This is a genomic window from Stenotrophomonas sp. AG209, assembly GCF_003550055.1.
In the GTDB taxonomy this organism is placed as follows: domain Bacteria; phylum Pseudomonadota; class Gammaproteobacteria; order Xanthomonadales; family Xanthomonadaceae; genus Stenotrophomonas.
The window spans coordinates 342,397-453,768 of record NZ_QXDB01000001.1 but is presented as its reverse complement, the minus strand read 5'-3'; the positions used below and the strand labels follow the sequence as shown (position 1 = coordinate 453,768).

General features: G+C 66.5%; 109 protein-coding genes and 1 pseudogene (2 of these 110 cut by a window edge). 42 read left to right on the top strand and 68 right to left on the bottom strand.

What is annotated here, in order from left to right; translation table 11 throughout:
• Both DFO63_RS02100 and DFO63_RS02095 read left to right on the top strand, forming a co-directional pair.
• Positions 1-27: the end of a hypothetical protein gene (locus DFO63_RS02100; RefSeq protein WP_080347520.1), read on the top strand. 309 nt of this gene lie to the left of the window's left edge; the window shows 27 of its 336 coding nt (coding positions 310-336); its start codon lies beyond the left edge, outside the window; its stop codon occupies positions 25-27.
• A 116-nt stretch (positions 28-143) separates the two neighbouring features.
• Positions 144-683 (top strand): DUF411 domain-containing protein, encoded by a 540-nt coding sequence (locus tag DFO63_RS02095; protein WP_101765557.1) that lies wholly within the window; start codon positions 144-146, stop codon positions 681-683.
• A 113-nt stretch (positions 684-796) separates the two neighbouring features.
• Here the strand turns inward: DFO63_RS02095 and blaL1 are convergent, their stop codons facing one another.
• On the bottom strand, positions 797-1,669 hold the full coding sequence (blaL1, locus tag DFO63_RS02090) for a L1 family subclass B3 metallo-beta-lactamase (RefSeq protein ID WP_101765556.1): 873 nt from the start codon (positions 1,667-1,669) through the stop codon (positions 797-799).
• Positions 1,670-1,871: 202 nt separating this feature from the next.
• On the opposite strand from blaL1, the gene DFO63_RS02085 reads away from it, so the two are divergent.
• A complete protein-coding gene (locus DFO63_RS02085; RefSeq protein ID WP_119006333.1) occupies positions 1,872-3,611 on the top strand; it encodes an amidohydrolase in 1,740 nt (579 codons plus the stop codon).
• 54 nt (positions 3,612-3,665) lie between these two features.
• Here the strand turns inward: DFO63_RS02085 and DFO63_RS02080 are convergent, their stop codons facing one another.
• The 3 genes from DFO63_RS02080 to DFO63_RS02070 all read right to left on the bottom strand — a co-directional run bounded on the left by DFO63_RS02080 (position 3,666) and on the right by DFO63_RS02070 (position 7,530).
• Entirely contained in the window at positions 3,666-6,092 is a 2,427-nt protein-coding gene (locus DFO63_RS02080; RefSeq protein WP_119006332.1) for a TonB-dependent receptor, read from the bottom strand.
• 71 nt (positions 6,093-6,163) lie between these two features.
• The gene (locus DFO63_RS02075; RefSeq protein WP_119006331.1) at positions 6,164-7,009 is read right to left on the bottom strand and encodes a FecR domain-containing protein; all 846 of its coding nucleotides are present in this window, start codon (positions 7,007-7,009) and stop codon (positions 6,164-6,166) included.
• The gene (locus DFO63_RS02070; protein ID WP_119006330.1) at positions 7,006-7,530 is read right to left on the bottom strand and encodes an RNA polymerase sigma factor; all 525 of its coding nucleotides are present in this window, start codon (positions 7,528-7,530) and stop codon (positions 7,006-7,008) included. Before DFO63_RS02070 ends, DFO63_RS02075 begins: the two co-directional genes overlap by 4 nt.
• 204 nt (positions 7,531-7,734) lie before the next feature.
• Here DFO63_RS02070 and DFO63_RS02065 point away from each other — a divergent pair, with 204 nt between their 5' ends.
• A complete protein-coding gene (locus tag DFO63_RS02065) occupies positions 7,735-8,001 on the top strand; it encodes a hypothetical protein (RefSeq protein WP_014037340.1) in 267 nt (88 codons plus the stop codon).
• Positions 8,002-8,010: 9 nt separating this feature from the next.
• The gene (locus tag DFO63_RS02060; protein ID WP_119006329.1) at positions 8,011-9,189 is read left to right on the top strand and encodes a low temperature requirement protein A; all 1,179 of its coding nucleotides are present in this window, start codon (positions 8,011-8,013) and stop codon (positions 9,187-9,189) included.
• Here the strand turns inward: DFO63_RS02060 and DFO63_RS02055 are convergent.
• From DFO63_RS02055 to DFO63_RS02045, 3 genes are read right to left on the bottom strand one after another with little or no spacing between them, the layout of a single operon-like run.
• A complete protein-coding gene (locus tag DFO63_RS02055; RefSeq protein ID WP_119006328.1) occupies positions 9,186-10,607 on the bottom strand; it encodes a hypothetical protein in 1,422 nt (473 codons plus the stop codon). The two genes, DFO63_RS02060 and DFO63_RS02055, sit on opposite strands and share 4 nt — an antisense overlap.
• A 16-nt stretch (positions 10,608-10,623) precedes the next feature.
• Positions 10,624-12,111, bottom strand: coding sequence for a DUF6384 family protein (locus DFO63_RS02050; protein ID WP_119006327.1), 1,488 nt, complete (start codon positions 12,109-12,111; stop codon positions 10,624-10,626).
• 13 nt (positions 12,112-12,124) lie between these two features.
• Positions 12,125-13,321: a cell surface protein gene (locus tag DFO63_RS02045; protein ID WP_075678181.1), complete on the bottom strand. Its 1,197-nt coding sequence runs from the start codon at positions 13,319-13,321 to the stop codon at positions 12,125-12,127.
• A gap of 274 nt (positions 13,322-13,595) precedes the next feature.
• Here DFO63_RS02045 and DFO63_RS02040 point away from each other — a divergent pair, with 274 nt between their 5' ends.
• A complete protein-coding gene (locus tag DFO63_RS02040; protein ID WP_182474382.1) occupies positions 13,596-14,057 on the top strand; it encodes an EamA family transporter in 462 nt (153 codons plus the stop codon).
• A gap of 31 nt (positions 14,058-14,088) precedes the next feature.
• A complete protein-coding gene (locus tag DFO63_RS02035) occupies positions 14,089-14,481 on the top strand; it encodes a DUF3224 domain-containing protein (RefSeq protein ID WP_101765549.1) in 393 nt (130 codons plus the stop codon).
• A gap of 18 nt (positions 14,482-14,499) precedes the next feature.
• On the opposite strand, the gene DFO63_RS02030 is transcribed toward DFO63_RS02035, so the two are convergent.
• The 7 genes from DFO63_RS02030 to pip form a co-directional block, all read right to left on the bottom strand.
• Entirely contained in the window at positions 14,500-15,141 is a 642-nt protein-coding gene (locus tag DFO63_RS02030) for a response regulator (protein ID WP_101765548.1), read from the bottom strand.
• The gene (locus DFO63_RS02025) at positions 15,134-16,189 is read right to left on the bottom strand and encodes an ATP-binding protein (RefSeq protein ID WP_119006326.1); all 1,056 of its coding nucleotides are present in this window, start codon (positions 16,187-16,189) and stop codon (positions 15,134-15,136) included. Before DFO63_RS02025 ends, DFO63_RS02030 begins: the two co-directional genes overlap by 8 nt.
• 163 nt (positions 16,190-16,352) lie before the next feature.
• Positions 16,353-17,090, bottom strand: coding sequence for an MgtC/SapB family protein (locus DFO63_RS02020; protein WP_014037331.1), 738 nt, complete (start codon positions 17,088-17,090; stop codon positions 16,353-16,355).
• A gap of 28 nt (positions 17,091-17,118) precedes the next feature.
• Positions 17,119-19,878, bottom strand: a complete 2,760-nt coding sequence (gene mgtA, locus DFO63_RS02015) for a magnesium-translocating P-type ATPase (RefSeq protein WP_119006325.1) — start codon at positions 19,876-19,878, stop codon at positions 17,119-17,121.
• Between the two features lie 63 nt (positions 19,879-19,941).
• Positions 19,942-20,241 carry a hypothetical protein gene (locus DFO63_RS02010; protein WP_006447714.1) on the bottom strand — a complete coding sequence of 100 codons (300 nt, stop codon included), beginning with the start codon at positions 20,239-20,241 and terminating at the stop codon, positions 19,942-19,944.
• Positions 20,242-20,533: 292 nt separating this feature from the next.
• The gene (locus tag DFO63_RS02005; RefSeq protein ID WP_049445012.1) at positions 20,534-20,833 is read right to left on the bottom strand and encodes a hypothetical protein; all 300 of its coding nucleotides are present in this window, start codon (positions 20,831-20,833) and stop codon (positions 20,534-20,536) included.
• A 284-nt stretch (positions 20,834-21,117) separates the two neighbouring features.
• Positions 21,118-22,065, bottom strand: a complete 948-nt coding sequence (gene pip / locus DFO63_RS02000) for a prolyl aminopeptidase (protein WP_119006324.1) — start codon at positions 22,063-22,065, stop codon at positions 21,118-21,120.
• Positions 22,066-22,179: 114 nt separating this feature from the next.
• Here pip and DFO63_RS01995 point away from each other — a divergent pair, with 114 nt between their 5' ends.
• Both DFO63_RS01995 and DFO63_RS01990 read left to right on the top strand, forming a co-directional pair.
• On the top strand, positions 22,180-22,845 hold the full coding sequence (locus DFO63_RS01995) for a TraX family protein (protein ID WP_049445016.1): 666 nt from the start codon (positions 22,180-22,182) through the stop codon (positions 22,843-22,845).
• Between the two features lie 463 nt (positions 22,846-23,308).
• Positions 23,309-23,665 (top strand): hypothetical protein, encoded by a 357-nt coding sequence (locus DFO63_RS01990; protein WP_049445018.1) that lies wholly within the window; start codon positions 23,309-23,311, stop codon positions 23,663-23,665.
• A gap of 129 nt (positions 23,666-23,794) precedes the next feature.
• On the opposite strand, the gene DFO63_RS01985 is transcribed toward DFO63_RS01990, so the two are convergent.
• Positions 23,795-25,990: a TonB-dependent siderophore receptor gene (locus DFO63_RS01985; protein ID WP_119006323.1), complete on the bottom strand. Its 2,196-nt coding sequence runs from the start codon at positions 25,988-25,990 to the stop codon at positions 23,795-23,797.
• A 239-nt stretch (positions 25,991-26,229) separates the two neighbouring features.
• Between DFO63_RS01985 and DFO63_RS01980 the strand changes: the two genes are divergently transcribed.
• Both DFO63_RS01980 and DFO63_RS01975 read left to right on the top strand, forming a co-directional pair.
• The gene (locus tag DFO63_RS01980) at positions 26,230-26,814 is read left to right on the top strand and encodes a TetR/AcrR family transcriptional regulator (protein ID WP_119006322.1); all 585 of its coding nucleotides are present in this window, start codon (positions 26,230-26,232) and stop codon (positions 26,812-26,814) included.
• 77 nt (positions 26,815-26,891) lie between these two features.
• Positions 26,892-27,980: a crosslink repair DNA glycosylase YcaQ family protein gene (locus tag DFO63_RS01975; protein WP_049445509.1), complete on the top strand. Its 1,089-nt coding sequence runs from the start codon at positions 26,892-26,894 to the stop codon at positions 27,978-27,980.
• 276 nt (positions 27,981-28,256) lie between these two features.
• On the opposite strand, the gene DFO63_RS01970 is transcribed toward DFO63_RS01975, so the two are convergent.
• From DFO63_RS01970 to DFO63_RS01955, 4 genes are all read right to left on the bottom strand, one after another.
• Positions 28,257-29,183, bottom strand: a complete 927-nt coding sequence (locus DFO63_RS01970; RefSeq protein ID WP_119006321.1) for an ABC transporter six-transmembrane domain-containing protein — start codon at positions 29,181-29,183, stop codon at positions 28,257-28,259.
• Between the two features lie 201 nt (positions 29,184-29,384).
• Positions 29,385-30,461, bottom strand: coding sequence for an ATP-binding protein (locus tag DFO63_RS01965; protein ID WP_119006972.1), 1,077 nt, complete (start codon positions 30,459-30,461; stop codon positions 29,385-29,387).
• Positions 30,462-30,464: 3 nt separating this feature from the next.
• Entirely contained in the window at positions 30,465-31,181 is a 717-nt protein-coding gene (locus tag DFO63_RS01960; RefSeq protein ID WP_119006971.1) for a response regulator, read from the bottom strand.
• A gap of 53 nt (positions 31,182-31,234) precedes the next feature.
• Positions 31,235-31,801: a hypothetical protein gene (locus DFO63_RS01955; RefSeq protein WP_233490765.1), complete on the bottom strand. Its 567-nt coding sequence runs from the start codon at positions 31,799-31,801 to the stop codon at positions 31,235-31,237.
• A gap of 236 nt (positions 31,802-32,037) precedes the next feature.
• On the opposite strand from DFO63_RS01955, the gene DFO63_RS01950 reads away from it, so the two are divergent.
• Together DFO63_RS01950 and DFO63_RS01945 are read left to right on the top strand one after the other, a co-directional pair.
• Complete coding sequence (locus DFO63_RS01950) at positions 32,038-33,219, top strand: efflux RND transporter periplasmic adaptor subunit (RefSeq protein ID WP_101765540.1); 1,182 nt, start codon at positions 32,038-32,040, stop codon at positions 33,217-33,219.
• Positions 33,220-33,221: 2 nt separating this feature from the next.
• Positions 33,222-35,165 carry a MacB family efflux pump subunit gene (locus DFO63_RS01945; RefSeq protein WP_101765539.1) on the top strand — a complete coding sequence of 648 codons (1,944 nt, stop codon included), beginning with the start codon at positions 33,222-33,224 and terminating at the stop codon, positions 35,163-35,165.
• A 5-nt stretch (positions 35,166-35,170) separates the two neighbouring features.
• Here DFO63_RS01945 and DFO63_RS01940 read toward each other — a convergent pair whose 3' ends face one another.
• The 6 genes from DFO63_RS01940 to DFO63_RS01915 all read right to left on the bottom strand — a co-directional run bounded on the left by DFO63_RS01940 (position 35,171) and on the right by DFO63_RS01915 (position 41,259).
• Entirely contained in the window at positions 35,171-36,331 is a 1,161-nt protein-coding gene (locus DFO63_RS01940; RefSeq protein ID WP_119006320.1) for a M23 family metallopeptidase, read from the bottom strand.
• A gap of 78 nt (positions 36,332-36,409) precedes the next feature.
• Positions 36,410-38,119 carry a PAS domain S-box protein gene (locus DFO63_RS01935; RefSeq protein WP_119006319.1) on the bottom strand — a complete coding sequence of 570 codons (1,710 nt, stop codon included), beginning with the start codon at positions 38,117-38,119 and terminating at the stop codon, positions 36,410-36,412.
• 115 nt (positions 38,120-38,234) lie between these two features.
• Entirely contained in the window at positions 38,235-38,861 is a 627-nt protein-coding gene (locus DFO63_RS01930) for a DNA-3-methyladenine glycosylase (protein ID WP_119006318.1), read from the bottom strand.
• Positions 38,862-38,933: 72 nt separating this feature from the next.
• Entirely contained in the window at positions 38,934-39,893 is a 960-nt protein-coding gene (locus tag DFO63_RS01925; RefSeq protein ID WP_119006317.1) for a cation diffusion facilitator family transporter, read from the bottom strand.
• Between the two features lie 69 nt (positions 39,894-39,962).
• The gene (locus tag DFO63_RS01920) at positions 39,963-40,532 is read right to left on the bottom strand and encodes an AprI/Inh family metalloprotease inhibitor (RefSeq protein ID WP_119006316.1); all 570 of its coding nucleotides are present in this window, start codon (positions 40,530-40,532) and stop codon (positions 39,963-39,965) included.
• An 82-nt stretch (positions 40,533-40,614) separates the two neighbouring features.
• On the bottom strand, positions 40,615-41,259 hold the full coding sequence (locus DFO63_RS01915; protein WP_119006315.1) for a TetR/AcrR family transcriptional regulator: 645 nt from the start codon (positions 41,257-41,259) through the stop codon (positions 40,615-40,617).
• A 123-nt stretch (positions 41,260-41,382) separates the two neighbouring features.
• Here DFO63_RS01915 and DFO63_RS01910 point away from each other — a divergent pair, with 123 nt between their 5' ends.
• Both DFO63_RS01910 and DFO63_RS01905 read left to right on the top strand, forming a co-directional pair.
• Positions 41,383-43,671: a TonB-dependent receptor gene (locus DFO63_RS01910; protein WP_182474381.1), complete on the top strand. Its 2,289-nt coding sequence runs from the start codon at positions 41,383-41,385 to the stop codon at positions 43,669-43,671.
• 17 nt (positions 43,672-43,688) lie between these two features.
• The gene (locus tag DFO63_RS01905; RefSeq protein ID WP_119006313.1) at positions 43,689-44,585 is read left to right on the top strand and encodes a tyrosine-protein phosphatase; all 897 of its coding nucleotides are present in this window, start codon (positions 43,689-43,691) and stop codon (positions 44,583-44,585) included.
• A gap of 99 nt (positions 44,586-44,684) precedes the next feature.
• Here the strand turns inward: DFO63_RS01905 and DFO63_RS01900 are convergent, their stop codons facing one another.
• From DFO63_RS01900 to DFO63_RS22415, 4 genes are all read right to left on the bottom strand, one after another.
• Positions 44,685-44,942: a hypothetical protein gene (locus DFO63_RS01900; RefSeq protein WP_049445043.1), complete on the bottom strand. Its 258-nt coding sequence runs from the start codon at positions 44,940-44,942 to the stop codon at positions 44,685-44,687.
• Positions 44,939-46,291, bottom strand: a complete 1,353-nt coding sequence (locus tag DFO63_RS01895; protein ID WP_119006312.1) for a TFIIB-type zinc ribbon-containing protein — start codon at positions 46,289-46,291, stop codon at positions 44,939-44,941. Before DFO63_RS01895 ends, DFO63_RS01900 begins: the two co-directional genes overlap by 4 nt.
• A 20-nt stretch (positions 46,292-46,311) precedes the next feature.
• Positions 46,312-47,451, bottom strand: a complete 1,140-nt coding sequence (locus DFO63_RS01890) for an SPFH domain-containing protein (protein ID WP_119006311.1) — start codon at positions 47,449-47,451, stop codon at positions 46,312-46,314.
• 101 nt (positions 47,452-47,552) lie between these two features.
• Positions 47,553-48,437, bottom strand: coding sequence for an NAD(P)-dependent oxidoreductase (locus DFO63_RS22415; protein WP_119006310.1), 885 nt, complete (start codon positions 48,435-48,437; stop codon positions 47,553-47,555).
• 416 nt (positions 48,438-48,853) lie between these two features.
• Between DFO63_RS22415 and DFO63_RS01880 the strand changes: the two genes are divergently transcribed.
• A complete protein-coding gene (locus DFO63_RS01880; protein WP_119006309.1) occupies positions 48,854-50,350 on the top strand; it encodes a helix-turn-helix domain-containing protein in 1,497 nt (498 codons plus the stop codon).
• Between the two features lie 59 nt (positions 50,351-50,409).
• Here the strand turns inward: DFO63_RS01880 and DFO63_RS22265 are convergent, their stop codons facing one another.
• From DFO63_RS22265 to DFO63_RS01805, 15 genes are all read right to left on the bottom strand, one after another.
• Entirely contained in the window at positions 50,410-50,823 is a 414-nt protein-coding gene (locus DFO63_RS22265) for a hypothetical protein (RefSeq protein WP_259337381.1), read from the bottom strand.
• Between the two features lie 29 nt (positions 50,824-50,852).
• Positions 50,853-51,932, bottom strand: a complete 1,080-nt coding sequence (locus tag DFO63_RS01870) for a hypothetical protein (RefSeq protein WP_119006308.1) — start codon at positions 51,930-51,932, stop codon at positions 50,853-50,855.
• Positions 51,933-51,952: 20 nt separating this feature from the next.
• Complete coding sequence (locus tag DFO63_RS01865; protein ID WP_049445054.1) at positions 51,953-52,300, bottom strand: hypothetical protein; 348 nt, start codon at positions 52,298-52,300, stop codon at positions 51,953-51,955.
• Between the two features lie 47 nt (positions 52,301-52,347).
• The gene (locus DFO63_RS01860) at positions 52,348-52,932 is read right to left on the bottom strand and encodes a RebB family R body protein (protein WP_049445056.1); all 585 of its coding nucleotides are present in this window, start codon (positions 52,930-52,932) and stop codon (positions 52,348-52,350) included.
• Complete coding sequence (locus tag DFO63_RS01855) at positions 52,929-53,165, bottom strand: RebB family R body protein (protein WP_005416652.1); 237 nt, start codon at positions 53,163-53,165, stop codon at positions 52,929-52,931. The genes DFO63_RS01860 and DFO63_RS01855 overlap by 4 nt, the downstream gene beginning before the upstream one ends.
• A gap of 70 nt (positions 53,166-53,235) precedes the next feature.
• Positions 53,236-53,508, bottom strand: coding sequence for a RebB family R body protein (locus tag DFO63_RS01850; RefSeq protein WP_005416651.1), 273 nt, complete (start codon positions 53,506-53,508; stop codon positions 53,236-53,238).
• A 60-nt stretch (positions 53,509-53,568) separates the two neighbouring features.
• Positions 53,569-53,835, bottom strand: a complete 267-nt coding sequence (locus DFO63_RS01845) for a RebB family R body protein (RefSeq protein WP_006446865.1) — start codon at positions 53,833-53,835, stop codon at positions 53,569-53,571.
• Between the two features lie 26 nt (positions 53,836-53,861).
• Entirely contained in the window at positions 53,862-54,131 is a 270-nt protein-coding gene (locus tag DFO63_RS01840; protein ID WP_005416649.1) for a RebB family R body protein, read from the bottom strand.
• A 43-nt stretch (positions 54,132-54,174) separates the two neighbouring features.
• Complete coding sequence (locus tag DFO63_RS01835) at positions 54,175-54,465, bottom strand: RebB family R body protein (protein WP_049445059.1); 291 nt, start codon at positions 54,463-54,465, stop codon at positions 54,175-54,177.
• Positions 54,466-54,765: 300 nt separating this feature from the next.
• A complete protein-coding gene (locus DFO63_RS01830; RefSeq protein WP_119006307.1) occupies positions 54,766-56,070 on the bottom strand; it encodes a transporter in 1,305 nt (434 codons plus the stop codon).
• Positions 56,071-56,119: 49 nt separating this feature from the next.
• Positions 56,120-56,869: a hypothetical protein gene (locus DFO63_RS01825; protein ID WP_119006306.1), complete on the bottom strand. Its 750-nt coding sequence runs from the start codon at positions 56,867-56,869 to the stop codon at positions 56,120-56,122.
• Positions 56,870-56,882: 13 nt separating this feature from the next.
• Positions 56,883-57,587 (bottom strand): C39 family peptidase, encoded by a 705-nt coding sequence (locus DFO63_RS01820; RefSeq protein WP_075678261.1) that lies wholly within the window; start codon positions 57,585-57,587, stop codon positions 56,883-56,885.
• Between the two features lie 99 nt (positions 57,588-57,686).
• Positions 57,687-59,003, bottom strand: a complete 1,317-nt coding sequence (locus tag DFO63_RS01815) for an adhesin (protein WP_119006305.1) — start codon at positions 59,001-59,003, stop codon at positions 57,687-57,689.
• A 42-nt stretch (positions 59,004-59,045) separates the two neighbouring features.
• The gene (locus DFO63_RS01810; protein WP_119006304.1) at positions 59,046-59,660 is read right to left on the bottom strand and encodes a hypothetical protein; all 615 of its coding nucleotides are present in this window, start codon (positions 59,658-59,660) and stop codon (positions 59,046-59,048) included.
• Positions 59,657-60,187: a hypothetical protein gene (locus DFO63_RS01805; protein ID WP_049445071.1), complete on the bottom strand. Its 531-nt coding sequence runs from the start codon at positions 60,185-60,187 to the stop codon at positions 59,657-59,659. Before DFO63_RS01805 ends, DFO63_RS01810 begins: the two co-directional genes overlap by 4 nt.
• Positions 60,188-60,583: 396 nt before the next feature.
• Here DFO63_RS01805 and DFO63_RS01800 point away from each other — a divergent pair, with 396 nt between their 5' ends.
• On the top strand, positions 60,584-61,939 hold the full coding sequence (locus DFO63_RS01800) for a sigma-54 dependent transcriptional regulator (protein WP_119006303.1): 1,356 nt from the start codon (positions 60,584-60,586) through the stop codon (positions 61,937-61,939).
• Here DFO63_RS01800 and DFO63_RS01795 read toward each other — a convergent pair whose 3' ends face one another.
• From DFO63_RS01795 to DFO63_RS01780, 4 genes are all read right to left on the bottom strand, one after another.
• Complete coding sequence (locus DFO63_RS01795; RefSeq protein ID WP_119006302.1) at positions 61,940-62,248, bottom strand: hypothetical protein; 309 nt, start codon at positions 62,246-62,248, stop codon at positions 61,940-61,942. It lies immediately after the preceding gene.
• Positions 62,241-62,783 (bottom strand): hypothetical protein, encoded by a 543-nt coding sequence (locus DFO63_RS01790; RefSeq protein WP_119006301.1) that lies wholly within the window; start codon positions 62,781-62,783, stop codon positions 62,241-62,243. The genes DFO63_RS01795 and DFO63_RS01790 overlap by 8 nt, the downstream gene beginning before the upstream one ends.
• Positions 62,784-62,845: 62 nt before the next feature.
• Positions 62,846-63,727: a PD40 domain-containing protein gene (locus DFO63_RS01785; RefSeq protein WP_119006300.1), complete on the bottom strand. Its 882-nt coding sequence runs from the start codon at positions 63,725-63,727 to the stop codon at positions 62,846-62,848.
• Complete coding sequence (locus DFO63_RS01780; RefSeq protein WP_119006299.1) at positions 63,724-64,764, bottom strand: hypothetical protein; 1,041 nt, start codon at positions 64,762-64,764, stop codon at positions 63,724-63,726. Before DFO63_RS01780 ends, DFO63_RS01785 begins: the two co-directional genes overlap by 4 nt.
• A 91-nt stretch (positions 64,765-64,855) precedes the next feature.
• On the opposite strand from DFO63_RS01780, the gene DFO63_RS01775 reads away from it, so the two are divergent.
• Together DFO63_RS01775 and DFO63_RS01770 are read left to right on the top strand one after the other, a co-directional pair.
• Positions 64,856-65,782: a LysR substrate-binding domain-containing protein gene (locus tag DFO63_RS01775; RefSeq protein WP_049445083.1), complete on the top strand. Its 927-nt coding sequence runs from the start codon at positions 64,856-64,858 to the stop codon at positions 65,780-65,782.
• Complete coding sequence (locus tag DFO63_RS01770) at positions 65,779-66,240, top strand: helix-turn-helix transcriptional regulator (RefSeq protein WP_119006298.1); 462 nt, start codon at positions 65,779-65,781, stop codon at positions 66,238-66,240. Before DFO63_RS01775 ends, DFO63_RS01770 begins: the two co-directional genes overlap by 4 nt.
• A 41-nt stretch (positions 66,241-66,281) precedes the next feature.
• Here DFO63_RS01770 and DFO63_RS01765 read toward each other — a convergent pair whose 3' ends face one another.
• On the bottom strand, positions 66,282-68,759 hold the full coding sequence (locus tag DFO63_RS01765; RefSeq protein ID WP_119006297.1) for an aminotransferase class V-fold PLP-dependent enzyme: 2,478 nt from the start codon (positions 68,757-68,759) through the stop codon (positions 66,282-66,284).
• A 237-nt stretch (positions 68,760-68,996) separates the two neighbouring features.
• Between DFO63_RS01765 and DFO63_RS01760 the strand changes: the two genes are divergently transcribed.
• Positions 68,997-69,422: a VOC family protein gene (locus DFO63_RS01760; protein ID WP_119006296.1), complete on the top strand. Its 426-nt coding sequence runs from the start codon at positions 68,997-68,999 to the stop codon at positions 69,420-69,422.
• Positions 69,419-69,649 carry a hypothetical protein gene (locus DFO63_RS01755; RefSeq protein ID WP_119006295.1) on the top strand — a complete coding sequence of 77 codons (231 nt, stop codon included), beginning with the start codon at positions 69,419-69,421 and terminating at the stop codon, positions 69,647-69,649. Before DFO63_RS01760 ends, DFO63_RS01755 begins: the two co-directional genes overlap by 4 nt.
• Positions 69,650-69,656: 7 nt before the next feature.
• Here DFO63_RS01755 and DFO63_RS01750 read toward each other — a convergent pair whose 3' ends face one another.
• Positions 69,657-70,352: an HAD family phosphatase gene (locus DFO63_RS01750; protein WP_119006294.1), complete on the bottom strand. Its 696-nt coding sequence runs from the start codon at positions 70,350-70,352 to the stop codon at positions 69,657-69,659.
• Positions 70,353-70,482: 130 nt separating this feature from the next.
• On the opposite strand from DFO63_RS01750, the gene DFO63_RS01745 reads away from it, so the two are divergent.
• A complete protein-coding gene (locus DFO63_RS01745; RefSeq protein WP_119006293.1) occupies positions 70,483-71,388 on the top strand; it encodes a hypothetical protein in 906 nt (301 codons plus the stop codon).
• Between the two features lie 18 nt (positions 71,389-71,406).
• On the opposite strand, the gene DFO63_RS01740 is transcribed toward DFO63_RS01745, so the two are convergent.
• Both DFO63_RS01740 and DFO63_RS01735 read right to left on the bottom strand, forming a co-directional pair.
• On the bottom strand, positions 71,407-72,147 hold the full coding sequence (locus DFO63_RS01740) for a DNA/RNA non-specific endonuclease (RefSeq protein WP_075678270.1): 741 nt from the start codon (positions 72,145-72,147) through the stop codon (positions 71,407-71,409).
• Positions 72,148-72,480: 333 nt separating this feature from the next.
• A complete protein-coding gene (locus DFO63_RS01735; RefSeq protein WP_119006292.1) occupies positions 72,481-73,494 on the bottom strand; it encodes a DUF4034 domain-containing protein in 1,014 nt (337 codons plus the stop codon).
• Positions 73,495-73,654: 160 nt separating this feature from the next.
• On the opposite strand from DFO63_RS01735, the gene DFO63_RS01730 reads away from it, so the two are divergent.
• Positions 73,655-75,229 (top strand): alpha/beta fold hydrolase, encoded by a 1,575-nt coding sequence (locus DFO63_RS01730; protein ID WP_119006291.1) that lies wholly within the window; start codon positions 73,655-73,657, stop codon positions 75,227-75,229.
• Positions 75,230-75,383: 154 nt separating this feature from the next.
• Here DFO63_RS01730 and DFO63_RS01725 read toward each other — a convergent pair whose 3' ends face one another.
• From DFO63_RS01725 to DFO63_RS01715, 3 genes are all read right to left on the bottom strand, one after another.
• Complete coding sequence (locus tag DFO63_RS01725; RefSeq protein WP_119006290.1) at positions 75,384-77,237, bottom strand: hypothetical protein; 1,854 nt, start codon at positions 77,235-77,237, stop codon at positions 75,384-75,386.
• Between the two features lie 49 nt (positions 77,238-77,286).
• Complete coding sequence (locus DFO63_RS01720; protein WP_119006289.1) at positions 77,287-78,288, bottom strand: NUDIX hydrolase; 1,002 nt, start codon at positions 78,286-78,288, stop codon at positions 77,287-77,289.
• Positions 78,289-78,577: 289 nt separating this feature from the next.
• Positions 78,578-80,218, bottom strand: a complete 1,641-nt coding sequence (locus DFO63_RS01715; RefSeq protein ID WP_119006288.1) for a fatty acid--CoA ligase — start codon at positions 80,216-80,218, stop codon at positions 78,578-78,580.
• 127 nt (positions 80,219-80,345) lie between these two features.
• On the opposite strand from DFO63_RS01715, the gene DFO63_RS01710 reads away from it, so the two are divergent.
• Positions 80,346-81,020: a response regulator transcription factor gene (locus DFO63_RS01710; protein WP_049445118.1), complete on the top strand. Its 675-nt coding sequence runs from the start codon at positions 80,346-80,348 to the stop codon at positions 81,018-81,020.
• 4 nt (positions 81,021-81,024) lie between these two features.
• Here the strand turns inward: DFO63_RS01710 and DFO63_RS01705 are convergent, their stop codons facing one another.
• The 4 genes from DFO63_RS01705 to DFO63_RS01690 are packed head-to-tail and all read right to left on the bottom strand — an operon-like array spanning position 81,025 to position 87,987.
• Positions 81,025-84,360, bottom strand: a complete 3,336-nt coding sequence (locus DFO63_RS01705; protein ID WP_119006287.1) for a PAS domain-containing hybrid sensor histidine kinase/response regulator — start codon at positions 84,358-84,360, stop codon at positions 81,025-81,027.
• Between the two features lie 35 nt (positions 84,361-84,395).
• Positions 84,396-84,881 carry a MaoC family dehydratase gene (locus DFO63_RS01700; protein WP_119006286.1) on the bottom strand — a complete coding sequence of 162 codons (486 nt, stop codon included), beginning with the start codon at positions 84,879-84,881 and terminating at the stop codon, positions 84,396-84,398.
• Positions 84,878-85,756 carry an alpha/beta hydrolase gene (locus DFO63_RS01695; protein WP_049445126.1) on the bottom strand — a complete coding sequence of 293 codons (879 nt, stop codon included), beginning with the start codon at positions 85,754-85,756 and terminating at the stop codon, positions 84,878-84,880. Before DFO63_RS01695 ends, DFO63_RS01700 begins: the two co-directional genes overlap by 4 nt.
• 32 nt (positions 85,757-85,788) lie before the next feature.
• Positions 85,789-87,987: a TonB-dependent receptor gene (locus DFO63_RS01690; RefSeq protein ID WP_259337370.1), complete on the bottom strand. Its 2,199-nt coding sequence runs from the start codon at positions 87,985-87,987 to the stop codon at positions 85,789-85,791.
• A 198-nt stretch (positions 87,988-88,185) separates the two neighbouring features.
• Between DFO63_RS01690 and DFO63_RS01685 the strand changes: the two genes are divergently transcribed.
• The 4 genes from DFO63_RS01685 to DFO63_RS01670 all read left to right on the top strand — a co-directional run bounded on the left by DFO63_RS01685 (position 88,186) and on the right by DFO63_RS01670 (position 91,285).
• A complete protein-coding gene (locus DFO63_RS01685) occupies positions 88,186-89,190 on the top strand; it encodes a PHB depolymerase family esterase (RefSeq protein WP_049445131.1) in 1,005 nt (334 codons plus the stop codon).
• Between the two features lie 85 nt (positions 89,191-89,275).
• Positions 89,276-89,632, top strand: coding sequence for an excalibur calcium-binding domain-containing protein (locus tag DFO63_RS01680; RefSeq protein ID WP_101765507.1), 357 nt, complete (start codon positions 89,276-89,278; stop codon positions 89,630-89,632).
• A gap of 135 nt (positions 89,633-89,767) precedes the next feature.
• Positions 89,768-90,583 (top strand): trypsin-like serine protease, encoded by an 816-nt coding sequence (locus DFO63_RS01675; protein ID WP_119006970.1) that lies wholly within the window; start codon positions 89,768-89,770, stop codon positions 90,581-90,583.
• 33 nt (positions 90,584-90,616) lie between these two features.
• A complete protein-coding gene (locus DFO63_RS01670; RefSeq protein ID WP_101765506.1) occupies positions 90,617-91,285 on the top strand; it encodes a hypothetical protein in 669 nt (222 codons plus the stop codon).
• On the opposite strand, the gene DFO63_RS01665 is transcribed toward DFO63_RS01670, so the two are convergent.
• From DFO63_RS01665 to msuE, 3 genes are read right to left on the bottom strand one after another with little or no spacing between them, the layout of a single operon-like run.
• A complete protein-coding gene (locus DFO63_RS01665; RefSeq protein WP_119006284.1) occupies positions 91,242-92,276 on the bottom strand; it encodes a methionine synthase in 1,035 nt (344 codons plus the stop codon). The genes DFO63_RS01670 and DFO63_RS01665 overlap by 44 nt on opposite strands.
• 41 nt (positions 92,277-92,317) lie before the next feature.
• The gene (locus DFO63_RS01660; protein ID WP_049445140.1) at positions 92,318-93,295 is read right to left on the bottom strand and encodes a DUF1852 domain-containing protein; all 978 of its coding nucleotides are present in this window, start codon (positions 93,293-93,295) and stop codon (positions 92,318-92,320) included.
• Positions 93,296-93,352: 57 nt separating this feature from the next.
• On the bottom strand, positions 93,353-93,934 hold the full coding sequence (gene msuE / locus DFO63_RS01655) for an FMN reductase (RefSeq protein ID WP_049445141.1): 582 nt from the start codon (positions 93,932-93,934) through the stop codon (positions 93,353-93,355).
• A 176-nt stretch (positions 93,935-94,110) separates the two neighbouring features.
• Between msuE and DFO63_RS01650 the strand changes: the two genes are divergently transcribed.
• Together DFO63_RS01650 and DFO63_RS01645 are read left to right on the top strand one after the other, a co-directional pair.
• The gene (locus DFO63_RS01650) at positions 94,111-95,025 is read left to right on the top strand and encodes a LysR family transcriptional regulator (RefSeq protein ID WP_014647226.1); all 915 of its coding nucleotides are present in this window, start codon (positions 94,111-94,113) and stop codon (positions 95,023-95,025) included.
• A complete protein-coding gene (locus tag DFO63_RS01645) occupies positions 95,025-95,894 on the top strand; it encodes a methylenetetrahydrofolate reductase (protein WP_049445144.1) in 870 nt (289 codons plus the stop codon). The genes DFO63_RS01650 and DFO63_RS01645 overlap by 1 nt, the downstream gene beginning before the upstream one ends.
• Positions 95,895-95,924: 30 nt before the next feature.
• On the opposite strand, the gene DFO63_RS01640 is transcribed toward DFO63_RS01645, so the two are convergent.
• Positions 95,925-96,203 (bottom strand): hypothetical protein, encoded by a 279-nt coding sequence (locus DFO63_RS01640; RefSeq protein ID WP_049445147.1) that lies wholly within the window; start codon positions 96,201-96,203, stop codon positions 95,925-95,927.
• A gap of 217 nt (positions 96,204-96,420) precedes the next feature.
• Here DFO63_RS01640 and DFO63_RS01635 point away from each other — a divergent pair, with 217 nt between their 5' ends.
• Positions 96,421-96,948 (top strand): DUF6622 family protein, encoded by a 528-nt coding sequence (locus DFO63_RS01635; RefSeq protein ID WP_049445150.1) that lies wholly within the window; start codon positions 96,421-96,423, stop codon positions 96,946-96,948.
• Between the two features lie 108 nt (positions 96,949-97,056).
• A complete protein-coding gene (locus DFO63_RS01630) occupies positions 97,057-97,434 on the top strand; it encodes a hypothetical protein (protein WP_049445154.1) in 378 nt (125 codons plus the stop codon).
• 190 nt (positions 97,435-97,624) lie between these two features.
• Here DFO63_RS01630 and DFO63_RS01625 read toward each other — a convergent pair whose 3' ends face one another.
• Positions 97,625-98,527: a LysR family transcriptional regulator gene (locus DFO63_RS01625; RefSeq protein WP_049445157.1), complete on the bottom strand. Its 903-nt coding sequence runs from the start codon at positions 98,525-98,527 to the stop codon at positions 97,625-97,627.
• A 109-nt stretch (positions 98,528-98,636) separates the two neighbouring features.
• Between DFO63_RS01625 and DFO63_RS01620 the strand changes: the two genes are divergently transcribed.
• From DFO63_RS01620 to DFO63_RS01600, 5 genes are all read left to right on the top strand, one after another.
• Complete coding sequence (locus tag DFO63_RS01620; protein WP_119006283.1) at positions 98,637-99,758, top strand: 4-oxalomesaconate tautomerase; 1,122 nt, start codon at positions 98,637-98,639, stop codon at positions 99,756-99,758.
• Positions 99,759-99,833: 75 nt separating this feature from the next.
• Positions 99,834-100,892 carry an ABC transporter substrate-binding protein gene (locus DFO63_RS01615; RefSeq protein WP_049445519.1) on the top strand — a complete coding sequence of 353 codons (1,059 nt, stop codon included), beginning with the start codon at positions 99,834-99,836 and terminating at the stop codon, positions 100,890-100,892.
• A gap of 14 nt (positions 100,893-100,906) precedes the next feature.
• Positions 100,907-101,740 carry an ABC transporter ATP-binding protein gene (locus DFO63_RS01610; RefSeq protein ID WP_049445162.1) on the top strand — a complete coding sequence of 278 codons (834 nt, stop codon included), beginning with the start codon at positions 100,907-100,909 and terminating at the stop codon, positions 101,738-101,740.
• Positions 101,724-102,500, top strand: coding sequence for an ABC transporter permease (locus DFO63_RS01605; RefSeq protein WP_005409726.1), 777 nt, complete (start codon positions 101,724-101,726; stop codon positions 102,498-102,500). The genes DFO63_RS01610 and DFO63_RS01605 overlap by 17 nt, the downstream gene beginning before the upstream one ends.
• A gap of 129 nt (positions 102,501-102,629) precedes the next feature.
• Positions 102,630-104,063 carry a porin gene (locus DFO63_RS01600; protein WP_101765500.1) on the top strand — a complete coding sequence of 478 codons (1,434 nt, stop codon included), beginning with the start codon at positions 102,630-102,632 and terminating at the stop codon, positions 104,061-104,063.
• Between the two features lie 87 nt (positions 104,064-104,150).
• Here DFO63_RS01600 and DFO63_RS01595 read toward each other — a convergent pair.
• Positions 104,151-104,504: pseudogene (locus tag DFO63_RS01595) on the bottom strand (fasciclin domain-containing protein); the annotation flags it as partial.
• Positions 104,505-104,594: 90 nt separating this feature from the next.
• On the opposite strand from DFO63_RS01595, the gene DFO63_RS01590 reads away from it, so the two are divergent.
• Complete coding sequence (locus DFO63_RS01590; RefSeq protein ID WP_119006282.1) at positions 104,595-105,020, top strand: GFA family protein; 426 nt, start codon at positions 104,595-104,597, stop codon at positions 105,018-105,020.
• 196 nt (positions 105,021-105,216) lie between these two features.
• Complete coding sequence (locus DFO63_RS01585) at positions 105,217-106,410, top strand: hypothetical protein (RefSeq protein WP_119006281.1); 1,194 nt, start codon at positions 105,217-105,219, stop codon at positions 106,408-106,410.
• Positions 106,411-106,416: 6 nt separating this feature from the next.
• Here DFO63_RS01585 and DFO63_RS01580 read toward each other — a convergent pair whose 3' ends face one another.
• Complete coding sequence (locus tag DFO63_RS01580) at positions 106,417-106,809, bottom strand: response regulator (protein WP_049445174.1); 393 nt, start codon at positions 106,807-106,809, stop codon at positions 106,417-106,419.
• Positions 106,810-107,132: 323 nt separating this feature from the next.
• On the opposite strand from DFO63_RS01580, the gene DFO63_RS22255 reads away from it, so the two are divergent.
• Complete coding sequence (locus tag DFO63_RS22255) at positions 107,133-107,453, top strand: hypothetical protein (protein ID WP_235434911.1); 321 nt, start codon at positions 107,133-107,135, stop codon at positions 107,451-107,453.
• A gap of 69 nt (positions 107,454-107,522) precedes the next feature.
• Entirely contained in the window at positions 107,523-108,284 is a 762-nt protein-coding gene (locus DFO63_RS01570; protein WP_119006280.1) for a DUF72 domain-containing protein, read from the top strand.
• 172 nt (positions 108,285-108,456) lie between these two features.
• Here the strand turns inward: DFO63_RS01570 and DFO63_RS01565 are convergent, their stop codons facing one another.
• Positions 108,457-109,704: an arsenic transporter gene (locus DFO63_RS01565; RefSeq protein WP_049445180.1), complete on the bottom strand. Its 1,248-nt coding sequence runs from the start codon at positions 109,702-109,704 to the stop codon at positions 108,457-108,459.
• 275 nt (positions 109,705-109,979) lie between these two features.
• Positions 109,980-110,396, bottom strand: a complete 417-nt coding sequence (locus DFO63_RS01560; protein ID WP_259337360.1) for a helix-turn-helix domain-containing protein — start codon at positions 110,394-110,396, stop codon at positions 109,980-109,982.
• Between the two features lie 94 nt (positions 110,397-110,490).
• On the opposite strand from DFO63_RS01560, the gene DFO63_RS01555 reads away from it, so the two are divergent.
• On the top strand, positions 110,491-111,372 hold the 5' portion of the coding sequence (locus DFO63_RS01555; protein WP_049445182.1) for an aromatic alcohol reductase. 48 nt of this gene lie beyond the right edge of the window; 882 of the gene's 930 nt are visible here — the first part of the coding sequence; the start codon lies at positions 110,491-110,493; the stop codon falls past the right edge of the window.

Below are 111,372 nucleotides of genomic sequence, written 5' to 3'. Positions count from 1 at the left end.
GACCCGTTGCGGCCGCCCATCGGTTGATTCCCTGCAGGCCTCAAGCGCCTGCCGTAGTTGCTCGTCTTACTTACGACCTTGTCTGCGCCTTCGATGCGCGGGCAGCGGGCCGCATTGCCCGCATCTGCAAAGGAATCAACACCATGAACCGTTCTCTCTCCCTCGGCCTGCTGCTGGGCACCGTGCTGGCCACCACCGCCTGCGCGCGTGCTGCTGAAGAATCGCCTGCTGCGCCGGTCGCCAGCGAAGCCCCGGCGGCACCGATCAAGGCCAGCCCGTCGCAGGCGGACCCGGCGCTGCCGATCGCCATCGTGCACAAGACCGCCAGCTGTGGCTGCTGCGGCATCTGGGTCGACCACCTGAAGGCCGAAGGCTTCCAGGTGGATGTGCGCGATACCGATGACATGAACCCGGTCAAGGTTCGTCTGGGCGTGCCGGTCGGCAAGGCGTCCTGCCATACCGCCGAGATCGGCGGCTATGTGGTCGAAGGCCATATCCCGGCCGAAGACATCAAGCGCCTGCTGGCCGAAAGCCCGGCCGCGCGCGGGCTGGTGCTGCCCGGCATGCCGGCCGGCTCGCCGGGCATGGAAATGCCGGATGGCTACGTGCAGCCGTATACCGTTGAGCTGGTGCGCACCGATGGCAGCACCGAGCCGTTCGCCCAGCACGGCCAGGGCGGCTGACAGGCCGTGGGTGCCGGTCGTCCTGACCGGCACCCTTCGGTGCGCCCCATGTAGAGCCGAGCCTACGCTCGGCTTGCTCTCTGTAGCGTCGAGCATGGCTCGACGCTACAGAATCAGCGGGCCCCGGCGATTTCCTTGGCCAGCTGTGCGTCGAACTTCTGTTCGGCCGCATCCGCGTAGGCCTTGCAGGTCAGTGCCTTGGCACCGGCCTTGGCACCCGCGGCGTAGTCCCAATTGCTGGCGCCCGGGTGCGGGGTCAGCAACAGGTCGCAGGGAAGGCCGCGCACCGTGGTGAAGCTGCGTCGGTAGTCCTCGACCAGGCGTGGATAGCGGGCGTTCTCCTGCAGCTTGTAACCCGGTGCACTCAGGCTGTCGGCATAGGCGATGCGCACCGGCTTGCCATCGCGGGTATCGGCCCAGGTCCAGGCGGTGCTGCCGGGGGTGTGCCCCGGCATGAAGTGCGCGGTGAACGCGATGCCGCCCACTGTCACCACCTCGCCATCCATGATGATGCGGTCGGTGCTGGCCGGTGGAAAGGTGATGCCGTCGCCAAAGTGCAGGTCGTTGCTGCCGCCGCGCGCCAGCAGCACCGCTGATTCGGCGTTGGCCGCCACCTTCGCACCGGTACGGCGCTTCAGTTCCGCCACCGGGCCTGCATGGTCGGCATGCGCGTGGCTGAGCAGGATCAGCCGCAGATCCTGAGGCGTCACGCCGCGCGCCTTCATGTTGTCCAGCAGGTGGCTGGCCATCTGCGGCATGCCGCCGTCGAGCAGCACCGCGCCGTCGGCGGTCTGCACCAGTAGCGCGGTCAGGTCCTGCGTGCCGATCTGCCACGTGTGGTCGGCGATCTGCAGCGGCGCCATCGGCTGCAGCCACGAGGCGTCCACGGTGTAGGCCCGTAGCTGCGGCAGGGGTGCTTCGGCAGCGCTGGCGTGGGTGATCGGAAGTACTGCGGCGAGCATGAGGGCGAGCATGTGCGGGCGCATGTGAAAGGGGTATCGGGAAGGTGGGTCGAGGCTAGCACGGTGCTTTCCGATGCCGTTTCGATCATTCCTCATGCCTGCCATGAGCCCGGGTTGCGGGTGCCGGAATACTGGCGCGACAACTGCCGTGAAAGGGCGATGCAGTTCGCAACGTGTTCGCATTGCACGGGGTAGCCTGCAGCGACCACAAGGAAGGAGCAGGCGCATGTGCATTGTGTGCAATCCAGGGGCCGCAGCATTCCTGCAGGCACGTCGCGAGTTTCTGGGCGGGATGGTCGGGTTGGGGGCGGCGGTGCTGGCCGGGGCGGCCGTACCGCTGGCGGCGTTCTCCGCTACGCCTGCGCCGAACCTGGCAGGGCCGGCGGATCGGATTTTCCATGGCGGTCCGATCCATACGCTCGGGCCCAAGGGCAAGGTGCAGGCGGTCGCGGTTCGCCAGGGGCGGATCCTGGCCACGGGCAGCCACGAGGAAGTCATGCTGCATCGGGGGCGCCAGACCGATGTGGTCGACCTGCGCGGCAGGGCGCTGCTGCCAGGCTTCATCGACCCGCATATGCACTCGGCGATGGCGATGCTGTCCGACTGGGTGGACGTGACACCGTTCAGTACCGGCACGCTGGCCGAGGCGCTGTCGAAGATCGGTGCTGCAGCGAGTGCGAGCAAGCCCGGCGAATGGGTGGTCGCGCAGGGTATCGACCCCTCGCTGATGCCCGGCAAGGCCATCACGATGCAGGCGCTGGACGATGTGGCGGCCCATAATCCGGTGTTCGTGCTGGAGTCCAATGGGCACATCGCCTACAGCAATACGAAAGGATTCGCTGCAGCCGGTGTCACCGATGCAACGCCCGATCCCGACCAGGGGCGCTACGATCGAGCGGACGGGAAGCTCACGGGGCGCATGCAGGAATCTCCTGCGATGAAACCGTTCATGGCGGCAATGCCGATGCCCAGCCCGGAACGCTATGCCGAGCTGATCCAGCAGTTGTTCGCGGACGCGACCAAGGCGGGCTGCACCAGCCTGCATGACGCAGGTATTGGCACCGGCGGCACGACGGACCTGGACGTGCTCAATGGAGTGATGGCGAAGAATCCTCCCATCCGCTACTCGGGATTCCTCACCTCCGATCTGATGGACGACTGGATCAAGCGCGGCCTCAGGCCCGGCGATGGCAATGATCGATTCCGCCTGACCGGTATCAAGTTCTGGTCCGATGGCTCCAACCAGGCGCAGACGGGCTATCAGCGCGAGAATTATCTGGGTTCGGACAAGCGAGGCGCATTGAACTACACCGAAGCCGAGTTGATAGCCGGGGTGCAGCGCGCGCACGACCTCGGTTGGCAGGTGGGAATCCATGCGAATGGTGATGCGGCAATCGACACCACGCTGAACGTCTATCAGGCGGTGCTTGCAAAGACCCCGCGCGCCGATCATCGCCATCGCATCGAGCACTGCAGCGTGCTGCATCCTGAGCAGATCGTCCGCCTGGGCTATCTGAAGGTTTCGCCTTCGTTCCTGATCGGGCACGTGTACTACTGGGGGAAAGCCTTCCGGGACAACATCCTCGGCCCGCAGCGCGCTGATCTCTACGATCCCTGCCGGTCGGCGCTGGCGGGCGGTCTGCGCATTTCGCTGCACTCCGATTTCAACGTCACCACCATCGAACCGTTGCGCTACATCGACAACGCGGTGAACCGGCGCATGCGTGATGGCGGCGAAGTGTTGAACCCGGAAGAGTGCATCAGTGTCGAGCAGGCGCTGCGCGCAGTGACCATCGATGCGGCATGGCAGTGCCGGGTGGACGACATCGTCGGCAGCCTGGAGCACGGCAAATACGCTGACATGGTCATCCTCGACCGCGATCCGCTCACGATCGATCCGGCGAGGATCATCGACCTGAAGGTGATGGAAACCTGGCTGCAGGGTGAGCGGCGCTACGCCGCCTGATCCGGGGCGTGTGGCCTGGGCCCGGGGCAACATCGCCCCGGGCCCCGTGCAGGTTCAGTACCGGTACTGCCACCCCAGCGTCAGCACCCGGCCGCGCCCGGAGAAGTAGCTCGGGTTCGACGGCGTGGTCTGCGAGTAGTAGCTGATGTACTGCTTGTTGGCGAGGTTCTGCACGCCCAGCGTGAAGGCGTGTTTGTCCAGCGCATAGCGCGCGACCAGGTCTACGGTGGTGTAGCCCTTGAACTCGGCCACGCGTGCCCCCTGCAGGTCGAAGTCGCGGTCGAAGGCATGGCTGGCCTGCAGGCGGGTGCTCAGCTGCGGCGTCCAGTTCTGTTCCCAGAACGCGGTCAGTCGGTTCGGTGCGATGTTGACGCCGGCCAGGTCGCTGTCCAGCTGGCCATCGACGTTGGCGTCGTAGCGGCCGTTGGCGCGCGCATAGCCCAGGCCAAGGCGGCTCCCCCCCAGCCGCAGGCGCAGGTTGCTCTCGAAACCCTCCACGCGGGTGGCCTGGCGCTGCACGTTGTAGGCATCGATGCCTGCGTCGTAGACCAGCACCGAGCCGAGCTTCGATTCAGAGGTGTAGTACGCGATATCGCCGCTGAAGCGTCCATCGTCGTACTCCAGGCCGATCTCGCGGTTGTCCGACACCACCGGTGACAGGTCCACCAGGCTTTCCACGCGCTGGCCGTCCCGGTTGATCGCGCGCAGCACACGGCCGACATCGGCCACGGTGTAACCCTCCGAGTACGAAGCATAGGCATTGAGGCGATCGTTGATGTACCAGACCGCGCCGAAGTTGGGCAGGGTCTCGCTCATGGTCGGCTTGCCGCCGGCCACCTTGCGCGCGCCATAGCGGGGCAGGGTGGTGTAGTCGCCTACTTCCAGTTCGCCCTTTTCGTAGCGCAGGCCGCCGGACAGCATCAGGTGGTCGGTCGGCCACCAGTGCAGCTGCAGCAGCGGCGACAGGCTCTGGTAGGTGGTCAATGGCACCCAGTTCATGCCGCTGGCCAGCAGGACCTGGTGGGTGCGGTCACGCAGGCCGTCCAGGCCCAGGGTCACGTCCAGCGTGGTGCCGGCGATGCGGCTCCAGCTCTGGGTGAGCTTGAAGCCACGCTTGTCCGATTCGTTCTGGGTCTGGTCCCAGGCGGCATTGGCGCCGGTGTTGCCCCACGGGTCCCACTGGCTGGCGCCGTAACGGCCTTCGAAGTCCACCGCGAAGGCCTGGGCCTGGAAGCGGCCACCCAACAGATCGGCGGCGCTGTAGTCCATGGTCAGCGAGCGCGAGCGGTTCATCGGCGGGTCCAGAGGGGTATCGCCGGGCACCGAAAGTGTCGGGCGACCGGTGCGGTAGTCACCGTTCACCGCCAGGTAGTTGTCCAGCCCGCGTAGCTCGTAGCGATTGGCCATAAGCTGCAGGCGGTGGCCCTCGGCAATGTTCCAGCCGAGCTTGGCGAACACGTTCGACGAGGTCGAATCCATCAGTTCGCCCTGCGAGTTGGTGCCGATCGAGCGCCCCTCGCCGTCATGGAACAGTCCCTGGCGCTCGTAGGCCAGGCCAGCCACCAGGTCGAACTGCTCGCCACGCATGCCCACCAGTGACGACGCGCGTTGGCCGTTGTCGTCATGGCGGCGAGGCAGGGCGGCACTGTAGCTGAGGTTGCTGTCGAACAGGAACGCTCCCGGTTCGCTGGGCGCACTGCGGGTGATGATGTTGACGATGCCGCCGGTACCGCCGATGCCCTGCAGGGCGTTGGCACCGTGGATGACTTCGATGCGTTCGATCATCGCCGCATCGATGGTGTGCGAGTCACGCGAGCCATCGCGCAGCGGCGTGGACTGCGGCACGCCGTCGACCATGTACAGGATGCCGCGGCCGCGCATGGTTTCGCCGTAGTTGGACATCTTCTCGCGGGCAGGCGCAAACGCCGGGATCTGTGACGAGAGTACGCGCGAGACATCCGAGCCCAGCGCCAGCTGCTGGGCGATGTCCTCGCGGGTCAGCACGGTGATGGTGTTGGGCATGGCGGTCTCGCCCTGCGGCATGCGTGCGGTGGACGCCGATACCGTGACGCGGGCCAGTGAGGTGGCTGCGGCCTGCGGCGCGGGGCGCGCAGGCGGGGTGGCCTTGGCCGGCGCCGGTGCAGTGGCCGCCACGCTCAGCACGAAGACGCCCGGCGAGAGTTCCTGCAGTGCCAGGCCCTGGCCGGCCAGCAGGCGCTGCAGCGCCTCGTGTGGGGTGTAGCGGCCGTCCAGTGCCGGTGCATTGCGCCCGCCTACGCTTTCCGCGGCGAACAGCAGCTGGATGCCACTCTGCCGGGCCAGCGCGTTGAGCGAGGCCTGCAGGGAGCCTGCGGGCAGGTGGAATTCCACGGCGGCCGGTGTCGATGTCTGAGCGGCGGCGGGCAGTGCCGCACACAGGCAGGCGGCAAGCAGGGTGGGGGCCAACCGGCGCAGTGCGGCAGGCGGAACGGGGCGGGTCATGTGGAGGTCCTTCGGAGGGGTTCAGACACCTGCCGGATGGGAGGGCGCGCAACCCACCCTTGCAACGGCGATCAATCGCGGGCGCGCAGGTGCAGGCTGCCGTCGGCGGCGGTCCGCAGCTGCACCGGCAGGATGTCCGGCAGCAGTGCCACGGCGGTCTCGGCGCGATCGGCATCGAACACGCCCGAGACCAGCAGCGGGCCCAGCGCCGGGTCATCCAGCACGATCGGGCGGTCGTGGTAGCGCTGCAGGATGCGCAGCACCTCCGACAGCGGCAGCCGATCGAACTGCAGCCGCCCGTGGGTCCAGTCGGCCCGGTCCGGGCTGACCGCTTCGGGGGGCGACAGCGATCCTGCCTGGGCCAGCAGGCGCTGGCCCGGCTTCAGCCGTTGCTCGGCCTCGCTGCCGTCGACGCGCACGCCCACCTCGCCGCGCCATAGGGTCACCTCGCTCAGATCACCCTGGCGGTCCACGTCGAACACGGTGCCGTAGTTGCGCACATGCACCGGACCGGCATCGACCTGGAAGCGGCGCCAGGCCGAGTGCTGCACCTCGAAGCGCGCCTGGCCGCGCACCAGCAGCACCTGCCGCGAGCGCAGGTGGCGGCGCACCTGCAGGCGGGTGCCTGCATCGAGCAGCACCTGGCTGCCGTCGGGCAGGGTGACGTTGCGGCGTTCGCCGACGGCGGTCTGGTAATCGCGTATCTGCCAGGCCGGGTCGGCCGCCAGCAGGGTGCCGGCGGCCACCAGCAGCAACGCCAGCGCGGCCTTGGTGGGGCCAGCACTACGCCGGCGCTGCAGTGCTTCAGGGCCCGGCATCGGGAAGCGCTGCTTCAAGGCGTCGCGGTGCTGCTCCAGTACCTGCTCGGTGGAGGTGGATGGCGGTGGCGGTTCGGAAGGGGCGGGCGTGCGGCTCATTGCAGCCCCGCGTGAAGGCGGCAGTTGGCCATTGCCAGGCGCAGGTGGCGTTCCACCGCCTTCAGGCCGATGCCCATGCGCTGGGCGACCTCCGCCTGTGGCAGCTCGTGGATCTTGTGCAGGATGAAAACCTGCTGGCGCCGGCAGGGCATCCGCTCGATGGTGATGCTCAAGTGCTCAAGCGCGTGCATGCCCTGCGCCTGCTGCTCGGGCCCGGGGCGCGGGCAGGCGCCCTCGGGCAGTTCGGCGCGCGGCTCGACCCAGTGCCGGCGCAGGTCTTCGGCGCGGCAGCGGTCCACCGCCGCGTCGTGGGCGATCCGGCGCAGCAGCGCGATCGGTTGCCGTGCGTCGTGCACGGGCGGTCGCTCCAGCAGGCGTACGCAGACATCGTGGACCACTTCGCGGGCCAGCCCGGGCGAGCGGAAGCGGCGACGCAGGTAATCCACCAGTTCCTCGTAGTGGCGCACCAGCGAAGACACCAGCGGCAGCGCAGGCGGGTGGGGTGAAGGCAGCTGGGACATCCGGACCGGCAGCAAGGACGAAGGGCGGGCGCAGGGCGGGCATCCCCGCGCGATGACGCAATACTAATGGGAACCGTTCGCGTTTGCTATGCGGAGCCGGCGACGCCGATTGTTCGTGGCGGCTGGAAAGTGAAACCACGATCATCGGCTGGAGCGCAGAATCGGCCCGGGCTAGCCTGCCTGGGGATTCAAGGAGATCGACGGATGCATGTGATTCTGGTGATCACCGCAGGCGTGCTGCTGCTGGGGGTGTTCCTGCTGTTCGGCCATCTCTGGAGCGTGGGCACCTCGCAGCTGCCCACGGCGCTGATCGCATTCATCGCCACCTGGCTGCTGGTGGCCGTGGCCAACATGTGGGTGGGGGTCAGCAAGGCCGGTTATGCAGTGCGCGAGGAGCTGCCGATCCTGCTGCTGGTATTCGCCGTGCCGGCGCTGCTGGCCGGCTTCCTGTACTGGCGCCTGGCGCGCTGAAGGAGTTCCATGAGTACCCGACTACGCCTGCCCGCGCTGCGCCACCGCGATGGCCATCATGCCCGCGTGACCTACGAAGAACTGTTCTTCGACCTGGTCTACGTGTTCGCGGTCACCCAGCTCAGCCATCACCTGCTGCACCACCTGGACCTGGCCGGCGTGCTGCAGACGCTGGTGCTGTGGTTCGCGGTCTGGCTCGGCTGGCAGTACGCCTGCTGGGTCAGCAACTGGTTCGACCCTCAGGCGCCGCGCATCCGTGGCCTGTTGTTCGCGACCATGCTGCTGGCGCTGTTGATGTCCTCGTCCATTCCCGAGGCATTCGCCGATCGCGCATGGATGTTCGCCGGCGCCTACGCCACGATGCAGGTAGGGCGAACCGCGTTCGTGCTGCTGGAGGTCGGCCGCAACCATCCGTTGGCGCCGAATTTCCGCCGCATGCTGGCCTGGGTCAGCGTCGCGGCCTGCTTCTGGCTGGCCGGCGCCGCAGCCGAAGGCAACCTGCGGCTGGCACTGTGGGCGGTGGCGGTGGCCTGCGAGTACATCTCGCCGATGTTCGGATTTGCGTTCCCGGGCATGGGGCGTTCGCACACCCGCGACTGGACCATCGAGGGCGGTCACCTGGCCGAACGTTGCCAGCTGTTCGTGATCGTCGCGCTGGGCGAGACGTTGCTGGCCACCGGGGGCGTGCTCAGCGAAGTCGAGCACTGGAGCCTGCAGGTGGTATCCGCGGTCCTTGCCACCTTCGCTGGCACGATTGCCATGTGGTGGCTGTACTTCGGCATCTCCAGCCGTGATGCCACCGAGGCCATCACCCACGCCGAAGACCCCGGACGGATGGGCGCCAACTTCCATTACGTGCATGCACTGCTGATCGCCGGCATCATCGCCACGGCAGTGGGCAACGATCTGGTCATGGACCACCCGGCGGCGGCCGTCACCACGGTATACGCCACCGTGATGGTGGCGGGACCGCTGATCTATCTGCTGGGCAGCGCCCTGTACAAGCGCGTGGTCTATGGGCACGCGCCGCGCTCGCATCTGCTGGGCGCCGCCGCGCTGCTGGTGCTGGGCCTGGCGTTGCCATGGATACACCTGCTGGCCGCCGGATGGCTGACCAGCCTGGTGCTGCTGGGCGTTGGACTGCTGGACACGCGGCTGAAGCGGCGCACCCGGCAGGTGCAGGGCTAGAACCCGCCGCCGGTCTTGAAGCCACCACCACCGCTGATGCCGCCGCCGCTGTGGAAGCTGCTGCCGCTGGAACTGGAGCTTGAACTCGAGCTGGAACTGGAACTTGAAGGAGAGCTTGAACTGCTGGATCCACCCGCAAGCAGGTCGAACAGGCTGCCAGAGGAGCGGGTGGTGCTTCGGCTGCTGGTGGTGCTGAAGAAGGACGCGGCGACGGTGGCCGGGGCGGCGGCCCGGTAGCTCGGTGCCTCGTACGCCTGGCGCTCGATATCCGCAGCGGCCTGGTAGCTCCTGCGCGCAGCCTGCAGGCTGTCCAGGCGCTTCTTCAGCACGGCCATTTCGCGGGTGTGCTCGCCCACCATGCCATCGATCTCGCCCAGGCGAAGGCGACTGCGATGGATACGTTCGAGCACGGCATCGTCCTCGCCGGAGGCGGTGGCGGCGACGCGCCGGTACAGGTCGTCCATGCTCTTGGCCGACAGCGTGCGCGCCAGCGCGGTGAGCAGGGCGCCGCCTTCGGCATCGGTCCAGCTGCGGAAACCATCGATCTGTGCCTGCTTGGCATCCACGGTCTGCCGATGCAGCTGCTCGGCCAACAGTGCCTGCGCCACTGCGCTCTGTGCCGTCTGCAGCTGCTGGCGCAGCGGGTCGCCACCGGCATGGGCGAGCGCGGCGTCGCGGGCCTGCTGCACCGGCTGGCGGGCTGCCTCGACGTCGGCACGGGCCCGTCCGGCATGTTCCTGCAGATAGGGCGGAAGCTCGACCAGCGTGGCGTACTCGCGACGGGCACGGTCGAAGCCGCACAGCTCGGCCAGCCAGCCATCGACGGTGCGCACCAGCGGCCAGCCGCGGTAGGCCGTGCTGCCGTAGTCGCGCTGGTGCAGGTACATGAAGATCGGGTCGGCCTGGTAGGCGCCGGCCTTGGCGTCATGCTCCGACTGCGCAGAGGTGGCCATGCGCTCGACCGTGTCGGCGCGCGCCACGGCCAGCTGCAGGTCGTCCTGCAGCACCCTGTAGGTGGGTTCCGCTTCCAGTGTGGTGTCCACCTGGTCCTGCAGGGCCTGCCACCGTCCGCCAGCGGCGTCGCGCGCGGTAACGGCCTCCTGCGACCGCTGCTGCAGCGACTGCTCGATGTCCAGCAGCGCCTGCAGCTCGTCGGCCAGCACCGCCGCTTTGCGATCACGGCGCTGCAGATCGGCGTTGGACTGCTGCAGCAGGTCCCTGGCCACCACCGGCGGCGAATCAGTGGCCGCCTCGGCCTGCAGGCGGGCCAGTGCATTGAAGTCCTCGCGGACCCGGCCGTGCAGCGCTTCCTGTTCCTTGATCAGTTCCCGGCACTGGTCGCCACGCGTGGCCAGTTGTGCCTGCACCTGGCCGATATCGGTTTCGACATCGGCAATCGCGTCGTTCAGATCTCTCATGTCAGTTCCTTACCCTTCACCATTCGGTGATGTAGCCGCCGGTGGTGGGCATGCGGAAACGCGGCGACAGGCTGCCGCGCGGCTTGATGCCGATCTGGTCGTCCTCGATGATGCCGTTGTCCTGCTTGTCCGCGGCAACCCGGTTGTAGGTTGCCTCCGGCACGCGCATGGCGAACAGCGAGGCCCATTCGTCCTTGCCGGTTTCCTCATTGCGGATCAGCAGTTCGGTGGCCTTGCCGGCCTCGTCCAGTGCTTCGGTCACCAGGTAGTAATTGCGGCCACCGTTGGCCTTTTCGTTGTAGCGCCAGACGCCGGTGCGCTCATCGTCGCGGTTGACGATGCGGTAGACCAGGGTCTGCGACAGCAACGCCACCAGCTGGGCGACCTCGTCCATCGCCGGCCCGGCCTCGGCCAGTGTCTCGACGCGGATCAGCTGGGCGGCCTGGTCCAGCGCACGTTCCAGCCGTTTGCGGTCCTCGCCAGCAACGCCCGTGGCCAGGCCGTCGGCCTTGAGCTGGGCCAGCCGTTCGTTGAGCGCGGCCAGTTTGTCGGCACTGCCGATCAGGTCCTTCAGGGTGGTCACCGCCTGGCCGGCCGCGGCCATGTCTCCGGCGCGAAGTGCGACGTCGCCGCCGGTGTAGGCGCGTGCCCGTACCTTCTCGGCGTCCGGTGTGAGGCGTGCTGCATTTGCGGCCGCATTGGTGGTGTCCAGCAGTTCGCTGGCATCGATGGCCTGGCCGAGGGTGGTCACCCGCTCGGTCAGCGTGGGCAGGGTTTCCCTGGCCTGCGCCAGCAGTTGCGCGGCGGCCAGCCGGTGCTGTTCCACCTGGGCGGCTGCCTGTTCGCCGGTGGCGCTGCCGCCGCTGCTGATACGCGTGAGCTTGTCCTTGCGGATCAGGGTGGGCAGGTCCGCCATGGCGGCGGGTACGCCGGCAAAGCGCCGCTGTGCTTCGGCCAGCGCGGCCTGTGCGCCTTCGGTCAGTGGCTGCAGGCGCTCGCCGCTGGCCGTGGCACGTGGCAGCAGCCCCTGCAGGGCCTGTTCCTGCCCGGCCAGAAGGGCGCGCGCTGCGGCAGCCTCCTGTTGCTGCGCGGCCACCTTGTCGTTCAGCACCTGCACGTTCTTCTGCACGTTGCTCTCATGCACGAACGCACCGAAGCTGCGCGCCATCACCAGCAGCATGCCGAGCACCAGCAGCAGGAAGGCCGCCAGCAGCGTCCACTTCAACAGCCGGGCCCGATCGATCCAGCGCCGCGCCAGCCAGGCCTTCCAGCCACGCGGCGCGGCATAGAGGTAGCGCTGCTCACGCTGGGCCTGGATGCCGGCCTCGAGGATCTCGTCGGAGACCTCGATGCCCTGCGAGCGGTACAGCTCAAGCAGGCGCTGCTTCAGCGTCGCCCTGTCATGGCCGCTGTCGGCCAGCGCCTTCATTTCGGCATTGCGGTAGCGCAGCTGGTCGACCACATCCATGGTCAGCAGCGCATCCTGCAGCTCGGCAGGGGCCATCGTCGCACTCACCTCAGCGCGACTCCGGGCTCGGCGGTGCCTGCAGCAGCGCGGCGAAGCGCTGCTTGCCCTGTTCGACATACTCGGCGATCTCGGCCGAATCACGGGTGGCCTGGCCGCGCAGCTGCTCGATCTCCTGCAGCGATGTTTCCTGGAAGCGCACCACCGCATCGACCAGCTTGCGCACCGAATCGACGCCGATGGTGGCGCCGTAGCCTGCCTTCAGGCCCTCGTGCAGTACCTCATCACCGATGTTGGCCACCGCTTCCAGGCCCTTGGAGGTGCCCTCGGTCATCGCATTGAGCGCCTGCGTGGACTCGTGCAGGCCCATCTGCGTGGTGAAGGCCAGGTTCAAGGCGGTGAAGCTGGTTTCATTGGTGGAGAAGAACACCACCGAGCGCTCGTTGACGCGGCGCTTGACCTCGTGCGACTGGTGCACGCGCAGCATGATCGCCTCGGAAGTGGCGTAGTTCACCTGCAGGTTCTCGGCCAGGTCCTTGGCCAGCTGGTAGCGCGATTCCTCGGCCTGGTTGTTGCGCAGGGCTTCATCGCGGGCCATCACCAGGCGGCCGGTGTCGGCGGCATCGGCCGCCGGGTCGGCCGATTCCACGCGCTGCTGCGCCTGCTTCAGCGCCTCGCGCGCATCGGCCAGCACCTGCTCCTGCAGCTTCAACAGCTCATGCGCCTGGATTTCGGCATCCTTGATCGACAGGCGGAAGTCGCCGTACATCTCCAGCACGCGCGATTCGCGCTGCAGCTGCTCGGCCGAATCGCGGCTGACCTCCAGGAACGTACGGCGGATCTTCTCGAACCGGCTCGGGATGTCACCGCGGGTGACCTTCATCCACAGGTTCTGCAGGCGTTCGCCCATGTCGATCTTGCCGTCGCGCACCTGTTCGACCATGGTGCTGGCGTCGTCACGGATGCTGTCGAAGGCGCGGATGATCTCGGTATAACGGTCGGACACCTTGGCCGAGCTGATTTCATCACGCATCACGGCATTGAAATGGCCGGACTGCTGCAGCACGCGGGCAATGGCCACCACGCGGCCCTGGTCGAGGGTGGACAGCTGCGAGACCAGCGCGATGGCCGGTGCGTTGTTGTCCTGGGGGGCGGCCAGGCCCAGGCTGCGCAGCGTGGCCATGGCGCGGTCGAGGTACTTGATCGGCGCGGTAGCGGCCGGCGTGGCAAGGAGAGTGTTCTCGGGCATTTCGACGGCTCCGGTCAGGACAAGCAATGAGAAACCTGCCGCGCCGAACGGGCAGGTTGCTGCGAAATGAAGGGGAAGGGGAGCGGCAGCCGAGTGCTGCACGGCAGGGCGGCCCGGTCGAGGGCGGCTGGCCCGGCAAGGGCGAGGATGATGTCCTGTTCACGCATGGTGCATTCCCTGCAGATCGCCCCCCTGGCGATTCCGTGCCCATTGTAGCGGCGGTGACGGGCAGGTGAAGCCCCACCGATGGCAGGGTGGAGTAGCGTTGGCGCACATGCCGGTGCAGGCAAGCGAGGCCTTCGTGCAGAACCTACCTCAGTGGTTGATCTGGGCTGGACTGTCTGCCGTGTTCGCGGCGCTGACCGCGCTGTTCGCCAAGGTGGGCGTCAAGGGTGTCGACTCGGACCTGGCCATGGCCATCCGCACCCTGGTGGTGGCGGCGGTGATCCTGCCGCTGGTGGTGGTCACCGGCAAATGGTCCAATCCGTTGCTGCTGCCCGGGCGCACCCAGCTGTTCCTGGTGCTTTCCGCGCTGGCCACTGGCGCGTCGTGGCTGTTCTACTTCCGCGCATTGCAGAGCGGCGAGCTGGCCAAGGTGGCGGTGGTGGACAAGTTCAGCGTGGTGCTGGTGATCGTGCTCGCCTATCTGTTGCTGGGCGAACGGCCGAGCCTGCGGGAGTGGAGCGGCATCGGCCTGGTGCTGGCCGGGGTGATCGTGCTGGCAACGAAGAAGTAGCAGCGTTCAACCGATCAGACGGGAGAGCAGGATGCAGGGCGAAGCACACGGTACGTTTGAAGTGGATCTGCGGCCGATCGGTGGCAACGACGGCCCGATCGCGGTGATGTCTATCAACAAGACCTTCGCCGGCGACCTGCGGGGCAGCAGCGTCGGCCAGATGCTGGCCTTCCGCACGCCGGTGCAGGGCTCGGCCGGCTACGTGGCGATTGAGCGCGTGACGGCCACGCTGGCCGGGCGCGAGGGTGCATTCACCCTGCAGCACAACGGCGTGATGACCCGCGGTGTTCCGGAGCTGAGCGTGATCGTGGTGCCCGATTCCGGCAGCGAAGGGCTGCTCGGCCTGACCGGCACTTTGGAGATCACCATCAGCGACGGTCGCCACGACTACCGGCTGCAGTACACGCTGCCTGACCCGGAGTAGGACTGGCCGGCGTTGCACTCAACTGCTGCCGGCCTGTAAGCGGTCATACATCCGCACCAAGTCGACCAGGGTGCGCGCGCCCATCTTGCGCATCACCTGCGCGCGGCGCACCTTCACGGTGATCTCGCTGACGCCCAGGTCCCCGGCGATCTGCTTGTTGAGACGGCCGCGCACCACGCCATCGACCACCTCGCGCTCGCCCGCGTTGAGCGTGTTCCAGCGTTGCTGCAGGGCATCGAGTGCCTCGCCGTCGCGACGGCGCTGGCGGTCGATCTCGATGCCCTTGTGGATCGCATCCAGCAGTTCCTGGTCACGGAAGGGCTTGGTCAGGAATTCGATGGCACCGTCCTTGATCGCGTTGACGCCCATCGCGATGTCGCCGTGGCCGGTGATGAACACCACTGGCAGCTGCAGGCCGTGGCTGCCCATCGTGCGATGGAATTCGAGGCCACTCTGGCCGGGCATGCGCACGTCCAGCACCAGGCAGGCCGGTGCGTCTTCCAGTTCGTGTTCGAGGAACGCCTGGGTGGAGGCGAAGGCCCGTACCTGCAGGCCCATCGAGGCCAGCAGGTCTTCCAACGCGGCGCGCACCGACGGATCGTCGTCGATCACGTAGACGATGGGGGCCGGGTCGGCAATAGGTGCAGCGGGCTTACGCATGGGGAGAATCCGTGGCGATGGGCAGGTCGAACACGAAGCAGGCACCGCCGCCTGCCGGTCGTTCGGCGCGGATCTGGCCGTCGTTGGCCTCGATCATCGAACGGCTCAGGCTGAGCCCAAGGCCCAGTCCGTGTGACTTGGTGGTCCAGAACGCATCGAACACCCGCTCGGGATGGTCGGCGGGCAGGCCGACGCCGCGGTCACGCACACTGAGACTGACCCGCTGGCCGTCACGCCGGGTCAGCAGCGACAGGCGCCGGTCGGCGGCGGGCACAGCTTCCATCGCGTCCACCGCGTTGAGGATCAGGTTGCCGATCACCTGCTGCACCTGCACGCGATCGGCCTGCACCGGCGGCAGGTCGGCGTCCAGCAGCAGCGCCACGGCCACGCCGTGCTGGTCCAGCTCGCTGCGCGACAATGCCAGCATTTCTTCCACCGCCTGGTTCAGATCGAAGGCGCGTCGTTCCGGTGCCGCGCCCTGGGTCAGGCCGCGGATACGAGCGATCACGTCGCCGGCGCGATGCGCATCGGCCAGGATGCGGGCCACGGTCTGCCGTGCCTTGTCCACGTTTGGTGGGTCCTGCGCCAGCCAGCGCTGGCAGGCTTCGGCGCTGCTGGCGATGGCCGCCAGCGGCTGGTTCACTTCATGCGCAATGGAGGTGGTCAGCTCGCCCACGGTGGAAGCGCGCGCCACCCGCAGCAGGCGGCCCTGCGCTTCCTGCACGGCGGCCTTGGCCGCTTCCATGTTCAGGGCAAGGTAGGTGGTGATGCCGATCACCAGCATGCCGATGACCGAGTTGACCAGGCCGATGCGGTAGGTGCCGAAGCGGGTCAGGAAGAAACTCAGCCCGGTCAGCGCGATGCAGGCGATGGCCAGCGTGATCAGCCCGCGCGCGCTCAGTATGCGCGATGCGGCGAGGATGACCGCTGCGTAGAAGCAGGCGGCGGCGACCGCGTAGTCGGTGACGGTGTCGATCAGGAAGATCGCCGCCATCACGACGATCAGGGCCAGCAGCACCAGGGGGCGACGGGGCGACAGCGATGGCATCGGAACGGCTCCCTGGCGTGGGGGGAAAGGATAGCAAAGCCGCCTTTGGTGGATGCCGGCACGCATCAACGCGATGCCCGGTAGTGCCGGCCGCTGGCCGGCAGCTGCAGGACTTCCCCGGAGATCATGAGGTTGCCAGCCAGCGGCCGGCACTACCGAGCCGCTATTCCTCAAGGCTGGCGTTCCAGAACCCCTGCAACACCCCGGGCGTGGTCGCCAGCGTTGCCAGCACCGCGTCAAGCTCACCGGCATCGACGGTGGTGGCATACAACACCGCTTCAATCTCCACGTCGCGCTCGCCGAACGGGCGCTGGTCCACCGCGCGTACCGGGTAGTGCGCCTGTTCCAGCAGCAGCAACAGCTGGTCCAGTACCTCGGCCTGCTGCTCGCGCTGGCAGACCACGTTGATCGCGTAGGTCGCCTCGCTGAACGCCTCCGGCAGCGGCTGCCGCTGGATGCGGTTCACCACCGGCCGCAGCAGGGTGTTGGCGGCCAGCACGAATACCGCCGCCATCACCGCCTCCGGCAGCAGCTTGATGCCCGCGCAGGCACCGACCGCCGCCGAGCCCCACAAGGTGGCGGCGGTGTTCAGGCCGGACACCTGCGCACCGTCCTTCATGATCGCGCCAGCGCCGAGGAAGCCGACGCCGGAGATCACATAGGCCACCACATGCAGCGGCGAGGGCGGGCCGCCATACAGGTCATGGAAGCGCACGGCCAGGTCGACGAACACCGCCGCACCCACTGCTACCAGCGTATTGGTACGCAGGCCGGCGGTGCGTTGGCGCAGCTGCCGTTCCAGGCCGATGGCCGTGCCCAGCACGAATGCCACCGACAGGCTGATCAGCGAGCTCAGGGTTGCGCCGGCGTTGAACGCCGGCAGGTTTGGATTGATGTCCATTGTGTTTCTCCCTGGACAAGGCGGGCGCTTATTGCCAGCCGTAGCGACGGATGTAGAACTTCTTCAGTGCGGTGGTCAGCACCGCGTAGCCGAACAGGATCGCCACCAGGAACGGCCAGTAGCCGGTCGGCAGGGCCTGCAGCTTGAAGTAGCCAGCCAGCGGGCTCATCGGCAGGGCCACGCCGATGGCCATGATCAGGCCGGTCATCACCAGCAGCGGCGGTGCGGCGATGCTCTGCAGGAACGGCACCTTCGGCGTACGGATCATGTGCACGATCAGGGTCTGGGTCAGCAGGCCCACCACGAACCAGCCGGACTGGAACAGACCCTGGTCGGCCGGCGTGCGTGCATCGAACACGTACCACATCAGGGCGAAGCAGGTCAGGTCGAAGATCGAGCTGATCGGCCCGAAGAACACCATGAAGCGGCCGATGTCCGCCGGGTTCCACTTCAGCGGCTTGCGCACCAGTTCCTCGTCCACGTTGTCGAACGGAATGGCGATCTGCGAGATGTCATACAGCAGGTTCTGCACCAGCAGCTGCAGCGGCAGCATCGGCAGAAACGGCAGGAAGGCCGAGGCCACCAGCACCGAGAACACGTTGCCGAAGTTGGAGCTGGCGGTCATGCGGATGTACTTCAGCATGTTGTTGAACGTGCGCCGGCCCTGGATGACGCCTTCCTCCAGCACCATCAGGTTCTTTTCCAGCAGGATGATGTCGGCGGCCTCCTTGGCGATGTCCACCGCGCTGTCCACGCTGATGCCGATGTCGGCCGCGCGCAGCGCCGGTGCATCGTTGATGCCGTCGCCGAGGAAGCCGACCACCTTGCCCTGTGCGCGCAGCTCGCGCACCAGCCGCTCCTTGTGCAGCGGCGTCAGCCGGGCGAACACGCGGTGGTGGTGCAGCGCCCGCGACAGCGCGCCGTCATCCATGCGCTCGATCTGCGGGCCGGTCAGGATGGTGTCCGCGTCCAGCCCCACCTGCGCGCAGATGCGGGCGGTCACCAGCTCGTTGTCGCCGGTGAAGACCTTCACTTCCACGCCATGCGCGGCCAGCGCCTGCAGCGCCTGCGCAGCCGACTCCTTCGGCGGGTCCAGGAAGGCCACGTAGCCGACCAGGGTCAACCCGCATTCGTCGGCCTGCGAGTAGGCGGTCTGGCTGGCCGCCGTCTCCTTCATCGCCACCGCCACCACGCGCAGGCCCTGTTCGTTCAGTTCCTCGGTGGTCTGCCGCACCCGCGCCAGGCGGCGCTCGTCCAGCGGCATGTCCTGGCCGTTCTCACGCACGGTGCTGCACACCGCCAGCATCTCTTCCACGGCGCCCTTGCAGATCAGCTCATGGTGATCCTCGCGCTCGGACACCACCACCGACATGCGGCGGCGCTCGAAGTCGAACGGGATCTCATCCACCTTGTGGTAGTCCTGCGACAGCCGCAGCGAACTCTGCAGCTCGACATGCTCCAGCACTGCGCGGTCAAGCAGATTGATCAGGCCGGTCTGGAAGTGGCTGTTGAGGTAGGCGAACGTCAGCACATCCTCGGAATCGTGGCCGAACACATCGGTATGCCGCTCCAGCGCGATCTTGTCCTGGGTGAGGGTGCCGGTCTTGTCGGTGCACAGCACTTCCATGGCGCCGAAGTTCTGGATCGCATCCAGGCGCTTGACGATCACCTTGCGCCGCGACAGCAGCACCGCGCCCTTGGCCAGGGTGGAGGTGACGATCATCGGCAGCATTTCCGGGGTCAGGCCTACCGCCACGGACAGTGCAAACAGGAACGCCTCGGTCCAGTCGCCCTTGGTCCAGCCGTTGATCAGCAGCACGAACGGCACCATCACCAGCGCGAAGCGGATCAGCAGCCAGCTGACGCTGTTGACGCCGGCCTGGAACGCGGTGGGCGCGCGGTCGGTGGCAGTGCTGCGCTGGGCCAGGGTGCCGAAGTAGGTGCGGTTGCCGGTGGCCAGCACCACGGCGGTCGCGGTGCCGGACACCACGTTGGTGCCCATGAACAGCAGGTTGTGCTGCTCCAGCAGGCCGGCCAGGCCATCGCCGGGGTGCGCGAACTTCTCCACCGGCAGCGACTCGCCGGTCATCGCCGCCTGCGCCACGAACAGATCCTTGGCGGTCAGCACGCGGCAATCGGCCGGAATCATGTCGCCGGCCGACAGCACGATGTGGTCACCGGGCACCAGCTCGCGGATCGGCAGGTCCAGCAGGCGGGCCGGGCGACGGCTGTGCAGGTGCGCACCGAAGTACTGGTCGGCCACATCGGCGGCTTCGGTACCCGGATTGCGGCGCAGCACGCGTGCGGTATTGCCGACCAGTGCCTTCAGCCGCTCGGCGGCACGGTTGGAGCGGCCTTCCTGCACGAAGCGGATCAGCGTGGACAGCAGCACCATCGCGCCGATCACGATCGTGGCCTTGATGTCCTCGGTCAGCCAGGACACCGCCGCCAGTACGGTCAGCAGCAGGTTGAACGGGTTGCGGTAGCACTGCCACAGGTGCCGCCACCACGGCAGCGGCTTTTCGTGATCGACCTCGTTGGGGCCGAGCGTGGCCAGCCGCTCCTCGGCCTCATGCGGGCTGAGGCCATCGGCATGCGATTCCAGCGTGGCCAGCAGCTGGGCTTCATCCTGCTGGGCAAGGGTGACCAGGCCGGTGGTGAGCGCGAACGGCGCGGCCTCGGCGCTGCCCGGGCCGAAGCCGGCTTCGGGCATCGCGCGGCGGCGGAACAGGTTGCCTGCGCGACGGCTGCGCAGGAAGGCGTTGAACCAGGCGTTGAGCAGGCTCATGGGACTCTCCTCGAATGTCAGAGCCGGCCGGGGCCGGAACACGAACGGAACGGATGGAACAGGTCAGGCGTGGCGCATCGCCAGCACCGCGGGCGACCACGGCTGCATGTGCAGGCGCTGGCTGCCACCGATACACAGCGGCTTCATCGCATCGCGCAGCGGGTAGGGCAGGTGGCGCAGCACGTTGATGCGCTCGCTGATCGGCAGCAGCGACAGCGCGTCGGCCACCACGCGTGGCGAGCCGAGCGACAGCGAACGGGCGAACATGACCGGGCCGTGCTGCAGCAGCTGGCTGCGCAGGGCGGCAACATCGCGCTCACCGATCAGGCGGCGCAGGGTGATGTAGAGGATCTTGTAGGACATGGGGGCGATCTCCAGGCAGGCGGCACCTGGCGATCCCCCGTCACTCAGGCAGGCAGGGACCGGCGGGCAGGCGCCAGGAACAGGCAACAAGCGGGCATCCGGGGCGCGGTGCGCCCGGCAGGGTCGGGGTCCATCTGCGTCTCCATGAGGGGAGGGGCCGGCCAGGGTTGCCCTGGCCAGTGGCGCTATTGTCCGCCCCTGAATGGGGCAGTCCTAGAGGCTCGTGGGTTAGCCCGGCTATACCTTGGTATAGCCGGGCACGCGTCACGCCGATCAGGGGCGCATCACGGGATCAATGCGCGGTGCTGGTCTGCTTGCACACGTCGTACTCGCCGCGGGTCAGCTTCTGGTCGCGGTCGGTATCGCAGGCGTGCAGGCGCTCGGCCCAGTCGGGTGCCACGGCATCCACTTCGGCCAGGGTGACGATGCCGTCCTTGTCCTTGTCGAGCGATTCATAGGCAGGGATGAGCTTCACTTCGGTTACGTCCTCGGCCGCGGTAGCCTTGCTGGCCTCCTGCGTTTTGGAACAACCGCCCAGCAGCAGGCCCGCGCAAAGGGCGAGGGCGACGGGGAGATAGCGAACACCGGTCATGGCAGGCTCCAGAAGTAGGGAGGTAGGCCAGGGTTGTCCGTGGCCACGGCCGGATCATCGGCGCCTGCTTGTAAGCGAGCTGCGAAGAATCCGCCTGCCTGGCCGGTGGCGGTGGGCGGCCATTCACCGGGCTGCCGTGATCGACGGCGCAGAGGCGGCTGGGTAGAGTCGACTATCGCGCGCAGCGCGGGGTTTTCGGCTTCCCGCCGAGAGCAGTCGACTGACAGTCGACTCTACCTACAAGCCCCGGGATGCCGGCCAGCGGCCGGCACTACCCCTTGTCTTCAGAAACGGTCGGCGAACGCATCCGTGGCGCGTACCAGCGCATCCACCGTCGCCGGCTCGTTCGCGCTGTGGCCCGAGGTCACCATCTCCAGCTTTGCCTCCGGCCAGGCCTTGGCCAGGTCCCAGGCGCTGCGCGGCGGGCAGATGATGTCGTAGCGGCCCTGCACGATCACGCCGGGCAGGTGGCGGATGCGGTCGATGTCGCGCAGCAGCTGGTCCGGTTCCAGGAAGATGCCGTTGCGGAAGTAGTGCGCTTCGATGCGGGCCTTGGCCAGCGTATCCAGCGGGTCATCGGTGGACACCGCATCCACGTCGTGCTGCAGGGTGGCGGCGTTGTCTTCCCAGCCCAGCCAGGCCTGCGCGGCTTCGATGCGGGTCGCTTCATCCGGGCCATCCATGCGCTTCCAGTAGGCCGCAATCATGTCGCCACGTTCGGCTTCCGGGATATAGGCCTCATAGCGGTCCCAGCGCTCCGGGAAGATCCAGCGCGCACCACCATCGGCCTCGGCAAACCAGCGGTTCTCCATTTCGCGGCCAAGGAACACGCCACGCACGATCAGGCCCGTGGCGCGCTCGGGATGCGCCTGCGCGTAGGCCAGCGACAGGGTTGAACCCCAGGAGCCGCCATAGACCAGCCAGCGTTCGATGCCCAGGTGCTCGCGCACCTTCTCGATGTCGGCCACCAGGTCCTGCGTGGTGTTGTCGCGCAGTTCGCCGAACGGCGTGGAGCGGCCGCTGCCGCGCTGGTCGATCAGCACGATGCGGTAGCGCGCCGGGTCGAAGAAGCGGCGGTGGGTGGGCAAGATGCCGGCGCCGGGGCCACCATGCAGGTACACCACCGGGATGCCCTCGGGCGTGCCGCACTCTTCGATATGCAGGGTGTGCAGATCGCTCACCGGCAGGGTGAACTCGCGGTAGGGTTCGATGGCGGGGTACAGGGTGCGCATGGCGGGCGTCTCACAAGCAGGGGCGGCCAGCATAGCGCCGCCGCCTGCGGCTTGCAGCGGCCGGCTCCTGCGCGGCGCTGGAAATGGGCTGGCCGATGCGCATAAGCTTCCGCGATGCAAGCGACCACGACCGGGACGTCCACCTTCAACCTCACCCTCGGCAGCGGCGCACGCGAGCTGCTGAAGTGGATCGCACTGCTGACCATGACCGGTGATCACGTGGCCAAGGTGGTCTTCGGTGGCTACGTGCCGGTGGTCAGCGAACTTGGGCGCATTGCCTTCCCGCTGTTCGCGCTGGTGATGGCTTGCAACTTGGCCCAGCCCGGGGCCGACCCGCGTAAATCGATACGCCGGCTCGCGCTATGGGGGCTGATCGCGCAGCCATTGCACGCACTCGCGTTCGGTTCCTGGCTGCCGCTCAACATCCTGTTGACCTTCGCTCTGGCCGCGGTGGCCGTGCATGCGTTGGCGAACAATCGGCCGGTGCAGCTGTTGCTGGCCGCAGGTCTGCTGCCGATGCTGGTGGACTATCAGTGGGCCGGTGTGGGCAGCGTACTGCTGGCCTGGATCGCGTTCCGGCATCGGGCCTGGTGGTTGTTGCTGGCCGCGCTTGCAGCGGTGTGCTGGGCCAACCACAACGGCTGGGCGTTGCTGGCCATTCCGATAGTGCTGCTGGCGGCGCGGATGACGTGGCAACTGCCGCGCTGGCGCTGGGTGTTCTACGGGTACTACGTGGGGCATCTGGCGGTGCTGGCGTTGATTGCCCATCTGCTTGCGTAATGTCGGAACTGGCATCTCGCATGTCTCGAATGCCGGATGCAGTCAAGGAATGCGCGGTGCCAATGCGGGTGGGGAATGCCGCAGATGGTATGGCGCAAGTTGTTGAATCTTCGGATCGATTGACGATATGCGACAATGCCATCGCTGCGTAAACGTCGCTGTCTTTGCACGTGGGTTGTTGGCGCCTGCCATCCCGTTGTGCACATGATGGGGTGCCACCGAATAAGGGTGGCCGGGGCCTGGAAACCCCGTTGAGTAAGTGCTGTTTACGCTTGCCAGCCGGCGTCGCCTTGCGCGGCGTCGGCTGGCATTCCGTTCGCGTTCCATGGCGGGCGGTGCGTGGAGGTGGGCGCAAGCCCACCGCCCGGGTATAGCACTGACTCACGGGATTTCCAGCCACGTACCGTCCGCCGCCTTGATTGTTAAGGGCGGTGGTCCCGCATGCCTTGCAAGGAGACCTGCCATGAACGCATCGGAGTTCCCTCATCAGCACGCCCCGGCCAATGCCGATGAAGGGCACGACATCGCGACTGATCCCAACAGCCTGATGGCCCTGCTGCATCGCATCGGGTTGGGCGCGGCCGCCGACGGCCAGCCCTGGCCCGAGCGCCATCAGCTGCCGGGCCGCTGCCTGGCGTTGGCCGACGCCGACGGTGCGCTGGCCGGGCTGCGTATCGTGCAGGAAATCCTGCTGGCGGCCGAACGCGCCCGCCAGAATGGCGGCCCGGATCAGTACGTGGGCGATCGGGTGATGGAGGGGTTGAAGCTGGCGGCATTGGCGTTGACCAATCAGGCGATTTATCGCCTGCACCCGGAATAGAACTACGCCACGCCCAGCGGCATTCGGGTTCTCTGTAGAGTCGAGCCATGCTCGACTCCTCGGGGAAATCGGAGTCGAGCATGGCTCGACTCTACAGGTGAGGCATGTCTGGCGCGGAGGCCGCCCGGCTCAGAAATCCATCGTGGCCGACAACAACACCGTCCTCGGCGCACCCAATGCGAGGCTCGACAACAACGGCATGCCCCAGTACGCCTTGTTGGTCACGTTGTTCACGCTGGCGCGCAGCGCAAGCGGCCGCCCGGCCATCGTGGTGTTGTAGCGCGCACCCACATCAAACAACGTACGCCCCGGCACCGACAGGCGATTGTCGGCACTGATGTACTGCTTTGACATCGCGGTGGCATTGCCGGTCAGGGTCAAGCCCTCCAGCGCCGGCACATCCCATTCCACACCCAGCTTCGCCTGCCGCTGCGCAACGGCAGTAGCAATACGGCCTTCATTCACGCCACCGGCGGTGCGGGTCAGCTTCGGTTGCACGTAGGCCAAACCGCCGAGCAGGCGCACGCCATCCAGTGGCGAGCCGAAGAAGCCCCATTCCACGCCACGGTTACGCTGCTCGCCACCGAACGAGAAGATATTCGTGACCGGATCGGTGTAACTGCTCGGGCGCTTGATCTCGTACACGCTGAAGGTATGCGCGAACCTGCCCAGGTCCAGCTTCAGGCCCAGCTCCTTCTGCTTGGTACGGAACGGTGCGAACACATCGCCGGCATTGGCGGCGGTCATCGGCGCGGTGGTGCCCTGGCTGAGGCCTTCGATGTAATTGGTGTAGACCGAGATCGTGTCGGTGGCCTTCACCAGCAGGGCCGCTGCCGGGGTGGTGGCGCTCTCGTCATAGCGCGAGGTGCTCGCACCGCTGGCCACGTTGAAGGTCTCGCTGACCACCTGCTGGCGGCGCACGCCCAGCGTCAGCTGCACGCGGTCATCGGCGAAGGACAACGTGTCGGCGAAGCCGATGCTGTCCAGCCGCAACTCGGTGTGCGAGATATGCGGTGCAACGAACGGCGCGGCAGGGCCCCACACCGGGTTGTACAGGTTGGTGGTCCAGTCCCAGCCCGGCACGCTGCGGCGGCCGTAGTCGTTCTGGGTGTGCTGGTAGTGGGTCACGTTGGCGGCCCATTGATGGCCGACGCTGCCGGTACGGAAGCTGCCGCGCAGCCCGGCATCACCGGATTGCTTCGTGATGTCGAACGCCAGCTGGCCCATCACCGTAGTGAAATCACCGGCCGGGTTGAGGACCTGCGCACTGATCGAGCCGTTGTAGCGGTAGTCGGTCTTGCTGGTGCCATAGGCCAGGTAGGCCATCAGGTGTTCGTTGATGTCCAGCTCAGCACGCAGCATCGCGCCCTTGTCCTGGCTGTCCACGTAGGCCCAGTCCGGGTTGATCAGGGTGTCGCCACGCGGTGGCCGCGGAATCGCCACGCCCGGTGCCAGGCCGACACCACGGGCGGGGCCATCGACGCGGTCGTCGGCGCTGTACAGATCAGCGGAGAGGCGGGCGCGCTCGCCGCGCCAGTCCAGCGCCAGCGAACCCAGTTGCACCTTCTTGCTCTGCTTGCCGACCGCACCGTCGCCATCACGGTACGCGCCGTTGAAGCGAATGCCGAACTGCTGGTCGGCGCCCAGGCGACGACCCACATCCACATGGGTGCCGAACTGCGCATCGGAGGCGAAGTTGGCGCTGACCCGCAGCAATGGCTGGTCACCCGCACGCTTGGGTACCAGGTTGATGCTGCCACCGACCGAGCCGCCCGGTGGCATGCCGTTGAGCAGTGCGGACGGGCCCTTCAAGACCTCGATGCGCTCGAACATTTCCGGCGAGGTGCGGTAGTACGGCGCCATGCCGCTGAGGCCATTGAAGGTGGTGTCGCTGGTGTTGGAGGCGAATCCGCGGATCGCGTAGTTTTCGCTCCAGGAACCGGTGACGCCGTTGCTGAACACCGTGGGGTCGGTGGCGGCGATGACGTCGGTGAGGTCCTTGGCCTGGCGGTCGCGGATGAAGGCTTCGGTGTAGCTGACCGTACTGAACGGCGTATCCATGAAGTCTTTGTCGCCGAGCAGGCCAACCCGGCCACCCGAGGCCACCTGGCCGCCGGCGTAGTCGCCGGTCACCCGGCGCTGTTCCTGCACCTGCACCGAGGGCAGGGTGGACGGCGCGGAGTCGGCCAGCGCAGCGAACGAGGCCAGCAGCCCCAGCGCCAGAGCCGAAACCCGATAACGCCGAGCCATCGGCGGATGCATCTGCACGCGGCTCGCGGCGGCCGCTGCGGGCTGCAGCGGAGAGGAAAAGTGGTACACGGTCATGCCAGGTTCCTGTGAATCGCAGGTGCGAACGCGCCTGGCGCGCTGCCGACGGCAAGCACGGGGGAGGGCGCAGCGCAGGGTTGTCGGCTGGGTGGGGACCTGGCGGGAAGTGAGCCATGGGCTCGATTGCGGACGGCGGCGGGGTTGCGAACCAGGCGCATTCCGAATTAGTTGATTAAATTAAACTAAACCATATGAAGCGGACAAGAGGGTCCCTTTGCTGGCACCCTCGCTACGGTATGAACACGCACCCTGAAACCCCGGCGTCGGCCCGTGGCCGTCCGCCCACCATCACCCCCGATCGCCTGGCCGACATCGGCATCAAGCTGGGCCTGCCGAACCTGACCATGGCCAACGTGGCCGCCGAACTGGCGGTGACCCAGGCCGCGCTCTACAAGCGCGTGGCCAACCTGGAGGCCTTGAAGCGGCTGGTGGCCGATACGGTGTTCCAGCGCTGGCAGATTCCGCGCGCCTCGGCCGATGCGCCGGGTGGGCTGCAGGCGTACCTGCTGGGGTTCGTCGATTCGCTGTGCGAGGTGGTGAAAGCGCACCCCGGGCTGCCGCCGTACCTGCTGCGCCGTTCGGTGGCGACCACGCCGATGCTGGACAAGATCGCCTCGCACCAGGCCCATGTGGCCGATGTGTTCGGCCTGCCGCTGGACAAGGCACGCTGGCTGCTGGCCACGATCGCGTTCTACTGCATTGCCGGTGCGGATACGGTCTACGGGATTGCCGACGACGAAGAGGGCCAGGTGATCACCGAGTTCAAGCAGGGCATGCGTGCGCTGGTGATCGGTTCGCTGGAGGTGTTGGAACTTCGGTAGATCCACGCCATGCGTGGATGCCGTTGCACGGTTCGCCACGGCGCCATCCACGCGTGGCGTGGATCTACAATGCGGCCATGCCTGCCACGCCCACCCTCGATGATCTGCGCCGCCATGCGGTGGCGCGCACGCTGTTCAAGCCCACCACGCTGCTGACTGCGATCCGGCGCCTGGGCTTCGTGCAGGCCGACCCGATCCGCGCACCGGCACGCGCGCAGGACCTGACCCTGCGCCACCGGGTAAAGGACTACCGCGCCGGTGACCTGGAGCGGCGCTATACGCGCCTGCCGGTGGAAGAGGATTGCCTGGTGAACTACGGCTTCCTGCCGCGCGAGCATCTGGCGTTGATGCATCCGCGCGTGTCCAGGCGCGCATGGGATGCCGAGACCCAGCGCCGAGCGGAGGACGTGCTGGCCTTCGTGCGCGAGCGCGGAAGCGTGCACCCGCGTGAGGTTGAACAGGCGTTCGCGCATGGGCGGGTGACCAACTACTGGGGCGGCACCAGCAATGCCAGCACGCACCTGCTGGACGGCATGCATTACCGCGGCCTGCTGCGCGTGCAGCGGCGCGACAGCGGCACCCGCATCTACGCGGTGGCCGACCACGCGGAGGCGGATGCCAGCGAACAGGCGCAGATCGAACGCGCCGCCGCCTTGATCGATCTGGTGGTGCGCAAGTACGCGCCACTGCCATCGGCCAGCCTGACCTACCTGGTGCGCCTGCTGGGCTACGGCGCACCGCATCTGGCCGAGCAGACCCGGCAGGCCTTGAAGCTGGCCAAGCAACAGCTGGCCAGCTGCACGCTGGACGGCACCACCTGGTACTGGCCGGCGGACGAGAACCCGCGCTCGCGCCGGTATGCACCGGACGAACAGGTGCGCCTGCTGGCGCCGTTCGACCCGGTGGTGTGGGACCGCCGACGTTTCGAGCTGCTGTGGGGCTGGATCTACAAGTTCGAGGCCTACACGCCTGCGCCGAAGCGCCAGTACGGCTACTACGCGTTGCCGGTGCTGTGGCACGACCAGGTGGTGGGCTGGGCCAATCTCAGCGTACGCGACGGTGAACTGGCGTCCAGCGTGGGCTATGCCGGCAAGTCACTGGCCCGCGACAAGGTGTTTCGTGGCGCGCTTGAAGACGAACTGCAGCGCATGGCGGAGTTCCTGTAGCGCCGAGCCATGCTCGGCTGTTCGAGGCAACGTTCATCGCGCCCGGTAGTCGCCAACCTTGGTTGGCGGCCTTGATGCATCGGCGCCCACCAAGGTGGGCATCTACCGGTCAAGTGGCGTCCTTGCGCTCAGCATCTTCGATGCAGGGGCTGACGCGGCGGCCGATGTCCGTCCGCGAGGTGACCGCCAATCCTGGTTGGCACCGTTGCCCCGGTAGTCGCCAACCTTGGTTGGCGCCGTGGTGCATCGGTGCCCACCAAGGTGGGCATCTACCGATCAAGCGGCTTCCTTGTGCTCCGCATCTTCCATGCCCGGGCCGACGCGGCGGCCGATGTCCTTCAACCGCGCCAGCTGATCCACCATCGACGGTGCATCATCCAAGCTGCCGACGAACGTCCACAGGTAGGTCATCACCGCGTACACATGGCCCGGGGTCACCCCGTCGGTGGTGGCGAGACGGCCGATGGTCAGTGCGAACAGCACCGCTGCCGCTGCACCAACGACCACGAAGGCACCGGCTTCGCGATCGGAGAGCAGGATGCGCAGCCGCGACAGCGTGGTGTAGTGGCGACGCAGCACCGAGGGACTGACCCGGTCGACCAGGCGGATCTCATGCTCCAACCGATTGTTCAGGCGTCCATGCAGCTGCTCGTTGCGGCGTGCGAACGACGGCAGCAGCAACAGCGCGCCCAACAACGCGACGAGGCTTGCGGCGCCCACCAGCGGTTCGATCGCCAGCAGCATCGCCGCCGCACCGAACATCGATACCAGCGCGGTGGCGATGATCGGCACGTGCTTTTCGAAGAAGTCGACGAATTCACGGGCCAGCACAACGCGCGCGGCCGAGGTGGAGGTGGCCTGGCCCAGCCTGCGCTGCGCCTGCACCACGTTCACCGCCAGGTCGGCATAGATGCGGGTGAAGGTACGGGTATCGACCGCACGGCGGGCAGCACCGACCAGCCAGAACAGCAGGACCACACCGGCGTAGGAGATGGCGTGGCCGATGTTGCCGCGGATGATCGCGTCCACCGCGAAGCCGGCAAACAGCGGATACGCCAGCAGCAGCGCGTTCTCCAGCGCCACCAGCGAGAAGGTGCCGGTGAGCTGCCAGGGGTAGGTGTGCAGGATGGCCTTGAGGGTGGCGGCCGCATTCTGCTGGCCGATGCTGCCGGCGGCGGCCGCTGGATTGTGGGGGTGTTTCATGGGATGTCAGGGTGGGTCGGGGACAGGGCAGGGGACGGATGCCTGCCATCTCCCGGGTCGCGCCCAGTATCTGCAGCCCTTTGGAGCGGGCGTGGAGGATCGATGGAGATTGCGTGGAGAAGCCGGCGGCGTTCAGCCACGCGCGTGGTGCCCACCAAGGTGGGCCGCTACCGGAGCAACGTCTTCCGCAATGCTGCGTCCTTAACGACGCGCATGCACCGGCCAGCGGATCTCGAACGAACTGCCACCCCGTTCGGTGGCCCGGCATAGCGCCGTTCCGTGATGGGCCACGGCAATCGCGCGCACCACGGCCAGGCCCAGCCCGGAGCCACCGCTCTGCCGCGAACGCGAGACATCGGTGCGCTGGAACGCTTCGAAAATGCTGTCACGCAGTTCGTCCGGCACGCCGGGGCCACCATCCTCCACAGCCACCGTGCAATGGCCCTGGCCCAGCGTGACGCGCACCCGCAGCGGACAGGGAATGGCATGGCGGCGCGCGTTCTCCAGCAGCGCCAGCACCGCCTGGCGGATGCGCGCCGGATCGCAGTCGGCCAGCGAAGGCCGTGCGTCCAAGGTTACCGAGAAGCCACTCTCGGTCAGCGCCTCGGACATCGCTTCGACCACCGCAGCCACCTGCACGCTGACATCGCTGCGCTGCAGGCGCAGGTCCAGGTGACCGCTCTCGGCCAGGCTGACCACGCGCAGGTCCTCGATGATGCGGGTGAGGCCCTCCAGCTGGGTGAGCATGCTGTTGAACTGCTCGGGGCCAGGCTCGAACACGCCTTCGGCGATGCCCTGCAGGCGGCCGCGCAGGATGGTCATCGGCGTGCGCAGTTCGTGCGCGATCGCCGCGTTCCAGAACACCCGGTTCTCCGACATGCGGCTGAGCCGCTCTGCCATGGAATTGAAATCGCTGACCAGCGTGGCCGCTTCGACCATCGTGGTGTCACCGCCGCGCGCGCGCGCCTCCAGATCGCCGCTGGCGACCCGGCGCAGGCTTTCGGCCACCGAGTTCAACGGCGTGATGATGCGCCGGGTCAGGCGCGAGGCGACCAGCGTGGCGAAGATGACCACCACGGTGGCGGTCAAGCCGATCCACAGCCACTCCAGCCCCGAGGGCATGATGGTTTCCGGCTGGTCATACCAGCGCGGGTAGAACACTTCCATCAGGTAGTAGAACAGGTAGAAGCCGCTGATCGACAGCACCGTCGAACACAACGAGGCCACCGTGATGGACAGCGTGATCTGGCGTCCGATGCTCTTGCCTTTGGGGTTCATCATTCAGTCCAGGAAACGGTAGCCAACGCCGCGAATGGTGGCGGGAATGCCGATGACGCCCACATCCTCCAGCTTGCGCCGCAGTTTGCTGACATGGCTGTCGACGGTGCGTTCCTGCGCATCGCCTTCGGGCAGGCAGGCGTGCAGCAGATCCACCCGCGCATGCACCTGCCGCGGCGCGCGTGCCATATGCACCAGCAGCCGGAACTCGGTGAGGGTGAAGTTCAGCGCATGCACCTGCTCGCCGTTGCGCACCGTTACCTCGTGGCTGCGCAGGTCGATCTCGAACGGCCCCTGGCGGATCAGCCCATTGGGCTCTTCGACCACGGTGCGGGAACTCCGGCGCAACACGGCCTGGATGCGGGCGACGATCTCGGCAGGATTGAACGGCTTGGCCACGTAGTCGTCGGCGCCCACGCGCAGGCCGGTCAGCTTGTCCACGTCCTGGTCGAGCGCGGTGAGCATGATCACCGGGGTGTTGCCGCGCCGGCGCAGTTCGCTCAGCACCTGCCAGCCATCCAGCTTGGGCATCTGCACATCCAGCAGCACCAGGTCCGGACGCAGTTGGCGGTGGCTGGCGAGCGCCGCCTCGCCGTCGGCGGCGCGTGCGCTGCGCAGGCCGGAACGGGCCAGGTAGGCGCCGAGGATGTCGGCGATTTCACCCTCATCTTCGGCAATCAGCACCAAGGGGGCCGGTCGGGTACGGAGATCGTGTTTCATTGCGTGCTGCGGGTTCGAGGCCAGGGCGGGCAGGGGCGGGATCAGGGGCAGGGTCATCGTCGGTATTCCATTTCCTGCGTTTCTTCATTGGCAGCCCAGGCCAGGGTGGCCAGCACCAGCGTGCGCTGCAGGCTGGGCTCCATTGCACCTGCGCCGCGCAGCTGCTGCAGCATCAGCGGGGACACCGACGGCGACAGCTTGCTCCAGCGCGAGGCCATGGGAGTGGCGTCCACCCGGGCCTGCAGCCGCGCGGCCATGCCCACGATGGTGCGCAGGCGCACTGCCAGCAGGGCGGCGACCACGGCGGTGGCAAGGGCAAGCAGCAGATGCAGGGTGACGTTGGCCGCCGGGTGCGCTGTCGCCCAGACCGCCAGGCCGATCAGGGCCAGCGCTGCGAGGGATCCGGCGCGGCGGGTGCGGCCGGGCCCATCACTGCGGAACCCCACCAGCGCGGCGGCCCCGAAGCCGGCCAGCAATGGCAGTACCGGATACGGCGCGACCCACATCCATGTGCTGGTCGATGCCAGCACCAGTGCGATCAACCACGGCGAAGGCGCACACCACGCCAGGTAGGCACGGCGCACGTCGATGGGTGGCAGGTCTGGGTATGAAAGGGACACGGCAGGCTGGCAGTCGGCGAGGCCGACGAGGCTAGCGACCGTTGATGGAGACTCGGTCGAGATTGTGTCGAGATTGCGTGGATGCGAGCTATCGCGTTCAGGCGCGGGGCTGATGCCTGAACGGCCGCTACGCCTCCATGAAATCTCCACGGTGGCTCCAAGAAACGTCCATCGGTGGCTTCCAGACTGCGGTTTCGGTGGTCGCGCTGGGCGACTGCACCCAACCGGGCGTTTCGATGAGCAACCGCAGGACCTGGATCATTGCCGCCGCCGTGGCCACGCTGGCCGCCGGCGCTGGATGGTGGGCGTTTGCCGGCGGCGATGATGCCGCGCTGATCACCGCGCCGGCAAGGGTGGCGGATCTGGAGAAGACCGTACAGGCAGTCGGCCGGGTCCATCCGAAGGAGCTGGTGGCGGTGGGTGCGCAGGTGTCCGGCCAGGTCAAGCGCCTGCATGTGGTGCTGGGCCAGCGCGTGCAGGCCGGCGATCTGATCGCCGAGGTCGATTCGCAGCCGCAGCGTATCGCGCTGCGCAGCGCCGAGGCGGCCACCAACACGCTGCGTGCCCAGCATGCCGCCAGCCAGGCCCGCTATGCGCAGGCCAGTCGTGCTTACCAGCGCCAGTCGCAGCTGGTGGCATCGCGCCTGGTGTCTCAGGAAGGATTCGAAGCCGCGCGCGTGGCACGCGATGCGGCGCTTTCGGAGGTGGCCGCGCTGCAGGCGCAGATCGACCAGGCGGTGACCCAGGTCGAAACCGCACGGATCAACCTGGGCTATACCCGCATTGTGTCGCCCAGCGATGGCTACATCGTGGCCATCGTCACCAAGGCCGGGCAGACGCTGAACTCGATGCAGACCACGCCAACCATCGTGATGCTGGCACAGATGGACACGATGACCGTGCGTGCCGAGATCGCCGAGGCCGATGTCGAGCTGGTAGCGCCGGGACAGGCGCTGTGGTTCTCGACATTGGGGCCGAGCGGCCGTCGCTATGAATCCCATCTGCAGCAGCTGGAGCCTGCGCCATCCTCGATTGCCGACGTCGCCTCCGGCAATGCGGGCGGCTCTGCGCAGACGCCGAAGGCGGTGTACTACGCCGGCCTGTTCGATGTGGCCAATCCTGGCCTGAAGCTGAAGCCTTCGATGACGGTGAAAGTGACCCTGCAGCTGGCGCGGGTCGCCAACGCGCTGCAGGTGCCTTTGACGGCAGTGGCCGGGCCGGATGACAAGGACGGCAACCGCGGCACCGTGCGTGTGGTTGATGCCAAGGGCCGCCCCCAGGAACGTGCGGTGACGACCGGCCTGCGCACCGCCACCGCCGTGCAGATCCTGTCCGGCCTGCGTGAGGGTGAGAACGTGGTGGTCGGCCAGGCACCCAGCGGTGCTGAGCCGGAAGCCGCCAGCCTGTTGGGGATGTGAGCATGGCCGACGCACTGCTTGAACTGCATGGCGTATCGCGCGCCTATCGCTCGGCCGCCGGCGAGGTGGTGGTGCTGAAGGACGTTTCGCTGCGCATCGATGCCGGCGAGTTCATCGCCATCATTGGTCCCTCGGGCTCGGGCAAGTCCACGCTGATGAACATCCTTGGCTGCCTGGACCGGCCGACCGAGGGCAGCTATCGGGTGAACGGCGAGGCCACCGAGCAGATGGCGCCCGACGCGCTGGCACGCCTGCGCCGCGAGCATTTCGGTTTCATCTTCCAGCGCTACAACCTGATGGAGAACCTGAGTGCCACCGAGAACGTGGCGCTGCCGGCGGTCTATGCGGGCGTGGACGCAGAGACGCGTAATGCGCGCGCACGCACACTGCTGGAAACGCTGGGGCTGGGCGAACGCATGGCGAACCGGCCGAGCCAACTGTCCGGCGGCCAGCAGCAGCGCGTGTCTATTGCCCGTTCGCTGATGAACGGCGGCGCGATCGTGTTGGCCGATGAACCGACCGGCGCGCTGGACCACGCCAGTGGTCAGCAGGTGATGGCCGAGCTGAAGCGCCTGCACACGCAAGGCCACACGGTGATCCTGGTGACGCACGACGCAGCGATCGCCGCCAACGCGGCGCGGGTGATCGAGATCGCCGACGGCCGGGTGGTGGCCGACCGCGGCGACCGGGGCCCGCGTGCTGCGGCTGAAACACCCGAGCCCGAACGGGGCGGTTCGCCGGTCACCGAGCGCCGTGCACGCATGGACGCCGTCCGCGAAGCCGCGCGCATGGCCGTGCGCTCGATGCTGGCCCATCGCCTGCGTACGCTGCTGACCATGCTCGGCATCATCATCGGCGTAGCAGCGGTGGTGACCGTGGTTGCGCTGGGCAAGGGCGCACAGGCGCAGGTCGAATCACAGATCAACGAACTGGGCGCCAGCACGCTGGAAATTTTCCCGGGCGCCGATTTCGGTGACCCGCGTTCGGCGGAGATCGAGACACTGGTGGTGGGCGATGCGGACCATCTTGCGGCGTTGAGTTACGTGGACAGCGTGAGCCCGAACCTGAGCGGATCGGTGGCGGCGCTGCAGGGCAACCGGCGTGCCAACACCCAGGTGCTGGGCGTAGGGGCCGACATGCCGCGCGTGCGTGGGCTGCGGCTGAAGGCCGGCCGCTTCTTCACCGACGCCGAAGTCGATGCGCACCGCGCGGTGGGCGTAGTCGACCAGAAGGCCGCCAAAGCGCTGTTCAGCGGCAGCCCGATCGGCAGCACGGTGCTGCTGGGTGGCATGCCGGTGGAGGTGATCGGTGTGGTCGGGGCCAATGCGTTCGCGGGTGGTGCAACCCCGACGGTCTACGTGCCGTACACCTCGGCGGCCTCGCGGCTGCTGGGCAGCCAGCGGCTGGAGAGCATCACCGTGCGCGTACGCGACAACGTGCCCACCAATGCCGCCGAGGCCTCGCTGGGCACCGAGCTGGAGCGCCTGCATGGCCGCCGCGATTTCTTCATCTACAACGCCGACCAGATCCGCAAGGCGGTGATGAAGTCCAGCCAGACCATGGCCGCGCTGGTTTCGGCCATCGCAGCAGTTGCGCTGGTGGTCGGCGGGGTGGGGGTGATGAACATCATGCTGGTCTCGGTGAAGGAGCGCGTGCGCGAGATCGGCGTGCGGCTGGCGGTGGGCGCGCGGCAGGGCGACATCCTGCGCCAGTTCCTGATCGAGGCCGTACTGATCTGCCTGTTCGGTGGCGTGCTGGGCGTGCTGTTCGCATTCGGGGTGGGTGCACTGTCCAGCCTGCTGTCGCTGGGTGTGCCGTTCCTGTTCACCGCGGGCCCGGTGCTGGCCGCACTGGCGTGCTCTTCGGCCATCGGGCTGGGCTTTGGCTACTTCCCGGCACGCAGCGCGGCGCAGCTGGATCCGATCCAGGCGCTTGCGGCGGAATGAACGTGTCAGCGTGGCGGGAAGGCGATGACGATGTCGTTCAGCGGCAATTGGTTGCCGCGCGGCACGAGCACGCCGGGTTTCCAGGCCTCCCCTTGGCCGAACAGCTGCGCCTCGCTTTCAGGCCCGAAATCGTCGAAGGCCTGGAAGACGTACGGAATGCCCTCGGATCCTTCAAATGTGGCCTTGTTGGAGAGCTGGAAGTGCAGGTGGGGCGCGGCGGAGTTGCCCGACTGGCCGAGCTGGGCCAACGCCTGTCCGCGCTGGACCCGTTGCCCGGGCGCTACCTTGATGCTGCCGGTGCGCAGATGGGCGTAGCTGGCAAAGACGCCTGGCGAAATTTCCAGGACAACGTAGTTGCCGAACAGGCCATCCGCTGTCAGTGAGACGGGTTCCGGCTGCGCGGTCAGCGGCGGGTGTTCGGGTTGCCCATCACGGACCGCGCGCACGAGGCCGTCGGCGACGGCCAGCACGGGCGCCGCATAACCCACCCAGTCCGAATGGCGGGTGTGCTGCAGATCGCGGGTCGTTGGGCGCACGGCACGCCCACGGTCGTCGACGCCGACCAGATCGAGCGCGAAGCGCTGCGGAATGGTCAGATCACCATTCACCGCCACCAGGCTGCCCCAGTGGTGCGACTGCGCCGCGCCAGGCCCTTCGTGGGCGAGCCATCGGCCGCCGTGCAGGGGCGGACCGAGCGCCATCACCGGCGCCGCGTTGATCGCAACCCGGGCGCCATCCAGTTCCACGCTGCCTTGCTGCCCGGTGCCCAGCAGCATGCGGTGGCGAAGGACGTGCGGCACGTTATCGGTGGCCGGCAGTGACAGCCACAGGAACACCACCATGCGCTTTCCCGCAGCAATGGAGATGGCGTCATCCTCTGAAGGCGACGGCCGTACCCAATGGCGCAGGGCAGGGGCATCCAGGCTCAGCAAAGGCGTCTCGGCATCGTCGCCGAACACCTGCAGCGATTGCGGCTGCAGCGCCCCGGTGTCGCCGTAGTAGTTGGTGATGTGCAGCTCGTAGGCCAGATGGCGCAGGCCGTCGCTGCCAACGAAGGGAGTCGGTGCGAAGGGCACCCGTGCTTCGACCGGCGCAGGCGCAGGCGTTGGCAACGCGGGGGAAGGAAGCAGCAACAGCAGCAGAGCCAGGCAGACGCTGCGGGTCATGCGTGTTCCCCCAAGGCCGACGGTGGCCGCTGCCGAGCATAACGCTACGCCGGGGGCGCCGGTACACCGGCGGGCGCGTCAGGGCTCCGGACGGGGATGCTGGCGCACGCGTGCGCGCTCGCGATACAGGCGGCTGTCGGCACGCTGCAGGGTATCGGCCACCGATTCGCCCGGGGTGTGGTGGGTCGAACCGAGCGAGAACGGCGTGGGTGACTGCCCCGCCTGCTGCACATACCACTGCTCCAGTGCGGCCAGTCGTCCCGGTTCCGGCGCGGTCAGCACCACCATGAATTCGTCGCCGCCCATGCGCACCACGTTCTCCGCCGCACCCAGCGGCGCACGCAGGAAGGCGGCAAACTCGACCAGTACCGTGTCACCCCGCGCATGGCCCTGGGTGTCGTTGATCTGCTTGAAATGATCCAGATCGAACATCAGGCAGGCCCAGGGCTGGTCGATCAGTTCGTCCAGGCGTGGCAGGAAGCGGCGGTTGTAGCTCTGGGTGAGCGGATCCTTGAAGGACATCTCGCGCAGTTGCTGTTCCTGCATCCGCAGCGCCGTCACGTCCTGCGCATGGCCCAGCACGTATGGGAGATTGGCCTCGCTGTCGAGCACGTTGTGATAGGCCCAGAAATGCCGGGTACCATCGGCGGCGATCAGCTCGATGACGCCGGCATCGGTGTGGTTGACCGCGATGCGTCCCAGATACGCCTTGAAGGCGGCCCGTTTCTCCGGCGGCATCAGGTCGCACAGGCTGCGCCCGATCATGTAGCTCTCATCGAAGCCCAGTGACTGCACGGCCGCCGGGTTCACCGAGGTCAGCACGCCATCCAGCGTATGCGTGCAGATCAGGCCAAGGCTGTAGTGGAACAGCCGCCGGTAGCGGGTTTCGCTGGCCTCCAGGGCATCCAGCGCGGCACGTTCCTCGGTGATGTCCTGGATGGCGCCGACCAGCCGCGGCCGGCCATTGACCTGCTGCCGGCCTCCAACCACGCGGGTCCAGATGGCGCGGCCATCGGCGGTGGTCATCGGCAACTGCACCTCCCACGACGTGCCTTCATCGATGCAGCGCTGCACGGCCGTGCGGATGATGTTGCGGCTGTCCTCGCGATAGAACGAGAGCGCGGTGTCGAGCGTCGGTTCGAAGTTGCTGCGCACGCCATGGATCTGCTTGGTTTCGCGGGTCCAGCGCACTTCGTTGCTGGCCAGGTCCATTTCCCAGCCGCCCACCCGCGCCGCACGGTTGGTGCGTTCCAGGAAGTCCTCGCTGCGCTTCAGTTCACGATGGAGGGCTTTGGCCTGGCCGACCTGCGCCATCAGCGTGCTGCGCTGCTCCAGTACCTGGGTGGTGACCCGCGCCAGATGCACCATCAGTTCGCGCTGCGAGGGAGACAGCACGCCCGGCATCGGGTCAAGCAGGCACAGCGTTCCTATGCGCGCGCCGTGCGCCGAGCCGAGCGAGATGCCGGCGTAGTGACGGATGCGCGGGCCACCGGTGACCAGCGGATTGGTGGCGAATCGCGGGTCCTGGCGCGCGTCCGGGATCTCGAACAGCGCGTCCTGCTGGATGGCATGCGTACAGAACGAAATCTCGCGTGCGGTTTCGCTGACGCCTTCCAGCCCGATGTTGGCCTTGAACCACTGCCGCTCGTCGGCCACCACCGAGATCAGGCCCATGGTCATGCCGGTGGCGGTGCGGGCGGCGGCGACGATCGCATCAAAAACGGGCTCTGGCGGGGTGTCGAGCAGATGCAGGCGGTCGAGTTCAAGCAGTCGTTCGGCTTCGTCCATGGCGCTTTTCAGGGCAGGGTGGCGAGGGCGGCTTCGGCGGCTGTCGGGCACTACGCTAGTGCGTACCGCGTTATGTATCGCCACGACGGGGTGACGCCGACGTGACGCATCCCGGTCAGGGTTTGCGGGGCACGCGCGAAGGGCGTACCGAAACGTGACGGTGGTCGCGAACATGCCAGCGCCAGGGAAAGTCCACCGCACGGGTGATGCCGATACGGGGCCCGACCACCGGATCCCTGGGGGGAGGCACGCCATCGCTGGCAATGACGATGCCCTGGCTGCCGGTCACCAGGTCTGCGCCATCGAAGCTGCGGTCCAGCCCGAAGGCCTGCGAGAGCTTGCCGGGGCCGCTGGCCAGATCATGGTCACGTCGGGCTGCCGGGCGCAGTGCGCGCATTCGTTCCAGCCCCTCCAACGGCTCGGCGGCGCGCAGCAGGACGGCCACGCCTTCACCGATGTGGCCGCAGACCACGTTGCTGCCCCAGTGCATGCCGTAGGTGAAGTAGACATACAGATGGCCGGCCTCACCGAACATGCTGGCGGTGCGTGGTGTCTGCCCGCGATAGGAGTGCGCGGCCGGATCGATGCTGCCGGCATAGGCCTCGACCTCGACGATGCGGGCCGCGCGACCATCGTTGCGTACCAGCAGCTTGTTGAGCAGCTCGGGCGCAACGTCGGTAGAAGGGCGCTGGTAGAAGCGGCGCGGAAGAATCTGCAGTGAAGCGGGCAACCAGTCCGGCACGGTAGTGGCAGCCTCAGGTGAAAGAGAGTGGCACTGTGGCATCGGTCAGGTGAAACGGGCGCAGACGCAGCATCATTCCGGCGCAGGCGGCGCGGCCAGTGCCGCTCGCCGCGCGGCATAGACTTCGGGCGTCTGCGGTTTGATGAACAGTGCGACCAGTTCCGGATACTCCCGCTTTACCGCCGTTTCGATGCGGGTGATGCAGGCTTCAATCTGCGGGGTCTGCCGATCGTCCTCGAACTCTGCGCTGAGCATGGCCACGACCTGTTCCGGCCCCATCTGCATGGTGGTCACGCCGTTCGCGCGACGCAGGTCCGGATCGGTTTCGGCCACCGCCATGATCCGCTCGGCCACCGCGGGGTGGGCAGGCTCTCCGACCAGCAGGCCCTTGGTCTCACGCGCCAGAAGGAAGGCCGTTGCGGCCAGCACGCCGGCGATGCACAGTGACGCAACGCCATCAAGCACCGGCATTTCCAGCAACTGGGCGGCCAGCAGCCCGATCAGCGCGAAGCCCAGGCCCAGAAGGGCGGCACTGTCCTCCAGCAACACGGTGAAGGTGGACGGGTCCTTGCTGCGGCGGAAGGCTTCGAAGTAGCCGAGTTTGCCCTTGGTACGCCGGAATTCCCGCAGCGCCACCCACCAGGAAGCACCCTCGAACAGGATGGAAATGCCTAGCACGCTGTAGCTCAGCGCGTGGTTGCTGGCCGGTTCCGGCCGGCGGATGTGCTGGATGCCCTCGTAGGCCGAAACACCGGCACCGGCCGCGAACACCAGCAGGGCGACGATGAAGCTCCAGAAGTACAGCTCGCGGCCATAGCCGAAGGGATGTACCGGGTCAGGGGCCTTGCCTGCACGGCGCAGGCCGTACAGCAGCAGTACCTCATTGAGAGTGTCGACCAGTGAATGCACGCCCTCGCTGAGCATGGCCGAGCTGCCGGAGATGCCGGCTGCGATGAATTTGGCCACGGCGATGGCCAGATTGCCCGCAAGGGCTGCATAGATGACGAGGCGGGAGCCGGTGGGGGCGGACATTTCGGCGGCGGGGTGAGGCGGACGCCTGATCTTCCCGATCAGCGCGTGCCCACTGCGTGCACGGTGCGATCAGCGCCCCTTGAAATTGAGATACAAGCGCGCGCCATCCGATTCACGGTACCCCGTCCAGCGTCCACCTCCCGAGGCACGGAAGCGCCCGAATACGGTGTTGCTGGTATCGGTAAGCAGCAGCTGGTTGCCCGACAGCACCCAGCGGTTGGCCGAGAAGAAGCCGTCCGGGCAGCCGGCAGGCACGTAGGCACTGTAACCGCCGAACCACGCCATGTTCTTCAGTTCGATGGTGCAGGTGCTGCCGTTCTCCTGGCCCAGTGTCCAGCTGCCGAACAGATCGCTGTCGCGTACATCGCGGTCATCGCGCCAGTCGTGGTTGTTGTCACGGAAGCCGAAGCCCACGTCGATACCTTTGCTTTCGCTGCGCGACTCGGATTGCGAGCTGTCACTGGTGGTGGTCTGCGTGGTCATCGAGCCGCTGTTCTGGATCTCGGTGCTGCTCGATTGGGTGGTCTGGTCGGTGCGGGTGGTCTGCTGGCCGAAGCCGAACGAGGCGTCCTGGGCGAGGGCGGGCAGGGCCAGGCAGCACAGCGCGAGCAGGCAGGTACGGGCGAGCACGGCGGCCATTGCAGCATCCTCGGCAGGTTGGATCGCGCGAGTATCGAACCGGTAGGGCGGGAGGCGGTGTGATGGCGCGCCTCAACGCCCCTCAATCAGCCATCACCCGCCCAATGGCATCGGCCAGCAGGGCGCGTACCCGTTCCGGCGGAAGGTCCGGGTCGCGTACCGCACGCATCGCCAGGCCTTCCACCAGCAGCCGCAGCAGCAGGGTCCGGCCGGCAATCTGCTCTTCGTCCACGATCCGGCCCTGATCGACATCACGCTGGCGCAGCCAGGCATGGATCGCGGCACTGGTCTGCTTGTCATGGGTGCGCAGCACCCCCGCCAGCACCGGGTCGCGATGCGCCTCGGCGTTGATCTCCGCATACAGCGCCACGCTGGCAATGGCATTGCCATGGATCGGCAGCACCTCGCCGCGTGCCCATTGCTGGTAGCACTCCAGCAGCCCATCAACCAGATCGGACGCCGCCGGCATTTCGCTGATCGAGGCCTGGTCATGGCGCAGCTGCCGCTCGATCAGGGCCAGGATCAGGGCGCGCTTGTTGGCGAAATAGCGGTACATCAGCCCCTGGCTGATCTCGGCCTCGGCAGCGATATCGCCGATCGAACCGGCATGGAAACCACGGGTGATGAAGCACTTCTGGGCGGCGTCGAGGATGCGCCGGCGCTGGGCTTCGGCATGGGCGGCGGCGGGGGCGTCAGCGGGTGCGGCTACGGCGGTTTTCGGCGTCATTGCGTCAGGTCGGGGCGTCCAGAGGCGGGATAGTACGTCACAAAAGGTGTGAATGAACGGTCATTCATTTGTAATTCCCGCCTCCAAGACTGCGCCGGCCTTCTCCTTCCGCGAATGAGTCCGATGCGCCACGCACTGTTGCACCGCACGCTGCTCACCCTCGCCATTGCCGCCGCTCTGCCGGCGCTGGCCCATGCCGAAGACACGCCCAGCGCCGACGCTGCCACTTCCGCCGATGCCGCGCGCAGCGTGGTCGCCCTCGACCAGGTGATGGTGACTGCGCAGAAACGCGCCACCAACCTGCAGGAGACCCCGATCTCGGTATCGGTGGTCGATGCCGAAGCGCTGAAGGACCGCAGCGCGATTTCGCTGGGCAGCCTGTCCGATGGCTCCATCCCATCGCTGCGGGTCACGCCGTTCGCTACCCGCAGTTCGGCGCTGAACATCGGCATCCGCGGCATCGGCGCTTCCGGCGACGCCAACCAGCCGGCCCGCGATGCCGGCGTCGGCATCTACGTCGATGGGGTGTTCATGGGCCGCGCACAGGGCCTGGGCAACATGCTCTACGACGTGGAGCGCATCGAAGTGTTGAAGGGCCCGCAGGGCACGCTGTTCGGCCGCAATACAGAAGGCGGCGCGGTGAGCATCGTGACCAAGGCGCCCACTGGTGAATTCGGCGGCAGCGTCAGCGCCGGCGTGTCCAACTTCAGCGGCTACAACAGTGCGCTGCACCTGGACCTGCCCAAGGTGGGCGATGTCAGCTTCAAGATCGACTCCGTGCAGGCCAAGCGCGGTGGCACCACCGACAACCCGATGCGCGGTGAGCGCGATTTCAACAGCTACGACAAGCGCGGCGCTCGCCTGAGTGCGCTGTGGCAGCCGAGCGATGATTTCTCGCTGTTGTACGCGTTCGACCGCTCCTACGACGCCACCACGCCGTACCACACCCAGGTGCTGGTGCCAGGCGCCTACCTCAGCCCGCTGCAGAAGGCGGGTGCCAGCCTGGACCGCCGCGACAGCGCCATCCTCGGTGGACCGCAGGAAGACAACATCGGCCGCACCAGCGGCCATCTGTTGAACCTGTCGTGGACGCTGAATGACAACCTGGAGTTGAAGTCGATCAGTTCCTACCGCGAACTGACTCAGGGCCAGTTCGACATGGGCCTGGTCGATGCGATTTCGGCCTATGGTGGCGCCGGCACGCCGTTCGGGCGTTACAGCCTGGCGCAGGTCTACCAGCACCAGTACAGCCAGGAGTTCCAGCTGATCGGCAACACCTCGCAGGTGCAGTTCCTCGGCGGCGCGTTCTACTACCACGAAACCGCCGGTGACAATGCGCAGACCCCGAACATGCTGGTGTGGGGGCCGGGTGGCAACAGCTACACGGTGAACCCGGCGACCAATCCGCTGGATCTTTCCCGCGTGCGTATCGACCGCGCCAGCAAGGCGTGGACCGACAGCCTGGGCGTGTTCGGCCAGGCCACGTGGACGCCGGAAGCACTGCAGCGCCTGCACCTGACTGCCGGCGGCCGCTACACCCGCGATGACAAGAAGGGCAGCCTGTACATCGTCAATGGCGCGGCGACGAATCTCGCCTTCAAGGATCGCTGGAGCCGCTTCGACCCGATGGTCAACATCGCCTACGACCTTGGCGAGCACGCAATGGTCTACGCCAAATACAGCACCGGCTTCAAGGCCGGCGGTGCCAATTCGCGTTCGACCAACTACACCGCGTTCGGTCCGGAAGAAGTGACCGCCTATGAGCTGGGCTTCAAATCGCAGTTCTGGGACAACCGTGCGCGCCTGAACCTGGCCGTGTTCGATTCGACCATCGCGCACAAGCAGATGGACTTCTCGCTGCCGTTCGACCCGAACAGCGGCGAAACCCGCACCACCATGGTCACGACCAACGCATTGAGCGATGGCAAGTCGCGTGGCGCGGAGCTGGAGTTCAACGTGATGCCGATCGACAACCTCACCCTCGGCCTCAACTACGCCTACACGAAGATCGATGCGCAGACCGCGACGGACCCGTTCGGCGCAGGGGTGCAGGTGACCGTGCAGCCGCTGCTGGCACCGAAGAACGCGGGCAGCCTGTCGCTGGACTATCTGGTGCCATTCGCAAATTTCTCGGCGCTGAAATTCCATGTGGACGGCAACTGGTCCGATGGCTACTACACCAGCGAGTACGACCAGATGCTGACCGACAGCTCGTTCGTGGTGAACGCACGGGTGGCGCTGGTGGACGTTCCGGTCAACAGCACCGGCACCACCATGTCGTTCTCGCTGTGGGCACGCAACCTGCTGGATGAGCAGCACCTGTTCTACAAGCTCAACAGCCCGGCGTTGGGCCAGACCGGCATCTTCAACGATCCGCGCACCTTCGGCCTGGATGTGGCCGTCAACTTCTGATTCGAACGGAGAACCCCATGAAGCACCGCTCTACCGAACTTGCCCTGGCCCTGATGCTCAGCCTGCCGCTGGCCGTGACCGCCGTTGCGGCCGATACACCGCAGGCCACCGCCGCAAAGCCGACGGCCGCTGCCAACGTGAAGCCGGTGGCTGCCGATGCGCAGCGGGTGATCCCGCTGCAGGGGGCCTGGAACGTGCGTACCTTCGCCGGCCTGCAGGGCCGCCACGGTCCGATTCCGGCCGATGCGTTCGTGCGCACCGCCGACCTCGGTCGCCTCACCGATGCCGACCGTGATGCCCTGGCCGCTGCAGGCGTGAAGCTGGACATCGACCTGCGCACCGCCGATGAGGAAACGCAGTCGCCGGACCTGCTGGCCAGGGATGATCGCTTCGACTACCAGCGCATCTCGCTGATGGGCACCGAGAAGATGGACCTGCAGAAGATGATGAGCAGCTTCCCCGATTCGCTGGGCGAAGCCTACGTGCAGTGGCTGGGCCACAGCCAGCCGCAGTTCAAGCAAGTGTTCCAGCGCATCGCCGCGCAGCAGGATGGCGCCGTGCTGTTCCATTGCACGGCCGGCAAGGACCGCACCGGCATCATCGCCGGCCTGCTGCTGGACCTGGCGGGCGTGCCGAAGGCCGAGATCGTGCATAACTACGCGATCTCCGCGCATTACCTGGAAGAGCAGCCGAAGGACAGCGCGATGAACGCGCAGATCATGGCGCTGATCAAGCAGAACCCCGAGATCGCCCGCAAAGTGGCTGGCATGTCCGGTACCGCACCGGACAACATGGAACAGTTCCTGGCGGCGCTGCACAGCCAGTACGGTGGTGCGGAAGGGTACCTGAAGTCGATCGGGGTCAGCGAGCAGGAGATCCAGCAGCTGAAGGTGCGGCTGGGGCAGGCGGGCTGAGGGTAGTGCCGGCCGCTGGCCGGCTTCCCTTTGACGTCCAGAGACCGAGGGAATGCCGGCCAGCGGCCGGCACTACCCGCAGCCAGGCATGGCCTGGCACTACTGGTCGGGCTTCACCCGCACCACCCGTTTCCGGTACTCGTACACATTGTCACCGCGGATACGCTTCTCCTCGGTGCCGGTAACCCGGCCCACCTGCTGGTCCGAGCCGGTGACTGGCTTGGCCTCGATCTCGGTCTCGTGCTCGAAGGAATGCGATTTGTCGGTGTTGCGGTAATAGCGGTACAGCGCCCAGTACAGCGCGGTTGCGCCGGCTGGGCCTGCCGCCAACAGCCAGAGGCCACTGTCGTCACTCATGTCGATGCCACCAGGAAGGCAATTGCGAGGGCTTCAATGACGGTGCCGGTGGCCAGTGCCGCCAGCAGCATCTTCCATTGCTGCACGGGCACGCTGCCCATGGTTTCGCCGGTACGGCCGTTTACCGCGATGTAGTGCAGCATGCCGCCGTTCCTGCCGGGCTGGTGGTACGAATACAACCACACCGGCAGGTACATCGACACCCAGCGGGTGCCATGCACCTCCAGCTGTTCCTGTTCCCAGCGCACGCCACGGTTGTAGCGCTTCACCGAACCTTCCACCTGCGAGCGGGCGATCGACAGCAGCTGGTCTTCCAGCCGCGGCCGCAGCTTCTCCACGTCCAGGTTGCGCTTCTCAGAGGTGAAGCCGGCCAGGTACGAAGCGTTCCACTTCACCGCGTTCTTGGTATCGAACGGCAGGATGGTGTTGATGATGTTGTTGGTGTTGGCGCGGGTATCCAGGTTGCCGCGCTCTGCCGAGGATTCCAGCGGCAGGTCATCGACGGTGAAATCCACGTGGCGTTCGATCTGGTAGACATCGGCGTCGTACAGGGTGCGCTTGTTCTTCTCGCTGCCGACGGTGTACTCGCGCGTCTTGATCTCGCCCTTGCCGGCCACCGCCGCGCTGACATTGCTGTCGACGATCATGTAGGGCAGGAACACGCCCACCACGTTTTCCGGGGTGAACTGGTCCTTGAACGCCTTCAGCGCGAACATGCGGCGCTTGTCGACGAACTGGCGGATGCGCGCAACCGCATCGTCCTTCCTGATATGGAAGGGCAGCACCGCATCGGGCACCGCGCCGTTGGCGATCTGCTCGTTGACGCCGAATACATGGCGGCACCAGTGGCAACGTGCCGTCATCGTACTCTCGGTATTGACCGTCACCTCGGCGCCGCAGCCCGTGCATTTGAATGTCATCAGTGCCGAGGTGTCGGCGTCGATGTCACGTGCGCCGGAGGCGATGACCGTGCCGCGCAGCTGGTCGATGGCCTCGCCCAGCCCGAATTCCTCCTCCACGCGTGCGCCATGCCATTCGTGACGGCAGTACAGGCAGACCAGGATGTCGGTACCGGCCTTGGGCCGGATGTCGGTGGCGCCGCACTTCGGGCAGCGGTTGAGGCCGTCCTTCAGCTCGCTGGCCGACGTATCGATGGCCACAGGATCGGGCGCTTCCACTTCATCGCGGATGGCCTGTGGCAGTTTCGAGGTATCCAGCGGGAAGCTGCCGGGCAGGGGAGGGACGTCCTGCGGCGAACCGGGCCCATCCAACGACGCCGCCGGCAAGGGCGGCGGCGTCGCGGGCGCGGATCCGGGCAGCGGCGGTGGGCCGTTTCGGGGATCGGACATGTTCGTTGTGCGTCCTGCTGTTACAGGCCCAGTGCCTTGGCTTTCAGTGCGTCATAGTCGCCCTGGGTGATCAGGCCCAGGTCCAGCATTTCCTTGGCCTTCTTCAGCTTGGCCACCGGGTCATCCGCGGCCGGGGTGACCGGCTGCTGCATGCCACCCACACCGAACATGCCAGAGGCCATGCCGACGCCGACCAGGCCAGCCGCTCCGCCGTTCTCGCCGGCCGACTGGATGCCCTGGGCGACACTGGCCTGCAGGTTGGAATTGCCGCGCGAACCCGACAGCGCATCGGCGCGCTGCACGGTCTTCAGCAGTTCGCGGGTATTGGCGTCGTACTCGATCGAGACGATGGCGGTCTTGACGATGGCCAGGCCACGGTCCGACTTCCACTGGTAACCCTGTTCGACGGCGGCCGACAGGCTCTGCGCGAAGCCCAGCGAGTCCTGCTGCAGCTTGGTGATGCGGTTGCCCTTGCCCGGGTCGTTCGTATACAGGCTGAAGGCCGGGGCCAGCGAACCGACCACTTCATTGAACAGCTGGCTGGCGGCGGCGTTGTCCAGGTCGGTGAAGTCGAACACCTGGCCAGGACGCAGATAGCTGGCCGGCACGAAGTTCTTCACGAACAGGATCGGGTCGACGATCTTCAGCGTGTACGAACCACGCGTGACCGCACCCACCTGGGTGTTGAGGAAGCCGTCGTCCCAGTAGATTTCCGACTGGGTACCGAAGCGGTTGTCCGGCAGCTCCTTCAGCGAGACGAAGTAGGCCGCCTGCTGCGAGCCCGGTTGGCCGCCGAACTTGAAGCGCTCCCAGCTCTGCTTGATGAAGGTGCTGACCAGGCCGTCACCGGCGAAGATCGACTGCGAGTTCAGATCGTCCGAGCGCCACTCGTAGCCACCCGGTTCGGCGACGAATGCGGTGATCGCGCCGTCCTGGAACAGCAGCAGGCCGTAGCCCTCCGGCACGATGATCTTCGAGCCGTTGGTGATGATGTTGGACGAGCCGCTGGTGTTGGAGCCGCGGCCGGCGTTGGTGCCCTGCAGCACCGCCGCGAACAGGGCCGCCGTCGAGGGCAGGCCTGTCGGCACGGTGTAGAAGTCCTTCCACTGGTCGGCCAGCACACCACCGACCGCACCCTTCACCGCCTGTACCAGACCCATGTCCAACTCCCTGTGATTCGAGGGCAGGCACCATGCCTGCCGAGCTGGACTGAATATAGCAGCGGGCAGGGACCACTGTGGTGCCGGAAGATGAATCCGGATCAGGCCCCGCCGGTGGCCGGCGGGCGGCCCCGGATCGCCTGCAGCACGGCCGCCATGTCCAGCCCGCCCAGCCCCATCTGCTGCGCCCGCGCGAACAGTGCATCGCTGGCCTCGATCAGGGGGGCGTGCATGCCCGCCTCCCGCGCGGCATCGGCTACCAGGCCGCTGTTCTTCAGGACATCGGTGATCGAGGCCTGGACGGCGAAGTCCTCGTCGATCATCTTGTCGAGCTTGATCCGCGATACCTCGCTGGCCATCGGCCCGGCGTTGAGCACTTCGGCGAAGCGCGCCAGGGAAATGCCGTGGACCTCGGCGAAGTGCACGGCCTCGCCCAGTGCGGTGACCAGCGTGATCAGATACAGGTTGACCGCCAGCTTCATGCGCAACGCCGCTGGCACCTGGCCGCACGCAATGCATTGCCGGCCCAGCGGCGCAAGCAGGGGCGAGGCCTCCGCAACGTTGGCATCCTCGCCGGCCAGCATCACGACCAGTTGCGCGGCTTCCGCCTGGACCCGCGAGCCGGAGACCGGTGCCTCCACGTAACGTCCGCCCGCCGCGCGGATCTGTTCGTCCAGCGCCTGCGAATAGGCCGCCGAGCTGGTGCCCATGTTGATCACCAGGCGGCCGTGAACGCGGGCAGGGAAAGTCGCCGCGCTCCGCCCCAGCACGCTGTCGATGGCCTCGTCGTTGGCCAGCATGAGAACGAGGGTGCGGCATGCAGAGAACACATCCTGCAGTTGCGTGACGGGCTGTACGCCGGCGATGCGTGCCGCTTCGTGGTTGCGACCGGAGCGGGACCAGCCCAGCACGGTGTGCCCGGCCCGCGCGAGGTGGCCCGCCATCGGCGTGCCCATCACGCCCAGGCCGATGAATCCCAATGGCATGGCAGGTTCCCGATCATGGCAAGGCGCCCATCATGCCGCAGATCGGCGAAGGGCAGGTTGCGCGCAGCAGATGCAGTTCACCACGCCCTGCGCTGCATCGCAGGGAAAGATAATCCCGGATATTCACGTGATTATCATCACGATTTTCATGAAACTCGCTTTCGATAATCCCGGAGGCGAATGCGCGTGTCTGCGCGCGGGGAACCGGGATCCGTCCGACGTCCGCATCGTCGACCTACCGACGGCAACCCCCTGGGGGCATGGGGGCGGACAGTGTGCACGTTCACCTGCGTGTGCTGTGGCTGGCGCGAGGCGCGGCGGAGGCGTCGCAGCATCACGCAGTGAAGCCGCACGGTACCCATTGCGCGATCGCCCGCTGCAACGGCAGCGGGTTGCCATTCGAAAGGGGAGTTTCAATGCACAGGCAAGTCAGTGAGATGTTGCAGCGCGCCTATCGACCCCACCGGTCCTTGCCCGACCTGTTGGGCGCGTTCGTGAAGGAGTTTTCGCAACACCATGCAGTGCGAGGCGGCCGCGTCCATCTGCGCGGTTCCGGTGCAGGCCATCCGGACGGGACCCCGGTGGCGGACGCGGACCAAGGAACCGGCGCCAGCCAGCGTCTGCCGATCCGCTATGCCGGTGAAGTGCTGGGCGAGCTGCAGCTGGAAACGCAGGCGGGGCGGCTGGACAGCAGTGCGCTGGCACTGGGTGAAGCATTCGCGCATCGCTGCGCGCACCTGATCAAGCGATACGAAGCACAGGCGTGGGCCGAGCAGGCGCTGAGCCGGCCGTTGCTGCTGGTGGGTACCTGCGATGCGCTGAAGCGGCTGGAGGAATTCATCGAGCGCGCTGCCGCCAGTTCACTGCCGGTGCTGCTGCGCGGCGAGTTCGGTACCGAGAAGATGGAACTGGCCGCCGCACTGCACAGCGGCAGTCCGCTGCGGCGGGGGCCCTTCATCGAGGTGAACTGCGCCCATCCCCAGGAGGAACCCTCGGACTGGTTCCGTCACGCGCGTGGCGGCACCCTGTACTTCCACGAAGTCGACGAGTTGCCGGTGGCGCTGCAGGGGCAGCTCTCGCATTGCATCCGTGGCCTGCAGCCTGCATCGGGCGAAGCGGGTGCGGCACAGGCCATCCGGGTGATCGCGTCCACCAGCGCCGATCTGGAGCAGCGCGTGCGCGACCGGTTGTTCTCGCGGGCGCTGCTGGCTGGCCTCGAGTTCCTGACAGTGGATGTTCCGCCGCTGCGCGAGCGAACCGAGGACATCGGCGCACTGGTTGCGCGCTCGCTGCAGATGCACGGCTTCAATCCGCAGGTAATCAGCGAGGACGTACTGCAGACGCTGCGCAGCCATGATTGGCCGGGCAACCTCCTGGAGATGGAGCGTGTGGTGGTTCGCCTGGCAGTGATGACCGGCGGCCGGAGCATCCGCCGTGAGGATGTGCTGCGGCATGCCCCCGGGTTGATGGCCGCCGATGATTCCTTCTACGCTGACGAAGGGGCCGAGGCCGGCATGGACACGCTGGAAACGCACGACGCCGGGCGCGATGTCACCACTGCGGCGGCGGCAGTGGCACATGAAGGCCTGCATGACGGCCTGAAACGCGCCCTGGCCTATCTGAAGGACCATGCTGCGGAGCCGCTCACCCTGGGCGACCTCGCTCGCCAGGCCCATGTGAGCCAGTCGCACCTCGGCTTCCTGTTCCGCAGCGAGCTGGGCACGACCTTCAAGCTGCTGCTGCAGCAACTGCGCATCGAGCATGCCAAGCGGCTGCTGCGCGATGGGCAACGCCTGCGCATTACCGATGTCGCACTGCAGGTTGGCTTCGGTGACCTGAGCCACTTCGAAAAGAGCTTCCGGCGTGCGGTGGGGGTCAGCCCGCGCAGCTACCGGCGAACGGCGGACCAGTAAAAAAATCGCCCCGGTGCAGGCGCGGGCCTGCCCGGGGCGTTGGGGGGGCAGGCCAGGCGTTAGCGCGCGTTGGCTTCAGCAGCGCGCTGGACGGCCAGTTCGGCGGCTTCGTCCGCACGGCGGGCGGCCTGGTTGGCGGCCTCGACCGCGCGTTGCGAAACCTCCATCGCGGCGCAGATGCCCTTTTCACTGGCGGCCATGGCGGCGTCCGCGAGTTCCTGGGCGATCTCCATCGGGGTTTTTCCCGCCGGATAGGCGGGGGTGGGCATGCCGGGAAGCGGGGTCGGGAAGGTCATCGTCGGTGCTCCTGCTGGGGATGAGGGGGGAACACCGTCGTCACGTTCCCCCAGGATATGGCGCAATGCCGCCTGGGCATCGGCCAGGATCTTCTGCGCCTGTTGCCGGGCCGCCAGGCGTCCGGCAGCAACGGCCGCGCCGGCTGCCGAGGCGAGCGCCTCCGTTGCTGCCTGCACGCCATCGCTTCCCGGCGCTGGAGGCGGGTTCACACCGTACCCGCCCGGTAGCCCACCTGCGCTTCATCGCCCAGGAAGTGACGGGAGCGGCGGTAGTCCTGCAGGGTGATCACATTGTCCTCCACCTGTATCAGCGCCTGCCCTCTGGAGCCATCGACCGCGAACTGCACGCTGGCACCATCCTGCCCGAGCTGGCCACGCGAGACCGGGTGTTCGTTGAGGAATTCCTGCGCATCGCGCAGCTGCCACTGCGCGGCTTCGCGCAGGCCGTGGTCATCCCGCAGCAGGTCGGGGCTGTTGTCGAAGCACAATGCCATCTGCTGGGCGGCCAGTGAGATGCGTGCATAACCGATCTGCCGGTTCGCGGCCAGGCTTGCGGCAATCGCCTCGCGCACCTGCTCCGGCGACGGCAGCTGTGGCAGCTGCGGCCCGTCCAGGAAGTCGAACAGCATCGGCAGCAGTTGCTGCAACGCGCGGGTGGCACGATTCATTCGTTGCTCGCTGCTTCCGCCCCCTGCGCTTACGTGCTGGTAGAAACGGAAATAGTCGGCGAACTCAATGGGCCGGCGCGCGTGCAGCAGCGCGAAGCGGGCGGCGTCGGCCAGATCATCGCGCCCTGCGCTGGACATTCCCACCTCACCGGCCAGGTGGTGGAGCGCCACCGATTCACGGAAATCCAGCTGCTGCAGCAGGGGCGCATCGGCTGCGCCGATCGAGGCCAGGAAGGGCCGGAACGCACCGAGTTCGGTATTGGTCAGCAGCCGGTGCCTTGCCAGTACGCCCTGTGCCTCGCTGTGCGACAGGCGTGTCTCTTCGTCAAATTCCATGTGGCGCAAAGCACTGAGATCGCTGCTACCGAGGCTGAGCAGCTTGATCGGGCCGATCTGCAGGCCGATGCGCGGCAACCAGGTCATGCGTGAACCATGCAGGCCCTGCTGCACACCATCAAGCATCGCGCCCTCGTCGGCGAAGGCGTAACGGTGCTCATGTGATTCCATGGCCCACTTCAGCCAGTGCTCGCCGCCGTCGATGAACTGAAGGACATGCCTGCAGGATTGACTGATCAGGTTGGCCTGGGGGATGGAACGACCGGCAATGAAAACGCTCATGCGTGGCTCTCCTGGCGGCCTCACTGGGCCGGAAAATCCTTGAGGACGGTCGCAGCGGCACTGCCGACCCGGGTGAAGTCGTCGGTGGCCCCCTGCATCATGGTCTGCGCCTGCGTGAGCACCCTTGCATACTTTTCGTCCCCCGTCGCCAGGTACTGGGCCATGGCCACGCCGGCGGCGGTGGTCGCAATGGTAGAGACATTGCGCAGGGCATCGGCGGCATCCTGCACGGCGATCGCCGCAGACTGGGCCACCGACTGGTAGGCCTTGCCGGCGCCACTGGTCTTCACCACGGACGCGGACATGGTGGCCGTTTGCACATGGTTGATCACATCGATGACCTGGGCGTTGACGTAGCTCGGGTCCATACGGGCTCCTTGATGGGCGGGTGCGGCCGCAGGCGGCCTGCGCGGTGTCAGGCCCCGGCGTCAGGGTCGTCTGCCGGGGAAGGGGAGGCGGAGTCTGGCGCGGGATCCTGGGCGGGACCTGCGGCCGGATCCGGACCGGGCGTGGGGTCGGGCGCAGGACCGGGCGCGGGCGCTGCCGCATTGCCTGCGAGCGTTTCGAGTGCATGCAGGCTGCTGGTAGCGGCCGCAGCGTCGGCAGTGGCACCGTGGGTCTGTGCCTGCAGGACGCTGATGGCGGTCTTTCCTTCTGCGGTGGCCGCGGCGATCACTGCCGCAGGCGAAGGCGGCGCCGGCACCGGGCCGGGCAGGGGGATGACCTGCGGCGGTGGCGGCGGAGGGGGTTCCGGCGCGGGCGGCGGCACCGGCCAGGGGGCATTGATCATCTTCGCGCAGGTGGCGGTCACCGCTGCGTTGCTGACCATGCCCGCACCCTGCTGGCGCGCGACAGCGTTGTGCATGGCGGTGCCGAGCGTTTCCAGCATCACCATGTCCAGCATGCTGAAGGACTGCGCCGGCCCCTGGGCCACCAGCAGGGTCGACGCAGCGGTGACGCTGTCGACGATCTGGCTGTTGACGGTGTTCTCACTGTTCATGACGGAACGGCTCCCTTCTGGATGATCAGGGCCAGGACCTGCGCCAGGCTTGCGCCGGCGGTTACCTGGCCGCGTTGCTGGTTGGCCACCGCGTTCTGCATGGCAAGGCCGAGGCTGTCGGCCATCGCCAGGTACGTGGCGGACATCGCGAACGAGGGGGCGAGGGCGATCGCCACACCGGATCCGGCGCTGGTGGCTGCCAGCAGGTAGCCGGTGGCGGGCGATGCGGCCATCGATCAGGGGCCCGGCGTGACGCCGCCCTGAGCGGGGGCGCGGTGGTTGGCGTCACGCCGGGCCGACACGTCAGCGCAGGCCCAGGATTTCTCGGGTGGCCACGCCGTTGGAGGCGGTGTCGATCGCATACAGCGTAGACACCCCCTGGGTGGTCGACGCCTGCATGGTCACGTAGGACTGCTGCTGGTTGTTGGTGGCGTTGTGCGCGGCGTTGGACAGCGCCTGGCTGGTGGCCACGAACAGGTTGCCCATTGCGATGGCCGGTGCATCACCAAGCACCTTGGTGTTGACCTGCGAGACCGAATCGGTGATCTGGCTGTTGACGGCGGTGGGAAATGCCATGGTGGAAGCTCCTAGGATGGACAGCACTACAGGAACGGAGATTGCCGGCACTCAATGGATTCAGCCGAGAATCTTCCGGGTGGCGGCGCCGGTGGCGCCGGTATCGACGGCGTAGAGCAGCGCAACGCCCATCGTGGTCGCGGCCTGGGCCGTGACATACATCTGCTGCTGGGCGAGCGTCGCGTTGTGGGCGGCATTGGCCAGCGCCTGTGCGGTGGCCTGGTACAGCGTGCCCATTGCCGTGGCAGGCGCCACGCCCAGCACCTGCAGGTTGGCCTGGCTGACCGAGTCGGTGATCTGGTCGTTGACGGCCGTGGGAAATGCCATGGCTCAGCTCCTTGCCTGCCGGCGCATCACGCGCCGAGGATCTGCTTGGTGGCCACGCCGGTGGTGGCGGTGTCGATCGAGTAGAGCGTGGCCACACCCATGGTGGTGGCCGCCTGCGCCGTCACATAGGACTGCTGCTGCGCATTGGTGGCGTTGTGGGCGGCGTTGGCCAGCGCCTGCGCAGTGGCCTGGTACAGATTGCCCATGGCCACGGCGGGCGCGTCGCCCAGCACTTTGGTGTTGGCCTGGGTGACTGAATCGGTGATCTGGTCGTTTACAGCGGTCGGGAATGCCATGTCGATCTCCTTGGGGTTGGCGGGTCAGCTACGGAACGACGGATCAGGAACCCAGGCCGCGAACGCGGGTGCTGAGGATTTCCCTGCTTGCCACGGCGGTGGTTGCGGTATCGACCGAGTACAGCGTGGCCACGCCCATGGTGGTGGCCGACTGCGCGGTCACGTAGGACTGCTGCTGCGCATTGGTGGCGTTGTGGGCCGCATTGGCCAGCGCCTGTGCGGTGGCCTGGTACAGATTGCCCACCGCCACGGCGGGCGCATCGCCCAGCACCTTGGTGTTGGCCTGGGTGACCGAATCGGTGATCTGGTCGTTTACCGCGGTTGGAAATGCCATGTCCTGCTCCTGCGAAAGGGTGGAAGTGCGTGGTATCCAGTCTCACGGTGCGTTGCCTGCAGCGGCCTGGGCTTCACCGTGGGGCCAGAGTAGGAAATGGCGTCGCCGCCGGATTGGCGGAATCGACGGAGAATGCGGGCGGATCACCGTGAAGGTGCGGCGTGAATACGGCGGAACTGATGATCAACGCCGTCATCGCCAGCGCTGGCGGGTTGCCCGGGAGCACACACAGGGCCTGCAAAGGGGGGCCGCGATTCGGCGACGACGGGCAGCGGCCACGTCGTCGCCGGATCGGGCGGGTCAGAGCATGTACGGAATCTTGAATGCCAGGGTGAAGTCCGGCGCATCCGGGGTCAGCCCGATGCCCAGCAGGGTGACCAGCGTGGTGTGCTGGTTGAGCGCATAGGTCACGCCCAGATTCAGTGACGCCGCGTTGGCGTCGCTGCCGATCACCTTCATCCACTTGCCGCCCTGGAAACGGGTGGAGGCGCGGGCGCTGATGCGGTCGCTGAAGGACAGGCTGAGGCTGGTGCGCTCGTTGAACGCGAAGGCCACGCCGGCGCCGAAGTAGACCGAGCCACCCAGCTTCACATCACCCGGGTTGACCGTGTCGGGGTTGCTGTCGATGTCACTGAAACCACGCGGGAACGAATGCACGTAGCCGAGGTTGGCGAACAGGATCGCCGGATCGGCGGTCTTGACCATCGACAGGCCCACGTTGGCCTGCCACACGCCATTGCCGGTGGGTTGCTCCTTGGGCACGGCGAAGCGGATGTAGTCATCATCGTCGCGTTCGATCACCTTCCAGTCCAGGCCGTAAGGTGCGCGCCCGGTGGGAGCGGTCACGCCGGCGGTGAGCACGGTCTCCGGGCGCCAACCGCGCTCGCCGAACAAGCGGTAATTCGCGCTCAGGCCAATATCGCCCAGGCCGTTGCCATTGGTTTCTTCCTGCGCGATCGCGGCCGCCGCACCGCCGGCGCCACCCTTCTGGTAGACGGTGCGCCGCGCCAGGTAGGGCACGTCCAGGTTGAGCGTCAGGTTCGGGCTGACGCCCCAACGGGCGGCCAGATTGTAAGTGAGCGAATCGGATTCGACGTTCTCGATGGCGATGTTGCCGAGGAAGATCGCGTCCAGTGCGAGGAAGCCGTTGAGGGTGAGCTGCTTGCGGTCGTAACGGGCGTAGGTGAGGCTGTTCTCGACGGTGAAGCGGCGCGAGAACAGCGCCGATTGCTGCTGCTTCACGTCATCCACGCTGCGCCGCGATTCCTGCTTCGCCTGCTGCGCCTCGGCGGCGGTACTGGCGTAGCCCTCGCCACCCGGCGAAGATTGTAGAGTCGAGCCATGCTCGACTGCCGTAGCCGTAGCCGTAGCCGTAGATGGGGCCATCGGGCCAATCTTCCCACTCAGCCGCGCCTGCATGGCCTGCACCTGCATGTCCAGTTCGCGTAGTCGCCGCACTTCCTGTGCGTAGTTGGATTTCAGTTGCTCCAGCTGGTTGGCCAGTGCCTGCACGTCGGCGCCATCGTCCGCCGCGGGTGGCGCGGCGAAGGCAGTGCCCGCCAGCGCCGCCAGCGCCAACGGGGTGATCCTCATCAGGGTGTGCATGTTCGTGTCCTGCGTTGTGGAACGCTTCCCCCAACGCCGTGCCGTGGTGCTACCGGCCCGGCCCCATGCCGCGGTTCATCGCAATCGCCTGGGCCACGTTCTGGCTCAACGGCAGGTTGCCGCCCGCGGTATCCCGCACCAGCTCCAGCCGCAGCTGGTTGCTGGCGATCTGGCCGTCACCGTTCAGGGCGATGCCCTGGCCGACGCTGCCGTTGCGTATCCATTGCTGGACCAGGCCCTGGCCATCCACCTGAAGCTGCAGGCGTGCCTGGTTGCCATCGAGCACCGCAGAGGCCGAGATGCCTGCATCCTGTGCACTGAGCGAATGCGCACCGTCACCCGACAGCACCGGCACTGAGCCATTGCGTACCACCAGCGTGGTCGCATTGCGTGCGACGTTGCCATCGCCGGCCACCTGCACGCTCTGCACCAGGCCGCTGGCATTGGCCAGGCCACTGCTGTCGATCTGGCGCCCCTGCGTCTGCGGCAGCGGCGCATCTGCGGGGGTCACGTGCACGCTGGGCTGGAAAGTCAGTTTCGGGCTGCCGCCGCCACGGAAGTCCATGCCCAGGGTCAACGCACCCTGCAGCGCACTTCCGTTGCCGGCCTGCCATTGCGAGACCATCGTCACTCCGAACCAGGCCACGGTATTGCCGCCCACGGTGTAGCGGCCGCGCATCAGGTTCAGTTCGGGATCCGGGATTTCCTTCAGGCCGCGGCCGGGCGCGGCATCCGCTGCCTGCAGGGGCAGGGCGGGGCACGCCAGCAGCAGGACCATCAACAGGGGGGGGCGGAACATGGCGGAGCCTCCTTCAGAACAGGTCGGCGTGGCTGAAGCCGAAGTCGACCAGTTCGGCATCGGTGATCGGCCCCTGCCGCGCGTAGAGCGCGCGGGCACTGGGCCGTTCGCTGGGTTGCAGCAGGACCGTGTTGCGATCGAAATCGCTGCCAATCACCACGAATACGGCACGTGATGGCCACGCAGCGAGGAACTCAGGCAGCGCCAGGCTGCGGTTGCCAAGGATGGGATCAGCCACCTCGACCACACCGTCGCGCACCTGCTTGAGCACCACGAAGTGGCGAAAGCCACGCACGTCCATCAGCACAAGACCGGGAACGCGAAGCGTGCGCAGGCGTGCCTCATCGATGCGATAGCCGCGCCCACGCATGCCCAGCGATTCCACATAGCGCTTGATGTCGAGCAGCGAGAAACCGCGCTCGGCCACCAGCGCCGGATCGGAGACCCCCATCATCCCTTCGATCACCGTAGCCTCGTCGGTATCGAGGTGGTAGGCATGGCGCAGGATGGTCGCCAGGGCCGCGGCACCGCAACTGTAGTCGGTGTGCTGACGCACCACGTTGCGGTAGCGCCGTTCCTGCATGCTTTCCACTTTCTGCTGCAGCAGTGCGCCATTGGGCAGCACGCCGGCGAAACGGACATCGCCCGCCCATGCCGACGCGCTGCCCAGCAACAGCAGGCAGGCCAGCAGGCATATCGAGAGGCGGTAGCGGCTCATCGTGCTCTCCAGCAGCAGGAGGGAGCCCCTGCCCCAAGGGGGAGGAGGGACAGGGGCTCCCGGGAACCCGGCCATTGGCGGACGGCCGGGGTGGTGCGCTTACTCGCCGTTGCCGCCACCACCGCCGGTGCTGGGCTGGGCTACGGCCAGGGCCAGGCTGTTGGCCTGCAGGTTGCCGGTGCCCGCCGCCACGTTCACGCCGATGTTGCCGGAGGCGCCGGAGAAGGCACTGCCGGACAAGGCCGAGGTGTTGGTGGCATCGACGTTCACCCAGCGCGTGGTGCTGACCGTGCCGCTCAGGCTGGCGTACAGATCGGCCACGCCCAGTTCGACGAACTGGCTGGTGCCGCTTTCACGCGTATCGAAGCCCAGGCCGCCCACCCCCGGCCGGTTGGGGTTCATCGTGGCGTTCTGGATCTCGTTGTCCAGGTCGATGTGGCCGGTACTGTTGCCACCCGGATGCGGCAGTGCGCCGTTCCACGTATCCAGGTAGTAGTTGGCCATCTGGTAGGCGTTGCCGGTGCCGCGGTAGGTGCCGGCGCCATAGCCCAGCGTCAGGCCGCTGACGCCGCCATGCATGCCGACCTGCACGGTATCCGTGTAGGACTGCACGAAGCCGGCGTTGCTGACCGTGTTGCCGGTGGAGACCTGGTTGGAACTGATGCTCGACTGCGCCACTGCGGTGGTCGCTACCGAGGCCGCGAGCGCGTTCTTCTGCTCGTTGTTGTTGCCCGAGGCGATGTTCACGCCGATGTTGCCGGACGCACCGCCGAAGGCATTGCCACTGAGACCCGCGGCATTGGTGACGCCGGAGTTCATGGTGGCATTGCCGAAGCCGGCCTGGTTGACGAACACCTCGGCGTCGGCCATGCCGAAGCTGAAGGACGCATCGGCAGCGGACAGCGAGGCGGCGTTGTCCTGGGCGTTGTTGTCGCCCGATACCACGTTGAAGCCCAGGTTGCCGGAGGCACCGGCACCCACGCTGTCACCGATGGACGCACTGTTGGTGACCAGGCTGTTGCTGGTGGCGTTGTTGCTGATCGACTGGCGGTTGTCGATCACCGCGATGGCCGCCGAGTCGAGGTCGATGTCGCCGCTGATGGTGGGGTCACCGGAGAAATTGACGTCGGTGCTGAGGCGCAGGTCCTTCTCCAGGTTCACGTCGACGCCGTGGTTGTTCTTTTCCTTGCGCTCGTCGGCCTGGATGGTGCTGTGCTTCTGCACGTTGACGTTGACGGTGCGGTTGCGTACGTCGTTGTCGGTATGGTTGTGGGTGTCGTTGCGGGTTTCGCTGACGGTGTGGTTGTGGTTGATGTTCGCGTTGGCGTTCTGGTTGTCCCAGCCATTGGCCGCAGCGGCGGTCGAGGCAGTGGCAATCGCCATGGCGAGCATGGTCCGTTTGACGGTCGCTTTCATGGTGCCCTCTCTCTCATCAGTGGTGCATCGGTTGGGTGGTTGTCACGGGCGGTCCTGCACGACCAGGCCCAGCACATTGGCCGTGTCGTTGCCGCTGCCCGCGATCTGATTGAGTTGCAGGACCCCGTCGAATCCCCGCAGCGCCGTGCTGGTGACACCAGCGCTGCGGGTGCCCGTCGCGACGCCGCGACCGGCGTCGTCCCGCCCCCCTGCCAACGCGGAACCCTCGGCGGCCAAGGCCGTATCGTCGGTTTCGCGTATGCCCTGTCGGGCCAGCGTCGCGCTGACGACGTTGAGTGTCGTGTTGGCGATGCCGCTGGCCTGGTTGATGGATGCGATGCCACTGGCGCCTGCCAGCGCGTTGCCGTCGATGACGGCGGTAGCGTGAAGTGGTGCGCTCAGCACGCGGTTGCCGCCCTGCAGTTGCCGGTTGCCGATCGACACGTCGGCACGTTCACCCGTGGCGATGCCACGCAGGTTGGCCTGCAGGTTGAGGTCGCCGGCCGCCTGGTTCACCGCGATGGCGCCGTTTGCACCCGCCAGGGCGTGACCGTCGATGCGGGCCACGTCGAGGTAGGCGAGCATGCCGCTGTAGTCGTCGGCCTGCGCCATCAACGGCGTGGCGAACAGGACCAGCAGCCAACGTACCCGCTTCACTTGCCACCTGCCGGGGCCGGGCCCTGCAACGGGAACTGAGCGAGCGCGCCGCGCACGGTATCGCCGATGCCGCGGGTGCTGTTGCCGACCGCGCCGAGCGGGCCACCCAGGGCGCCACCGAGGCTGCTGCCGACCATGCCGTCACTGCTGCGGCCCAGCGTGCCGCCCAGGGCCTGCTGGGTAACCCGTTCAACCGTCGTGCCACGCGGCGACGCGGCGGTGGCCGCCTGGCCGGCCCCCATGCCGGCATAGTCCTCATCGCTCAGTTCGTCCATGCCGGTCGAGGCGCCACCGGTGCCCAACGCGCTGGCAATCTCGCGCTGTGGTTTCGGGTCGGCGATCAGCGCCATGCCAGGGGGCGCCATGCGATAGGCCGGCCGTGCAGACACGTCCCGCAACAGGACAATCTCGCCCGGTTGTGCCTTCACGCCCTGGCGGGCGCCGGATGCAGCGGCGTCCGCGCCGATCGCCAGCAGGGTCACTGCCAGTGCTGCGGCCAGGCCGCGAAACAGGGTGGTGCCGTCCATGCCGATCTCCCGCGATGGGTGCGGCGGAACCACGCATCAACCGTGCCAACCCCGGAAGGCCTGTGCGGCCTGCCGGCAGCTGCTGGACGGAGCAGGGTGCTGCTGCCGGGCTGTTACAGCGGCGTGGGAAAAATGTTGGGATTGCGCAGCGCCAAGCGCCGCAGGGCAAGGCGGGCGCCCGACTGTCGCACCGGTGTTACAGGTGCCGCCGCGGACTGTAACGACGCCGCTTCAGCCAGTGTTTTCTTGACGCGCCGCTCATTGCGCCGCCGTTTAGCGCAGCGCTAGGATCCGCCCAACAAAGGCCGCCGCGGTGGCCGTAGAGGTCCCGGCGGGGGGCGGCACGCCGGAGATTGCCTGACAGTCCGCCGACGGTGTCCGGATGCTGGGGGAAGCATGGCGGCGGTCCCGGAGGCTTCAACGTCACGCTGCGTGCTCTGGTTCGGCGAGCCGCAGGCGAACGAACGCAGTGCGCTGGCGGCTGCGGGCTGGTACGTGCGCCGTATCCATCCCGATCCGGCGATGGCCATCGGCCTGCGCGGGCGTGATCGGCTGCTCGCCGTGCTGGATCTTCGCCATCTGGATATGCCCGCGCTGCAGTTGCTGGCGCCATGGATCGAACAGCACGCGCATCTGCCGTGGCTGGCAGTGCTGCCACCTGGCGCAGGGCCCACGCCGGCGGCCTGGCTGCCCTTGCTGCAGCGCTGCCTTGCGCGGTTCACGCTGCCTTTCGGCCTGCAGGACCTGGTGGCTGCGATGCGCCAGCAGTTCGAAGCGGATGATCCGCCAGCAAATGAGGTGTGCGGCGGGCAGGGGCCGCGCACATTGGTCGGCGAGAGTCCTGCGCTGCATGCGGTGCGCACCGTACTGCACAAGTTCGCACCGGTCGAGCTGCCGGTGCTGGTCACCGGCGAGACCGGCACCGGCAAGGAGTTGGCGGCACATGCACTGCATGCGTTGTCCGGCCGTGCAGGCAAGCCGTTCATCGCGGTCAATTGCGGTGCCATCCCCGCGAACCTGGTGCAGTCGGAGCTGTTCGGCCACGAGCGCGGCTCGTTCACCGGCGCCGACAAGCGCCAGATCGGCGTGTTCGAAACCGCACACGGCGGTACGGTATTCCTCGACGAGGTGGGCGACCTGCCGGCGGAGGCGCAGACCAGCCTGCTGCGCGTGCTGCAGGAAGGCACCTTCGAGCGTGTCGGCAGCAGCCAGCCGCTGCGGGCCGACGTGCGTGTACTGGCTGCCACCCACGTAGAACTGGAACATGCGGTGGCGCAGGGGCGGTTCCGCAGTGATCTCTACTATCGGCTCAATGTGCTGCGCCTGCTGATGCCGCCACTGCGCGAGCGCGGTGCCGACGTGCAGCTGCTGGCCGAACACTTCCTGCGCTGCTTCCGGCTACGGCACAGCGTGCGAGCGCGCGGCTTCTCACCGGCGGCGCTGCAGGCGCTGCGTCGATTCAGCTGGCCCGGCAACGTGCGTGAACTGCTCAATCGGGTGCAACGGGCAGCGATCATGGCCGAAGGCGAGCTGATCAGTGAACGTGACCTGGAACTGGGCGAGCCGGCGCAGGCGCTGCCGAGCCCGATGCTGCACGATGCCCGCGGCCAGGCCGAGCGCGATGTGCTGCTGCAGACCCTGCGCCAGACCGGCTACAACGTCTCCGAATGCGCGCGGCAGATGCAGATCTCGCGGGTGACCGTGTATCGGTTGTGCCGCAAGCATCGGCTGGAACTGCCGGCGCAGCGCTGATCAGCCGGCCGCGACGTGCTTGAACAGGCGTAGCGGCGTGCCTGGAATGCGCTCGATCACCCCCTTGGCCTCCAGGTCCAGCTGCACGGCCTTCAACCACCAACCCGCCGTGGCTCCTTGCGGAAACAGCGGTGCGGGCAGGTGCGGCAACAGCGCCTGCTTCGCCTGCGCCACCGTCATCCCGGGAGGTTGCCTGGGCAAGGCGTGGAGCAGGGCCGTGCGCATGGCCATGTACTTGGCACGATCCACGCGCTGGAAGTGGCCGGGCGTGGTGATGCTTTCGATCTCGATCCGTTCGCGCTCAGCCATGGGCATCTCCCGCGACGTCGATGCGTGGGCTGCGGAAGCCCATGGCGATCCAGGCCTTCATCAGCCGGGCATAGAACCGCAGCGACCGGGTCTTCAGGTTCGGCACATCGTCCGGAAGGGCAGACGGATCAGGAAGATCACTGACCATCGTCCGCATCTCTACGGCGGGTCTTTCCGATGCCGGCCACAGCAGGCCATACAGGCTCAGCCAATGGCCACCGCTGAATTCCAGGAAGAGCGGCGTATTGCAGCAGCCCGCCAGGACCCGGCGGCTTCCGCCCCTGCTCGATAACCGAAATGCGTGCAGCAGGGATTGCCCCGCCTCGATGCGGACGCGATCCTTGCGCTGCATTACGAAATGCGTCTGGCCCTGTGGCCCCAGCACCTGCGGCGCTCCAGGCATTGACTGCAGCTGGGTGCCGGCCCTGCGGCAGCTGTCGCAGCAGCATTCGACGCTGGCGATGGGGCGACAGGTGATGGCCAGGCGGACCTGGCCGCAGGCGCATGCAAGGGACTGATGGGAGGGCATCTGCATTTTCTCCTTGGGTATTCATCCTCTCGACGAACCGGGGCGCTGGAAATCGACACCACCTGCCTTCAAGGCTGCGTCATCCGGTAGCGGACGCGGTACAGGTCCAGACTGTCACCGCCTGCGCGGCGCGCCGAGTAGGTGAGCGTGTCGCGGCGCGAACCATCCAGCATTGCGCCGTAGCTGTCGCCGCCAGGCTCGTTCATGGGCGAGGGCAATGCATGGCCCGCGTCATAGCGGCCTGCATGCTCGTAGGCGATCAACTGGCGCACCGGGGCACTGCCGAAGTCCAGGGCACGGGCAAACACCACCGTGCGGCCATCGCCGAGGAAGGTGGCATCGAATTCCTGCGCGGCGGTATTGATGCCGCCAGCCAGCGGCCGCGCCCGCTGCGCCACGCCGCCGATCATCGTGGCGCTATAGAGGTCATGACCGCCGGCACCGCCCGCACGATCGCTGGAGAACAACAGTGTGCGACCGTCCGGCGAGAGCATCGGCGCGAACTCGTCGGCCGCACTGTTCACCGCAGGCCCCAGATTCTCCGGTTCCCCGAAGCGACCGTGGCGTTCCACGCTCACTCGATATAGATCGTCGCCGCCCTGGCCGCCTGCTCGATCCGAACAGAAATACACCACACGGCCATCGGCGGAAAAGGCGGGATCGAAGTCACGGCCCGGCGTGTTGAACGAGACCGGCGTCGCCGGCCGCCAGCGCTGCCCATCGTGGCGGGAGACCCAGATGTCATACCCGCCCGGACCGCCGGGCCGGTTGCGGCTGAACCACAGTGCGGTTTTTCCGTCCGGGCTCAAGGTCAGTCGAATCTCGTCATGCTGCGTGGATGCAACGCCCGGGGCAAAGCGTTCGGCGGCGCCGACGATCTGCAGCAGCCTAGATGGAGACGCGGGAGGTGACGCAGCAACCAGCAGCACCACGGCCAACAGCGCCTTCATGCCTGTCGCTCGAGGTCGCTGACCCAGTTGGTTTCCCAGCTGCGTCCACCATCGGCCGAGGCCGCCTGTTCCCAGCGCGCCGAATGCGGGGTAATGCGTGACCAGATCACCCGCGTCTGGATCGCCCGTCCGTCGTGCTGGTCCTCGCCGAAGAAGCGGCCGACACCAGCCTCGAAACCACCGCGCAGCGGCGCGCCGATCCGGGTCGGCTCCCGGCCATCCAGCCACCAGCTCAGCCAGTGCTGCTCCGCCACATTCCAGGCGCGGATGCCCATGCCGCGCAGCGGTGCTCCCGGCACGTCCATCAGGTTGTCACCCACGTTACCGAATCCTCCCAGCACCGGCCAGTTGTGCAGGGTGCCGTTGAACGCGTCCCACGCATCACTGCCTGCCAGCCGAGCGCGCAGGCGGCGATGGCGCACGTTCCAGCGACCGACCAGGAAATCAAAATCACCCGGTGCATCCGGCCGCTTCGGAAGCGGAGAGGGGGCCGCAGCAGTGCGCCGGAACCAGTTGCGCCAGTTCACTTCCCAGTGCGCGCCGGCATCGTCGGAGAACGCCTGTTCCCACCACGGCTCATCTCCATGGATGTCATGCCAGCGGAACCAGACCTCGATGGGGCGCCCTTTGAAGTCATCGCGACCGCGGAAGCTGCCGCCATCGCCTTCGAAGACGCCGCGCACGGGCGCTTCGATATGGGCAGGGTTGCGACCATCGATCCACCAGATCGACCACAGGGAAGACACCGGATCAAACGCACGCACGCCCAGGCCCCTGTAGGCGCCCGAAGGCAGCGCCATGACGTTGTCATCGATGGTGCCGAGCCCGCCCAGGGTCAGCCAGACCGCGCTGGAGCCGGTGAAGGCTTCCCAGCGGGTATCGCCCACCAGCCGCTCCTTCAGGCGTTGGTGCCGGACCTGCCAGTTGCCCTGCAACCATTTCCAGTCTTCGCTGTGGCTGGCCAGGGCCCATCCGGTGGGCACGGTGCCGGATGCTGCCGCGGCGGCCAGGGTGGCCAGGAACTGCCGTCGATCCATGTGCGTGATCCCATGCCGGAGGTGCCGCCATCGTTGCGGGTAAAAGGGGGATTGACCACGCAGATATCGAGGGTCAGGCTAAGCCACACTTATGGTGACCCAACGCCAGCTGCCATCGCTTGCCGCCATCCGCGCCTTCGAGGCGGCGGCGCGGCTGGGCAGTTTCGCCCGTGCCGCCGAGGAGCTCGACACCAGTGCGGCATCGGTGAGTTACCACGTGCGGCGGCTGGAGGCCCAGACCGGTACCTGCCTGTTCCTGCGCCACGCGCAGCATGTGGAGCTGACGGATGCCGGTGCCAGCGTCGCGCAGGAGGCCACCCGGGCCTTCGACGCGCTTCGTGCCAGTTTCATGCGTGCCGCTGACATGGATGCGACGCGATTGCGCCTGTCCGTATTGCCGACGCTGGGTACCAGCTGGTTGACGCCTCGCCTGGGCAGCTTCCGGGCCCGCCATCGGAACCTCGTGCTGGAACTGGACCTGTCGGCAGAGCCGCAGGACCTGGCCGCCGGGCGTTTCGATGCCGCCATCCGCAATGGGCATGGCGAGTGGCCCGGGCTGCAGGCCACGCCCCTGTTTCCCAGTATTTTCACCCCGTTGTGCGCGCCGGCGCTGCTGCCGGCGGCAGACGGGCTCGGTCGCCGGGCGCTGCGGGTTCCACTGCTCGGCAGGCCCGACTGGTGGGCACTGTGGTTTTCCGCACATGGTGCTGTTCCGCCGCCGTCCAAGGAAAGCTTTGTCACCCCCTTTGCGATGGAGCATCTGGACGTCGGCGCTGCCATTGCCGGGCAGGGCATCGCCATCGGTTCGCCAATCCTGTTCCAGGCCGAACTGGACAGTGGGCGCCTGGTGCAGGCACATCCCGGAGTCGCCAGCGACGGGCGTGGTTTCTGGTTCGTGGCACCGACGGCGCGCAGCCGCAGCACCAAGGTCATTGCATTCGGTGACTGGCTGGGCGAGCAGGCCGCGCAGGCCAGGCATGCGGCGCGACATCATCTGGCGCGCACGGTGACGCCATGAACCAGAGCCCCGAACTGCTGCGACGCCTGCTGCGTGCCAAGGACCGGATGGATCGGGCCAGCCATGAGGAATGGCCGGTCACGCGCCTGGCCGAGGTGAGCGCCGTCTCGCCCGCGCATTTCGCGCGCTCGTTCAAGCAGGCATTCGGCCTGCCACCGCACCGTTACCTGCTCAGCCGCCGCATCGAGCGTGCCGTAGCGCTGCTGCGTGACACCGACCTGCCGGTCACCGAGATCGCCGCGCAGACCGGCTGGCGCAGCCTGGGCACCTTCGGGCGCATCTTCCGTGACATCACCGGCGACAGCCCCGGCAATGTGCGTGAGCGCGAGCGGGCCGGCCAGGCGACGCCGGCCGGCGTGCCGGAATGCCACGCACGTGCCGCGCAGCGACCGGACCTGAACATCGCGGTGCTGGAAAAGCGCCGGCGCGCCGCAGTTGCCAGCGAAGGCGCTGCGTGAGCAACCTGCGTGCTGCGGTTGAGGGAGTTCCTGGCGGAGAATCAGGCTGGCAGGGGGCCGGGAATCAACGTTTCCACCTTCGCCGCTGCTGCGTCCTCGGCCAGGCCCTCCAGCCCGGAAACATCAGCATCCAGCAGGCACCTGGCGAACAGGTAGAAGCAGTAGGCATCGGCGAAATTGGAACCGAGCCCAAATGAAATCCTGACTGCGCCGCAATCTCCCTTCTCAAGGATTTTTTCGTCGAACGCCTTGCAGTCGAGGATCTTTCCGGTCTTGTCCAGTTCGCAGTGTTCGGCGCCTGCTGTGGCGTAGGTCGCCTGCTGCACGGCGCCGAGGTTGCAGAAACAGCCGTTGCGCAGAGTTATACCGAAACGGTCTGCGGCGCGCTTGATGCGTGCGTGCGGCATGATCGAGCCGTAGCAATCGAAGAAGTTCAGCATCAGGGTTGCGCCCCTGAGCGTGGGAGGCGGTCCATAGACCCGGCACAGTGGCCGATCACCCTTGATGCGATGGCGAAGGGATGACAATCGTGCATCCATCCACGCTGCGAGGGCGCTTGAGCGTTGGGCCACCGCTTCCACGCCGCCCATCGCGGCGATGAATTCGAAGCCTCTGGCGATCGCCGGGAATGCCGCGTAATTGGGCGTGCCGACTTCGAAACGCTGGCCGGCGTCGCGGTAGAGCAGGCGGTCGGTGGGCGACCATGGCCCAGAGTAGTAGCACACGCCACCACCGGCGAAGGAGGTCGGCTTGAGCATGTCGAGCGCGGCCCGCCGAGCGAGCAGGCAGCCTGCGCCGGTGGGGTAGCCGAAGATCTTGTAGAAGGACGCTACGACGAAATCGGGACGATGGATCGTGCAGTCCAGCCGCGATTGCGGAACCCAGGCCGCCGCATCGCACAGCACCGATGCCCCCTGCTGCTGTGCCCGCGCGATCCATGCCAGATCATGGCGGACGCCGGTCGCATTGGACTGCGCCGGGAATGCCAGCAGATGCGTTGCACCGGGCTGCAGCCGCTGCAACGCACGTTCCATCAGTGCGTCATGCAGACGCAGGTCATCATCCAGGGGAATGTACTTTACCGTTGCACCCTTCGAGGTGGCGTACTCACGCAAGCCGTGCACCGATGTGTGGTTGTCCTTGGTCAGCAACAGCTGCGAACCCTGCTGGAAGGGGAATGACTCGGCCACCAGCCGGATCGCGCTGCTGGCATTGGCGGTAAAGATGATCTCGTACTCCTCCGGGGTGCATCCGAAGAAGGCGTAGATCTCATCGCAAGCCTTCCGGAAGGCAGCATGGGAGGCCTTCGATCCACTGTGCGGATTGCCGAGAATCGTGCGCTTGAGCGCCTGGTAGTCCTGCTCAAGCAGGCTGTCAGGTGGCAGCGTTCCACCCACATGATCCAGGTACGTCACCTGCTGCTCATCCAGCCGCGCGTACTCACGCTGGCGCATTGCCTCGACCAGGTGCTCGGGATACCCGGGATGGTCGGCGAGGAACTGCGCCTTTGCTTCATGGAAGGCTGCCATGCCCAGCGCGCAGGATGGGGCGGGCGAGCCAGCAGGGCACGGCGGCGAGGGCAGCCGCGAGAGGTTGCGGAACTCGAGCAACGGGCGGAAGTCCGCTGGCGGTACGACCGTTGGCAATGCCGCGCCCGTGGCCCCCGCCACGCCGCGTATCAGCCAGGCCTCCACCCGGTAGCGCTGATCGGGCACCTCCTCATGCAGCGCGTCCAGCATCGCATCGAGGTAGTGTTCCCGGCTGGGGGTATCGCACTGATTGAACTCCTCCAGCAGGATGCAGGCGTTGAAAAGGAACTCGCGGGCGCCTGCTTCGCCAAGCGAGAACACGAGCGGATGCAGCGCGGCGCATGCACCTTCGCCGCGGTCCAGCCCCTCGGTCGCGAAGGCGCGCGTGATGGGGGAGGGATCGGTCAGGCTCAGGGCCGCATCCATCAGTCGCGATGGCATGCCGAAGTGCTTCTGTGACTGCTGGCGAGCCAGTTCAAACAACTGGTTGTAGTGGAACGCCGTCGCGTAGACCCGGCCCCCCGGGCGAAGCACGCGCCGGAACTCACGGGCCACCCGCGCTTTGTCGGGAGGGAACATCAGGCCGAAACCACAGGCGATGATGTCGAAACTGTTGTCCGCGAAGGGCAGCTCGGCCATGTCGACGTCTGAAATCAGTGGAACGTCGCGTTGGAGCTCGGCGCTCAAGACGTTCCGGGCCATATGCACCGCGATCGCCGACAGGTCCGTGGCGACCAGGCGGAGGCCCAGCGGCTTGGCCAGGTCCTGGTACAGCTGGGCCGTTATCACCCCTGTTCCACAGGCGACTTCGAGGATGTCGGTGGCACCGGGTGCTGCACGGGTATCCGCAGCGATTTCCCGCGCCAGCAGTTGTCCGTAGGGGCCGAATATCCGTGGGCTCAGCACGCGCTCATAGAATTCCATGAAGGTGCTGAGTGACCAGTTGCGTTCGGATACCACCTTGCATTGGTGCGGCGAGACATCCTGCATGGCGCGCTCCAGGGAGGTGCAGAGGTGCAGCGGGGCGGGTAAGCGCGGCCGTTATCGCACGCTTGTCGAAACGCCTTGAGTGATTGGCATCACATAATGTGCACTTAATAATTCGAGTAAATGCGCGAGGTCACGCATTCCCACATTCATGAATGTGGTTGGCGTCCAATATCGCAGTTTTGGAGAAGCGCCGCCGCGAGGCGGTTGCTAACGTGGATCCCACCTGAGGGAGGTCCCATGACAAACACTGTGAACACGGTCGGCCTGTATGTGCGCGACCAGGATGAAGCACTCGCGTTCTACGTCGGCACGCTCGGCTTCGAAGTGCACACCGACGTGCGCAATGGCAGCTACCGTTGGCTGACGGTACGCAGCCCCGGCCAGGACGGTTTCCAGCTGGGGCTGTTCGTTCCGGGCCCGCCCACCCACGACGCGGCCACCGCGCAGGTGCTGCAGCAGCTGGTGGCCAAAGGCGCAATGCCGCCATTGGTACTGGCCGTGGACGACTGCCAGGCGCGTTACGCGCAATGGCTGGCGCAGGGCGTGGAGTTCACCCAGGAGCCGGTTGAACGCTTCGGTGCCATCGACGCCGGATTCCGTGACCCATCCGGCAATGGCTGGAAGATGATCGAAGCCCGCTCCGAAGCGAGGCGCCGTCAATGAGCCGGGGTGGCTGGGCGCGGCCCGTGCATCGCTGGACCTCGATCGTGTTCACCCTGGCGGTGATCGCCAACTTCGCCGCGCGCGGGATGGGGCAGGGTGAGCCTGCGGCGTGGGTCACCTATTCGCCACTGCCGCCGCTGTTCCTGCAGCTGTTTACCGGTCTGTACCTGTTCGTGTTGCACTACACCGGGAAACGCCGCAGCGCCGCACTGGGCGCTGCAGGTTGAGGTCGCCTCAGGCGGCAGCGTCGGCGGCGTAGGCAGCCAGCAATGCTGGCAGCTGCTCCATGCGCTGGAAGATCACTTTCGCACCCGCAGCGCGCAGGGCCTCCGGCGTGCTGTGGTGCGGGCCACCTTCGCTGAAGCCGAACACGGTCGCACCTGCCGCAACGCCGGCGGTCGCACCGGTCACGGTATCTTCGATCACCGCGCAGCGCTGCGGGTCCACGCCCAGCGCTGCGGCGGCGGCCAGATACACGTCCGGGTGGGGTTTGGTCCGCGGCATGTCCTGGCCGCTGAAGACGTGGTCGCCGAAAGCATCGAGGATGCCGACCTTGCCCAGCTGCAGCTTCACCTTGAACAGGTCGGCACCGGACGCGCAGGCAATCCGCCCGCCGGTGGCCGCGGCAATCGCACGCACGGCCTCGGGTGCCCCCTGGATCGCCTCAAGGTCCTGCTCCAGCGCACGGTTGCGCTGCTGGCGGAATTCCTCCAGCCATTCCTCCGTGAACGGCTTGCCGGTGCGCTCTGCGATCAGCCCGGCCAGATGAGCCACGGATTGGCCGAGGAAGACCTCGCCCGCCTGCGCCGGGGTCAGCGGCCAACCGCGTGCGGTCAGCATTTCCGAGAGCACACGGGCCACCAGCGGCTCGGAATCGACCAGTACGCCGTCGCAGTCGAACAGCACGGCATCAAAGGGGAAACGGGACATCTACAGCTCCGGGAACAGACAAAGGGACGACGTGCCCCCATTTTCCCACAGCGGGACGGGCAGGGCACGCTGGCCACAGGAACGCTAGACTGCCGGGCCACCCCGCCCAGCGCCTGCACGGGAATACGCCTTGAACCGATTGCGATCATTCTTCAGTGCGTACCCCATCCAGTTCGCGATTGCCGCCAAGCTCTACGTGCTCTGCCTGTACCTGCCCGTAGCCCTCCGCCTGATCGCATTCGGGTATCGCCTGGGGCCGCCCGAGGCCTCACGTGAAATCGGCAACGCGGTGGCTGAGCTCGGTTTCCGCCTGAGTCTGTTTGCCGGGGCGGCGGTACTGGTGTCGATGCTGCTGTTCGGCCGCCGCGGCGCGCTGCGGATCCGCCACCCGGTGATCGCTTCGATCGCCTTTTCCGGGTTGCTCGTCGTGCTGGATCGCGCCATACGCATTCCGATGGCGCAGTTGCCGTTTCCGGTCCACAGTGTCGCAGCCATCAGTCTGGTTCCGCTTGCGCATGCACTGGTCCTCACGCTGCTGGCCCTGGTGCCGGCGCTGCTGATGCAGCGGCGCATCCGTGCCGAGGGCGAGCACCATCACCTCATCAGTGCCAGCATCGCCGGCGCGGTGACGCTGGTGGCCGGTAGCTGCCTGCTTCCCATCCTGGCGTTGCACTTGCCTGTGGCAATCTCGCCTGGCGAGTTCATCATGCCGGTTTTCGATGGGCCCGCGCAGTTGCAGATTGCCAGCCTGGTCCTGCTGGTGGGCTGCGCGCTGGCCACGTTTGCCGGCCTATGGGCCGGTGCGCCGTCGCCGGAACCCGCATCGATGGTGCGCACGATGGTGGTGTCGCTGGTCCTGCTTGCCACGTCCCTGCTGATCAGCCTGGCCAGCGTGGCGTACCTGCTGCGAATGCTGTCCGCTGGGGCGCCGACGATAGGTCGCGGGCTTGTCGTTGCCACCGTCGTCGGCGCCGCAGTGCAGTTCCTGCTGGCCAGAGTGCTGGCGTCACGATGGCTGCGCATGCAGGCATCGTGACGTTCTCCCGCCCGTCGCTCAGCTCAGGTCACACCCGGCCGGCTGCGGCCAGGTGGTGGCCGGCAGCATGTTCTTCAGCGAGGCCGGTGCGTTGATCGCCACGTAGCTGGCGCCCAGCAGTTCTTCCAGATCGGCAATGGTCACCAGGTAGTTGTCTAGGCTGCCCAGGTTGGCCTCGTTGGGAATGATCCAGCTGATCGCCTTGGCGGTGCCGGTGTTCGGATCACGGGTGATGATCGTCTTCCAGAAGAATTCCGGCGTGGGAATGCCGTGGCTGGCCAGGAAATAATCGTTGGAGGCATCGCCATAGACCACACCGCCGTAGACGTCCACCGGCGCGATGTCGCGGTAGCACTCGGCCACGTTCTCGGCCTTCACCCAGATGCCCTGGTTGAAGCTGGACACCTGCGGCACGATGTTGGTCATGTAGTTGGCGCGGCGGATGTAGGTCGCGTCGTAGTCCATGTGGTTGGACGTGACCAGATGGCCGCGGTCATAACCGGACTTGATGCTGGCATAGGACGCGGTACTGGTCTGGCCCAGGCAACCGGCCGGCAGGTCCGGGTCCTTGTAGAAGCTGGACGGCCGTGCAGCGGAACCGGTATCGGCGGTGAGCGTGTACTCGTAGCGGGTGGCGCTGTGGATGCTGCAGTCGTAGGTGAGCACGAAGCCGCCCTTGTTGAGGGTGACCACCTGGGCCTGGGCTGCGCCGGCAAAGGCGCTGAGGACGAAGGCAAAGACGAAGCTTGCAAGGCGCATTGCGATTCTCCAGCAAAGGATTCGGGACGCAGCGACCCGCCACGACCAGGCCGGGCCTGTGTCATGTGAAGGCGTTGCGGATACGGGTGATGCGGAGTGCGGTGGGACTGACCGCGATGACAGGGCCATGGAGGCCGTGCGGTGTCGCAAGCGTCACAAGCTGTCGTCTTTTGGTCAATGACGAAAAGACCAAGCTGTGACCGCGCGCAAGCACTGGAGATGTGTCAGACGGAGCAGGGCGTGGCTGACATGCGCACGTGCTAAGCGCCCGACAGGTGTGAAGCGCATACCAGACCACGCATCCTCCGCGGCCCGGTTCTGCAGCGGTTGGCTCTACAAGGAAGCCTCTTGCCCAGCATCAGGCGCCAGGCAGGCGGCCCTGCTTTGCTCGCTCGAGTCCGCAATGACCGCCTCGCTGAAACCGCTGCGGCTCAACCACAGGCGATTCCACCGGTCCAGGGCGTCGCCGTCTCGCGCCCAGCAGGCGAAGCGGGTAATGGTCTCGAGGTTGTCGATGGTCGGGTAGCGCTGCGCGATTTCGTCCAGGCCCTGGCGCATCAGCGGCCAATCGGGCGTCGCCGCGTGGAAGTGATCGGCCGAGTACTCGGTGGCCGACCAATACAGACGTGCGTAGCGCATGGCCCGTTTCTTCTTCGGGGCACTCGCCATCGAGCGCCGTGCGAAGGCTTCCATCTTCTGTGCGCTGCCACCCCAGGCCGGCGTGAAGTGCTGCATGGCAATGAAGTGCAGTGGCTCGTAGTCGGGGAAGGCCTTGGCGGCACGGTCGACGAGCTTCAGTAGTTCTTCGTCATCCGCGCTTTCGCGCAGCGCGATCAGTACGCTCATCTCGTGCCAGAACGGGTCGCCACCGGCAATGCCCTCATGCGATTGCAGGTAGGCCTGCGAAACGGCGTTGTACTCATGGAACTGGGCCCAGTCTTCGGCCTTGACGGTATTGGCGTATCCGTTGCCACGGTAGCTCCAGCCCAGGTTGAGCGGAATCCGTGCGGTCACCAGGTGGGCCGCCGGAGACTTTGGAGCGTGCTGAACCCAGCGCGCCGCCCAAGCCGACCAGTGGTTCCAGGCCTCCACCTCCTGCCGCGTCGTGCCGATTGCACGCGACATGCAGATGTAGAAGCGGCCCAGCCGGGATTCGCCGGCGGCGTCGAGCTCGCCCGTGCGGAAGCGCGCGGCCATCGCGTCAAGGGCCGCAAAGTCGTCGTTGGACATCAACTGCGCGATTTCGCTGCAGTCATCCGTGACGTCGGGGTCCTGGGCCGCCACGGTTGAAGGGGCGAACAGACTGGCCACGCTCAAGAGCGTGCCGACGAAGTGCGTCCTGCGCATCGGGGGGCATCCTTGCTTTGATGGGAGTCTGCGGTAGTCCCGCAGTGCCGCGAAGCATACCAAGGAGCGCTTTGCGTCATGCTGCGTCGCAAGGTGCTACCCACCATTCGCACTGGTACGGTCCAACCCGTTGCACCACCACCGACGGGGAGAGACAACGATGCGCAAGGTTCTGCTGCTGTTGATCCTGCTGACCGGGCTGGCGCCCACCGCCTGGGCAGCCACGGTCAAGACCACCCATCGCACCATCCCAAGCTGGGATGGCACGCCCCTCGGGGCCTTCGTCATCGAACCGCAGGATGCCGGCAGTGGCCGCTATCCGCTGCTGGTGATGCCCAGCAGCTGGGCGGTGCCCAGCGTGGAATACGTGGGGGTGGCACAGTCGCTGGCGCAGCGCGGCTATGTGGTCATCAGCTACAGCTCGCGCGGCTTCTGGGAATCGGGTGGCAGCATCGACATCGCCGGGCCCGCCACGGTCGAGGATGTCAGCGCGCTGATCGACTGGGCGCTGGACAACACCCGCGCCGACCCGGCAAGGATCGGTGTCTCGGGCATCTCCTACGGTGCCGGTACCAGCCTGCTGGCGGCGGCGCGCGACCCACGCATCAAGGCCGTTGCCGCACTGAGCGGCTGGGCCGACCTGCAGGCGTCGCTGTACAGCCATGACACGCCCAGCGCGCAGGGCATCGCCCTGCTGGTGGCAGCGGGCCTGGCCACCGGCCGCCCCGGCGCGGAGCTGGCCACAATCAACCGCAACGTGCTGGTCGGCAATTACCAGGGGGCGGTGGACTCGCTGCTGCCGGTGGCGGCGCAGCGCAGCCCGGCCAGCAGCCTTGACGAGATCAACGTCAACCAGCCGGCGGTGTTCCTTGCCAATGCCTTCAATGACAGCCTGTTCCCGCCGGGCCAGCTGGTCGATTTCTTCAACCGCCTGAAGGGGCCCAAGCAGCTGCAGCTGCGCCATGGCGACCATGCCCTCAACGAGGCCTTCGGTGCGCTTGGCATTCCCAATGAGGTCTATGCCGCCGTGGGCGACTGGTTCGACCACTACCTGAAGGGCGTGGCCAATGGCATCGACCGCCAGGCAGCGGTGCAGCTGAAGTCGCAGAAAGGCAGCTGGAGCCGCTATGCGGACTGGCAGGCCACCAATGCGGGTGCTGTCAGCTACGGGCTGACCGCGCCAACCGGGCTGCTGCTGCCCACCGGCGGGCTGGCGGAGAACGGTGGCGGCACCGGCTGGAATTACCGGATCGGCAGCGGCCTGCTGACCGCCGCCAATTCCGGTGTGGCGATGGCGTCCGGCGCGCTGCAGATGTTCAACCTGCCGCCCGGCGCCTATGTGCCCTTCGTTGGCCGTAGCGCCGCAGGCGTCTGGCAGGGCCCGATCCAGTGGAGCGCCAAACGCCTGGACGGTGCGCCGGAAGTGCGCCTGACGGTCACGCCCAGCCGCGCCAACACCACGCTGTATGCCTACCTGTACGCCGAGGATGTGCTGGGCAATGGCCAGCTGATCAGCCACAAGCCGTACACCCTTCGCGGGGCCACGCCCGGCCAACCGAAAACGATCGATCTTCGCCTGGAAGCGAGCAGCTGGAACCTTCCGGCCGGCAGCCGGCTGACCCTGGTGGTCGATACCGTGGACCTGCGCTATGCGGGCATCAGCCAGCTGGGCGGTGCGGTGACCTTCAGCTCGCCGGCCAACGCGCCTTCAGTGCTGACGGTGCCGCTGCATTAATGTGGCGCCGCGCCCGTTGCGGCGGGCGCGGCACGACAGACCACGCGCAATTCCCAGCAGCTGACCGACTGGCGCTGGAGGCATGGATCCGCGAGGGAAGGGGGCCGATCAAGCCCGATGGAAACCCGCGCCCCCGCGCAGCGGTGACTGAAGATCACTCGCCCTGCGGCAACAACACCCGGATCATCTCGTGCTGCCTGGTCAGATTCGCCCGTTGCACGAAACCCTGGATGATCGAGGCCGCCACCTTGCGCTGGTTGTCCATGTCCAGCAACGGTGCGATGGCCTGCCCGGAACCCTCGGGGCTGTCACGGAACGGGCAACCGACCGGGCCAGCAGTGGTGAACGTCAGGATCGCCTTGGCCACGCGCGCCGACGGCGAACGCGGCGCATCGAAGATCACCAGTGTTCGCTCGTAACTGATACCCGTCGCACGTACGGTCGAGTGCAGGGAATCCTCGATGGTCATGTCCGCGCCGAGGTCCTGGGCAAGCGCAATGAGGCAGTTGGCCGCCGTCGCATTGCGCAACGTCGCAGGGTCGGTGCGGATGATCATCGCGCAGTCGACGCCGGAGATCGGCACCTGGGTGACATCCAGGTACGGGTTCTGTGCCAGCGTCCCGATCAACGCCAGATCGTCGCTGTAGCCACAGGATGCGGCAGATGTACCCAGGCGTTGCAGCAGCGTTGCGACCCGATGCGCACCCCACTGCCGCCCGTGCAGCAGGCGCTGCGTGTGGTTGGCCGACAGGGCACCGTGATCGAATCCCGAGGATGACGCCTGCATGCGCGCCTTGACCTCACGCATGCAGGCATCGACCTGCTGCATGCAGTTCTTGTCATCGGTGAACACCGGCGCCGCCGAGATGCCATCGATCACCCGGCCGAACGTCGCCAGGTCGCCCTGCTGGTCGCGGTACCAGTCGTGAATGCGCTGCACATTGCGGCGACGTTTCTCCAGCTTGTCCGCACCCGGCCAGCCAGGATAGGCGGCGATCTCGCACAGCATGGTCAGGCCTTCCCACAGGTGGTACTCCATGCTGGGCAGGGGCAGCCGCCAGCGCTCTTCCGAGCCGGCATCCTCGGCAATCACCAGATGGTTGCGGATGATGTCCGACCACACTGTCACGGCCTCCACGGTATCGCGGCGCGGCGTGGTCACATCGATCAGTTCCATCAAGATCGGCCGCGGCGTCACCGGGTCGTCGCCAGCAGGCGCCTTCGGATCCTTCACCCATCGCGCGTGCCAGGTGTAGCCCATGCGATACAGCACGAAGGGCTTGATGCCGTCGTTGAGGATGATGCCTGGCGGCGGCGGAGGGGTAGGCGGCGGCTGCACGGGCTGCGGCACCGGCGGCTGCGGAGGGGGCAGCACGGACGGGCTTGTCACCGGCGTGGCGGTGCCGATGCCCTTCAGCGGCTCGCTGGTGAACAGATGCAGGCCCGCGCGGTCACGCTCGTACACCTTCCGGAACGTCTGCGGAGTGTCACAGGTCACCAGGCACTGCTCGCCGGGCGGCACATGGATGTCCACCGATGCAAGGTCCACCACCTGGCCGGCCAACGGATTCTGGTTGGGCGGGAAGACGCTGATCTCCAGCGCGATGTTGAGGCCGGCACCCTGCATCACGTCGATCACGATGTCTTCAACACCGCCGTGCAGGGCATCCTGTGCCGGGATCGGGATCCAGGGGTTGATCACCACCTGCGTATCCCAGTCGGACCTGCCGAAATCGAACAGCGTCGGTGGCGGGTCGGCCGGGCGTTCAAGCAGTGCGTCCAGCGCGTTGCCGCCCTTGACGTAGAAGAACATCAACGGCTCACCGGGCTTCAGGCTGTAGTCGCGCCGTACCTTGCTGGACAGGCTGCGCAGCTGGTCCTTGATGTCCGACAGTGCCTTGACCACGACCGTGCGAACGTCGGGATACGCCTGCGCGTTGTTGATCTGCGCGGTGAGCTGCTTGCTGATGTAGCGCCGGGCCTCGCGCTCGGGCGTGCTCTCTTTCATGGTGGGGCCTCACTGGGGTTGCAGGGGCGGGCAGGTGCGCGCTGGACGCTCAAGCGGGTGACAGCAGGGCGGCGATCTCCCGGTACCAGCCGATCTCCTGGCTACCGGGCCTGGCGCCGGCCAGGGCCTCGTCAACCGCCAGTGTTCCTTCGCCTGGAACCTCCACCCTTGCCCCCAGGACATTACGCAGATCGGCCACCGGCACCCGTGCGACGCCCGCCACCTCCCAGTCGGTCACCAGGCAGGACTGGGGGCGCGCAGGGCTGCTGGCACTGGCCTGGACATGGTTCTCGGCCTCCTGCGCCATCCGCAGGAGCTCCTCGGCCGTTGTGCGGAAGCGAACCAGGGAGAAGCTGCCTCCCCCATCTGGAAACAGCCGGGCACGCAGATCGCATGCGGCGCGTCCCTGTCCAAGCCAGATGCCAAGCTCCTCCTCGAACTCGCGGCGCGCGGCGCGCTCCTTGCGTTCGTTGTTCAATCGGCCGCCGCCGGGCAGGGCCCATTGTCCCGCCTGGTTCACCAGCGCCGGGGGCAGGCCATCCGACCACGCACCGACTTCCGCCACCAGACGTTGTGCGAGTACCAACGCAGCGGCCCAGTTCGGGGTTCCCCGGGTCGGCGGCGGCAATGCGATGGCGAGCTCCCGCAAGGTTGCACGCGCAGGGCTGAGCGGGGGAGGAGTTCTTGCGTCCTCGCGGAACAGGCTCTGCAGAGCGGCCAGCGTCTCCATGGCGACGTCATCGGTTTGCGGATGCGTGCGCTCGGCGCTTTCAAGCGCTCGGTCCAGTGCGTCCATGGTGCGGGGCAGCGTGCGTTCGCCGCGGTAGGCGACTGACCCCGCAGCGCGCCAGGCGCCGGAAAGCAGCTTTCTCAGCAGATCCCAGTCCTGCTCTGTGCCACCGCCGGGCGCGTTGCGGATGGCCAGCACAGCGGCCATCGCTTCGGCAGAAAGTACGACAACGGAATTGCTGCCCCACCAGCTGTTGAGCACACCTTTGCGGACGACCAGATAGTGAGCTCCATCCCAGACTGCGACGTAGACCTGGTTCATGGTGCACACCTCCGTTCAACCTGCGTGGAGGGGGCTGGGTGCATTGCCGCTGTGCCAGCGGTAGTCCGGGAAAGGCATGCCATGTCTCGCTCCTGCGGGCTCGAAAGAGTGGGGGGCTTGGCGGCGTTGCCATCGGAGTGCAGGCAGTGCGGCGCCGTGGGTCCACTGTAGGAGCGAGGGGCGAGGGAGGATCGGCGCCAGCCACGATGTATGCGGTGGAACCGACGGAACAGGAGGGCAGGGGCGTTGATTTCCCCGCATTGGCGTCAAGGCAGTGGCCGCCCAGGCGTCAACGATTCCCGGCGCTTGCCTCCGGGTCATGCAGTCCACGCAGCTTCTTCTTGTTGATCTTGCCGACGCTGGTGCGCTCGATAGCATCGACGAAGCGGACGCGCTCCGGAATCGCATAGCGTGAGATATCTCCAGAGCGGCTGCGCGCCGCCACCAACGCGATGATCTCGGCCTCGGTCACGTCACTACCGGGCCGCCTGACCACCAGAGGCAGCGGCCGCTCGCCCCATTTTGCATCGGCGATGCCGATCACCGCGACTTCGTTCACCGCAGGATGCAGGGCGATGATGTCTTCCAGCGCCAGCGAGGAGATCCATTCGCCACCGGTCTTGATCACGTCCTTGATGCGGTCGGTCACCCGCAGATAGCCGTCTGCATCGATGTTGCCGATGTCCCCGGTGTGCAGGTAGTCGCCCGCCCACAGCGTCGCCGAAGCGTCCGGATCGTGCAGGTAGCCCTGGGTGAGCCAGGGCGCGCGCACTACCACCTCGCCGGTGGCGACCCCGTCGTGGGCGACATCCCTCATCTCCGGGTCGACAATGCGCAGGTCCACCAGCGGCACCGGAATGCCGGCCTTGGTCCGCAGTGACAGCGCCTCATCCGGCCCGGCCAATGCATCGGCATCAATCTGTGCAAGGGTGAGCAGCGGGCAGGTTTCAGACATGCCGTAGCCACCGAAGATATCGATGCCACGTGCGAGTGCCCACTGCGCTAGTGCTCGCGGCAGCGCCGCGCCGCCGATGATTACTTTCCAGTTGCGCAGGTCGGTCTGTGCCGCGTCGGGGTGTTCGAGCAGCATGTGCAGGATGGTCGGCACGCAGTGCGAGAAGGTCACCTTCTCGCGGGCGATCAGCGCCAGCAGGGTTGCTGGCAGGTAGCGGCCGGGATAGACCTGCTTGATGCCGAGCAGCGTGGCCACGTAGGGTACGCCCCAGGCGTGTACATGGAACATCGGCGTGATCGGCATGTAGACATCGCCGCGGTGCAGCCGCCCCTGGCTCGGGGCGCTGCCCAGCGCGGCCATCGCCGCCAGGGAGTGCAGCACCAGCTGCCGGTGGCTGAAGTACACGCCTTTGGGCAGGCCGGTGGTGCCGGTCGTATAGAACACCGTGGCACGGGTGTTCTCATCGAAGTCCGGGAAGTCGTCGATCGGCGTTGCCGTGCGCAGTCCGGCTTCATATTCCGTCACGAAGCCCGGTGGCAGTGGCCCTTCCGAGTCGTCCAGCAGCACCCGCGTATGCAGGTCGGGCAGCTGATCTTCCAGACCCTCCAGCAACGGCAGGAACTCGCGGTTGGCCAGGATCACCCGCGCGCCGCTGTGGTTCAGGGTGTAGGCAATCTGCTCCGGCGCCAGGCGGATGTTCACCATCATCAATACCGCACCGATCATCGGCACGGCGAAGTAGGCCTCCAGGTAGCGATTGCTGTCCCAATCCATCACCGCCACGGTATCGCCCTGGCGGACGCCCAGCGATGCCAGCAGTCCCGCCAGCTGGCCGATGCGCGCCTGCAGCGTGCGGTAGTCGAAGCGGACCTTGTCGCCGTACACGATCTCCTGCCCGGGACGTGTCGCCAGCGGCGTGAGCAACAGCTGCTTGATCAGCAGCGGGCAGGTATCGGCAGCGGGAGGGAATGGCATGCGGGTTCCTCATGGGGGGCGTATTGGTCGCCGGTCGTCCCCACCCACACTAGCCATCCATGCGTACCGCGCCAGCGTACCTAGGTCCCCTGTCCACGCCCGCGTGATTTGCTAATCTCGCCTTGACATGCCAAGCCTGCTTATCGCCGATGACCACCCCTTGTTCCGCGCCGCGCTGCATCGCGCGGCCGAAGAGGCCGTCGCCGACCTTCAGATCAGCGAAGCCGATTCGCTGGACAGCGTGCTGGAAACACTCGAACGCCAGCCGGTCGACCTGATGCTGCTGGACCTGCACATGCCCGGCAATCACGGGCTTGCCGGATTGGCGACCCTGCGTGCATTGCAGCCCGGCCTGGCGATCATCATCGTCTCGGCCAATGAAGAGCCGCAGGTGATCCGCCGTGCCCTCGATCTGGGTGCCGCCGGCTATCTGCCCAAGAGTTCGGGATTGAGCGAGCTGCAGTCCGCGCTGCATTCCGTGCTGGAAGGCGAACGTTGGATTCCGGCATTGCTGCGCGAGCCGGTGGCGAGGGTAGTTCCTTTCAGCAGGGATGCGGATCTCGCCGCGCGGCTGGCCAGCCTGTCCGCGCACCAGTACAAGGTGCTGAGCCTGGTGGCCGAAGGCCTGCTCAACAAGCAGATCGCCGACCGCCTGGGCGTGCAGCTGCGCACGGTCAAGGCGCACATGACGCGCATCATGGAACGGCTGGGGGTGCGCAATCGTGCGCAGGCCATCCGCGTACTGCACGAGATGGGGTTGGCCGATCCATCGCGGCAGCTTGAAGGGTCCCAGGACGCCTGAATCTTCAGGTCGCGGCCGCACCCTTCGTCGCCAACAGATGGTTGATCGCCCAGCGTAATGCCAACGGCTTGAAGGGCTTGCTCAACAACGAAAGCCCGGCTTCGCGTACCGCTTCGCGGGTATCGCAGCCGGTATCGGCACTGAGGATCACGGTCGGCCGCTGCCCGTGCACGGCCACCAGCCGCTTCCAGACCGCCACGCCCGTATCCCCCCCATCGAGGTGATAGTCGAACAGCCAGAGTGCCGCCTCAGCCGCTGACGGCCCGATCGATGCAGCATCGCCCACTGCGGTGACATCGCAGCCCCAGGACGTCAGCAGTTGCCGCATCGCCGCCAGCGCGTCCCGATCGTTGTCGACCACCAGCACGCGGACGCCCTTCAGCGTGCTGCTCCCCGCCACCGCCGGCAGGGCGCACGGTGCGGCTGGCGGAGCAGCCCGTAGCACCTGGATGGAGAATGCCGAGCCGCGGCCAGGGATACTCTGCAGGTGCAGCGGCGCATCCAGCAGTCCGGCGATGCGGTGCGCGATGGCCAGGCCCAGGCCAAGCCCTTGGCCATTGCTGCGATCACCGCGATGGAATTCCTCGAACACGATCGCCTGCTGCTCCGGCACGATGCCGGGGCCGCTGTCATGCACGCCAATCAGCAGTGCGTTGCCCTGCCGCCGCACGCCCAGTAGTACGCCGCCACGATGGGTGTAGCGGATGGCATTGGCCAGGAAGTTCTGCAGCACCCGGCGCAGCAGCAGCGGGTCGCTGTGCACCCAGGCACGGGTCGGTACATAACCGAACTGCAGGCCACGTGCGGCCGCCAGCACGGCGAACTCCTGCGCAAGCGGGTCCAGCACGGTGGACAGCGCGAACGGGCGTGGGTCGACCACCCAGCCACCTGCGTCCAGCCGCGAAATATCGAGCAGGCCCGACAGTAGGTCATCGGTGGAATCCAGCGCGCCGCGGATCTGGCGCAGGAAGCTGCCCAGGAACTCGGACTCGATGTGCTGGGACATCGCATCGGCCAGCAACTGGGCCGCATGCAGTGGCTGGATCAGGTCGTGGCCGACCGCGGTGAGGAACCGCGTCTTGGCCACGTTGGCCCGCTCGGCCTCGTGTACCGCCTGTTCCAGCCGGGCGGTGCGGTCCTGCACGCGAAGCTCCAGCGTCTCATTGCTGCGCTTGAGTGCATCTTCCGCCCGGCGGAACGCGGTGACGTCGGTGAAGGTGGCCACATAGCCGCCGCCTGGCATCGGATTGCCGCGGATTTCCACGATGGTGTCGTCCGGGAAGATGCGCTCGGACAGATGCGGCGTGCCGCGCCGCATGTGGGCGACGCGACGCTGCAATGCCTTTTCAGGCGAGTCGCCAACGGCAACGCCGATGCCCAGTTGCGCCAGCGCCCACGCAGTCAGGTGGACCACCGGCTGGCCCACCTGCAGCAGCTCCGGCGGGAACTTGAACAAGACGGCATAGCGGCTGTTCCAGGCCACCAGCTGCAACTGCGCATCCACCACGCTGATGCCCTGGCTCATGTTCTCCAGTGCGGCTTCCAGCAGGCGCTGGTTGAAGCGCAGCACCTGGGTGGCTTCACCCACGGCACGGGTAACCGCGTCCAATGGCGCCGCGCCACCCTCCCGCGCGGCCTCCACCAGCAGCCGGGCCATGCCTGCGCCGACCACGGCCGTCAGCTCGCGTTCCACCGCGATGACCCGGTCGTCATCCAGCATCTTTCCTGCATGCCCGTCGAGCAGCTGCCGGGCCCGTTCCTGGCCGAGGAAGCGGCCAGCAGTCTTGCGCAGCGATGCCGTGGCCACCGCATCGCGCTGGCGTGGCAGCGACGGGCGGACCGCGCGTGACACCAGCACCACGGCAATCAGGTTTGCCGCCAGGCTCGCGCCCATGCTGATGGCGATATGCCCCGGTTGCAGGCGCATCGACAGCAGCGACAGCCAGTGCAGCCCGTCGGGACGGGTCGACGGCGTTGCAGCGGGCACGATCATGGGCAACAGCACCAGCCACAGCCAGACCAGCGAGCCCACCACGATGCCGGCGATGATCGCTGGTGAGGACGTGCGCGGCCGGTACACCGCCAGCAGCACGGCCGGTGCCAGCTGCGAGAGCGCGGTGAAGGACATCAGGCCGAAGTCGCTGAGCGCCTCGGTATCACTCATCGCCCTGCTGTACAGCCATGCCATCAGGAACACGGCGAGGATGCCGGCGCGGCGCAGGGCCAACACGCGCGGGCGCAGGTCGCCGGCAGCAGGACCGCCATCGATGCCGCCCAGCAGCCGCGAGCCCACGCCGTGATTGCCGAGCATGATCGACAGTGTCAGCCCGGACAGGATCATCATGCCGGTGGCCGCGCTCAGGCTGCCCAGGTACGCCACCAGCGCCAACAGGTGGTGTCCACCAGCCTGCGGCAGGGCCAGCACATATAGATCCGGCGACACCGACGCTGGCAGCTGCGCGGCACCGTACAGTGCCATCGGCACCGACGGCAGCCCGATCAGCAGCAGATACACCGGGAACAGCCAGCGTGCCGTCTTCAGGTCCGAGGACTCGCGCAGCTCGACCACGCCCACGTGGAACTGGTGGGGCAGGGTGAAGGCGGAAATCGCGCCCAGCGCCACCATCGTCAGGTAATCCGGAATGACTGCGGGCGGCGGCAGGTGGGCCATCTTTTCCAGCAGGGGCGTGCCGGCGCGGTGCACCGACAGCCCGGCATACAGGCCGATCGCCAGCAGTGCCACCAGCTTCAGTACCGATTCCAGGCCCAGCGCCACCACGATGCCGCGGTTGTGTTCGGTGGCCGATGCCTTGCGTGCGCCGAACAGCAGGGTAAACGCCGCCATCGTCAGCGCGAACCAGAACGACATGTCCAGCTGCCAGCCGGCAGGTGCGAAACGATCGCCCAGCAGGACCCCCAGGCCCTGGCTGACCGCTTTGAGCTGCAGCGCGATGTAGGGAATGATGCCGAACAGCGCGACCAGGGTGATGGTGATGCCCAGGCCCTGGTCCGCGCGCAGCCGTGCGACCACCAGGTCGGCGATGGTGGCGCTGTTGTGCTGCTTGGCCAACCGCCCCAGTCGCGCCAGGAACGGCAACCCGAAAGCAAAGATCAGCGCCATGCCGACCAGGGTCGGCGGAATCGGGAAGCCCCATTGCACGCCCTGCGAGGCCGCCCCGTAATACGTCCAAGCCGTGCAATGCACGGCCAGTGACAGCGCATAGATGACCGGCCAGATCCGTGCCAGGCGATGCCCCCGGCGCTCGCCCCACAAGGCCACGCCGAACAGCAGAACGGTCCACGCGATACAGGCGAACAGGACGATGGAGGGCGTCAACATCGCTCCAGTGTAGAGAGAGGCGGGGTGGGGCAGCGCTAGGTGGCGACCACGATCAGTGACAGCTGCTCAGCGACCACTGCAACCTCGCCATCGGCAATCCGTTCCACGGTCCTGCGCTGGGTCAGCAGCCACTGACCCGGTTGGCGCGGCTGCAGGGAGACCAGCTGCGAACGCACCCGTATGTCCGAGCCGCTGGGTACCGGCGCCAGGAAGCGCACCTTGTTCAGGCCGTAATTGAGCACATGCGCGATGCCGGGAAACCCGGCCAAAGCGGCCACATCCTCTTCCACCGTCAATGACAGCAGCAGGAAGCCGTGGGCGATGGTGCGCCCACCCGGCAGCTGCGCCTGTGCACGCACCGGGTCGATGTGGATCCAGTTGTGGTCACCGGTGGCGTCGGCGAAGGCATCGATCCGCGCCTGCGAAACGTGGGTGATGCTGCCCAGCCGCTCGCCGGCCGCCCATTGCTGGAGAGGGCGCAGGGCGGCCGGCAATGCCTCGGTGGATGCGGCGGTGCTCACCGCACGTCGTCCAGCAGGGCCAGGATGGCATCGCGTGCCTCCGGCTCGTTCAACATCGGCGCATGGCCCACGTCCGGCACTTCAACCAGGCGTGCGCGGGGCGATGTCGCGGCCATCTGCCGGGCAACATCGGCTGGCAGGATGTCGGACAGGGCGCCACGCACCACCAGCACCGGCACGCGTGCGGTCAACCCGCGAACCGCACGCCACAGCACGGGGCGCAGCAGCCACAGCACCCACGGTCGGGTGGTGCGGATCACCGCCGGGTCGTAGTCCAGTTCCAGCATGCCGTCTTCGCGCTGGCGGAACGTGCGCAGGGCCATGGCCCGCCAGTCCTCCACGGTGTAGCGCGGGAATGCCGCCTTGCCGATGGTGCCCATGTAGGCCGCGGCCTGCTGCAGATCCATCGGCGGCACGGGCTTGCCGGCGTACTTGCCGATCCGTGCCAGCGCCTCGCGCGGCACCTTGGGGCCGGCATCGTTCAGTACCGCCGCTGCAATGGTCTGCGGGGCACGCGAGGCCAGGGTGATGGTGACAAGCACACCCAGCGACGTGCCGACGAATACCGCCGAGTCGATGTGCTGCGAGCGCAGCAGCGCCACCATGTCATCGGCATAGGTGCGCGGGTTGTAGCTGGAAGGATCCTGCGCGCGTTCCGAACCGGCACGGCCGCGCAGGTCGACGGCGATCACGCGCCAGCCCACGCCGGCAAGCACGTCGGCCAGCGCGTCGAAATCAGCGCCATTGCGGGTCAGGCCGGGAATGCACACCACGGTCCCGCGCGACGCCTGTCCTGCCCTTGGTGCATGGTCGCGCGCATGCAGGCGCAGGCCATCAGTGCTGTTCCAGTACAGATCTTGGTAAGACTGCGTCATGCAGGGGCTTCCTGGAAATCGTAACGGGCACGCTAGAAATCGTAACGGACGCTGAGGCTATATTGGCGCGGCGGTCCATAGAAGCCAATCAGCGTGCCGACTGCCGGAATGTTGTAACCGGTGGTGCGGTATTCCTTGTCGGCCAGGTTGGTGCCCTGCAACGAGAGCGTCCAGGCATCATCCAGCCGCCAGATCACACCAGCATTCACCAGTCCGTAACCGCCCTGGCGGATCACCGGACTCAGGTCGGTGGTCGGCCACACCTCGCTCTGGTAGCTGTAGCTCACCCGCGCCGACAGGTTGCTGCCGTTGGCCAGGTCGGTGCGGTATTCCACGTTCAGCGCCCCCGAGAATTCCGGCGCATTGGTGAACTTCATCTGCCGGGCCACGTTGATGCCGCGGTCCATGTACTCGTCGTACTTCGTGTCCAGCCAGGCCAGGTTGCCGGAAATCAACCAGTGCTGGCTGGGCAGGTACTGGTATTCGACTTCCACGCCCTTGATGGTGCCGGCGCCGGCATTGGTGAAATCACCGAAGAACGAGTCATCGATGCCGTCGCCATTGGTATCCAGGCCGGTGAACACCGACAGCTGGATGTCCTTGTACTTGTTGTAGAAGGCCGACAGGTTCAGGAACAGCCGCTGGTCGAGGAAGGCCATCTTGCTGCCGACCTCGTAGCTGTCCACGGTCTCGTCATCGAACGGCTCGGCCGAGCGGGGCACCGCCACCGCGTTGGCGCGGATGTTGTAGCCGCCGGACTTGAAGCCACGCGTGGCCAGCCCGTAGACCATGATGTCCGGGGTGATCTGGTAGTCCAACGAGACCTTGGGCGAGACGTTCTTGAAATTGGTCTTCTTGTCGAAGTCCGCGGTCACCGCCACCGGCCGGCTGAAACCCGGGTCGGCGTAGAGGCGGTTCAGCACGATCGCGCGCTTGTCTTCATCGGTGTAGCGGGCGCCCACGTCCAGCTTCAGCCTGCTGGTCAGGTCGAAGGTCCAGTCCGCATACAGCGCGATGCTGTCGGTCAGCACCTTGCCCTGGTTGTCGGCGAACTGCGCGCTGAAGTAGTTGTTCTGGATCTGCCCACCGGCCTCGCCACTGAACTGGTACAGGCCCACCACGCCGCGCACCCGGCCGCCGGCATCGTAGTTCAGCTGCACCTCGTTGCTGACCTGGTTGTCGTTGTAGGTGCCGCTCACGTCGGCCAGCTTGACCGGCGTGGTGTCGAAATCGATGTTGGCTTCACTGTCCGATTCGCGCTTGGCCACCACGTACTTCACTGCGATGTCGTCGTTCGGCCGCCAGTTCACCGTGGCCGACGCGCCCTTGGTTTCCACGTTGTTGAGGTTGCGCATGCCCGAGCGGATGTCATATCGGCTGTCCATCGGCGGGTAGGCGCGCAGGAACGGGTTGGGCGCCAGCATCTTCGAGCCGCGCATGCCCGACTGGTCATCGATCCAGTCCAGAGCGAACTGCACATCGAAGTCATCGCCCGCATACGCCCCCAGGCTCAGGCGCGCCGCGTTGATCTGCTTGTCGCTGACCGGCTGGCCATTGAAGGTGTTCTCGCCGAAGCCGTCGTGGTTCATGCTGGCCACCGCCACGCGTGCTCGCAGGCCACTGTCGGCGCCGCCGATCGGGCCACCGATCGCCGCCTTCGCGTCCAACTGGCTGTAGTTGCCCACGGTGATCTGGGCGAAGCCCTCGGTCTGGGTGGGCAGGCCGCGCGAGATGTACTTGATCGCACCACCAATGGTGTTCTTGCCGTACAGCGTGCCCTGCGGGCCGCGCAGCACCTCGATGCGCGAAACATCAAACACATCCAGCAGCGCGCCCTGCGGGCGGGCGATATAGACGTCATCCAGGTAGATGCCCACGCCCGGATCGGCACCCCAGGTCGGGTCGGACTGGCCGACGCCGCGGATGTAGGCGGTGACCGTGCTGCTGGCGCCGCGCGCCGCATAGATGGTCAGGTTGGGCACCTGCCCATCCAGGTCGCTGATGTCCTGGACATTCATCCGGTCCAGCGCCTCGGAGGTGAACGCGGTGACCGCCACCGGCACTTCCTGCAGGGTTTCTTCGCGCTTGCGCGCGGTGACCTTGATGCTGTCCAGGTTGGTGGGTGATGCATTCCTGCCCACGGTCGCCGCCCCCTGCGGCGCGTCCTGTGCCAGTACCGGGCCAGACGCCAGCAGCGCGCCGATCATCAGGCTCAGACAATTCCGTTTCATTCGATCCTCCCCAGGGCATATCCATTGCAGATGGCCCGATGCCACCTCTGCAGCCAAGGCTAGCGGTGTCATCGGGCAGCGGCGAGTGGACCTAGGTCCAGTCGGCAGCCGCCACCGGATGCGGATACTGGGCTCGCCCCCAGCCGGACGCGTTCCCCGGTACTCCTTCATCCACGACTCACCCATGAGGATCTGGTCATGAAATCCGGAATCGATTCGATCAAAGCGATGGCGCTGGTGCTGTGCACCTGGCTGGCAACGGCGGGCAGCGCGCTTGCCGCAGGCCCGGCAGGGCATTGGGATATCGGCCTGTACGGCAACCTGTTCGGCGCCCGCGAATACCAGGTCTGGGTGCCGGCCGGCTACGACGCGACCCAGCCGCTGCCGCTGCTGCTGGTGCTGCATGGCTGTGTGACCGGCCCGAACCTGATGGGCGAGGCGTCCGGCTTCAATGAGGTCGCCGACAGCGAGGGTTTCATCGTGGTGTATCCGCGCCAGAACGTCACCTCCAATCCCGCACGCTGCTGGAACTGGCAGCTGCCGATCAACCAGGCGCGCGACAGTGGCGAGCCCTCACTGCTGGCCGGCATCGTGGACAAGGTGAAAGCCAGCTACAGCATTGATCCGCACCGGGTCTATGTAACCGGCATTTCTGCCGGCGGTGCGATGACCTCGATCATGCTGGCCTGCTACTCGAATGTGTTCGCTGCCGGCGCCATCCACTCCGGTGGCATGTTCAAGGGCGCGACCACCATTTCCGGCAGTGCCTACGCGTTGTTGGCCGGCAGCATCTACTCACCGGACAGCAACGGTCGGCTGGCCTGGCAGTGCTCGGGTTCGCCTTCGCCGCGCCCGCTGCCGGTGCTGGTGTTCCATGGCAGCGCCGACCTCACCGTCAACCCGGTGAACGGTGAGCAGGCGGTGCGCCAGTTCCTGCAGACCAACGACCTGGCTGACGATGGCCTGGACAACGATTCGGTGAAGTACGTGCCGACCAGCACCTATCACGGCCAGGTGCCGGGCGGACGTGCGTATACGGTGGACACCTACGCCTACGGTGGCAGGACGCTGGTGCAGCACTATGTGGTGCAGGGGATGGGGCATGCGTGGAGTGGCAGCCAGTCGGGCCTGCCGTTCACCGATCCGAAGGGCCCCGATGCCACGCTGATCACCTGGTTGTTCCTGAAGGACTACCAGCGCTGAGTGGCAGCTACTGCAGCGTCAAGCCTGTCGGTCGAGACACCATGCTAGCCTTCCCCTTGGCAGGATTGCCTGACAGGGGGAAGGCATGGATACCGGACGCCGGGATTCCATCGTATTGGCTGCATCCGGGATGCTCGCACTGGCGCTGTCCGCCAATGCGCTCGCGCATCCGGGCGGCCTCGACAAGCAGGGTTGCCACACCAACCGGAAAACGGGTGACTATCACTGCCATCGAGGCGCCCCAGCCGCACCTCGCTACGTCGACACCCCGCGCAGCAGTTTCGCCCCCGGTTCTGCGCGCAGCTCCGGGGTGTTTGCCAACTGTGCGGAGGCCCGCGCCGCCGGGGCTGCGCCGGTACGACGGGGTGATCCGGGGTATGGCCCGCACCTCGATCGTGACAATGACGGCGTGGGCTGCGAACCCTATCGGGGCCGCAGGTAGGGCACGGACCGCCCGGTTTCAACTCCCGTTTCCGCGCATTCGTCGGTCTCCGCCAGGGCTTGGTCGCACAATCTCCCCGTATGGCAGAGCCATGCCCTAGGCTGTTGTGATTGAACTGCAGGGATGAAAGCAATCATGAAGCGCTGGATTTTCCTGGCATTGGCCACGCTCCCGTTCGCTGCCGGTGCCGTGGTCATCCGCGATGATGTTGACGATGCCAGGTACCAGATCGACGCATCGGTGTTCCCGGCACTGGCGGACATGCCAGGCGAGGGGCACGGCGTCCTGATCGCACCGCGCTGGGTGCTGACCGCAGCGCATGCCGCACCGATGGAGGGGATGGGCGCCACCATCACCATCGATGGGAAGGGCTACGGCGTCGAGCGTGTTTTCCTGCACCCCGGCTACCGGAGGATGCCCGAGGCGCTGGGCAGGGAAGCGATGGCAACGGGGAGTGCGTCGAAAATCCACGCGTTTCTGGCGGCGTCGGATGACATCGCACTGATCAGACTTGCCACGCCGGTGAGCGATGTGCCGCCGGTGGCGCTTTGTCGTGGCGGCGCCGAGGTTACCCAGATCGCCGCCTTGATCGGGAAGGGCGCTACCGGCAACGGTGCGACTGGACTGGTGCCGGGCGGGCCGCATCGTACGACGCTGCGGCGGGCCTACAACGCGATTACCGGCGGCAACGCGCGCTATCTCTGGTACCGGTTCGATCCGCCTCCGCAGGGCCTGCCCCTTGAAGGCGTGCTCGGCAACGGCGACAGCGGCGGCCCGCTGCTGATCAAGAAAGACGGGGCCTGGCAGCTGGTGGGCCTCGGTTCCTGGATCACCGCCGTGCCCGAGCATGCGCTGGAAGCGGGCTTCTACGGGCAGGTGGTCTACAACGTGCGCGTGTCCCGCTACATCGACTGGATCGAAAGCCTGGTCGACCGTGACGCGTCACATTAATGGTTGTTTTCAAAGGTAGCCAGCACGCGTGCAATGTCGATCGCATGCGGCGATCTTGAACAATTCATCTCCCCGCGAGGGAGTGCGTTTGCATTCTCATCCCATGCGACGGCCGATCGTATGCTTCCGGCCATGCATTCCTCCTTCGATCTTCCCGCGTACATGACCGTCACCCGGCCCTCCGGCTGGGTGCAGAGCGGCGAGCGCTGGGACCTGTGGTGGAACGGGCGCTCGGTGGCCAACATCGTGCCGCACGCCGTGCTTGGCTTCCGGGTGTACCTGGACGCACGCAAGATGTCCCAGACCAAGGTGGTGGCCGCCACGAATGTGCGACAGGCCAGGCGCTACGCAGAACGCTGGTGTGCTGCACGGCTCTGCCCGCAGCTGCGGCTGCGCGAGGCAGTGGCGCGCCTGGTGGACGTAGCGCCGGAGGCGAGCGCTGCGCCGTCGCCGGCACTTTCGGCGGAGCAACGGCAGCAGGCCCGCCGCCTGGCCGAGGCCGGGGCAGGGGAGGTGGCACGGATCAAGCAGGCGCTGGCACCGCGACTGCCCGCGACGGAGGCCAGGCCGGAGCTGCAGGCGCGAGGCGGAACCTGGTCGATACCCGGCCAGGCGCCGTCAAGCCGCCATTCGAACGGCAATGCCTCCTCTGCCGGGGTTATGCCGAGAGTTCCTCGCGCACGATCCTCGCCCCTTCGCTGAGCGCGCGCAGCTTGCCCCTGGCCACGTCGCGCGCCAGCGGCGCCATGCCGCAGTTGGTGCTCGGGTAGAGCTTGTCGGCGTCCACGAACTGCAGCGCCTTGCGCAGGGTGCTGGCTACTTCATCGGCGGTCTCCACCGTGCTGGAGGCCACGTCGATGGCACCGACCATCACTTTCTTGCCGCGCACCAGCTCGATCAGGTCGATCGGCACGTGGGAGTTGTGGCATTCCAGCGAGATGATGTTGATGTTGGAGGCCTGCAGCTTCGGGAACGACTCCTCGTACTGGCGCCATTCCGACCCCAGCGTCTGCTTCCAGTCGGTGTTGGCCTTGATGCCGTAGCCGTAGCAGATGTGCACGGCGGTCTCGCACTTCAGTCCTTCGATCGCACGCTCCAGTGCGGCTACGCCCCAATCATTCACTTCGTCGAAGAATACGTTGAAGGCGGGCTCGTCGAACTGGATGATGTCCACGCCTGCAGCCTCCAGCTCCTTCGCTTCCTCGTTGAGGATCTTCGCGAATTCCCAGGCCAGCTTTTCGCGGCTCTTGTAGTGCGCGTCGTACAGCGTGTCGATCATCGTCATCGGGCCGGGCAGCGCCCACTTGATCGGCCGCGTGGTCTGGCGGCGCAGGAACTTCGCATCCTCGACGAACACCGGCCTGGGGCGACTCACGGCGCCGACCACGGTCGGCACGCTGGCATCGTAGCGGTTGCGGATGCGCACGGTTTCGCGCTTCTCGAAGTCGACGCCGCTGAGGTGCTCGATGAAGGTGGTGACGAAGTGCTGGCGGGTCTGCTCGCCGTCACTGACGATATCGATGCCGGCATGCTGCTGTTCCTGCAGGGACAGGCGCAGGGCGTCCTGCTTGCCCTCGATCAGGCCTTCGTCCTGCAGCTTCCAGGGTGACCAGAGCTTCTCGGGCTCTGCCAGCCAGGAGGGTTTGGGCAGGCTGCCTGCGGTGGAGGTGGGGAGCAGCGTCTTCGTCGGCATTGTGTGGTGTGTCCTGGGGGGGCGAATGGAAAATCGATGGATCAGCGGGCGGCCCACTGCTCAAGCACGGCGCGGTAAGGCTTGATGAAGTGTTCTTCGGTGAACCGGCCCTGCTTGACCGCCAGCTGGCTGCGCTCTTCGCGGTCGTAGACGATGCGGGTGGAAGAGTAGTCCTGGTGCTTCAGGCTGGGCTGGTAGACCTTGCCGGCCACGGAATTGGCGTTGTAGATCTCCGGGCGGTAGATCTTCTGGAAGGCTTCCATCGTGCTGATGGTGCCGATCAGTTCCAGGTTCGAGTAATCGCCCAGCAGGTCGCCCTGGAAGTAGAACGCCAGCGGCGCGACGCTGCCCGGCGGCATGAAATAGCGCACCTGCAGGCCCATCTTGTCGAAGTACTGGTCGGTGGGGGAGAACTCACCCTGGCGGTACTCCACGCCCAGGATGGGGTGATGGTTCTCGGTGCGGTGGTAGGTCTTGCTGCTGGAAACGCTGATGCAGATCACCGGCCCCTTGCTGAAGTTGGCGCGGTAGGCGTCCGAGCGCAGGAAGTGCTGGAACAGCTTGCCGTGCAGGTCGCCAAAGCCTTCCGGAATGCCGAAGGTGGCCTTGCCCTCGTTGCTGGCCGGCAGCACCACGCTGAAGTCGTAGTCGCGCACGTAGGACGAGAAGTTGTTGCCGACGATGCCCTCGGTGCGCACGCCGGTCTGCGTGTCGACGATGGTCGGCCGCAGCACCTCGATCAACGGGAAGGGATCGCTGCCGTCGGCGCCGTCGATGTGCATCTCCACCGAGATGATGTCCAGCTCGACCGCATAGCGGTCCGCGCTCGGGTTGTCCCAATGCGCCAGGTCGTTGAAGCGGTTGTTGATCATGCTGATCGTGTTGCGCAGGTTCTCCTGCCGCGATGCGCCACGGGCCAGGTTGGCGAAGTTGGTGGTGATGCGCGTGCCTTCGGCCGGCTGGTAATCCTCGTTGAAAGGGATGCGCGTGATGCTGAAGGTGAAGGTGTCGGTCGTCATGGGCGGCGTTCCGGTTTGCTGGGTGGCATCCGAATGCAGGGTGCTGGCATCCGGTATTCAGAGAGTTGCGGCGGTCTCGGCGATGGCGGGCGCAGCGCGATGGGACAGGGCAAGCAAGGGCATTGCCCGCTGCACGGCCAGTCGCGCACGTTGGATCAGTGCCTCGTTGTGCACGCGGCCCTCGGCGAAATCGCGATCGGTTGCGTACACGCCCAGGGGCAGGGTGCGGGCCTGGAAGAAGCTGAAGAGCGGCCGCAGCTGATGGTCGATCACCAGCGCGTGGCGCTCGCTGCCGCCGGTGGCGGCCAGCAGGATCGGGGTATCGACCAGCGCATCCTGGTCGATGAAATCGAAGAAGTGCTTGAACAGGCCGGTGTAGGAGCCGCGGTAGACCGGCGTGGCCACCACCAGTACGTCGGCCTGTTCGACAGCGACCAACTGCCGCTCGACCGCCTCGGGCAGCTGCGAGCGCCACAGCGCACCGGCCAGCTGTGGCGCAAGCTCACCGAGCTCGATCAGCTGCTGCTCGCAATGGACGTCTTCGCCGATCAGGCCCAGCAGATGCTCGGCCAGGGTGGCGGCCCGGGAGGGGCGTTGCAGTCCACCGGAAACGGCGACGATACGGAGGGGGCGGGTCATCTGTTCGCTTTCAGCAGGGGAGGGGCTGCTTCGGCGCAATCTGCGGGGGCGCAGTCCTGCGGGCCGGCTGGATCAGCAGGCTGTCAGGCAACCGAAGGCATGACCCGATCCTAGCCATGCCCCTCCATGACGTAAAATGGTATTACTTCACCAATCCATGAATGAGATTCATCGTCATGCTGGAACGGATCCACCTCAGCATCGTGCAGCAGGTCGAACAGCAGGGCTCGCTCACCGCGGCCGCCGGCGTGCTCAACCTGACCCAGTCGGCGCTCAGCCACAGCATGAAAAAGCTGGAACAGCAGCTCGGCACCGATGTCTGGCTGCGCGAAGGCCGCAGCCTGCGGCTTACCCAGGCCGGGCAGTACCTGCTGGCGGTCGCCAACCGGGTGCTGCCGCAGCTGGACCTGGCCGAGGAGCGGCTGGGCCAGTTCGCGCAGGGCGAGCGTGGCGCGCTGCGCATCGGCATGGAGTGCCACCCGTGCTACCAGTGGCTGCTGAAGATCGTCTCGCCGTACCTGGCCGCCTGGCCGGACGTGGATGTGGACGTCAAGCAGAAGTTCCAGTTCGGCGGCATCGGCGCATTGTTCGGCTACGAGATCGACCTGCTGGTCACGCCCGATCCACTGCTGAAGCCGGGCCTGAAGTTCATCCCGGTGTTCGACTACGAGCAGGTACTGGTGGTGGCCAGCAACCACGCCCTGGCCAAGGTGGATCACGTAAAGCCGCGCCAGCTCGGCCAGGAAGTGCTGATCAGCTACCCGGTGCCGTTCGAGCGTCTGGATATCTACAACCAGTTCCTGCTGCCGGCCGGCATCACGCCGCGGCGCCACAAGGCCATTGAAACCACCGACATCATGATGCAGATGGTGGCCAGCGGCCGCGGCGTGGCTGCCATGCCGCGCTGGCTGGTAGAGGAGTACGCCACGCGCATGGACGTGGTGCCCGTACGGCTGGGCGCCAAGGGCATCCCCAAGCAGATCTATCTGGGTGCGCGCGAGGCCGATACCGGTATCGACTACCTGCAGGCCTTCATCGAACTGGCCCGCAACAGCTCGCCGCTTGCCGGCAATGCACGCGAGGCGCGCTGATGCCGGCCGGTACCTCATCGCAGGCGGACGCCTTCATCAACGCCTTTTCACTGGAAGTCAGCGCGAAGGCCATGCCGGCACTACGTGCCGAGGCGGCCCGCATACCGCGCGGCACGGTCATCTCCCTTCCCTGGCTGGCCAGCGAGGACGACGACGCACGCTTGGTTGCCGCGCGCATGGTGCGCGAGCTCGGCTTCGAGCCGATGCCGCATCTCTCTGCCCGCCGCATCGGCTCGCACGCAGCGCTTGAGCGCTTTCTGGAGCGCGCCGCCAGCGAAGCCGGCGTCACCCGCTGCCTGCTGGTCGCGGGCGACCTGGCCACACCCGCCGGGCCGTTTGCCGACAGTGCTTCGATCATCCAGACCGGTCTTCTGGAGCACTTCGGGATCAAGGTCGTTGGTATCGGCGGGCACCCGGAAGGCCACCCGGTGATGAGCGCTGACGACCGCTGGCAGGTGCTTGGGCGTAAATGTCAGGCCATCGAAGCACGCGGCATGGCCCCCTTGATCGTCACCCAGTTCGCGTTCGATGCCGATACCGTGCTGGCCTGGCTGGATGCATTGCGCGCGCGTGACATCTCGGTTCCGGTGCTAGTCGGCGTGCCGGGGCCGGCCAGCATCACCCGGCTGCTGCGCTACGCCGCGATGTGCGGCGTGGGTGCCAGTGCATCGATGCTGGCCAGGTATGGCATCTCGATCGGCCGGCTGCTCGGCACGGCGGGGCCGGAGGTGTTCGTCGATTGCCTGGTGAAGGGGCTGACGGGCGCCCATGGCCCGATCAGCCCGCATTTCTTCCCGTTCGGCGGAATTGCGCCATCGCTGGAGTGGATCGCGCAGTACCAGCGGCGCGTTCGCGGCTCCGGCCGCTGATCCGTATCGATGGCTGTGCTGCCGGGCCTGTCAGCCCGGCAGTTCGCACTTCATCCTGCCGTCCACGTAGTACGGCTTGGGTACGTTCGGGTTCGGGCTGGTCTTCTCGAAGACCACCTCGAACGAGGCGGCATCGGGCGAGCCCTTGCGCTCGGTGCACTCGTCCTGCAGCTTCTTCTTGACCGCAGTGATGCCGGCATCGCGGTTGGCGCCCTCGGCGCTGTTGGTCAGGTTCACGGTCTCGGCCAAGGCCAAAGGGCTCAGCGCAAGCAGGCCGCCGGTCAGCATCAGGGTATGCAGCTTCGTCATGGTTGGTACCTGGCAGGTCTCCAATGAGGCCCCCAGCAATAGGGCCGGGCCGTTAACGGTGTGTGCCCGCCGGGGTGAGGGGAGGGCGCGCAACGCCCCCGTAATCCGCGATGGCTGACAGCTGTCACTGGCTGCAACCCGGGCGGACGCGAATAGTGAGCGCCAAGGCGAGGGCACCTCGCCACCACTCAGCCACCACTCACCAAGGGGACCGCTCATGAACATGCTCCAGCAACTCGCCGCGCAGACGCCGATCTGGGTCTGGCTGCTCCTGGCCTTCCTGATCACCCGCGGCATCGCCGCCATGAAGCCGGGGGAGACCTCGCTGCAGAAGCTGGCGATCGTGCCCGCCCTGTTCGCCGTATGGGGTGCGTGGTCGATCAGCCATCGCTTCGGCACGTCGCTGAGCGCCTGGGGTGAATGGCTGGCCGGCATCACTGCGGGTGCCGCACTGGGCTGGCTGCTGCTGAATCGGCTGAAGCTGACGCTGGACAGCTGCACCGGCAAGCTCTGGCGCAACGCGGACTTCAGCCTGCTGCCGCTGCTGCTGGTCACCTTCCTGGTGAAGTACGGCTTCGAAGTCGCATTTGCGGTGTCGCCGTCGCTGACCGCCAATGCTGGCTTCAGTGCCGCCTACCTACTGTTGGCGGGCGGATTCACCGGCATCTTCGTCGGCAAGTACTGCCGGTACCTGGCCTCGCTGCGGATGGGTGCGGCAGGCAAGGGGCTCGAAACCGCAGGCTGATCGCCCGGGTAGTGCCGGCCGCTGGCCGGCTCCGCCATGCAGGGTTGTGCGGGGCTGGAGCAGGCATCACGATGCCCGCCACTGGCCATCATCGGAAACGCTCACGTCATGAAGCCCACATCCTGGTTCTGGATCAACGTGGCCAGTCACTTCGGCATCGTCGCAGCCCTGGCCTGGCTGCCCGCACGGTGGACGGGGCAACTGGTGGAGGCTCTGGCCGTGACTCAGCCGGCTATCGGCGAAACCCAGCATCTGGCCCTCATTGGCTCCGTTTTCGGCTTCTGCGTGACCGCACTGATCCTGATGGGGGCGCTGACAGTCACCGGCGAACTCCTCGGTTTCTCCAGGCCCTATGCGCGGCGACCGGAACCCCAGAACCAAGCGCAGGTCGTCCACCGGAAGGTGCTGTTGACTGCCTTCGCCACGCTCTCGTGGGTGGCTGTGGGATCGCTCGCAGGTATTGCGTCGATCTTCGCTGTTTCGTGATGAAAGGCGGCCCCGTCAGCGCCCAGCGCGCCGGAACAAGTATCCGGTCGAGAACGGGCAGGACCTGCTCACCCTCGACATCTTCGGATACGCAGACTGAAGCGCCGCGATGGCATTGACGTCGCGCGCCTCTGCCGAGACATGCTTGGCTGGGGTTCGGACAGCACAGGTGCGTGAGACGCGCGCTTGCTCATACCTCCCCGCGCCACTGGCTCATCAGCATCTGAAGAAATCGCTCGGCCGTGGGCGAGAGCAGGGCGCCCCGTCGGCGGACGATGCCGATCGTGCGCGACACTACCGGGTTGCCGATCGCGCGTGTCACCAGGGTGGGGTGATCCCCGTCCGGCGTGGCCATCTTCGGTAGCACCGACACGCCGATACCAGCCTCGACCATGCCCAGTGACGTCGACAGGTGCGTCACTTCGTAGTGCCAGCTCAGTTTGAGGTTCTCGCGCGCTAGCGCGCCGTCCAGCAGCGTGCGGTTGCCGCTGGTGCGATGCACGGTGATCAGCTGGTGCTCGGCCAGATCAGCCCATTCCACTTTGCGCTTGCGGGCCAGCGGATGATCGCGCCGGCAGGCGAGGACGAAGGGGTCCTCGGCCAGCACGTCGAAATCGAGATTCGGATCGTTGGCGCCCATGAAGTTGATGCCGAACTCGACTTCGCCACGCTCCACTGCCTGCAGACCCTCCGTGGCCGGGATATCCAGGATGCGGAAGCGCACGTTCGGGTGCGCTTCGTGGAAACGCGCCATCACGCTGGGCAGGAAATAGAACGCCGCCGTCGGCAGGCACGCGATGGTGACGGTGGCGCCGCGGGTGTCCTCCCGGCCGCGCAGTGAGAAAAGCGAGCCATCGAATTCCTCCAGCATGCGGCGCACCAATGGCAGCAGGTTCTCGCCGACAGCGGTGGTGCTGACGCTGCGCGTGGTGCGCTCCAGCAATGGCGAACCCACGGCCTGCTCCAGTTTCTGTATCCGTCGGCTGAGCGCCGGCTGGGAGACGTGCAGGATTTCCGCGGCGCGATGGAAGCTGCGCGTCTCCGAGACCAGCAGGAAGGCGCGTAGATCCAGGATTTCGCAATTGATGCTCATTGGGTATCAATCATCCAAAAATCAGCAATTCACAGATCAATTGAGGCCATGCCAGTATCGAATCACAGAGGGGTCATTCATCTCCTATACGCATCAATCTAGCACACGTATGTCCAACGATCTGCTCAGCATTCCCTGCGTACTCATGCGCGGTGGCACCTCCAAAGGCCCGTTCTTCCTGGCCAGCGACCTTCCTTTGGACATCGCTGAACGCGATCGCCTGCTGCTGGAAGTGATGGGCTCGGGCCATCCGCTGCAGATCGACGGCATCGGCGGTGGCAACGCGCTGACCAGCAAGGTGGCGATCATCGACCGTTCGAGCAGGGCGGACGCCGACGTGGATTACCTGTTCGCCCAAGTACGGGTGGAGCAGCAGGTGGTGGATACCTCGCCCAACTGCGGCAACATGCTGGCGGCCGTGGGCCCGTATGCCATCGAGCGTGGGCTGGTGCAGGCGCAGGATCCGCAGACTGAAGTGCGCATCCACAACGTCAACACCGGCAAGCTGATCATCGCCACGGTGGAAACGCCGGGCGGCCATGTGGTCTACCGCGGTGATACGCGCATTGCCGGCGCGCCGGGCTCGGCCGCGCCGGTCAGGCTCTCCTTCCTTGATGCCGCAGGTGCCCGCACCGGCAAGCTGCTGCCCAGTGGCCACGCGCAGGAAACCATCAATGGCGTGCCGGTCAGCCTGGTGGACTGTGCCATGCCGATGATGCTGGTGCGTGCCGAAGACCTGGGCGTGCACGGGGATGCCTCGCCCGCCGAACTGAACGCGGACGCCGCGTTCATGCGCCGGCTGGAAGCGCTGCGCATCGAGGCGGGCGCCCGCATGGGCATCGCCGACGCCGGCAACAAGGTTATCCCCAAGCCGGTGCTGCTGTCGGCGCCGCAACACGGCGGCGATCTGCAGGTGCGCTACTTCATGCCGCACCAATGCCACACCGCACTGGCGATCACCGGCGCCGTCGGCCTGGCCACCGCCGCCGTCACGCCGGGCACGCTGGCCCACACTTTGGTCGGATGCCTGTCCGTTCCCGGCCGCATTACCCTCGAACATCCGAGCGGGGCCCTGGAGGTGGGCCTCAGTCGCAGTTCGGGCGATGCGCCGGTGATTGCCAGCGTGGTCCGCACCGCGCGCCGCCTGTTCGACGGCCGGGTATATGCAACCTCGCCCGCGCCTGCCCGGGCCAGTACCACCCAAGACCGCCAATGGACGTCAGCGGCATGATCTGAAACCGGCCGGGTCGGCACAGGCGTGCCTGCCCGCCACCACAACGTAGATGCTTCACTCCTGGGAGGGATGATGTACAAGCAGTTCCTGATGGCCGCGCTGTGCGCGGCCGGCCTGGCCGCGGCCGGGTGCAGCAACAGCGGCCGCGCCGAAGGTACGGCCACAGGCAGCGCTGACACCGCACCGGTGCGCATCAGCGTCGGCTCCTACAACCTCAACAACCTGCCGTTCTTCATTGCCGACGCCAAGGGCTATTTCAAGGACGTCGGCCTCGACGTGAAGACCGAGAACTTCGCCCAGGGTGGCTCCAAGGTGCTGCAGGCACTGGTGGCCAACTCCACCGACGTGGCGGTGGGCTTCTACGACCACACCATCCAGATGCAGGCCAAAGGCAAGGACGTGGTTGCCTTCGTGCTGCTCTCGCGCAACTCCGGCCTGGTGATGGCGGGGCGCGAGGACGCCACCTTCGATCCAGCACGCCCGGAGACCATCAAAGGCCAGAAGGTGGGCATCACCGCGCCGGGCTCCTCGTCCGACTTCTTCGTCCGTCACTTCCTCGCACAACACGCTATTCCGGTCGACAGCATCTCGCTGATCGGCGTCGGCTCGGGCGCCGCAGCGGTGGCCGCGCTCGAGCAGGGCAAGATCGACCTGCTGGTCAACTACGACCCGGCCGCCACCCTGATCACCGAACGCAAGGTCGGCAGGATCCTGCTCGACGCGCGCAGCGACGACGGCGCCCGCCAGGTCTATGGCGGCCTGTACCCGACCTCGGTGATGTATGCCAACCAGAGCTTCCTGGAAAAGCGTCCCGAAGCGGCCGAGAAGATCGCCCGCGCCGAGCAGATGGCCTTGAAGTTCATCGCCGACAACAGTGCCGAAGAGATCGTGGCGGCGCTGCCGGACAGCTACGTCTCTGGCGACCGTGCCACTTATGCGCGCGCAGTGGAGAACGCCCGCGCCATCTTCACCCGCGACGGTCACTTCACGCCGGCCGACCTGGAAACGCCGTTGAAGGTGCTGCGCGAGTTCAACACGGATGTGGCCAAGGCCAACATCGATCTGTCCAGGACCTACACCAATGCCTTCGTCGAGCGTGCCAACGCTGCGACGCCGGCTGCCCAACCGTAAGCGGAGGTAACCCCATGGCCCTCAATGCCACCGTGCGCCAGCTCAATGGCGCACCGCAGCTGGAGCCTGCACAGACCATGGTCGCCATCGACAAGGTGACCATGTCCTTCGGCGAATTCACCGCCGTACGCGATGTCGACATCCAGGTGGGTGACGGCGAGTTCCTCGCCATCGTCGGCCCTACAGGCTGTGGCAAGAGCACCATCCTCAATTCCGTGGCGGGCCTGCTGAAGCCGTCTTCTGGACAGGTCAAGATCGACGGCCGTACGGTCAGCGGCGTGCAGGAATCGGTGGGTTACCTGTTCCAGCAGGATGCACTGCTACCGTGGAAGACCGCATTCCAGAACGTCGAGCTCGGCCTGCGCTTCCGTGGCGTGCCCGAAGCAGAGCGCAAGGCCAAGGCCAATGCGTGGCTGGCCAAGGTCGGCCTGGCGGGCTTCGAGCATCGCTATCCGCACCAGTTGTCCGGTGGCCAGCGCAAGCGCGTGCAGATGGCGCAGGCGCTGATCGTTGAGCCGAAGGTGATCCTCATGGATGAGCCGTTCTCGGCGCTGGACATCCATACCCGCCACCTCATGCAGAACGAACTGCTGCGGTTGTGGCAGGAAGACCGGCGCTCGGTGATCCTGATCACCCACGACCTTGAAGAAGCGATCGCCCTCGGTGACCGCGTGGTCGTACTGTCCTCCGGCCCGGCCAGCCGGGTCGTGCGCAGTTTCGATGTGGATCTGGAACGGCCGCGCAATGTGGCCGAAATCAAGCTGGATGACCGTTTCACCGACCTGTACCGCGATATCTGGGCCTGCCTGCGCGGCGAAGTGGAGAAGAGCTATGCACGCCAAGACTGACAAGTTCATCCAGCTGGCCCTGGTGGTCGCCGTGTTCGGTGGCTGGGAAGGCGGCATCGCGCTGGGCGTGATCGACCCGTTCTTCTTCCCGTCGCCGACAGCGATCGTGCAGCAGGCCTGGACCTGGCTGTCGGATACCTCGTTCTACCAGCACGTGTACATCACGCTGACCGAAACCGCGCTGGGCTACATCATCGGCACTGGCCTGGGTGTGGCTGGCGGCGTGTGGTTGGGCCTGAGCCGACGCTCGGCGCGCATCCTGGATCCCTTCATCAAGGGCTTCAACGCGATTCCGCGCGTGGTGCTGGCGCCGATCTTCGTGCTGTGGCTGGGCCTGGGGCTGTGGTCGAAGGTGGCGCTGGCGGTCACGCTGGTGTTCTTCACCACGTTCTTCAACGCCATGCAGGGCGTGCGTGAGGTAAACCCGGTGGTGCTGGCCAATGCCCGCATCCTGGGGGCGAGCCGTAGCGACCTGCTGCGCCACGTCTACTTCCCGGCAGCGGCGAGCTGGATCCTTTCGTCGCTGCGTACCTCGGTCGGCTTCGCGGTGGTCGGCGCGATCATCGGTGAGTACCTCGGCGCCTCGGCGGGCCTGGGCTACCTGATCGCGCAGGCAGAAGGCAACTTCAACGCTGTGGGTGTATTCGCCGGCATCATCATCCTGGCCGCCTTCGTGCTGGTCATCGACGCCCTGCTGGACGTGGTCGAGAACAAGCTGATCACATGGCGCCCCAACGCCCAGGCACAGGCCACCAGCTGACCGGGTTGGGCTGAGCCCGCCTGACGCGCCGCCGGGCCGACCCGGCGGCGCCGCATCCTCCTGATCTTCCCCCGCACCACCGCAACGGGCCAGCGCCAGGCCAGGGGGCCGGCTGGCCGGAGAGAGCCCATGAACCCTCCCACCGTGCTGCCGATGGCAGCGCTGTCGGTCGCGCTCGGCCTGCTGTTGGCCAGCGGCCATGCCGACGCACAATCCACGTCCTCGCTTCCCGCGCCGCTGAGCCAGGCCGAGCTGTCACGCCTGGTGCAGCAGCAGGCGCTGCAGATCCAGCAGCTGGAAGCCCGCCTCCGCGCCGTGGAGGGCGGGCAGGGCAGTGCGGCCGCACCGCCCACGCCGCCCGCGCCTGCACTGGAGACGCGGGTGGCCGCACTGGAGTCCAGTCATTCCAAGCTGCCGAAGGTCTCCTGGGTCAAAGGTGCACCGGAGTTCAGCAGTGCCGACGGCACTACGGTGTTCCGTCCCCGCGGCCGCCTGTTCGTCGATGCCTCCAGCACCGACGGTTCGGCGGTCGCCGGCCGCAACGTTTCGGGTACCGAAATCCGTTCGGTGCGCCTCGGGGCCGAGGGGCGCTACGGCACCCTGGGCTGGGTGGTGGAGGGCGACTTCGCCGACAACGCGGTGGCGTGGAAGTCGGTCTATGCCACGCTGGACCACACGCTGTTCGGCGTGCCAGCCGACCTCACGGTCGGCAACCGCTTGAACGATCGCGGTATCGATGGCTCAAGCAGCACCTCCAACACGCCGTTCCAGGAACGCAACGTGGTCGGCACGCTGCTGCTGCCGCAGCGCGGCCTGTTTGGTGTCGGGCTCACCGAGCGAGTGTATGGAAAGGGCTGGCATGCCAGCCTGTCGGTGGCCGGCAACGATCTCAACAACGCGGGCACCGACAACGACAGCCAGACCTGGGCCACGCGCGTCCATTGGAATCCGCTGGACACCTCGGGCGCTACAGTGCATCTGGGCGCATGGGCCTTCCACGAGAAGATCCCCGCTGGGGCCAACGGCGTGGTGCGCAGTTCGGCCATTGCGGGGCATTTCAACGATCTGGTCAAGATCACGCCAGGCACGCTCCTGGGCGCCGAGCGCAGCACCGCCTACGGCGTGGAACTGGCGGGCTTCTTCGGCCCTGCATGGGCCACTGGCGAATGGGGTACGCGCAGCCTGCGGGGCAGCGATGCCAGCGGTCGCTATGACCGCGATCACGAAGCGTGGGCGATCTCGGCCGGCTGGTTCCTGGCGGGCGCGCAACCGTCCTACGCGGGCAAGACGGGTACCTGGGGGAAGGTGAAGGTCGCCGATCCAGTGACGCGCGGCGGCGGCGGCGCATGGGAGCTGAAGGGCCGCTACGAGGACGTGGACTACGCCGAGCTGCCCAGTGGCAGTACTGGCTACGCGTGGACGCTGGGGGCGAACTGGTACCTCAACGACTTCAGCCGGGTGATGTTCGAGGCGGTCCGCTGGCAGGCGCGCAACCGCAACGGCGCCGGAGAGGGTAGGGACGAAGGCACCACCTTCAATACCCGCCTGCAGGTGGCCTTCTAGCCGCCTGGGGTAGCCGTCGTTCGGCGTTCTCCGGGTGGCCCAGACTCCGACGCGGGGCAGTGTTGTGATGTCCCGCGCCGGACACGGCTACTTCGGCATCAGCACGGTGTCGATGACGTGGATAACGCCGTTGGACTGACCAACATCGGCGATGCTGATCCCGGCCTTGCCGCCCTTGGCATCCACAACCCACAGCTTGCCGTCATGAAGCGTCACGGTAAGCGGTTCGCCCTGGACCGTCTTCAGGGTGGCCTTTCCGCCGTGCTTCCTGGCGTCTGCGATGAGTTGCGCCGAGCTGAAGTTGCCCGGGACCACGTGATAGGTCAGGATCCTGGTCAGCTGCGCCTTGTTTTCCGGCTTTACAAGGGTGTCAACCGTGCCCGGGGAAAGCTTGTTGAAGGCTGCATTGGTGGGGGCGAATACGGTGAAGGGTCCCGCTCCGTTGGATGGCGCTGTTCGGCATGCCGATGCCGGTACTTCGCCTGGTCGGAACAGTACAATCCGGAGTCGTCCACTCCTTGCTGGCCCATCATGTCGATTCGAGTAGCGTGTCTATGCGGGAAGGTTGTCATTGATCTGCACGGGCAACCGGTAGCGCGCGCCAACTGCCACTGCGCATCCTGCAGGGACTTCTACGGTGTGGCGATGTTCTCCGCAACGGCATGGGACCCCGCCTCCGTTCAGATGGAAGCCTCTGAAGTGCGGACGTTCAGTCATCCCGAAAAGCAGTTGAAGAAGGCGTTCTGTGCCACTTGCGGTGAGGTTGTGTTGGGTACCAATCGGCTGGGCATGCATGTAGTTCCCAATGCGATGCTGCACCGCGTCGGCGAAGAGGGTTCCCATTCCAGGTGGGCTCCCACAATGCACCTGTACTATCGCCAGCGGGTGGTTGATGTTCTGGATGAGCTGCCGAAGTACCTTGACGGCTGGGATGGCGCGCTCTACTCACCGGAATGACTGAGCAGGTGCAGAAGTGCCTGACTCCGCCCAGCACGACTATCCGTAGGCGCCTGCCGACGTCGGCGGGTCCAGGACGTTAAGCGGCTCAGTCCGCGCTGTTGCGGCCGATTGTGGCTGCCTACAACCAACGGCACAGGTGCCGCTGGTTGAGTCGCCCTAGCATCATCAGCACACTCCCTACAGGAACCTGCGAATGAACGCATGGGTTCTCGGCGCCATTCTCATCTGCTTGCCATTGCGAGCACTCGCTGTCCCCAACGCAGCCGAAGCACCGCCGACGCGTGTAATCGTGTTGGGGGTCGATCATGCGGCCCAGCTGGTTTCGCCCAATGACAGCCCAGCAACACTGGCTGCCTTTCTGGATCGTACGAAGCCCGCCGCCATCTGTGTCGAGCGATCGCCGGAAGCTTTTGCCCGGCACAGCTATTACGAGTTCACTTACGAGATCCAGGATGTAATCGTGCCTTTCGCGCGCGCGAGGGGCATAGCCTTGTGTCCTGTGGACTGGGCGCCGCCAGTAGAAGACGCCAGACTGGGATTTGGCCTGGACCTGGAATCCATTCCGGAAGTGCGCCCTGACAAGGGATTCCAGGCCTTCCTCGTGTTCCCGAAGCCAGCCCAGCTGACCAGGGACATCTTCCATGCAGATACTCCATCCAATCTTTCCAACATCCACGAGTGGGCAACCACTGCCGCAAAGCGGGCTGGAGACGACCTCCCACGACGGCTGTACCTTTATCGCACCTACCTGCAGGCCAAGCGCCTGGTTGCGGCAGCCAGGGCGTACGCCGGGGAGACCGTTGTCCTGGTTGTAGGCGAGTTTCACAAGCGCGATATCGAGGCCATTCTCTCGGACGACGCCAGCATTGAAATCGTACAACCCAGCGCGATAGGCAGGCCAACAAAGACACAGGAAACGAAGGCGAACAGCAATGCCTATCGGCATGCAATTGCCAGCTTCAATCTTCTGGGCGTGCAGGCAGAAACCGGCAATATTGACTACGCATTCGTGGAGGAATCGGTGTCTGGGCTGGTCGGTTCCGCACCGCGTGCTGAAACCGAATTGTATCGGACGCGACTGGATCTGCTTCGCAAGCGTATCAGCCCTGAAGAAGCCATCCTGCGGTATCAACATATTGCAGCTTCCGCCGAAGACGCGCGATTCAGTTGGACGGGGGTGCAGGACCACGACCGCGTCGACTCCTACTTTGACCCCTTCGGAAACCTTACCGTGCGACAACGAGCGCTGCTGGAAAGTGCGCGCGAATGCGGAGCGGTCGGTCGCAAGGACGAGGTTGACAGGGTCTTCGACACCATTTCCAGCGAGCTCCCCCCGGCAAAGGCCCGTCAGTTCGGCGCGTACTTCTCTCGATACATCCGCGCTTGATTCCAGTCAGTGTCCGGTCGAAGAAGGGCAAACGCCTTCTATCGCCCGTTTAACCGCTCGTTGCAACTGGTCGATGTGAAACGGCTTGGCTACGAAAGCCGCGCGCCGGTGGCGCTGCGGCACCAGCTGGTCATACACCGCAGAAACGAAGAGATAAGGGATGCCGAGTTCGGCCAAGCGATCGGCAACCGGAAAGACAACGCCATCGCGAAGCTCCACATCCAGCACGGCGCCATCGAACGATTGTCTTTCCAGTAGGGCCATCGCATCAAACACGCTGTAGGCGTGGGTTACCTGGCCACCTTCGTCTTCGAGCGCGCGCTCCATGAGGGCGGCAAGGTCGAATTGGTCCTCCACCAGCAGCAGGTTGCATCTGCGCTGGCTCATATCGCGTTGCATGCGCGCATGCCTGTGTTGCCTCGGGAGCTGCAGTGTGTGCCGTGCCGCATCAATGCCGTGAGTGCGGAGCGTCAGCCCGGCGCGAAGCCACTGACGTGCCGTCAACGCTGTCGATGGATCGTGGAGAGCGCCCGGGATTTCTTGACGGCATTTTGGCGGGGAGCATGGATACTGCCGCCATCTTCGGCACTGGAGCTTCTGTCATGCATCGACCTGGAACCGATCCTGCTTTACCGCGTGTGCTCCGTGTCGAATGCATGCCCCTGGACTGTGGTGGGGCCGCCGTCGTGGTAGAGCTGGATCGCACGCCTGAACGCGCGTGGATGAAGTCGCTGAAGCGGGCGTTGCACTCTGATGAGATGCTGGATGGCGTGCAGGTCAAGTTCGATGGCCGTTTTGTCTATGTCGTGGGGGTTGAGGTCGGCCTGCACCGGGCGCAGCACCGGGTGATGCGGTGCCTCCTGGGCCTTGAAACAGTGGCCAGCACGGTCTGTTCACAGCCGCGGATGGCCGGTAGTTCCAGCTTCGCGATCGATCCAGGCCGAGGCCGGATGCAGCGCCCTGCGGCGGTGGATGTGCAGCGGGTCGACGCAGCGGCTTCCCGGGAAGGTCGCGACCTCCCAATGGACGGGCTCTGTGCGTAACGCATCGACATGCGCAACCGGTGCGCCTCAATGAGCAGGGCAGTGGCAGGCGGAGGATACGGTCGGCAGGTGCCTGGCGCTGCGGGCCCACCTTGGCCGATACGCATCGGTTGCGCCGGCTGGTCGCTGTCCCGGTCGGAGCAGGTGGACTTCGGGGAGGGTGACAGCGTGCTTCAGCGCTACGCCACCCGCCTGCCCATGGTCGAGATCAACTCCTCGTTCTATCGCCTGCACGTGGCCGGCACGTACGAACGGTGGGCTGCAAGCGTGCCAGAATACTTCCGTTTTGCAGTGAAGATGCCGCGCTCGATCAGCCATGAACAACGGCTTCGCGATGCAATGCAGCCGCTGGAGCAGTTCCTCGCTGGCGTGCGGGCGCTGGGCAAGAAGCTTGGGCCGCTGTTGCTCCAGTTGCCCCCCAGCCTGGCATACGACCGGGCGACGACGGAGCGCTTTCTGCAGGGCCTGCGTGCACGTAGCGAGCTCGATGTGGCCTGTGAGCCACGCCATCCCAGTTGGTTCACTACGGAAGTGGATGCTCTGCTGAACGCCCATCGTGTCGCACGGGTTGCGGCGGATCCAGCGCGGGTGCCGGGCGCTGCGATTCCAGGCGGAGACCGCACGTGGAGCTATTGGCGCTGGCACGGGCAGCCGCAGATCTATCGCAGCGCCTACAGTGAACAGGTCCTGGCAGGCCTGGCCCGGGAGCTGCAGCTCGAATCGGATGCGCGACGATCAGTCTGGTTCGTGCTGGACAACACCGCGCTGGGGCACGCCGCCCGCAACGCCCTGCGCCTGCAGGCCCTGCTGCAGCAGGGCCTGCAGGCCTGAGCCCCCCCCATCGTCCTGCTGCGCGGGGCTGCGAGCCCTTCTATGAATTCCGCGGGGATCAGCGGAACGGTGCGCAATTGGACCATCGCGGGGCATTTCAACAATCTGGTGAAAGACACGCCGTGCCTACCGTCAGCTGGCCTTCCAGGACCAGGCGCGGCCGGCATTCTGGTCACAGCAACAGCAGCGCCGCGATCAACGCAGGTGGCATCACCAGCGCGCCGATACGCATGAAGCCGAGCGCGCTCACATGCTCGCCTTCGCGACGCAACGCCACCAGCCACAGCATCGTGGCCAACGAGCCGGTCACCGACAGGTTGGGCCCCAGGTCCACGCCGATCAGCAGCGCGGCGCGGGTCTGTGCAGGCAGTTCAGCCATCTGGCCCAGCGAACCGGCCGCCAGGCCCACCGGCAGATTGTTGGCGATGTTGCTGAGCAACGCAGCCACGCCTCCAGCCAGCCAGCTGGCCTGGTGCGGCGACGCCTTCGCCAGCGCCTGCAGCGCGCCGGCCGCACTCTGGATGACGCCGGTCTGGGCCACTGCTTCCACCAGCACGAACAGTCCGGCCACCAGCGGCAACACGCCCCAGGAGACATGCCGCAGCAGCGGCAGCGGACTACAACGCTGGCGTATCACCACCACCGCCACGCTCAGCGCGCCGGCGCAGAAGGTGGCCAGGCCCAGGGGTCCGTTCAGCGCGGACGTCACCAGCAGTACGCTGCCAGTGAACAGCACGCCCAGCGCGCTCAGTCGGCCGCCCTCGGTCAGCGGGCGATGCTCCGGCGCAGCGACCAGCGGCTGCGCGATCTCGCGCCGGTGCACCCAGCGCAGCACCAGATAGGTGGCGCCGATCGCAGCCAGCGAGGGCAGCGCGAACTGTGCCAGCCACTGCAGCAGCGGCGGCATGTGCTGGCCGTACACCACCAGGTTGGCCGGGTTGGAGATGGGCAGCACGAAGCTGGCCGCATTGGCGATGAATGCGCAGACGAAGAGATAGGGCAGGGGATTGGCGCGGGCCGCCTTGCAGGCAGCGTAGACCGCCGGCGTCAGCACCACGGCCGTTGCATCGTTGGAAAGAAACACCGTCACCAGCGTGCCGACCAGAAACACCAGGTCGAACAGGCGCCGCCCTGAGCCTCGCGCATGCCGGACTGCATACAGCGCCAGCCAGTCGAACAGGCCTTCGCGCCGGGCCAGCTCGGCCAGCGCCATCATGCCGACCAGGAACAAATAGACATCCCGCCCCTCGGTCACCGCGTGCCAGGCAGTGCCGAATGACATCGTGCCACTGAGCGGAAGCAATGCCGCCGCGCCGAGCGCCCATACGTACTCCGGGATGCGGAACGGACGGATCAGCAGGCCGACGGTGGCGACGGCCACCGCCGTCCAGATGATCAGGGAAGAATGGGAAGCGAGCATGGGGTAGGGATGTGCGTGGTGCCGTCCATCGCGCCCCTCGCCGGCTCTGCGGCGAGTGCGGTCAGCGTGCTGGCACCCGCTGCGAACAGTGCAGGTGCCGGGGTTGCGGCATCATACCGTGCTGGCTGCCCAGCGAATGCCAGGGCGCGGCGCGTTCCGTGACGGTCGTGCCAGGGCATGCACAGCGGCGGGTTGCGCCTTCCATGTTACGGTCAAGCGACACCTCCCGTTGCTTCCCGTTCTACCGCGCATTTTTCGACTTCCCGTAGGTCGGGTCAGTCAGAGGACACATTGCGATGGTCGTCATCGAAACGCTCCCGACAGCATCGGAATTCCTCAGCGTGCCCCACGACCCAGGTCCACATCGGGATCATCAGAACCAGCAGCTCCTTGCCCAACGGAGTGATGCTGTACTCCACGCGGGGCGGCACCTCGCGAAAGTCCTGCCTGTGGATCAGCCCGTCCCTTTCCAGCTGTCTGAGGGTACGTGTCAGCATGCGCTGGGTGATTCCCTTCATGCGCCGCGCCACATCGGCGTGACGCAGTGTTCCGTAAACACCCAAGGCATGAATGATTCCCAGGGACCAGCGGCTGCCTGCATGCGCAAGAACCTCACGGCGCAGGCCATCATCGTCCGCGCTCATGCCGTCGCATATCGCTTGTGAATGCCGCAGAAGCGCTTCGGAGCTCATGAACGGTGCGATCGGTATCATCGGTGTGCCTTCTTACGTGGCGATATGGGAGGGAGCAGAATCGCCGCCATCGTACACACACATGGTGGTTTGAATGTCTTCCCCGAATGATTCCCGCTCGATCCTGGTGCTGGGTGCCGGCGAGCTCGGAATGCCCGTCATTCGCAACCTTGCACGATTGGCTGGGATGCATGATGCACGCATCAGCGTGATGCTGAGAGAAGCCTCGATAGAATCCGTGCTTCCGGAGAAGCGCGCTGTAATTGATGAAATACGCTCTTTGGGAGTGACCATCGAGCCAGGCGACCTGGTGGCTTCCACGATCGACCAACTGGCCGTGCTCTTCTCCAGGTATGACACCGTGATCGGTTGCACCGGCTACGCCGCTGGCCGCGACACACCCATGAAGGTAGCGCGCGCCGCCGTGAAGTCAGGTATCGGCAGGTACTTCCCTTGGCAGTTCGGGGTCGACTTTGACGCCATTGGACGCGGTGGACCGCAGGATCTGTTCGATGCCCAGCTCGACGTACGCGACTATCTGCGCTCGCAGTCCGCAATGGACTGGGTCGTCATTTCCACCGGCATGTTCACCAGCTACCTCTTCGAGCCGGAGTTCGGGGTCATCGATCTTCCCGGCAGAAGGGTCAATGCACTGGGTACAGCCTCCAATGCGGTCACGCTGACGACACCTGAGGACATTGGAGCGATGACTGCACAGATCGTCTTCCACTTGCCCCCACTTCGGAACGAGATCGTCTATCTGGCGGGAGACACGGTCCGCTATGAGGAACTGCCTGCCATCCTGGAAGGCTATTTCGGCGCCCACTTCGAGCTTGCCGTCTGGGGGGTTCCTCAGTTGATGAAGGAGTTGGCCGATGATCCGACGAACATGATCAAGAAGTACCGCGCCGCCTTCGCCCAGGGCAGGGGCGTGTCCTGGGGCATGGATGGAACGTTCAATGCCAACGTTGGCGTG

Excerpts from the sequence above, each read along its gene's own strand:
- DFO63_RS01770 (WP_119006298.1), top strand. The coding sequence starts at position 65,779 with ATGAACCAGAGCCCCGAACTGCTGCGACGCCTGCTGCGTGCCAAGGAC.
- DFO63_RS02005 (WP_049445012.1), bottom strand. The coding sequence starts at position 20,833 with ATGACCGGTGTTCGCTATCTCCCCGTCGCCCTCGCCCTTTGCGCGGGC.
- DFO63_RS01850 (WP_005416651.1), bottom strand. The coding sequence starts at position 53,508 with ATGGCATTTCCCACCGCCGTCAACAGCCAGATCACCGATTCGGTCTCG.
- DFO63_RS01725 (WP_119006290.1), bottom strand. The coding sequence starts at position 77,237 with ATGAAAGAGAGCACGCCCGAGCGCGAGGCCCGGCGCTACATCAGCAAG.
- DFO63_RS01845 (WP_006446865.1), bottom strand. The coding sequence starts at position 53,835 with ATGGCATTTCCCACGGCCGTCAACGACCAGATCACCGACTCGGTCAGC.
- mgtA (WP_119006325.1), bottom strand. The coding sequence starts at position 19,878 with ATGAGCCTGCTCAACGCCTGGTTCAACGCCTTCCTGCGCAGCCGTCGC.
- DFO63_RS01695 (WP_049445126.1), bottom strand. The coding sequence starts at position 85,756 with ATGACGCAGTCTTACCAAGATCTGTACTGGAACAGCACTGATGGCCTG.
- DFO63_RS01825 (WP_119006306.1), bottom strand. The coding sequence starts at position 56,869 with ATGTTCCGCCCCCCCCTGTTGATGGTCCTGCTGCTGGCGTGCCCCGCC.
- DFO63_RS01805 (WP_049445071.1), bottom strand. The coding sequence starts at position 60,187 with ATGGACGGCACCACCCTGTTTCGCGGCCTGGCCGCAGCACTGGCAGTG.
- DFO63_RS01665 (WP_119006284.1), bottom strand. The coding sequence starts at position 92,276 with ATGCCGACGAAGACGCTGCTCCCCACCTCCACCGCAGGCAGCCTGCCC.
- DFO63_RS01855 (WP_005416652.1), bottom strand. The coding sequence starts at position 53,165 with ATGGCCGCATCGCCCGCCACCGGCTACCTGCTGGCAGCCACCAGCGCC.
- DFO63_RS01780 (WP_119006299.1), bottom strand. The coding sequence starts at position 64,764 with ATGGATCGACGGCAGTTCCTGGCCACCCTGGCCGCCGCGGCAGCATCC.
- DFO63_RS01865 (WP_049445054.1), bottom strand. The coding sequence starts at position 52,300 with ATGGACCCGAGCTACGTCAACGCCCAGGTCATCGATGTGATCAACCAT.
- DFO63_RS02080 (WP_119006332.1), bottom strand. The coding sequence starts at position 6,092 with ATGACCCGCCCCGTTCCGCCTGCCGCACTGCGCCGGTTGGCCCCCACC.
- DFO63_RS01740 (WP_075678270.1), bottom strand. The coding sequence starts at position 72,147 with ATGCGCCTTGCAAGCTTCGTCTTTGCCTTCGTCCTCAGCGCCTTTGCC.
- DFO63_RS01730 (WP_119006291.1), top strand. The coding sequence starts at position 73,655 with ATGCGCAAGGTTCTGCTGCTGTTGATCCTGCTGACCGGGCTGGCGCCC.
- DFO63_RS01860 (WP_049445056.1), bottom strand. The coding sequence starts at position 52,932 with ATGAACAGTGAGAACACCGTCAACAGCCAGATCGTCGACAGCGTCACC.
- DFO63_RS02060 (WP_119006329.1), top strand. The coding sequence starts at position 8,011 with ATGAGTACCCGACTACGCCTGCCCGCGCTGCGCCACCGCGATGGCCAT.
- DFO63_RS01910 (WP_182474381.1), top strand. The coding sequence starts at position 41,383 with ATGCGCCACGCACTGTTGCACCGCACGCTGCTCACCCTCGCCATTGCC.
- DFO63_RS01760 (WP_119006296.1), top strand. The coding sequence starts at position 68,997 with ATGACAAACACTGTGAACACGGTCGGCCTGTATGTGCGCGACCAGGAT.
- DFO63_RS02055 (WP_119006328.1), bottom strand. The coding sequence starts at position 10,607 with ATGAGAGATCTGAACGACGCGATTGCCGATGTCGAAACCGATATCGGC.
- DFO63_RS01995 (WP_049445016.1), top strand. The coding sequence starts at position 22,180 with ATGCAAGCGACCACGACCGGGACGTCCACCTTCAACCTCACCCTCGGC.
- blaL1 (WP_101765556.1), bottom strand. The coding sequence starts at position 1,669 with ATGCGCCCGCACATGCTCGCCCTCATGCTCGCCGCAGTACTTCCGATC.
- DFO63_RS02035 (WP_101765549.1), top strand. The coding sequence starts at position 14,089 with ATGCAGGGCGAAGCACACGGTACGTTTGAAGTGGATCTGCGGCCGATC.
- DFO63_RS02025 (WP_119006326.1), bottom strand. The coding sequence starts at position 16,189 with ATGCCATCGCTGTCGCCCCGTCGCCCCCTGGTGCTGCTGGCCCTGATC.
- DFO63_RS01890 (WP_119006311.1), bottom strand. The coding sequence starts at position 47,451 with ATGGGTCTGGTACAGGCGGTGAAGGGTGCGGTCGGTGGTGTGCTGGCC.
- DFO63_RS01820 (WP_075678261.1), bottom strand. The coding sequence starts at position 57,587 with ATGAGCCGCTACCGCCTCTCGATATGCCTGCTGGCCTGCCTGCTGTTG.
- DFO63_RS01585 (WP_119006281.1), top strand. The coding sequence starts at position 105,217 with ATGAACGCATGGGTTCTCGGCGCCATTCTCATCTGCTTGCCATTGCGA.
- DFO63_RS01945 (WP_101765539.1), top strand. The coding sequence starts at position 33,222 with ATGGCCGACGCACTGCTTGAACTGCATGGCGTATCGCGCGCCTATCGC.
- DFO63_RS22415 (WP_119006310.1), bottom strand. The coding sequence starts at position 48,437 with ATGCCATTGGGATTCATCGGCCTGGGCGTGATGGGCACGCCGATGGCG.
- DFO63_RS02045 (WP_075678181.1), bottom strand. The coding sequence starts at position 13,321 with ATGCCCGAGAACACTCTCCTTGCCACGCCGGCCGCTACCGCGCCGATC.
- DFO63_RS01980 (WP_119006322.1), top strand. The coding sequence starts at position 26,230 with ATGAACACGCACCCTGAAACCCCGGCGTCGGCCCGTGGCCGTCCGCCC.
- DFO63_RS02050 (WP_119006327.1), bottom strand. The coding sequence starts at position 12,111 with ATGGCCCCTGCCGAGCTGCAGGATGCGCTGCTGACCATGGATGTGGTC.
- DFO63_RS01990 (WP_049445018.1), top strand. The coding sequence starts at position 23,309 with ATGAACGCATCGGAGTTCCCTCATCAGCACGCCCCGGCCAATGCCGAT.
- DFO63_RS01625 (WP_049445157.1), bottom strand. The coding sequence starts at position 98,527 with ATGAGCATCAATTGCGAAATCCTGGATCTACGCGCCTTCCTGCTGGTC.
- DFO63_RS02040 (WP_182474382.1), top strand. The coding sequence starts at position 13,596 with ATGCCGGTGCAGGCAAGCGAGGCCTTCGTGCAGAACCTACCTCAGTGG.
- DFO63_RS02085 (WP_119006333.1), top strand. The coding sequence starts at position 1,872 with ATGTGCATTGTGTGCAATCCAGGGGCCGCAGCATTCCTGCAGGCACGT.
- DFO63_RS01660 (WP_049445140.1), bottom strand. The coding sequence starts at position 93,295 with ATGACGACCGACACCTTCACCTTCAGCATCACGCGCATCCCTTTCAAC.
- DFO63_RS01710 (WP_049445118.1), top strand. The coding sequence starts at position 80,346 with ATGCCAAGCCTGCTTATCGCCGATGACCACCCCTTGTTCCGCGCCGCG.
- DFO63_RS01960 (WP_119006971.1), bottom strand. The coding sequence starts at position 31,181 with ATGAAACACGATCTCCGTACCCGACCGGCCCCCTTGGTGCTGATTGCC.
- DFO63_RS01840 (WP_005416649.1), bottom strand. The coding sequence starts at position 54,131 with ATGGCATTCCCGACCGCTGTAAACGACCAGATCACCGATTCAGTCACC.
- DFO63_RS02020 (WP_014037331.1), bottom strand. The coding sequence starts at position 17,090 with ATGGACATCAATCCAAACCTGCCGGCGTTCAACGCCGGCGCAACCCTG.
- DFO63_RS01610 (WP_049445162.1), top strand. The coding sequence starts at position 100,907 with ATGGCCCTCAATGCCACCGTGCGCCAGCTCAATGGCGCACCGCAGCTG.
- DFO63_RS01970 (WP_119006321.1), bottom strand. The coding sequence starts at position 29,183 with ATGAAACACCCCCACAATCCAGCGGCCGCCGCCGGCAGCATCGGCCAG.
- DFO63_RS01640 (WP_049445147.1), bottom strand. The coding sequence starts at position 96,203 with ATGACGAAGCTGCATACCCTGATGCTGACCGGCGGCCTGCTTGCGCTG.
- DFO63_RS01715 (WP_119006288.1), bottom strand. The coding sequence starts at position 80,218 with ATGCCATTCCCTCCCGCTGCCGATACCTGCCCGCTGCTGATCAAGCAG.
- DFO63_RS01560 (WP_259337360.1), bottom strand. The coding sequence starts at position 110,396 with ATGAGCTCCGAAGCGCTTCTGCGGCATTCACAAGCGATATGCGACGGC.
- pip (WP_119006324.1), bottom strand. The coding sequence starts at position 22,065 with ATGCGCACCCTGTACCCCGCCATCGAACCCTACCGCGAGTTCACCCTG.
- DFO63_RS01920 (WP_119006316.1), bottom strand. The coding sequence starts at position 40,532 with ATGGCCGCCGTGCTCGCCCGTACCTGCCTGCTCGCGCTGTGCTGCCTG.
- DFO63_RS01685 (WP_049445131.1), top strand. The coding sequence starts at position 88,186 with ATGAAATCCGGAATCGATTCGATCAAAGCGATGGCGCTGGTGCTGTGC.
- DFO63_RS01905 (WP_119006313.1), top strand. The coding sequence starts at position 43,689 with ATGAAGCACCGCTCTACCGAACTTGCCCTGGCCCTGATGCTCAGCCTG.
- DFO63_RS01790 (WP_119006301.1), bottom strand. The coding sequence starts at position 62,783 with ATGCAGATGCCCTCCCATCAGTCCCTTGCATGCGCCTGCGGCCAGGTC.
- DFO63_RS01785 (WP_119006300.1), bottom strand. The coding sequence starts at position 63,727 with ATGAAGGCGCTGTTGGCCGTGGTGCTGCTGGTTGCTGCGTCACCTCCC.
- DFO63_RS01925 (WP_119006317.1), bottom strand. The coding sequence starts at position 39,893 with ATGTCCGCCCCCACCGGCTCCCGCCTCGTCATCTATGCAGCCCTTGCG.
- DFO63_RS01965 (WP_119006972.1), bottom strand. The coding sequence starts at position 30,461 with ATGAACCCCAAAGGCAAGAGCATCGGACGCCAGATCACGCTGTCCATC.
- DFO63_RS01830 (WP_119006307.1), bottom strand. The coding sequence starts at position 56,070 with ATGCACACCCTGATGAGGATCACCCCGTTGGCGCTGGCGGCGCTGGCG.
- DFO63_RS01600 (WP_101765500.1), top strand. The coding sequence starts at position 102,630 with ATGAACCCTCCCACCGTGCTGCCGATGGCAGCGCTGTCGGTCGCGCTC.
- DFO63_RS22255 (WP_235434911.1), top strand. The coding sequence starts at position 107,133 with ATGAAGTCGCTGAAGCGGGCGTTGCACTCTGATGAGATGCTGGATGGC.
- DFO63_RS01705 (WP_119006287.1), bottom strand. The coding sequence starts at position 84,360 with ATGTTGACGCCCTCCATCGTCCTGTTCGCCTGTATCGCGTGGACCGTT.
- DFO63_RS01870 (WP_119006308.1), bottom strand. The coding sequence starts at position 51,932 with ATGAGCGTTTTCATTGCCGGTCGTTCCATCCCCCAGGCCAACCTGATC.
- DFO63_RS01675 (WP_119006970.1), top strand. The coding sequence starts at position 89,768 with ATGAAGCGCTGGATTTTCCTGGCATTGGCCACGCTCCCGTTCGCTGCC.
- DFO63_RS01670 (WP_101765506.1), top strand. The coding sequence starts at position 90,617 with ATGTCGATCGCATGCGGCGATCTTGAACAATTCATCTCCCCGCGAGGG.
- DFO63_RS01800 (WP_119006303.1), top strand. The coding sequence starts at position 60,584 with ATGGCGGCGGTCCCGGAGGCTTCAACGTCACGCTGCGTGCTCTGGTTC.
- DFO63_RS02065 (WP_014037340.1), top strand. The coding sequence starts at position 7,735 with ATGCATGTGATTCTGGTGATCACCGCAGGCGTGCTGCTGCTGGGGGTG.
- DFO63_RS01935 (WP_119006319.1), bottom strand. The coding sequence starts at position 38,119 with ATGGACGAAGCCGAACGACTGCTTGAACTCGACCGCCTGCATCTGCTC.
- DFO63_RS01680 (WP_101765507.1), top strand. The coding sequence starts at position 89,276 with ATGGATACCGGACGCCGGGATTCCATCGTATTGGCTGCATCCGGGATG.
- DFO63_RS01940 (WP_119006320.1), bottom strand. The coding sequence starts at position 36,331 with ATGACCCGCAGCGTCTGCCTGGCTCTGCTGCTGTTGCTGCTTCCTTCC.
- DFO63_RS01690 (WP_259337370.1), bottom strand. The coding sequence starts at position 87,987 with ATGAAACGGAATTGTCTGAGCCTGATGATCGGCGCGCTGCTGGCGTCT.
- DFO63_RS01915 (WP_119006315.1), bottom strand. The coding sequence starts at position 41,259 with ATGACGCCGAAAACCGCCGTAGCCGCACCCGCTGACGCCCCCGCCGCC.
- DFO63_RS01900 (WP_049445043.1), bottom strand. The coding sequence starts at position 44,942 with ATGAGTGACGACAGTGGCCTCTGGCTGTTGGCGGCAGGCCCAGCCGGC.
- msuE (WP_049445141.1), bottom strand. The coding sequence starts at position 93,934 with ATGACCCGCCCCCTCCGTATCGTCGCCGTTTCCGGTGGACTGCAACGC.
- DFO63_RS01650 (WP_014647226.1), top strand. The coding sequence starts at position 94,111 with ATGCTGGAACGGATCCACCTCAGCATCGTGCAGCAGGTCGAACAGCAG.
- DFO63_RS01835 (WP_049445059.1), bottom strand. The coding sequence starts at position 54,465 with ATGGCATTTCCAACCGCGGTAAACGACCAGATCACCGATTCGGTCACC.
- DFO63_RS01985 (WP_119006323.1), bottom strand. The coding sequence starts at position 25,990 with ATGACCGTGTACCACTTTTCCTCTCCGCTGCAGCCCGCAGCGGCCGCC.
- DFO63_RS01950 (WP_101765540.1), top strand. The coding sequence starts at position 32,038 with ATGAGCAACCGCAGGACCTGGATCATTGCCGCCGCCGTGGCCACGCTG.
- DFO63_RS02070 (WP_119006330.1), bottom strand. The coding sequence starts at position 7,530 with ATGTCCCAGCTGCCTTCACCCCACCCGCCTGCGCTGCCGCTGGTGTCT.
- DFO63_RS01775 (WP_049445083.1), top strand. The coding sequence starts at position 64,856 with ATGGTGACCCAACGCCAGCTGCCATCGCTTGCCGCCATCCGCGCCTTC.
- DFO63_RS02030 (WP_101765548.1), bottom strand. The coding sequence starts at position 15,141 with ATGCGTAAGCCCGCTGCACCTATTGCCGACCCGGCCCCCATCGTCTAC.
- DFO63_RS02075 (WP_119006331.1), bottom strand. The coding sequence starts at position 7,009 with ATGAGCCGCACGCCCGCCCCTTCCGAACCGCCACCGCCATCCACCTCC.
- DFO63_RS02095 (WP_101765557.1), top strand. The coding sequence starts at position 144 with ATGAACCGTTCTCTCTCCCTCGGCCTGCTGCTGGGCACCGTGCTGGCC.
- DFO63_RS02010 (WP_006447714.1), bottom strand. The coding sequence starts at position 20,241 with ATGTCCTACAAGATCCTCTACATCACCCTGCGCCGCCTGATCGGTGAG.
- DFO63_RS01635 (WP_049445150.1), top strand. The coding sequence starts at position 96,421 with ATGAACATGCTCCAGCAACTCGCCGCGCAGACGCCGATCTGGGTCTGG.
- DFO63_RS01765 (WP_119006297.1), bottom strand. The coding sequence starts at position 68,759 with ATGCAGGATGTCTCGCCGCACCAATGCAAGGTGGTATCCGAACGCAAC.
- DFO63_RS01880 (WP_119006309.1), top strand. The coding sequence starts at position 48,854 with ATGCACAGGCAAGTCAGTGAGATGTTGCAGCGCGCCTATCGACCCCAC.
- DFO63_RS01630 (WP_049445154.1), top strand. The coding sequence starts at position 97,057 with ATGAAGCCCACATCCTGGTTCTGGATCAACGTGGCCAGTCACTTCGGC.
- DFO63_RS01645 (WP_049445144.1), top strand. The coding sequence starts at position 95,025 with ATGCCGGCCGGTACCTCATCGCAGGCGGACGCCTTCATCAACGCCTTT.
- DFO63_RS01815 (WP_119006305.1), bottom strand. The coding sequence starts at position 59,003 with ATGAAAGCGACCGTCAAACGGACCATGCTCGCCATGGCGATTGCCACT.
- DFO63_RS01975 (WP_049445509.1), top strand. The coding sequence starts at position 26,892 with ATGCCTGCCACGCCCACCCTCGATGATCTGCGCCGCCATGCGGTGGCG.
- DFO63_RS01605 (WP_005409726.1), top strand. The coding sequence starts at position 101,724 with ATGCACGCCAAGACTGACAAGTTCATCCAGCTGGCCCTGGTGGTCGCC.
- DFO63_RS01735 (WP_119006292.1), bottom strand. The coding sequence starts at position 73,494 with ATGCGCAGGACGCACTTCGTCGGCACGCTCTTGAGCGTGGCCAGTCTG.
- DFO63_RS01895 (WP_119006312.1), bottom strand. The coding sequence starts at position 46,291 with ATGTCCGATCCCCGAAACGGCCCACCGCCGCTGCCCGGATCCGCGCCC.
- DFO63_RS01565 (WP_049445180.1), bottom strand. The coding sequence starts at position 109,704 with ATGCTCGCTTCCCATTCTTCCCTGATCATCTGGACGGCGGTGGCCGTC.
- DFO63_RS01580 (WP_049445174.1), bottom strand. The coding sequence starts at position 106,809 with ATGCAACGCGATATGAGCCAGCGCAGATGCAACCTGCTGCTGGTGGAG.
- DFO63_RS01720 (WP_119006289.1), bottom strand. The coding sequence starts at position 78,288 with ATGAACCAGGTCTACGTCGCAGTCTGGGATGGAGCTCACTATCTGGTC.
- DFO63_RS01755 (WP_119006295.1), top strand. The coding sequence starts at position 69,419 with ATGAGCCGGGGTGGCTGGGCGCGGCCCGTGCATCGCTGGACCTCGATC.
- DFO63_RS01590 (WP_119006282.1), top strand. The coding sequence starts at position 104,595 with ATGTCGATTCGAGTAGCGTGTCTATGCGGGAAGGTTGTCATTGATCTG.
- DFO63_RS01795 (WP_119006302.1), bottom strand. The coding sequence starts at position 62,248 with ATGGCTGAGCGCGAACGGATCGAGATCGAAAGCATCACCACGCCCGGC.
- DFO63_RS01750 (WP_119006294.1), bottom strand. The coding sequence starts at position 70,352 with ATGTCCCGTTTCCCCTTTGATGCCGTGCTGTTCGACTGCGACGGCGTA.
- DFO63_RS01615 (WP_049445519.1), top strand. The coding sequence starts at position 99,834 with ATGTACAAGCAGTTCCTGATGGCCGCGCTGTGCGCGGCCGGCCTGGCC.
- DFO63_RS01620 (WP_119006283.1), top strand. The coding sequence starts at position 98,637 with ATGTCCAACGATCTGCTCAGCATTCCCTGCGTACTCATGCGCGGTGGC.